General features: G+C 59.7%; 105 protein-coding genes and 2 pseudogenes (1 of these 107 cut by a window edge). 47 read left to right on the top strand and 60 right to left on the bottom strand.

Annotation, left to right across the window (positions count from 1 at the left end):
- A protein-coding gene (locus AFK65_RS10020; RefSeq protein WP_038857190.1) for a MerR family transcriptional regulator crosses the window boundary here: on the bottom strand, positions 1-8 show its beginning. It extends 370 nt beyond the left edge of the window; 8 of the gene's 378 nt are visible here — the first part of the coding sequence; the start codon lies at positions 6-8; the stop codon falls past the left edge of the window.
- 81 nt (positions 9-89) lie between these two features.
- On the opposite strand from AFK65_RS10020, the gene AFK65_RS10025 reads away from it, so the two are divergent.
- The 3 genes and pseudogenes from AFK65_RS10025 to AFK65_RS22230 all read left to right on the top strand — a co-directional run.
- Positions 90-1,010, top strand: a complete 921-nt coding sequence (locus tag AFK65_RS10025; protein WP_007697899.1) for an alpha/beta fold hydrolase — start codon at positions 90-92, stop codon at positions 1,008-1,010.
- A gap of 961 nt (positions 1,011-1,971) precedes the next feature.
- Positions 1,972-2,397 (top strand): hypothetical protein, encoded by a 426-nt coding sequence (locus AFK65_RS10030; RefSeq protein WP_007697902.1) that lies wholly within the window; start codon positions 1,972-1,974, stop codon positions 2,395-2,397.
- A 145-nt stretch (positions 2,398-2,542) separates the two neighbouring features.
- Positions 2,543-2,653 (top strand): annotated as a pseudogene (locus AFK65_RS22230) (hypothetical protein); the annotation flags it as partial.
- A gap of 30 nt (positions 2,654-2,683) precedes the next feature.
- On the opposite strand, the gene AFK65_RS10035 reads toward AFK65_RS22230, so the two are convergent.
- Both AFK65_RS10035 and AFK65_RS10050 read right to left on the bottom strand, forming a co-directional pair.
- A protein-coding gene (locus AFK65_RS10035; RefSeq protein ID WP_115185099.1) for an IS3 family transposase occupies positions 2,684-3,804 on the bottom strand; the annotation gives its coding sequence in 2 pieces (ribosomal slippage) (positions 2,684-3,546 and positions 3,546-3,804; 1,122 coding nt in all).
- 673 nt (positions 3,805-4,477) lie between these two features.
- A complete protein-coding gene (locus AFK65_RS10050) occupies positions 4,478-5,386 on the bottom strand; it encodes a LysR family transcriptional regulator (RefSeq protein ID WP_038857147.1) in 909 nt (302 codons plus the stop codon).
- Between the two features lie 103 nt (positions 5,387-5,489).
- Between AFK65_RS10050 and AFK65_RS10055 the strand changes: the two genes are divergently transcribed.
- Positions 5,490-6,710 carry an MFS transporter gene (locus AFK65_RS10055; RefSeq protein ID WP_032804633.1) on the top strand — a complete coding sequence of 407 codons (1,221 nt, stop codon included), beginning with the start codon at positions 5,490-5,492 and terminating at the stop codon, positions 6,708-6,710.
- On the opposite strand, the gene AFK65_RS10060 is transcribed toward AFK65_RS10055, so the two are convergent.
- From AFK65_RS10060 to AFK65_RS10070, 3 genes are read right to left on the bottom strand one after another with little or no spacing between them, the layout of a single operon-like run.
- Positions 6,670-7,002 (bottom strand): DUF1493 family protein, encoded by a 333-nt coding sequence (locus AFK65_RS10060; RefSeq protein WP_007697919.1) that lies wholly within the window; start codon positions 7,000-7,002, stop codon positions 6,670-6,672. The two genes, AFK65_RS10055 and AFK65_RS10060, sit on opposite strands and share 41 nt — an antisense overlap.
- A 14-nt stretch (positions 7,003-7,016) precedes the next feature.
- Positions 7,017-7,529, bottom strand: coding sequence for a GrpB family protein (locus AFK65_RS10065; RefSeq protein WP_038857145.1), 513 nt, complete (start codon positions 7,527-7,529; stop codon positions 7,017-7,019).
- A gap of 19 nt (positions 7,530-7,548) precedes the next feature.
- Positions 7,549-8,238: a B3/B4 domain-containing protein gene (locus tag AFK65_RS10070; RefSeq protein WP_038857143.1), complete on the bottom strand. Its 690-nt coding sequence runs from the start codon at positions 8,236-8,238 to the stop codon at positions 7,549-7,551.
- Positions 8,239-8,281: 43 nt separating this feature from the next.
- Between AFK65_RS10070 and AFK65_RS10075 the strand changes: the two genes are divergently transcribed.
- On the top strand, positions 8,282-8,881 hold the full coding sequence (locus AFK65_RS10075) for a helix-turn-helix domain-containing protein (protein WP_007697929.1): 600 nt from the start codon (positions 8,282-8,284) through the stop codon (positions 8,879-8,881).
- Between the two features lie 9 nt (positions 8,882-8,890).
- Here the strand turns inward: AFK65_RS10075 and AFK65_RS10080 are convergent, their stop codons facing one another.
- Genes AFK65_RS10080 through opgC form a run of 5 tightly spaced genes read right to left on the bottom strand, consistent with a single transcriptional unit; the run spans position 8,891 to position 13,034 of the window.
- Positions 8,891-9,322 (bottom strand): ATP-binding protein, encoded by a 432-nt coding sequence (locus tag AFK65_RS10080; RefSeq protein ID WP_007697931.1) that lies wholly within the window; start codon positions 9,320-9,322, stop codon positions 8,891-8,893.
- A gap of 4 nt (positions 9,323-9,326) precedes the next feature.
- Positions 9,327-9,668, bottom strand: coding sequence for an STAS domain-containing protein (locus AFK65_RS10085; RefSeq protein ID WP_007697934.1), 342 nt, complete (start codon positions 9,666-9,668; stop codon positions 9,327-9,329).
- The gene (locus AFK65_RS10090; protein ID WP_038857141.1) at positions 9,658-10,878 is read right to left on the bottom strand and encodes a PP2C family protein-serine/threonine phosphatase; all 1,221 of its coding nucleotides are present in this window, start codon (positions 10,876-10,878) and stop codon (positions 9,658-9,660) included. The genes AFK65_RS10085 and AFK65_RS10090 overlap by 11 nt, the downstream gene beginning before the upstream one ends.
- A 9-nt stretch (positions 10,879-10,887) precedes the next feature.
- A complete protein-coding gene (locus tag AFK65_RS10095) occupies positions 10,888-11,799 on the bottom strand; it encodes a hypothetical protein (RefSeq protein WP_007697942.1) in 912 nt (303 codons plus the stop codon).
- A 14-nt stretch (positions 11,800-11,813) separates the two neighbouring features.
- Positions 11,814-13,034: an OpgC domain-containing protein gene (gene opgC, locus AFK65_RS10100; protein ID WP_038857140.1), complete on the bottom strand. Its 1,221-nt coding sequence runs from the start codon at positions 13,032-13,034 to the stop codon at positions 11,814-11,816.
- Positions 13,035-13,361: 327 nt separating this feature from the next.
- Here opgC and AFK65_RS10110 point away from each other — a divergent pair, with 327 nt between their 5' ends.
- The 8 genes from AFK65_RS10110 (at position 13,362) to AFK65_RS10145 (ending at position 26,547) form a co-directional block, all read left to right on the top strand.
- Positions 13,362-15,176 carry a glycosyltransferase family 2 protein gene (locus AFK65_RS10110; protein WP_007697949.1) on the top strand — a complete coding sequence of 605 codons (1,815 nt, stop codon included), beginning with the start codon at positions 13,362-13,364 and terminating at the stop codon, positions 15,174-15,176.
- Positions 15,173-16,513, top strand: coding sequence for a DUF3131 domain-containing protein (locus AFK65_RS10115; protein ID WP_038857138.1), 1,341 nt, complete (start codon positions 15,173-15,175; stop codon positions 16,511-16,513). The genes AFK65_RS10110 and AFK65_RS10115 overlap by 4 nt, the downstream gene beginning before the upstream one ends.
- On the top strand, positions 16,510-18,060 hold the full coding sequence (locus AFK65_RS10120; protein WP_007697428.1) for a DUF3131 domain-containing protein: 1,551 nt from the start codon (positions 16,510-16,512) through the stop codon (positions 18,058-18,060). Before AFK65_RS10115 ends, AFK65_RS10120 begins: the two co-directional genes overlap by 4 nt.
- Positions 18,045-19,442 carry a DUF3131 domain-containing protein gene (locus AFK65_RS10125; RefSeq protein WP_007697426.1) on the top strand — a complete coding sequence of 466 codons (1,398 nt, stop codon included), beginning with the start codon at positions 18,045-18,047 and terminating at the stop codon, positions 19,440-19,442. The genes AFK65_RS10120 and AFK65_RS10125 overlap by 16 nt, the downstream gene beginning before the upstream one ends.
- Positions 19,439-19,876, top strand: a complete 438-nt coding sequence (locus AFK65_RS10130; RefSeq protein WP_007697425.1) for a globin family protein — start codon at positions 19,439-19,441, stop codon at positions 19,874-19,876. The genes AFK65_RS10125 and AFK65_RS10130 overlap by 4 nt, the downstream gene beginning before the upstream one ends.
- A complete protein-coding gene (locus tag AFK65_RS10135; protein WP_038857136.1) occupies positions 19,873-22,554 on the top strand; it encodes a hybrid sensor histidine kinase/response regulator in 2,682 nt (893 codons plus the stop codon). The genes AFK65_RS10130 and AFK65_RS10135 overlap by 4 nt, the downstream gene beginning before the upstream one ends.
- Entirely contained in the window at positions 22,554-24,761 is a 2,208-nt protein-coding gene (locus AFK65_RS10140) for a glycoside hydrolase family 2 protein (RefSeq protein WP_038857134.1), read from the top strand. The genes AFK65_RS10135 and AFK65_RS10140 overlap by 1 nt, the downstream gene beginning before the upstream one ends.
- A 202-nt stretch (positions 24,762-24,963) precedes the next feature.
- Complete coding sequence (locus tag AFK65_RS10145; protein ID WP_236612724.1) at positions 24,964-26,547, top strand: alpha,alpha-trehalase; 1,584 nt, start codon at positions 24,964-24,966, stop codon at positions 26,545-26,547.
- A gap of 64 nt (positions 26,548-26,611) precedes the next feature.
- Here AFK65_RS10145 and AFK65_RS10150 read toward each other — a convergent pair whose 3' ends face one another.
- The 10 genes and pseudogenes from AFK65_RS10150 to sad all read right to left on the bottom strand — a co-directional run bounded on the left by AFK65_RS10150 (position 26,612) and on the right by sad (position 39,449).
- A complete protein-coding gene (locus AFK65_RS10150; RefSeq protein WP_007697409.1) occupies positions 26,612-28,591 on the bottom strand; it encodes an autotransporter domain-containing esterase in 1,980 nt (659 codons plus the stop codon).
- Between the two features lie 270 nt (positions 28,592-28,861).
- Entirely contained in the window at positions 28,862-30,313 is a 1,452-nt protein-coding gene (locus AFK65_RS10155) for a tagaturonate reductase (protein ID WP_007697396.1), read from the bottom strand.
- A gap of 117 nt (positions 30,314-30,430) precedes the next feature.
- Positions 30,431-30,958 (bottom strand): GNAT family N-acetyltransferase, encoded by a 528-nt coding sequence (locus AFK65_RS10160; protein ID WP_038857129.1) that lies wholly within the window; start codon positions 30,956-30,958, stop codon positions 30,431-30,433.
- Between the two features lie 87 nt (positions 30,959-31,045).
- Positions 31,046-32,017 carry a sensor domain-containing diguanylate cyclase gene (locus AFK65_RS10165; protein WP_007697392.1) on the bottom strand — a complete coding sequence of 324 codons (972 nt, stop codon included), beginning with the start codon at positions 32,015-32,017 and terminating at the stop codon, positions 31,046-31,048.
- Positions 32,018-32,086: 69 nt separating this feature from the next.
- Positions 32,087-33,077 (bottom strand): annotated as a pseudogene (locus AFK65_RS10170) (diguanylate cyclase).
- 224 nt (positions 33,078-33,301) lie between these two features.
- Entirely contained in the window at positions 33,302-34,744 is a 1,443-nt protein-coding gene (locus tag AFK65_RS10175) for a GGDEF domain-containing protein (protein WP_053531614.1), read from the bottom strand.
- 131 nt (positions 34,745-34,875) lie between these two features.
- Complete coding sequence (locus tag AFK65_RS10180; protein WP_053531615.1) at positions 34,876-35,223, bottom strand: DUF4186 domain-containing protein; 348 nt, start codon at positions 35,221-35,223, stop codon at positions 34,876-34,878.
- Between the two features lie 9 nt (positions 35,224-35,232).
- Positions 35,233-36,159: a glutaminase B gene (gene glsB, locus AFK65_RS10185; RefSeq protein WP_007697382.1), complete on the bottom strand. Its 927-nt coding sequence runs from the start codon at positions 36,157-36,159 to the stop codon at positions 35,233-35,235.
- A 51-nt stretch (positions 36,160-36,210) separates the two neighbouring features.
- Complete coding sequence (locus tag AFK65_RS10190) at positions 36,211-37,800, bottom strand: methyl-accepting chemotaxis protein (RefSeq protein ID WP_053531616.1); 1,590 nt, start codon at positions 37,798-37,800, stop codon at positions 36,211-36,213.
- 260 nt (positions 37,801-38,060) lie between these two features.
- Positions 38,061-39,449 (bottom strand): succinate-semialdehyde dehydrogenase, encoded by a 1,389-nt coding sequence (gene sad / locus AFK65_RS10195; protein ID WP_053531617.1) that lies wholly within the window; start codon positions 39,447-39,449, stop codon positions 38,061-38,063.
- Between the two features lie 141 nt (positions 39,450-39,590).
- Between sad and ptrR the strand changes: the two genes are divergently transcribed.
- The gene (gene ptrR, locus AFK65_RS10200; RefSeq protein WP_007697370.1) at positions 39,591-40,463 is read left to right on the top strand and encodes a putrescine utilization regulator PtrR; all 873 of its coding nucleotides are present in this window, start codon (positions 39,591-39,593) and stop codon (positions 40,461-40,463) included.
- Here the strand turns inward: ptrR and AFK65_RS10205 are convergent.
- Positions 40,423-40,896, bottom strand: a complete 474-nt coding sequence (locus AFK65_RS10205) for a GNAT family N-acetyltransferase (RefSeq protein ID WP_007697367.1) — start codon at positions 40,894-40,896, stop codon at positions 40,423-40,425. The two genes, ptrR and AFK65_RS10205, sit on opposite strands and share 41 nt — an antisense overlap.
- Before the next feature lie 169 nt (positions 40,897-41,065).
- Here AFK65_RS10205 and AFK65_RS10210 point away from each other — a divergent pair, with 169 nt between their 5' ends.
- Positions 41,066-42,010 carry an L-lactate dehydrogenase gene (locus AFK65_RS10210; RefSeq protein ID WP_053531618.1) on the top strand — a complete coding sequence of 315 codons (945 nt, stop codon included), beginning with the start codon at positions 41,066-41,068 and terminating at the stop codon, positions 42,008-42,010.
- Between the two features lie 35 nt (positions 42,011-42,045).
- Here the strand turns inward: AFK65_RS10210 and AFK65_RS10215 are convergent, their stop codons facing one another.
- On the bottom strand, positions 42,046-42,843 hold the full coding sequence (locus tag AFK65_RS10215; protein WP_032804574.1) for a PhzF family phenazine biosynthesis protein: 798 nt from the start codon (positions 42,841-42,843) through the stop codon (positions 42,046-42,048).
- Positions 42,844-43,054: 211 nt separating this feature from the next.
- On the opposite strand from AFK65_RS10215, the gene AFK65_RS10220 reads away from it, so the two are divergent.
- The 4 genes from AFK65_RS10220 to marB all read left to right on the top strand — a co-directional run bounded on the left by AFK65_RS10220 (position 43,055) and on the right by marB (position 45,610).
- Complete coding sequence (locus AFK65_RS10220) at positions 43,055-44,254, top strand: sugar transporter (RefSeq protein WP_053531619.1); 1,200 nt, start codon at positions 43,055-43,057, stop codon at positions 44,252-44,254.
- 246 nt (positions 44,255-44,500) lie between these two features.
- Positions 44,501-44,935 (top strand): multiple antibiotic resistance transcriptional regulator MarR, encoded by a 435-nt coding sequence (gene marR / locus AFK65_RS10225; RefSeq protein WP_007697341.1) that lies wholly within the window; start codon positions 44,501-44,503, stop codon positions 44,933-44,935.
- An 18-nt stretch (positions 44,936-44,953) separates the two neighbouring features.
- A complete protein-coding gene (marA, locus tag AFK65_RS10230; protein WP_004384918.1) occupies positions 44,954-45,328 on the top strand; it encodes an MDR efflux pump AcrAB transcriptional activator MarA in 375 nt (124 codons plus the stop codon).
- Positions 45,329-45,397: 69 nt separating this feature from the next.
- Positions 45,398-45,610: a multiple antibiotic resistance protein MarB gene (gene marB / locus AFK65_RS10235; protein ID WP_053531620.1), complete on the top strand. Its 213-nt coding sequence runs from the start codon at positions 45,398-45,400 to the stop codon at positions 45,608-45,610.
- A gap of 26 nt (positions 45,611-45,636) precedes the next feature.
- On the opposite strand, the gene eamA is transcribed toward marB, so the two are convergent.
- On the bottom strand, positions 45,637-46,533 hold the full coding sequence (gene eamA / locus AFK65_RS10240; protein WP_053531621.1) for an O-acetylserine/cysteine exporter: 897 nt from the start codon (positions 46,531-46,533) through the stop codon (positions 45,637-45,639).
- Positions 46,534-46,740: 207 nt separating this feature from the next.
- Here eamA and ydeE point away from each other — a divergent pair, with 207 nt between their 5' ends.
- Complete coding sequence (gene ydeE / locus AFK65_RS10245) at positions 46,741-47,934, top strand: efflux MFS transporter YdeE (RefSeq protein ID WP_053531622.1); 1,194 nt, start codon at positions 46,741-46,743, stop codon at positions 47,932-47,934.
- Between the two features lie 38 nt (positions 47,935-47,972).
- On the opposite strand, the gene AFK65_RS10250 is transcribed toward ydeE, so the two are convergent.
- From AFK65_RS10250 to AFK65_RS10315, 14 genes are all read right to left on the bottom strand, one after another.
- The gene (locus tag AFK65_RS10250) at positions 47,973-48,383 is read right to left on the bottom strand and encodes a hypothetical protein (protein WP_081589382.1); all 411 of its coding nucleotides are present in this window, start codon (positions 48,381-48,383) and stop codon (positions 47,973-47,975) included.
- An 81-nt stretch (positions 48,384-48,464) separates the two neighbouring features.
- Complete coding sequence (locus tag AFK65_RS10255; RefSeq protein WP_007697317.1) at positions 48,465-48,794, bottom strand: DUF1493 family protein; 330 nt, start codon at positions 48,792-48,794, stop codon at positions 48,465-48,467.
- Complete coding sequence (locus AFK65_RS21025) at positions 48,779-49,240, bottom strand: STM2901 family protein (protein ID WP_071881981.1); 462 nt, start codon at positions 49,238-49,240, stop codon at positions 48,779-48,781. Before AFK65_RS21025 ends, AFK65_RS10255 begins: the two co-directional genes overlap by 16 nt.
- A gap of 164 nt (positions 49,241-49,404) precedes the next feature.
- Positions 49,405-50,103, bottom strand: a complete 699-nt coding sequence (urtE, locus tag AFK65_RS10260; protein ID WP_007697313.1) for an urea ABC transporter ATP-binding subunit UrtE — start codon at positions 50,101-50,103, stop codon at positions 49,405-49,407.
- 9 nt (positions 50,104-50,112) lie between these two features.
- Positions 50,113-50,910, bottom strand: coding sequence for an urea ABC transporter ATP-binding protein UrtD (urtD, locus tag AFK65_RS10265; RefSeq protein ID WP_007697312.1), 798 nt, complete (start codon positions 50,908-50,910; stop codon positions 50,113-50,115).
- Positions 50,910-51,983, bottom strand: coding sequence for an urea ABC transporter permease subunit UrtC (urtC, locus tag AFK65_RS10270; RefSeq protein ID WP_053531623.1), 1,074 nt, complete (start codon positions 51,981-51,983; stop codon positions 50,910-50,912). The genes urtD and urtC overlap by 1 nt, the downstream gene beginning before the upstream one ends.
- Positions 51,980-53,545 carry an urea ABC transporter permease subunit UrtB gene (gene urtB, locus AFK65_RS10275; RefSeq protein WP_053531624.1) on the bottom strand — a complete coding sequence of 522 codons (1,566 nt, stop codon included), beginning with the start codon at positions 53,543-53,545 and terminating at the stop codon, positions 51,980-51,982. The genes urtC and urtB overlap by 4 nt, the downstream gene beginning before the upstream one ends.
- Before the next feature lie 175 nt (positions 53,546-53,720).
- The gene (urtA, locus tag AFK65_RS10280) at positions 53,721-54,992 is read right to left on the bottom strand and encodes an urea ABC transporter substrate-binding protein (protein ID WP_007697309.1); all 1,272 of its coding nucleotides are present in this window, start codon (positions 54,990-54,992) and stop codon (positions 53,721-53,723) included.
- Positions 54,993-55,028: 36 nt separating this feature from the next.
- Positions 55,029-55,730, bottom strand: a complete 702-nt coding sequence (locus AFK65_RS10285) for a GntR family transcriptional regulator (RefSeq protein ID WP_053531625.1) — start codon at positions 55,728-55,730, stop codon at positions 55,029-55,031.
- A 156-nt stretch (positions 55,731-55,886) separates the two neighbouring features.
- Entirely contained in the window at positions 55,887-59,495 is a 3,609-nt protein-coding gene (gene uca / locus AFK65_RS10290; protein WP_053531626.1) for an urea carboxylase, read from the bottom strand.
- Between the two features lie 10 nt (positions 59,496-59,505).
- Positions 59,506-61,320 (bottom strand): allophanate hydrolase, encoded by a 1,815-nt coding sequence (atzF, locus tag AFK65_RS10295; protein WP_053531627.1) that lies wholly within the window; start codon positions 61,318-61,320, stop codon positions 59,506-59,508.
- 732 nt (positions 61,321-62,052) lie between these two features.
- Positions 62,053-63,156, bottom strand: coding sequence for a cobalamin-independent methionine synthase II family protein (locus AFK65_RS10305; RefSeq protein ID WP_007697302.1), 1,104 nt, complete (start codon positions 63,154-63,156; stop codon positions 62,053-62,055).
- A 210-nt stretch (positions 63,157-63,366) separates the two neighbouring features.
- Entirely contained in the window at positions 63,367-64,140 is a 774-nt protein-coding gene (locus AFK65_RS10310; protein WP_032805364.1) for an OBAP family protein, read from the bottom strand.
- Between the two features lie 113 nt (positions 64,141-64,253).
- Positions 64,254-64,424 (bottom strand): con-10 family general stress protein, encoded by a 171-nt coding sequence (locus AFK65_RS10315; RefSeq protein ID WP_004386224.1) that lies wholly within the window; start codon positions 64,422-64,424, stop codon positions 64,254-64,256.
- A 313-nt stretch (positions 64,425-64,737) separates the two neighbouring features.
- On the opposite strand from AFK65_RS10315, the gene AFK65_RS22120 reads away from it, so the two are divergent.
- From AFK65_RS22120 to mgtS, 4 genes are all read left to right on the top strand, one after another.
- Positions 64,738-64,902, top strand: a complete 165-nt coding sequence (locus AFK65_RS22120) for a hypothetical protein (protein WP_007671379.1) — start codon at positions 64,738-64,740, stop codon at positions 64,900-64,902.
- Between the two features lie 80 nt (positions 64,903-64,982).
- Entirely contained in the window at positions 64,983-65,894 is a 912-nt protein-coding gene (locus AFK65_RS10320; RefSeq protein ID WP_053531628.1) for a bestrophin family protein, read from the top strand.
- A 164-nt stretch (positions 65,895-66,058) separates the two neighbouring features.
- Entirely contained in the window at positions 66,059-66,862 is an 804-nt protein-coding gene (locus tag AFK65_RS10325) for a MerR family transcriptional regulator (protein ID WP_007697293.1), read from the top strand.
- 95 nt (positions 66,863-66,957) lie between these two features.
- Complete coding sequence (gene mgtS, locus AFK65_RS21825; protein ID WP_032982055.1) at positions 66,958-67,053, top strand: protein MgtS; 96 nt, start codon at positions 66,958-66,960, stop codon at positions 67,051-67,053.
- A gap of 134 nt (positions 67,054-67,187) precedes the next feature.
- Here the strand turns inward: mgtS and dcp are convergent, their stop codons facing one another.
- Positions 67,188-69,233, bottom strand: a complete 2,046-nt coding sequence (dcp, locus tag AFK65_RS10330) for a peptidyl-dipeptidase Dcp (protein WP_053531629.1) — start codon at positions 69,231-69,233, stop codon at positions 67,188-67,190.
- A 160-nt stretch (positions 69,234-69,393) separates the two neighbouring features.
- Between dcp and ydfG the strand changes: the two genes are divergently transcribed.
- The 4 genes from ydfG (at position 69,394) to ydfZ (ending at position 72,176) form a co-directional block, all read left to right on the top strand.
- Complete coding sequence (gene ydfG / locus AFK65_RS10335) at positions 69,394-70,140, top strand: bifunctional NADP-dependent 3-hydroxy acid dehydrogenase/3-hydroxypropionate dehydrogenase YdfG (protein ID WP_007697283.1); 747 nt, start codon at positions 69,394-69,396, stop codon at positions 70,138-70,140.
- Positions 70,141-70,228: 88 nt separating this feature from the next.
- The gene (locus tag AFK65_RS10340; RefSeq protein WP_007697280.1) at positions 70,229-70,915 is read left to right on the top strand and encodes a GntR family transcriptional regulator; all 687 of its coding nucleotides are present in this window, start codon (positions 70,229-70,231) and stop codon (positions 70,913-70,915) included.
- A 39-nt stretch (positions 70,916-70,954) separates the two neighbouring features.
- Complete coding sequence (locus AFK65_RS10345; protein ID WP_053531630.1) at positions 70,955-71,848, top strand: hypothetical protein; 894 nt, start codon at positions 70,955-70,957, stop codon at positions 71,846-71,848.
- Positions 71,849-71,972: 124 nt separating this feature from the next.
- The gene (ydfZ, locus tag AFK65_RS10350; RefSeq protein WP_007697274.1) at positions 71,973-72,176 is read left to right on the top strand and encodes a putative selenium delivery protein YdfZ; all 204 of its coding nucleotides are present in this window, start codon (positions 71,973-71,975) and stop codon (positions 72,174-72,176) included.
- Positions 72,177-72,331: 155 nt separating this feature from the next.
- Here ydfZ and AFK65_RS10355 read toward each other — a convergent pair whose 3' ends face one another.
- The 4 genes from AFK65_RS10355 to AFK65_RS10370 form a co-directional block, all read right to left on the bottom strand.
- Complete coding sequence (locus tag AFK65_RS10355; protein WP_053531631.1) at positions 72,332-73,798, bottom strand: mannitol dehydrogenase family protein; 1,467 nt, start codon at positions 73,796-73,798, stop codon at positions 72,332-72,334.
- A 160-nt stretch (positions 73,799-73,958) separates the two neighbouring features.
- A complete protein-coding gene (locus AFK65_RS10360) occupies positions 73,959-75,236 on the bottom strand; it encodes an MFS transporter (RefSeq protein WP_053531632.1) in 1,278 nt (425 codons plus the stop codon).
- A 58-nt stretch (positions 75,237-75,294) separates the two neighbouring features.
- Positions 75,295-76,509, bottom strand: coding sequence for a D-mannonate dehydratase ManD (gene manD / locus AFK65_RS10365; protein ID WP_053531633.1), 1,215 nt, complete (start codon positions 76,507-76,509; stop codon positions 75,295-75,297).
- A 150-nt stretch (positions 76,510-76,659) separates the two neighbouring features.
- The gene (locus tag AFK65_RS10370) at positions 76,660-76,986 is read right to left on the bottom strand and encodes a YnfA family protein (protein ID WP_004387245.1); all 327 of its coding nucleotides are present in this window, start codon (positions 76,984-76,986) and stop codon (positions 76,660-76,662) included.
- 116 nt (positions 76,987-77,102) lie between these two features.
- Between AFK65_RS10370 and AFK65_RS10375 the strand changes: the two genes are divergently transcribed.
- Both AFK65_RS10375 and speG read left to right on the top strand, forming a co-directional pair.
- Positions 77,103-77,432: a DUF1283 family protein gene (locus AFK65_RS10375; protein ID WP_007697265.1), complete on the top strand. Its 330-nt coding sequence runs from the start codon at positions 77,103-77,105 to the stop codon at positions 77,430-77,432.
- 68 nt (positions 77,433-77,500) lie between these two features.
- Positions 77,501-78,061, top strand: coding sequence for a spermidine N1-acetyltransferase (speG, locus tag AFK65_RS10380; RefSeq protein ID WP_007697263.1), 561 nt, complete (start codon positions 77,501-77,503; stop codon positions 78,059-78,061).
- Positions 78,062-78,114: 53 nt separating this feature from the next.
- Here the strand turns inward: speG and AFK65_RS10385 are convergent, their stop codons facing one another.
- Positions 78,115-78,822, bottom strand: coding sequence for a YnfC family lipoprotein (locus AFK65_RS10385; protein ID WP_007697262.1), 708 nt, complete (start codon positions 78,820-78,822; stop codon positions 78,115-78,117).
- A gap of 116 nt (positions 78,823-78,938) precedes the next feature.
- Between AFK65_RS10385 and AFK65_RS10390 the strand changes: the two genes are divergently transcribed.
- From AFK65_RS10390 to dmsD, 6 genes are all read left to right on the top strand, one after another.
- A complete protein-coding gene (locus tag AFK65_RS10390; RefSeq protein WP_007697260.1) occupies positions 78,939-79,235 on the top strand; it encodes a DUF1161 domain-containing protein in 297 nt (98 codons plus the stop codon).
- Between the two features lie 189 nt (positions 79,236-79,424).
- Positions 79,425-81,857 (top strand): selenate/tellurate reductase subunit YnfE, encoded by a 2,433-nt coding sequence (gene ynfE, locus AFK65_RS10395; protein WP_053531634.1) that lies wholly within the window; start codon positions 79,425-79,427, stop codon positions 81,855-81,857.
- 71 nt (positions 81,858-81,928) lie between these two features.
- Positions 81,929-84,361 carry a dimethylsulfoxide reductase subunit A gene (gene dmsA, locus AFK65_RS10400; protein WP_053531635.1) on the top strand — a complete coding sequence of 811 codons (2,433 nt, stop codon included), beginning with the start codon at positions 81,929-81,931 and terminating at the stop codon, positions 84,359-84,361.
- A gap of 9 nt (positions 84,362-84,370) precedes the next feature.
- Positions 84,371-84,988 carry a DMSO/selenate family reductase complex B subunit gene (locus tag AFK65_RS10405; protein WP_053531636.1) on the top strand — a complete coding sequence of 206 codons (618 nt, stop codon included), beginning with the start codon at positions 84,371-84,373 and terminating at the stop codon, positions 84,986-84,988.
- A gap of 1 nt (position 84,989) precedes the next feature.
- Positions 84,990-85,838 carry a dimethyl sulfoxide reductase anchor subunit family protein gene (locus tag AFK65_RS10410; protein ID WP_053531637.1) on the top strand — a complete coding sequence of 283 codons (849 nt, stop codon included), beginning with the start codon at positions 84,990-84,992 and terminating at the stop codon, positions 85,836-85,838.
- Positions 85,839-85,883: 45 nt separating this feature from the next.
- Entirely contained in the window at positions 85,884-86,492 is a 609-nt protein-coding gene (dmsD, locus tag AFK65_RS10415) for a Tat proofreading chaperone DmsD (RefSeq protein WP_053531638.1), read from the top strand.
- Here dmsD and AFK65_RS10420 read toward each other — a convergent pair.
- Positions 86,489-86,824: a GlpM family protein gene (locus tag AFK65_RS10420; RefSeq protein WP_004387237.1), complete on the bottom strand. Its 336-nt coding sequence runs from the start codon at positions 86,822-86,824 to the stop codon at positions 86,489-86,491. The two genes, dmsD and AFK65_RS10420, sit on opposite strands and share 4 nt — an antisense overlap.
- A gap of 328 nt (positions 86,825-87,152) precedes the next feature.
- Between AFK65_RS10420 and osmY the strand changes: the two genes are divergently transcribed.
- From osmY to osmV, 4 genes are read left to right on the top strand one after another with little or no spacing between them, the layout of a single operon-like run.
- Positions 87,153-87,866, top strand: a complete 714-nt coding sequence (gene osmY, locus AFK65_RS10425) for an osmoprotectant ABC transporter permease OsmY (RefSeq protein WP_053531639.1) — start codon at positions 87,153-87,155, stop codon at positions 87,864-87,866.
- Between the two features lie 16 nt (positions 87,867-87,882).
- The gene (gene osmX / locus AFK65_RS10430) at positions 87,883-88,788 is read left to right on the top strand and encodes an osmoprotectant ABC transporter substrate-binding protein OsmX (RefSeq protein WP_007697231.1); all 906 of its coding nucleotides are present in this window, start codon (positions 87,883-87,885) and stop codon (positions 88,786-88,788) included.
- 9 nt (positions 88,789-88,797) lie between these two features.
- Entirely contained in the window at positions 88,798-89,445 is a 648-nt protein-coding gene (gene osmW, locus AFK65_RS10435) for an osmoprotectant ABC transporter permease OsmW (RefSeq protein ID WP_004387234.1), read from the top strand.
- Positions 89,445-90,590 (top strand): osmoprotectant ABC transporter ATP-binding protein OsmV, encoded by a 1,146-nt coding sequence (gene osmV / locus AFK65_RS10440; protein ID WP_053531640.1) that lies wholly within the window; start codon positions 89,445-89,447, stop codon positions 90,588-90,590. Before osmW ends, osmV begins: the two co-directional genes overlap by 1 nt.
- Before the next feature lie 154 nt (positions 90,591-90,744).
- Here osmV and bioD read toward each other — a convergent pair whose 3' ends face one another.
- The 3 genes from bioD to AFK65_RS10455 all read right to left on the bottom strand — a co-directional run bounded on the left by bioD (position 90,745) and on the right by AFK65_RS10455 (position 93,797).
- Positions 90,745-91,437, bottom strand: coding sequence for a dethiobiotin synthase (bioD, locus tag AFK65_RS10445; RefSeq protein WP_053531641.1), 693 nt, complete (start codon positions 91,435-91,437; stop codon positions 90,745-90,747).
- A gap of 115 nt (positions 91,438-91,552) precedes the next feature.
- Positions 91,553-92,770, bottom strand: coding sequence for a sugar metabolism global transcriptional regulator Mlc (gene mlc / locus AFK65_RS10450; RefSeq protein ID WP_053531642.1), 1,218 nt, complete (start codon positions 92,768-92,770; stop codon positions 91,553-91,555).
- Positions 92,771-92,864: 94 nt separating this feature from the next.
- Positions 92,865-93,797: a LysR family transcriptional regulator gene (locus AFK65_RS10455; protein WP_053531643.1), complete on the bottom strand. Its 933-nt coding sequence runs from the start codon at positions 93,795-93,797 to the stop codon at positions 92,865-92,867.
- A gap of 119 nt (positions 93,798-93,916) precedes the next feature.
- Between AFK65_RS10455 and AFK65_RS10460 the strand changes: the two genes are divergently transcribed.
- The 3 genes from AFK65_RS10460 to AFK65_RS10470 all read left to right on the top strand — a co-directional run bounded on the left by AFK65_RS10460 (position 93,917) and on the right by AFK65_RS10470 (position 97,938).
- Positions 93,917-95,167, top strand: coding sequence for an MFS transporter (locus tag AFK65_RS10460; RefSeq protein ID WP_053531644.1), 1,251 nt, complete (start codon positions 93,917-93,919; stop codon positions 95,165-95,167).
- 73 nt (positions 95,168-95,240) lie between these two features.
- Entirely contained in the window at positions 95,241-96,725 is a 1,485-nt protein-coding gene (locus AFK65_RS10465) for a carboxypeptidase M32 (RefSeq protein WP_038857127.1), read from the top strand.
- A gap of 391 nt (positions 96,726-97,116) precedes the next feature.
- Positions 97,117-97,938, top strand: coding sequence for a trypsin-like serine peptidase (locus tag AFK65_RS10470; protein WP_038857125.1), 822 nt, complete (start codon positions 97,117-97,119; stop codon positions 97,936-97,938).
- Positions 97,939-97,979: 41 nt separating this feature from the next.
- On the opposite strand, the gene mdtI is transcribed toward AFK65_RS10470, so the two are convergent.
- Positions 97,980-98,309 carry a multidrug/spermidine efflux SMR transporter subunit MdtI gene (mdtI, locus tag AFK65_RS10475; protein WP_007697206.1) on the bottom strand — a complete coding sequence of 110 codons (330 nt, stop codon included), beginning with the start codon at positions 98,307-98,309 and terminating at the stop codon, positions 97,980-97,982.
- On the bottom strand, positions 98,296-98,655 hold the full coding sequence (gene mdtJ / locus AFK65_RS10480; RefSeq protein WP_007697205.1) for a multidrug/spermidine efflux SMR transporter subunit MdtJ: 360 nt from the start codon (positions 98,653-98,655) through the stop codon (positions 98,296-98,298). The genes mdtI and mdtJ overlap by 14 nt, the downstream gene beginning before the upstream one ends.
- A 506-nt stretch (positions 98,656-99,161) precedes the next feature.
- On the opposite strand from mdtJ, the gene AFK65_RS10485 reads away from it, so the two are divergent.
- Entirely contained in the window at positions 99,162-99,569 is a 408-nt protein-coding gene (locus AFK65_RS10485) for an ASCH domain-containing protein (protein ID WP_007697204.1), read from the top strand.
- 126 nt (positions 99,570-99,695) lie between these two features.
- Here AFK65_RS10485 and umuC read toward each other — a convergent pair whose 3' ends face one another.
- The 4 genes from umuC to AFK65_RS10505 all read right to left on the bottom strand — a co-directional run bounded on the left by umuC (position 99,696) and on the right by AFK65_RS10505 (position 104,317).
- The gene (gene umuC, locus AFK65_RS10490; protein ID WP_038857124.1) at positions 99,696-100,964 is read right to left on the bottom strand and encodes a translesion error-prone DNA polymerase V subunit UmuC; all 1,269 of its coding nucleotides are present in this window, start codon (positions 100,962-100,964) and stop codon (positions 99,696-99,698) included.
- A gap of 1 nt (position 100,965) precedes the next feature.
- Complete coding sequence (umuD, locus tag AFK65_RS10495; RefSeq protein ID WP_007697201.1) at positions 100,966-101,385, bottom strand: translesion error-prone DNA polymerase V autoproteolytic subunit; 420 nt, start codon at positions 101,383-101,385, stop codon at positions 100,966-100,968.
- A 201-nt stretch (positions 101,386-101,586) separates the two neighbouring features.
- Positions 101,587-103,551, bottom strand: a complete 1,965-nt coding sequence (locus AFK65_RS10500; protein WP_038857120.1) for a peptidase U32 family protein — start codon at positions 103,549-103,551, stop codon at positions 101,587-101,589.
- Between the two features lie 235 nt (positions 103,552-103,786).
- Positions 103,787-104,317: a helix-turn-helix domain-containing protein gene (locus tag AFK65_RS10505; RefSeq protein WP_038857118.1), complete on the bottom strand. Its 531-nt coding sequence runs from the start codon at positions 104,315-104,317 to the stop codon at positions 103,787-103,789.
- 94 nt (positions 104,318-104,411) lie between these two features.
- Here AFK65_RS10505 and AFK65_RS10510 point away from each other — a divergent pair, with 94 nt between their 5' ends.
- Positions 104,412-105,575 (top strand): benzoate/H(+) symporter BenE family transporter, encoded by a 1,164-nt coding sequence (locus tag AFK65_RS10510; protein WP_038857117.1) that lies wholly within the window; start codon positions 104,412-104,414, stop codon positions 105,573-105,575.
- A gap of 31 nt (positions 105,576-105,606) precedes the next feature.
- Here AFK65_RS10510 and AFK65_RS10515 read toward each other — a convergent pair whose 3' ends face one another.
- Together AFK65_RS10515 and tehB are read right to left on the bottom strand one after the other, a co-directional pair.
- Positions 105,607-106,275: a DUF3313 domain-containing protein gene (locus AFK65_RS10515; RefSeq protein WP_007697972.1), complete on the bottom strand. Its 669-nt coding sequence runs from the start codon at positions 106,273-106,275 to the stop codon at positions 105,607-105,609.
- Positions 106,276-106,491: 216 nt separating this feature from the next.
- Positions 106,492-107,085 (bottom strand): tellurite resistance methyltransferase TehB, encoded by a 594-nt coding sequence (gene tehB / locus AFK65_RS10520; protein ID WP_038857116.1) that lies wholly within the window; start codon positions 107,083-107,085, stop codon positions 106,492-106,494.
- Between the two features lie 147 nt (positions 107,086-107,232).
- Between tehB and ydcK the strand changes: the two genes are divergently transcribed.
- The gene (gene ydcK / locus AFK65_RS10525) at positions 107,233-108,213 is read left to right on the top strand and encodes a YdcK family protein (protein ID WP_038857113.1); all 981 of its coding nucleotides are present in this window, start codon (positions 107,233-107,235) and stop codon (positions 108,211-108,213) included.
- Here the strand turns inward: ydcK and rimL are convergent.
- From rimL to hglS, 4 genes are all read right to left on the bottom strand, one after another.
- Positions 108,210-108,770 carry a 50S ribosomal protein L7/L12-serine acetyltransferase gene (gene rimL, locus AFK65_RS10530; protein WP_007697981.1) on the bottom strand — a complete coding sequence of 187 codons (561 nt, stop codon included), beginning with the start codon at positions 108,768-108,770 and terminating at the stop codon, positions 108,210-108,212. The two genes, ydcK and rimL, sit on opposite strands and share 4 nt — an antisense overlap.
- A gap of 153 nt (positions 108,771-108,923) precedes the next feature.
- A complete protein-coding gene (locus AFK65_RS10535) occupies positions 108,924-110,579 on the bottom strand; it encodes a glucan biosynthesis protein D (RefSeq protein ID WP_038857111.1) in 1,656 nt (551 codons plus the stop codon).
- Between the two features lie 563 nt (positions 110,580-111,142).
- A complete protein-coding gene (locus tag AFK65_RS10540) occupies positions 111,143-112,654 on the bottom strand; it encodes a carboxylesterase/lipase family protein (protein ID WP_038857110.1) in 1,512 nt (503 codons plus the stop codon).
- Between the two features lie 43 nt (positions 112,655-112,697).
- On the bottom strand, positions 112,698-114,041 hold the full coding sequence (gene hglS / locus AFK65_RS10545) for a 2-oxoadipate dioxygenase/decarboxylase HglS (RefSeq protein WP_038857109.1): 1,344 nt from the start codon (positions 114,039-114,041) through the stop codon (positions 112,698-112,700).
- 354 nt (positions 114,042-114,395) lie between these two features.
- Here hglS and AFK65_RS10550 point away from each other — a divergent pair, with 354 nt between their 5' ends.
- Positions 114,396-115,319 carry a LysR substrate-binding domain-containing protein gene (locus tag AFK65_RS10550; RefSeq protein ID WP_007698008.1) on the top strand — a complete coding sequence of 308 codons (924 nt, stop codon included), beginning with the start codon at positions 114,396-114,398 and terminating at the stop codon, positions 115,317-115,319.
- Positions 115,320-115,343 lie beyond the last annotated feature (24 nt).

Consider the following 115,343-nt stretch of genomic DNA (forward strand, 5'->3'; position numbering starts at 1 on the left):
AGTTGCATCATTCTCCTCATCAGGCGCTTGACTCTGACATTAATGTCAAGGTTCAGGCTAGCCAGGAATCCACAGATGAGGAAGCGAAAATGCATGCACTGCTATCCCGTACTTTAATAATCCTGCTGTTCCTGATGACTGCCGCCGCGCATGGAGCAGAGCGGCGCTATACCGTCACCGCGCCGGATGGCGTCTCGATTGCCGTGCAGGAGAGCGGCAACCCGAACGGCCCGGCGATAATTTTCATTCACGGACTGCTGGGCAGCCACCTGAACTGGCGCCGGCAAATCGCCGACCCGCGGCTGCAACGTTTCCGGTTAATCACCTTCGATCTGCGCGGCCACGGGCTATCCGGGAAACCGGACACCGATGCGGCGTATCGGGAGGGCAGGCGATGGGGAGACGATCTGGCTGCGGTAATCAGCCAGAGCCGGGCTTCGCATCCGGTGCTGGTCGGCTGGTCGCTGGGCGGCGCGGTGATTTCGGCTTATCTTGCTGAACATGGCGACAGCCGGATCGGCGGCGCGTTATACGTGGGCGGCGTGGTGGAGTTAACGCCTGCGCTGATACCGGCGCATCCGGCTATTTATCGCGACATGACGGCGGCGGATTTACAAACGCATCTCGATGGCGAACGCGAATTTTTGCGGCTCTGTTTTTATCAGCAACCCGACCGCGACATTTTTGAGCGTCTGCTGACCAACGCGGCGCTGGCGTCCTGGACCATGCAGCGTAACGTGCCGCGGATACAGGTTCCCGCCGAAAAAGCGCTGGGCGCCGCGCGCGTGCCGTTGCTGTTTATCTATGGCAGGCACGACGCGCTGGTTAACCCGGACGCCTCGCTGAAAAGAGCGAAAGCGATCAATCCGCGCATACAGTCAGAATTGTATGCACGCGCAGGACATGCGCCATTTATGGAAGACGCCGCGCGGTTTAACGCGCAACTGGAAGAGTTTGCTGATAACGCCGTAGCGCGGGTAAGCAGAGCGCACCCGCGAAAGGCAATGTAAAAAACGGTGCGCTACGTGAAATCTGAGAAAAGTGGTGAGGCTCAGGCCAGTAGATTTCGCGTAGCGCGCCGGGAGAGACTGAGAGGTTTGGGTCTCAAGCGGGTGCAGACATGCAGGGCAGGCAACGGTGCCGTCAGGCGGCCAGGGTGAATAAGCATGGTTCTGATGCCAGATTCAATTTAACTATTCTGGGTTTACGGGTGCTACATAACTAAATCTATAATCAAAAAATTTTGCAATATCCTGTATTAAAATAACTTTATTCATGAAACAATCAAAATCACACAGTTATGAACTCAGTTTGAGTTCATAACTGTGTGAAAATCGGGCCATAATTTATACAAAATTGCGATTGTTTGTTCATGAGCCTGCTTTTCTGATTTCGTGATTAATATCACATTTTTATTTAGGCCCGCTTATCGCTCAAAGCGGCCATATCAAATGGATGCATGACAGGATTGGTTAGTAGCAGGAAGAGGACGTTTGGGCATCTGGCCCACATGAACAGCGCGTCTTTGTCCGGAGCATTTGCTGATGTTGGTGACGCCTTTGAAATGCAGCGTGAACCACAGCATGGCCTGCCATTGAATACCTGCTGATTTCTAAACAACTTTATGAGGTTCGATCTGGCGGAAGAGGGCAGAAGGACGTTAAGAAAAGTGACGACTCCACTTCCCAATAAAACGGCAACCAATAATGCTGCATATGTAATCGAAGGAATCTCCCTCGTTTCTTCGTGATAGTGCCAGCATCCACGCCAGCAATGTGTTGGCCATCATCATGGCTATCTTGCCAGGAAAAGCGATAAGTAATTCTCGTTTCTGGTGACATGAAATGTGTAAAAATCACTTTTGCCGAATGAGAGTTACCGCGAGTCTGCGCTGTGGTCCGTGACGCTCTGATTCATCCGCTCTGTAAGACAGTGACTATCCCTCCGATTCATCATAAACAAGGAAAGACCATGTTCGGATTCTTTAAAAAGAAAAAACCTGACGCTGCGCCCGGGCAGGGTTCCCGACTGACGGCGCAACAGTTTATCGCGCTGACGCTGAGTGATGAAAAGCTGTCAATGCCTGTGTATCTGCCGGGGATCCGCAGTGAGGCCGAATGCGACGAACTGGGTTTATGGCCACTCATCTACATCTGGAATGTGGATCGTGCCGCTGGCACGTTCAGCCTTTCTGTTAACGGTAAAGCCATCGCCCACCTCCTTGAGCCTTTCGTGCCCCGTGAAGACCAAGCGTATGTCGAAATTCGTGATGAAGCGATGAAGGTTATCGCTGAGGCTTCAACGCAGTCCGTGCTGGCAACCATAGAGAAAACGGGCCTCATGCCCGATGTTTTGTTCGCGTACCACGCTGAGGATGTACAGCAGGAGCAGGGCTAACCGTCAGGGAGTGCGTGAGATTACGCCAGGGATTTTATTAGTCAGTCCTGTCATCCTAATGCTAAATATTCGTCAAGAAATGCTTCAGGTTGCCGAAATATACGATAAGCGTTATTCAAGAACATAACTAAAAGGATGGATCCATATGAAGAAACTGCTGCTTCTTGTTCCGCTCGTGTTTGCTGCTCCGGTACTGGCTTCTGAAGTGACGGTGGGTCAGGTTTGCAAGGCTGTTTCTGCGGCAATGTTCGGTCGTGTGACCTGCCCCCAGGATTAGATACAACCTTCAGTTAGTAATGTCAGTTGGTTTTTCTTCAAATTTCCCGTTTCGCCAGCCCGCTGCAAATTCAGCCGGCGTGAGGTAATTCAGCGATGAATGTGGTCGACACTCGTTATAATCCTGCCGCCAGTCATTAATTATTTCCCGGGCATGTAGAATATCGCTGAACCAGTGCTCATTCAGGCATTCATCCCGAAAGCGGCCATTGAAACTCTCAATAAATCCGTTTTGCGTTGGCTTGCCCGGCTGGATTAAGCGCAACTCAACACCATGTTCAAAGGCCCATTGATCGAGCGCGCGGCAGGTGAACTCCGGGCCCTGATCGGTTCTTATCGTTGCAGGATAGCCACGAAACAGCGCAATGCTGTCCAGAATACGTGTCACCTGAACGCCTGTAATCCCGAATGCCGTGGTGATCGTCAGACACTCCTTCGTGAAATCATCCACGCAGGTCAGGCACTTCATCCTGCGGCCGCTGGCAAGTGCATCCATGACAAAATCCATCGACCATGTCAGGTTCGGCGCATCCGGGCGAAGAAGCGGAAGCCGCTCAGTCGCCAGTCCCTTGCGGCGTCGCCTGCGTTTTACACTCAGGCCGTTGAGATGATAGATGCGGTATACCCGCTTGTGGTTGACGTGAAGGCCCTCCCGACGCAGTAGCTGCCAGATGCGCCGGTAACCAAAGCGGCGGCGCTCAAGTGCCAGCTCTGTGATGCGTAGAGACAGCTGCGCGTCAGCAGCCGGACGCTGAGCCGGGTAACGGCAGGTCGACAGGGACAAACCTGCCAGCCTGCAGGCACGACGTTGCGACAGACTTGCGGCCTCACACATGACTTCCACGGCTTCCCGCTTCTGGTCTGTCGTCAGAACTTTCGGCCAAGAGCTACCTGAAGCGCCTCCTTATCCAGCATGGCTTCAGCGAGCAGCTTCTTGAGGCGGGCGTTCTCCTCTTCAAGCGACTTGAGCCGCTTCACTTCGGGAACTTCCATGCCACCAAACTTCTTGCGCCAGGTGTAAAAGGTAGCGTCTGAAATAGCATGCTTACGGCAGAGTTCCCGGGTTGAAACCCCGGCTTCGGCCTCGCGGAGAATACTGATGATCTGTTCGTCGGAAAAACGCTTCTTCATGGGGATGTCCTCATGTGGCTTATGAAGACATTACTAACATCGCGGTGTGTTAATCAACGGGGAGCAGGTCAACTCAGGTGCTGCTTCCCGAGCAGGTAAGTAAAGAAGCCATCAAGCTCCCTGATAAAACAGGAGATATTGTAGCCAGACCGATAGAAATCGTAGTCAAATGTTCGTTTGTGCTTCTTAAAGTAATAGACGTAAAAAAAACGCAGCGAACACAGAATGTTTTCTTGAGTCCCCAGATGTTTCTTGCTCAGTTCATTCATTCCATAAATTGTGGCGAACATGACCGGTAGGGTAGTCACATCATCAACTATGAGATGAGTTCTCTGGTTGTTCCTCGATAAATGTAAGATGGAATATGCCATGAACTTAGCGGATGCCCCGTAATTTTTGCGTTATGAAGCCATCGTAAGTCCACAACTAAACTTTGGCAACTGACTAAGAGAGGAACTCATGAACTTAAGAACAAACCCACCATATTTAACATAATATACATTATGCGTACCAAAGGAGGTTTCCGGTGATGTTCAGTAAGTTCGGGGCAAATTCCTCACGCCGATAAGATTTTGCGGGTGCGCATAAAGCCTGAAAAATCGGCATGCTATTGCGCTCCGCGGGTGCGCTCTGCTTACCCGCGCTACTGTCTGGCGCTGCCGCCTGATGTTGCTCAAGGCATAGCGCGTAATCGCTGATGTACGAAATCAATAAACGCTCTTGTTTTCGCCGGCAAAAAACGCCGGTTTGAATACACGGCGAATAATTGCAACGGCGCTGCCGCTTGTTCGAACTCAACCTCGATAAGCCGTCCATCGCTGATGTAAGGCTGGCAGGCATGTTTCGCCAGGATAGCAAAACCGACGCCGGCGACGGCCGCGCGTCCCGCCATCTCTCCGCTGTTGACGCGATAATGCCCTTTAACCTTTATCGTCTCGAATTCCCCTTTTGTATTCACAAACTGCCAGGGCGCCCCTTTCAGCGCGCTGACCGTTGTAATACAAGGCAGTTCTTCAAACTGCCGTATATGAGAAGGCGTGCCATAGCGCTGGACCAACGAGGGCGCGGCGACAATAGTGCAAGGAATGGTCATCAGATGACGGGCTATATAGTCACTGTCATCCATCTGTCCTCGGGTAATAATGATTGCTACATCAAGATCGTCTCGCAGGGATTCAAAACCTGACAAATTAGTGACGCAGCTGATTTCAAGATCAGGATTTTGGCAGGCGAAATCGGCGATAGCCGAACCCAGCAACGCAGGACCTGATTCACTGGGAATACAGATACGCAGCGGCCCCTTAAGCTGCATTTGCCGCAACGTTAATTCCGTCTCCGTTTGCTCAAGCGCCTCCAGTAATGGCTTCGCCCGGCTATAAAGCAGATGACCCGCCTGGGTCAGTTTCATATGTCGGGTGCTGCGTTCAATGAGCTGCAGACTCAGTTTTTCTTCTAACTGCGCAATACAGCGGCTGACATTGGAGGTCGGCATTTCAAGAAGTTTCGAAGCCCCGACAAAACTCTCTCTTTCTACCACCGCAACAAACACTTTCAGAGTTTTAAAATCCAGCACCGGATGCATTGACTATCCCACATATGATAATAATGATTGCCATTTCTACCATATAACAATCAGCATTGATAGCAGTTACACTCAGGTATCTTTCATCGCCGGGTCGCTTGCTATGCCACTGAATACACAAATCTTTAATCATAACTCCCTGATGCGAATAGCCCTTGTTGTGGCTTTTATCCAGTTTACAAATGCCCTGGAATATATGGCGTTAACGCCCGTTTTTGCCTTTATGGCTGACGGATTTGCGGTTCCTGTATCGTTTTCTGGTTATGTGTCGGGTATTTATACATTGGGGGCCGTTATTTCCGGAGTAGCGGCGTTTTATTGGGTCGAGAGATTTAATAAACAGCGATTTTTATTCCGCAATATGCTGCTGCTTGGAATGCTTACTTTTTTATGCACAGTGGCCACGGATTTTGACGCGCTGCTGGCAATACGATTTTGCGCAGGCCTGGTGGGAGGAACGACAATGGGAGTGGGTATGAGTATTTTGATAAATTATGCCCCTGCTCATTTACGCGGAAAAATGCTGGCAACGGTCATCGCCTCATTTTCGATCGTAAGTATCGTCGGCATGCCAGCGGTCATGTTTTTATGTACGTATTATGACTGGCGGGCGTCGTTGTGGTTAATCAGTGTGTTATGCCTGATTTGTTTGCCGCTGATCGTATTTATCCTTCCCCGTGACGCGGCCTCTTCGGGCGCAAAGGCCAGACTCTCTTTTGATATTCATACCTTGCTTTTCGCTTCCTGTACTGCACTGGCGCAGTTCAGCCCCATGCTTCTCATACCTGTTTTGACGCCATTGATGATTTATTATATGGGCGCGCAAGAACATCTCCTGCCCTTATTATTTTTAAGTGGGGGAATCGCAGGTTATGCCGCGACCAAAATAACAGGCGTCCTTACGTCGCATATATCTCCCCTGGCCCTGTCCATCTTTTCAACGCTATTATTGGTAGCAATTTTGCTCATGCCTGCGATGGGCTATCACAGCGTATTTCTCTTTATTACCCTGTTTCTGGGCGCCTCATACAGCCGACTGGTTTGCGCATCAGCGGTGGTGGTTGGCTATCCTGCGGATGCGCAACGGGCCAGTTTTTCTTCACTACAGACAGCAATCATGTATCTGGTAACCACGTTCGTGTTCTTTCTCTCTTCCTTATTACTTCCTGAACATGCAATAAACCCGCAAAACCTGAACAGGCTACTGGTGATAAGTGCTATAAGCGCCGCGGGATTTCCTGTCATGGTTGTCATACTTCAAAAGAAACTGGCTAAACGCGCCGTCAGTCATAGAGCCAGCGGCCAGCCCGGGCGGATTCAATAAGCATACCGATCGTGAAAAACGGCACCATGGGGATTTCGCGTTTGCGGAAAGGGTTGAGAAGGACGCTCAGCGGCGGGTCGGGCGGATAGTAAGTGGTGATGGAAAAATTGCCGCGCGCCACGCTAAATGTCGTAAAGAAATCCTCCATCAGCGCCAGCGCTTCGTCATCGTCCAGTTGCAGGTCAAAATCGAGATCCGTCTGTTCGGTCAGTTCAGGTCTGCCGAACAGATAAAAGCCGTAATGCTTGCGCACATGCGCGTAAACCCGCGCTTCCAGACTGTCGTTTGTCATTGGCTCCCCCGCGCTTATCGCTGCGCCAGCGCCTGCTGTTCAACGCGTGCGATAAAATCGTTCTTCAGCTGGCTGTAGAGGTCTGACTGAAAACCGCTGTCGCGCGCGGCGGCGAATTTTATCTGCGCGTATTCCCGCGCGGCGTCGTCATGGCGGCGCAGATAATCGCGAAACGCCAGGTGACGCGTCACCTGCTCGCTTGCGGCGACGAACGCATGGAGATGATGCGTGCGCACGGCCTCGCCTTTAATAAAGTAACGCCTGCCCGGAATGCCATACTCGCCGCGCGGCGTGTAGCCCAGCGCCTGCATGGCGCTGTTAAGGGCATCGAGCGCTTTCAGACTCGAAACTTCAACCAGCATGTCGATAACCGGCTTGGCTGTAAGCCCCGGCACCGACGTGCTGCCAATATGATGAACGGCCAGCGCAACGTCGCCGAGCGCTTCGCGCACCCTTTTCTCTTCCGCTACAAATTGCGCGGTCCAGGCCGGGTTGTAAGGTTCCAGCGCGATCTGTCGTGCGGCCATTATATTCTCCTTAATACGTTCAGCCTAGCTGAACCGTTTCTGTCGCGATCTGCGCCCCCGGTATCATCGCAGTTAAACCGTCAACCAGTTCGCGGGCGGCGGCCTCTGCGGCCTCCACCGGCATTTCGGGCAAGCACTCCAGAATAAACCACATTGTCTGCGCCTGCGAATCCAGCCGTGTACGCACGCCCTGGCGCCAGTTCCAGCGGCGGCAGGTGACGCCCACGTCGTCGCGCCAGACAGGCTCGCCGGGCTCCGGGGATTCATTTACCGGTTCGCCGTCTTTAAAGGTATCGAAGGCTTCGCTGCCGTCGGCGATAACCAGACGCGGCTCGCCCTGGTACGCCGCGCGGTTCTCGCCGCCGATCGGCACGGCGTATTTAATACTCACGGCGTTATAGAGATCGACCACCGGATCGAGCGACGCCATCGTGCCGTCGCGCGCGACCCGTTTGCGCAGCGCCTGCGCGGAGCACGGCGTGCGTTTTGGCTTCGCGCCAAACGCCTGGAAAACGGCGTCCCAGGCGGCAAGATGCGCCTGCGCCCACGGAAAATCGTTCTCGTGTACGTGGCGGCAGGCTGCTTCCAGCGCCCTTCTTCCCACGGTTTCGTCGGCCAGCGGCGCGGCGATCACATTGATGCTGATGGCGCGGAAGCCCGGCGCCAGCTGGGTAATTTCAGGGGTAATTGACGGTGTTAAGGGTTTCATCGGATAATCCTGTAATGACTATTTTATTTCATGGTAATGACCAGTGACGCATAAAGTCAATATATTGACTGAACCAGGCGCCGATGCTGACTCCCTCAGCGTCGCGCTGGCGCAGCGGCTGAAAAGCTGGCGTAAAGAACATAACGTGACGCTGGATGCGCTGTCGCGGCGCGCGAGCGTCAGTAAAGGCATGCTGGTCGAGCTTGAAAAGGCCGCCGCCAACCCGAGTATCGCCATCCTGTGTAAGATAGCCGGCGCGCTGGGAATATCGGTCGCGGATCTGCTGGATGTGGCGAGCCAGCCTGCGGCTCGCCTGATTGAAGCCTCGCAGATCCCGGTGTTGTGGACGGGAGAGTCTGGCGGTTCGGCACGGCTGCTTGCGGGAACCAGCGGGCCGAATATGGTGGAGCTGTGGCGCTGGGAGATGCGGCCGGGCGATCGTTTTACCTCGCCAGGGCATCCTCAGGGGACGTCTGAACTCTTGCACGTTGAGCAAGGCATCCTGACGCTGTCGGTTAATGATGAACGGCTCCAGGTGAAGGCGGGCGCTTCCGCCGTCGCCCGTACCGACGCGCCACACGGTTACGCCAACGAACAACAAGAGACGTTAATCTTTACCATGACGGTGTACGAGCCCCATTAAGGGTTTCTCTTAGGTGACAACGTCACCTGTAAACCGCTTACGGAGGGTCAGGGAGTTGATCTGGCCCGCCCGGTAATCCACTTCATCGACACAGGCGTAAATCAGCATCAGCCCTCGCCCGCCTTCGCTCATCAGCGCCGCGTCGTCATCCTGGGCACGGTCGCGAGCGGCGTCGAGCCGGTCATCAGGGATCGCGTTGCCGTCATCGGCAAGTTTCACCCATGCGCTGGCGTCGTCGCGGTGAAACTCAACGGTAAAATGGCGTGCCGGCGTTTCTTCCAGCGCATGACGGATAACGTTCGCCGCCGCCTCGCACACCGCTAAATCAAACGCGAAACGCCAGCCGTCATCCACCGGCAGCGGCGCCATAAACTGCGCCAGCGCGTCGGCGAGCGGGCCGAGCGCATCGAGGCGCGCGGGAAGCGTCAGGACGGCGCTCATCGGCTCATCCTTTTTGCAACCGGGCAAGCGCGGCGGCGCGGTCCGGGCAGAGGATAAACACCCTGTCCATGCGGGTCAGTTTAAACATATTCATGATGTTGCCGTTCAGCGAACAGAGCGCCATCTCCCCCTTGCCGTTCATCTGCTTAAACAGCGCAATCAGCGTGCCGAGGCAGCTGCTGTCGATAAAATCCACGCGCGAAAAATCGATTATCAGCCCGCCCGTGGTGCGGGCTATCTCTTCACTTACGCCCTGGCGAAAGGCGGCGGCGACCGAGGCGTCCAGCCGTCTTGCCACCGGCGTTATCACGCTCACGCCATTAAGATGTTCAGTTTCAAGATTCATCGCGCACTCCCTCGTGGCTTCGTTCAATAATTAACAGTGAGACATCATCGGCCATCGTGACCTGATCGCCCTGCTTTCTGGCGCGCCAGTCGACCAGCTTCTCATGCAGCGCCGGGAAAATGGCGTCCAGCGGGCTGGAAACGTGACGTTGTAACCACTGCTCCAGCCGCTCGTGACCAAACTGCTCCTGCTGCGGATTTTCACACTCCGTAATGCCGTCGCTGTAGAGGCACAAGCGGTCGCCAGGGCGCAGCGTAAACGCGGCGTCTTCCCAGCTCAGACTTTCCAGTAAACCCACCGGCGCCCCGCCGCTGCCGATACGGGTGATGGAGCCGTCCGGGTGCGTGATAAACGGCGTCGGGTGGCCCGCCTGGCACAGCTTGCCCTCGCCGGTTTCGGTGTCGATAACGCCGTAGATCATCGTGAAGTAGCTGACGATGTCGGTGTCGTCATGGCAGAAACGTTCGTTCAGAATGCGGATAACCTCCTGCGGCGCGGTCACGCCATCACCATCGAACAGAAACCGCTCCACCGTGCGCCCGTGCAGGAACTGGCGCGCCACGGCGAGCGACATCATCGCCGCGCCCACGCCGTGTCCCGCCACATCCACGCAGTAAAAGCCGAGATGTCTGTCGAGCGGGAAAAGATTAAAAATATCGCCAGAGACATACGCCGACGGCACAAACAGCCAGTCGGCGAAGAACCTGTCGTACTGCATGCGCCGCGCCGGCAGCACCGAGCGCTGCAACTGCGCCGCGGCCTGGAGATCGCTTTCGATTTGCGTCAGCGCCTCGCGCAGCCGCGCGTTACGCGCCGCGAGCGTCGCTTCCAGCTCCAGAATACGCTCGCCCGCGTGCAGCCTGGCGCGCAGCTCGCTCTGGTTGACCGGCTTGCTGAGAAAATCGTCCGCGCCCGCCTGGAAGCCGAGCGCCAGATCGTCCACGCTCTCGCGCGCCGTGAGCAATATCAGGTAGATATAGTGCTCCTGAAAACGCGCGCGGATCTCCTGGCAGAGCGTCAGGCCGTCCATTACCGGCATCTCCCAGTCGCTCAGCACCATGTTCACCCGCTGCGTCGCCAGCACCTCCAGCGCCGCAACGCCGTTAACGGCTTCCAGCACCTCATAGCCCCATTTTCCCAGCATGCTGCCGAGCAGCCGTCGGTACACGGTGGAGTCATCAACAATCAAAACCCGTTGTCTGTCCGGCATCAAAGCTCCTTAAAGCGGTAAATACCAGATAAGGCTGACGGTGCCCTCGCGGAACTTGCCGTTGCCGCTTTCATGGCCCGGATAACGCGTGCCGCTGTAGTTGGCGTACTGGAGCGAGAACGTGCCCGGTTTATAGCCCGCGTAGCCGAAGCTGTAGCTGTAGTCGCCATTCCACGGCTGCTGCTGGCTGCTGTCCGGGTACCAGAACGCGGTGGCGCGCACGAAGAAATGTTGTTTAAGCGTGTAGCCGCAGCCGCCCAGCACGACATTTTTATTACTGCGGATGTCGTTGCTGTTGAGATCGTAATAACGCGGCACCCAGGTGTAGCCCACCTGGCAGATAATCGAATCGCCTTTATTAATCAGCAGATGTTTCTCCAGCGGTTTCGGCAGCGAGAATTTGTAGGCCGCCGTCACGCCGCCCTGCTCGAAATAGCTGTGACGTTTGTTACCCGACGGCCAGATATGGTTATCGCCATAGTTGCTGTAGACCAGGCTGAAGGTATTGGCGTGCCAGTCGTCATAGCCGAAGCTGTAACGGAAATCGGTCGTGTAACGGGTTAAGTCGCGCACCGGCGCGCGCAGCGTGACGTTGGCGAAGAGATAACTCCAGGGCGAATATTGCAGGCTCAGGTTGAGCGTCTGGTTAATTTTATTGGTCTGCGAGGCCGTATCGCCGCTGTTCGGGATCGTCACGTACTGCTCTTTGAGCCCGCTGTTAAAGCTCAGCGCGCCGGAAAATTTTTTATCGTTCCCCGAAAACAGCCGTCCCCAGCGGCTCGTAAACACGCCTGCCTGAATGGGCTCGGATTCGTTATCGGCGCTTGCCCCGCTCTGCGCGTTTGCAGGCTGGGCGGCGAAAGCCGGCTGGGCCGCCAGCGCGAGCGTCGCCAGCCCGACGCAGTGATATATCCTCGTCATACCCTTGTCGTTCCTTAATTGGGGATCCAGCGTCCGGCGACGTCATACTTCGCCATCAGCCAGAGAATGCCCAGCGCCACGCCGTGAACCAGCGTGTTCATAAGCCAGGCCTGATGCCATAAATCGAAATGCACCACCTGACTGACCAGCAGCACCACATAGACATGCAAAATAAAGGTGTAGAGCGAATGCTGGCCGAGCGGGATCAGAAACCAGCCGGTCAGGCGATAGAGCGGCGTCCAGCACCAGGTCAGCAGCAGATAGACCGTGACCATCAGACAAAAATCGTTCAGCACGCGCAGTGGCCCGAGTCCGTTTTTGGCCGCCCAGGTGTGGTAAATCATGTTGAAATCCGCAGGCGAAATGACATGCATCAGCAGGCCCGGCGGCATAAAGGGGTTAGTATGATTCTGGGCGATAAACATCATAATCAGCGCGCAGACCACCATGACCGCGACCGTCACCTTGCCGGGGCCGGTGCGCGCGAGCGAGAGCAGTTCTTCTTTGTACCAGCCGCAGCACATCCCCAGCACGTAGATGAACTGCCAGGCCATCAGCGGGAACGCAAACTCGAATTCGCTGGCGGTGAGACGAAACGGCGTCACCTGATAAAGCCCGTAAACCATCGCCGACCCGGCAATCAGCCACGGGGTTTTACGATAATGCAGCAGCGCCAGAAAGAACGGGCTCATCAGCAGTAAAAAGACATAGAGCCCCAGGATTTGCGTCTGGTGCGGGCCAATCTGCAAAAACAAAATAATGTTGAACCAGGTTTCTTTAATTTGCGGCGTGGTCGGGAACAGCGACCAGCTATTTCCAGAGAAACGGTCGACAAAATGGCTTATTTCAAACGTATTGATAAAAGGTATTTTCGACAGCAGCAGTACGCTCAGGATAATAACGATATTAACCAGATAGATCTTCCACGCGCGCCGCCACAGCGTCCAGCCCACCGTCAGTAACACGGCCTTTTGCAGACGCTGGCGATTGAGCATGCCGAGCATAAACCCGGCCAGGATCACGAAGCCTTCGGCACCGGTGGTTAATCCGAAACGCTCCCACGTCAATATATTAAATATCGACATCACCTCCGTGTGGGCGACCACCATCATGACCAGCGCAATGCCGCGCATCAGGTCGATACGCAGATCGCGCCGGTCGGCCGCCACATAGCGCCAGGAGACGCGCGCGCGCGGCATATCGCGAGTTGAAGCTACGCTTGCAGTATCGCTCATCGGCTTGGTTTCTTATCGGCTGGGGCCGCCGGTTTCCGGCGGCGCAATATATTCTGAGTATTATCAGAAAAGTGTATACGGCAATAAGCGGCTGTCAGCGTTTCGTGGAAAATATATTTTCAGTGACGGGTAAACGAAAAAACGAAGCGCTGCAAATCGTTGCGTGAATTTATGTCGCTGGAAAGTTTAGCGCGGGCATCTACAATCACTTCATAAACTTAAAACGAATGTTCTGTTGTGCCAGAGATATTTCGCTGACGGTAAATAGTTGCCTTTGATAATTATTTCCCGCCACTGTCTTTGTTGTGTCTGGATGATGATGCCGCTATGGGTTTTTATTTCTCCCGTTTTGAAGATCGTAAACCGCCGGAGCCGCTAAAAACGCCCCGCGCCGTGAAAATTCTCTGGCAGATAATGTCGGTCGCGGCGTTAGTGCTGGGCGCGAATTATATTCGCTGGCGCTGGATGGAATCGCTCAACATGGACGCGCTGTGGTACGCCCTGCCGCTGGTCATCGCGGAGACCTGCGCCTGGATTGGCACCGTACTGTTTACCATCAACCTGTGGCGCGAGGATGACCCGCCTCAGCAGCCCGCCCCGCTGGATATTAACGACTGCCTGAACAGTGAAGATCGGGCCGAGACGCGCCCGGCGCGCGTCGATCTCTTTATCGCCACCTATTCCGAAGATGTTGAACTGGTGCGGCTTTCCATTCAGGACGCGCTGAAGATGCGCTATCCCGGCCCGCTCGATTACCGCATTCATGTGCTGGATGATGGCCGCCGTCCCGCGATGCGCGCGGTCTGCGAAGAAGAAGGCGTTAACTACATTACCCGCGAAACCAATATCGGCTTTAAGGCGGGCAACCTGCGCAACGGCCTTGAGCAGACCGATGGCGATTTTATCGTGATTTGCGACGCCGATACCCGCGTATTCCCTACGCTGCTTGAGCATACGCTCGGCTACTTCCGCGACCCGGATGTCGCCTGGGTGCAGACGCCGCAGTGGTTTTTCGATCTCCCTGAAGGCGAACGCCTGCCGCGCTGGCTGTCGCGCAAAGCGGGTAAACCGGGTTACGCGCTCGGCTGGCTGTCGGAGAAAATCGTCGGGCCGGTGACTATCGGGCGCGACCCGTTCTTTAACGATCCGCGCATGTTTTATGATGTGATCCTGCGCCGCCGTAACTGGGCCAACGCGGCCTTCTGCTGCGGCGCGGCGTCGGTGCATCGCCGCGAGGCGATTATGCAGGCGGCGCTGCGCAGTTATGTCTGGACGGTGGAGGAAGAGATTGACCGCCACACGCGCGATATCCGCGATCCGTCGATGCGAGAAGCGCTTCAGGACGCGATGCGCCCGCATGTGCTCTATGACACCGAGCTGACGCCCTATAAATTTCACGTCTCGGAAGATATTTACACCTCTATCGTGCTGCATGGCGATAGCGCGCGCCGCTGGCGCTCGGTGATGCACCCGCGTATCGAATCCAAAATGCTTTCGCCGCAGGATATGCTCACCTGGATTATCCAGCGCTTTAAATATGCCGCGGGCTCGCTGGATATTCTCTTTCACGACAATATCTTCAGCCGCCGCCGCTTTAAGCTCTCGCTGCCGCAGACGCTGATGTACGCCACGACATTCTGGTCTTATCTCGCCTGCATCTGGAATACGGTGTTTCTGATCTCGCCGCTGATTTATCTCTTCACCGGCATTCCCCCCGTCTCCGCCTGGTCGACGCCGTTCTATCTGCACTTTTTGCCCTTTTTCATTGTCTCGGAGCTGGCGTTTATGTTCGGTACCTGGGGGATTTCCGCGTGGGATGGCCGCGCCTCGTATCTGGCGTTTTTCTCGATGAATTTAAAGGCGCTCGATACGGTGTTACGCGGCGAACAGATTAAGTTTCACGTCACCCCGAAAGAGCGCCAGACCGGGCGGTTTCTCTACCTGGTGAAACCGCAAATCGCCATTGTGGCGCTGACGCTTATCGGGCTTATCTGGGGCGGTATCCAGGTAGCGCGCGGCGCGGTGGACGACCCTTCCGGCTATGTGATTAACATCTTCTGGGGCGCGGTGAATATCGCCGCCATGCTGCCCATGATCATGGCCGCCATGTGGCAACCGGCGGATGAGGAGAGCGGCGCATGAAAGTGACCGACGCCCTGCTGAGCGCGCGCAGCTATATCACTATTCTGGTGGGCTTTCTGATTGGGTTCGCCGTGGTGGTCTGGGTCGAGCGCCAGATGCCGACGCGCGTGGAGAGCAGCAGCGGCATTACCTTAAGCGAAGATTTCCCTCCGCTGCCCAATTCCCGCCCGCTCACCTATGATGAGGCCATCTGGGCGCGCGTGGCCTGGCAATATTTCGTCAATAACACCCGCCCCGACGGGCTGGTGAACGCGCAGGACGGCGCGCCGTGGTTCAGTCTATGGAGCACCGGCAGCTATCTGCTGGCGGCCGTGTCGGCCTACCGGCTGGACGTTATCACGCGCGATGAATTTGACGAACGTGTGACGCAGGCGCTATTCGCGCTGGGCGAACTGCCGCTCACGCCGAACGGTCTGCCCGCCGCTTACTACCGCGCGGATAATCAGGACATTTTAGGCAAGCCCGAAAGCAGCGCCGTCGGCGCCGGACGGCTGTTGATGGCGCTCCAGGTGTTGCTGTGGCACTACCCGCAGCATGCGCCTGCCGTCAACGCGCTGCTGGCGCGCTGGGATCTCGACGCGCTGTTTGTCCAGGCGAAAAATACCAGCGCCGCGCTGGCGGTACGCCACTGGGTGATCCCGACCGACGAGCCGCGCGACAGCTTTGGCTATCGCACCTATGCCAGCCATACGCTGCGGCTTATCAACACCACCGCCGGGCTTGCGGTGACGCAGCCGCCGGAGGGCCAGAGTATGATCGATATCGACGGGATCATGGTGCCGGATGAAGGGCTGCGCACGCCGTGGGGCAAACAGCCGTCGCTGGTGAGCCTCCCCTGGCTGTTGACCGGCCTTGAGCTCGGCTTTGACGCGCAGAGCGGCGAAGTGGCGTGGCGCATCATGCAGATCCAGCAACGTCGCCACAGCCTGCGGGTGCGCAAGCCGCCGATCAGTACCGATTACGCCGAGCAGGCGCCTGACTACGCCGCCGCCATTCCCGAACGCCAGCCGCAGCGCGAGCCGGGCGAAACCGCTTATGACAAAACCGCGCCGGAGCGCACGGCCATTACCTCGACCCGCTCCGCCTTCGCCTGGTATGCGCTGTTTCGCAACGGCTGGAGCGAAGCCCTGCGCCAGCAGGTGCAGCCGTTGCTGGTGCCGGGTAAAGGCTGGCAGCGCGGTCTGAATCTTAATAACAGCGTGAATAATGTGATTGATGCCGACACCAACGCGGTGGTGCTGGAGAGCCTCGCCTATATCGCGGGCGGGCAACTGCTCTGTCTGGGATGCCAGCATACGCCTTCCACCGCCAATGCTTCTGCGGGAGTTACGCCATGACTTTGAAATCTGTATCCCTGTTTATTCGCAGCGTAGCCTGCCTCTTTTTGCTGCTCGGCTGCACGGTGACGGCGCAGGGCCGGGGCGAACTGCCCGCAAACGACTATCCGGCGCGTCATGGCGAGCTGACCGATCGCGAAATGAAAATGGCGAAAAACGCCTGGCAATATTTCGTGGTCAACTACCAGCCGACGACCGGGCTGGTCAACGCCGTCAACCAGTATCCGTCTACCACCATGTGGGATACCGGCTCCTATATCGGCGCAATGGTGGCCGCCCGCGAGCTGGGGATCATCGACAAAGCGGAATTTGACCGCCGTATGCTGAAGCTGCTCGGCACGCTGAATAAACTCGATCTGTTCCGCAACCAGGTGCCGAACAAAGCCTATAACACCATTACCGCGCAGAAGGTGAACTACCTGAACAAACCGGGCGAAATCGGCTTCTCGGCGCTGGATATCGGCCGCATGCTGATATGGCTTCAGAACGTTAAAGAGCGCTACCCGGAATATGGCAACAGCGTCGATAACATTGTGCTCGGCTGGGATTTCACCAACGTGATCGATCCCTGCGGCACCATGTATGGCGCTTACCTGGAAAATAACCAGCCGAAATATGTCCAGGAGGGCCGTCTGGGGTATGAGGAGTATGGCGCCGCAGGCTACCAGCTCTGGGGCTTTAATACCTGCCAGGCGAACCGCCCGGAGCCTTACGCGCTGGCCGATATCTACTGCGTGCTGGTGCCTTATGACTCCCGCGATCCGCGCCGTACCAGCCAGCATAACTACGTCGTGACCGAATCGTACCTGCTCTATGGCCTGGAGATGGGCTGGGATACCGCCAAAGATCGCGACGACAGCCCCAATAACTACTCACACCCGTGGATGAAAAACTTCGCCGACCGCGTCTATCAGGCGCAGGAGAACCGCTACACCATCACCGGCGTGCTGACCGCCCGTTCCGAGCATCAGCTCGATAAATCGCCTTACTTCGTTTACGACACCGTCTTCAGCGATGGGTTTAACTGGAACACCATTACCGACAAAGGCCAGTACGTACCGCAGGCCGCGGCGGTGTCGCTTAAGGCGGCGCTCGGCATGTGGGTGCTGTGGGATTCGCCCTATACCGATCGTCTCTTCACCACCATTGAAAACGCCAACGATCCGAAACAGGGTTATTACGAAGGCATCTATGAGAACGGCGACGGGCCGATCAACGCCTTCACCGGCAACAACAACGGCATCATGCTCGAAGCGCTGCTCTATAAGAAACAGGGCAAACTGCTGCGTTTTAATACCAACGATCCGAAGAATAAAAATTACGCGCCGTCCCTGTGGGAGAAAAAGCTGGTCGACCTGTTTGAAGATAACAACACCCGCCGTAACCGTCCGTTCCTCAATATGACGCCGGGCATCCAGAACTGGTGTCAGCAGAGCGGCACCGCGGTACGCAGCAAACCGACCTGTCAGGCCTGCCAGTGCGCGACCTGTAAAGAGGACGAACCTGTGAAACTGCCACCGGTAACTGCGACATGCTTAAAACAGTAAGCCGCCTGCTGCTTATCCTCGCCGTGCTGGGCGCGGTTATCGCCTGGCTGCTGCTGCGCGACGATCGCGCGGGCTGGCGCTGGCTCTCGCACGGGGGCTGGCACACCACCGCGCGCATCAGTAAGCTCACGCCGCAGGAGCGCGAATGGGCCGCCATCGCCTGGCGCTATTTCGAAAATAACACCCAGGAGGCCACGGGCCTCGTCAACGGCAGCGATAAACGCCCCGTCGCCTCGCTCTGGCAGATGGGCGATTCGCTTATCGCGTTAACCGCCGCGCGCGAGCTGGGGCTGGTGGATGAGAAAACTTTCGACGAGAGGCTGACCCGCCTGCTCGGCACGCTGAATCGTCTGCCGCTCACCGCCCGGCAGACCCCGAACCGGCTCTACTCCACCTGGACGCCCGCAATGGTGGATTTCACCGGTAAACCGGGCGTGATGGGCTGGTCGGCGCGCGACATGGCGCGTCTGATGCTGGCGCTGCGCCTGGTGGCGCAATATCACCCGCAATACAGCGAATATCTGGAGCGCGTGGTGATGCGCTGGAATTTCTGCCCGGTCATCGATAAGACCGGCACGCTCTACGCCGCGCAGATGCAGAACGGGCTGCTGGCGCCGCGCGATGAAATTCGCCTTGGCGAAAGCGAATACGCCGCCGCGGGCTTCAGCCTGTGGGGATTTCAGCCCGCGAAAGCCTGGGGCCCGCCGTCGCAGAACGTCATTTTATACGGTCGCGCGCTGCCGGTGGACGCCCGCGACCCGCGCACCACCTGGCAGCCGTCGCTTATCACCACGCTGCCCTATACGCTGCCGGGTCTGGAGTTTGGCTGGGAAGTGCCGGGCGTCGATCGCGAGAAAATCGACAACCTGCGCGAGCGCGCGAAGACGGTCTATCTCACTCAGGAGAGCCGCTGGCAGCAGGAGAAGATCCTTACCGCCCGCGCCGATTTCACGCTCGCCACCGCGCCGTGGCACGCCGCCGATACCGTCTGGGCCAACGGCTACCCCTGGAACACGCTGGGCGACGACGGCAAAGAGTACCCGCGTCTCGCGCAGGTCTCCACCAAGGCGGTGTTTTCCCTCTGGGTGCTGTGGGACACCCCTTATACCGACGCGCTGATGCAGGCGACGCACCTGATGTATGACGAAAAACGCGGCTGGTATGAAGGCCGCGTCGAGGCGACCGGCGACTATAACCGGGCGCTTACGCTCTCCACCAACGCCACGGTACTGGAAGCGCTGTTTTATAAAGCTAACGGCGGTCCGCTGCTGGCGAGCGACGCCCCCGCCCCCGGCAGCTACTTTAGCCGCCGCCTGAGCGATGTGTTCAACCCCCTGCGCCAGTGTCTGCCTGGCGAAAGCCGCCCGGAGGTTCGCCCATGATGCTCTATCGGGATCTGTTTGACGAAAGCTACAGCCGCCTGTTTCCCGACGACGACAAGCAGCCGTTTTTTGAACGTTTTTTCGCCCGCTTCATCCATATGACGCCGGAAACCGAACACCACTTCGCGGCCGTCGAGCCGCGGCTGCTGCGCAATTTCGTCTATAAGAGCTTTTTCGCGATGCTGATGGTGGACGGCGTGCTGATGGTACCCGATTTTCTGGAACGCCTGGCGCGCCAGCAGGAGAGTAACGGCGTGCGCCTGCCGCCCAACTTTTTCGCCCACTGGCGGCGCGCGATCCTCGACACCGTGGCGGAGCTCGATCCTGACTGCGATGAAGAGGTGCTGACCGCTTGGGCGATGACGATAGCGCCGGGGCTTGAGTATATGCGCCGCCAGGCCGAGCTGAATTATCAGCCAGGGGCGCAACCATGAACAGCGCCGCCTTTACGGACGCGCTCGACGCGCTGCCCGCCGCCCTGCTGTTTTACGATAAAGATGAGCGGCTGGTCGCCTGGAATGCCCAGGTGAGCCGCTTTTATCCCGGCATCGCGCCCCATCTGGTGCCGGGCGCCGCCTTAAGCGCGCTGGCGGTGGAGTTTATCAATACAGGTTTTCAGACCGACAGCCGCAGCCGCGACACGCTTATCGCCTCGCTGCTCGCCAATTGCCGCCACGACGGCCACTGCGAAGTGCGCCAGTTACACGAGCGGCGGCTGTTTATTCAGCATCAGCGAACCGCCGATGGCGGCATCATCAGCCTGCATACCGATATCACCGCGCTTGATACTGTACAAAGCACGCGCCAGCTGCTGCATGACGATTTCCTGCTGGCTGCGGAATCGATTCACATCGGCATCTGGGACTGGCAGGTCACCACCGATATCCTGCACCTCAACGACGCGTTTCTGAATCTGCTGGGCGAGCCGCGCAGCCAGCTACAACATACCAGCCGCTTTTTATTGTCGCTGATCCACCCGGAAGATCGGGATCTGCTGAAAAACGCCATGCAGCGCGCCAGCAAGCATCAGATGCCGGTTTTTGAGTGCGAAATCCGCGTTCAGCACCGCAGCGGCAAATGGCTCTGGATGCTGCTCTCCGGGCAGATCATCGCGCTTACCGTCACCGGCGAGATCGAGCGGCTGATAGGCACTCTCCAGGACATTACCCGCCGTAAAGAGGCCGAGCTGATTTCACGCGACGCGGCCAACGCCGCGCGGGCCGCGAATGAGGCCAAAAGCGCGTTTCTCGCCAATATGAGCCATGAGATCCGCACGCCCATGAACGGCATTCTCGGCATGACGCAGCTCTGCCTGGATACCGAACTGAACGGCGAGCAGCGCGAATACCTGACGCTGGTGATGAGCTCGGCGCAGTCGCTGCTGCATATCATCGACGACATTCTCGATTTCTCGAAAATCGAGGCGGGTAAAATCGTCCTGCATGAGGAGTACGTGGCGCTGAGGCCCTTTATTCAGTCGCTGGTGCGCCCGCTAATGCCGCTCGCGAGCGAAAAACAGATAGAGCTGCTGGTCGAAGTGGACGAGCGCGTGCCGGAGATGATGCGCGTCGACGTGGTGCGCCTGCGCCAGGTATTGACCAATCTCCTCAGCAACGCGCTGAAATTTACGCATCAGGGCGAGATTTTGCTGGCGGTGGCGCCTGGCGCGCAGGACGGCGAATGGCGCTTTCGGGTGCGCGACAGCGGCATAGGCATACCGCCGGAAAAACAGCAGGTGATTTTCGAGGCGTTCAGTCAGGCGGATACCTCCACCACGCGCCGCTATGGCGGCACCGGGCTGGGGCTGACGATCTCCGCACGTCTGGTCGCGATGATGGGCGGCCAGCTGACGGTGGCGAGCGAGGCGAATCAGGGCAGCGAATTCAGCTTTACCCTGCCGCTGCAAAGCGCCGCGCAGGCGACGCCGGAAGTCCAGCCGCTGACGCACTTCAACGGCGAGCGGGTGCTGGTGGTTGATGATAACGCCACTAACCGCCGTCTGATGCAGGCGATGCTCAACCAGCTTGGCTTAAACCCGGTGTGCGTCTCCGGCGCCGCCGGGGCGCTGGCGCTGCTGGAGAATGACAGCGATTTTCCGGTGATCGTGCTCGATGCCCAGATGCCGGAAATGGACGGCATTTCGCTGGCGCTGGAGATATCCGTGCTGCCGCAGGCTTCGCGCAGCAAAATTATCATGCTCAGCTCCATGAGCCGCGATCTCGATCTCTCGACGCTGCGCCGCACCGGGATCGCCTGGTATCTCAATAAACCGGTCGATCAGCAGGAGCTGGCGCGCGCGCTTGGCGAGGCGCTGCGTCCTGATCCTGCCAGACCCGCGCCGGTGACGACGGTCACGGCCGCGGTTCCTGAACTGACGCAAAGCGCGCCGATGCGCATTCTGCTGGCGGAAGATAATCCGGTAAACCAGCTGCTGGCGGTGCGCCTGCTGGAGAAACTCGGCCATGAGTGCGTCACGGTGGATAACGGCCTGCTGGCGCTGGAGCAGTGGCGCCGCGGCGGCTGGGATATTCTGCTGATGGATTTGCAGATGCCGGTCATGGACGGCGAAGCGGCGATCCGCGCGCTGCGCCAGGAAGAAGCGCTGCGCGGCGGACATCAGGCGGCGATTGTGATGACCGCTCACGCGATGCAGGGCGACAAAGAGCGCTGCCTCGCGATGGGCTTTGACGGCTACCTCTCAAAACCGGTGGCGCTGGTCGCGCTTGCCGACGAGCTGTCGCGCTTCGCCCCGCAAAGCGCCCCGCCGCCGCTGGACGGCCTGCCGGACAGCGCGCAGCTGCTGGCGGCCTTTGACGGCGACATGGGGCTGTTAAAAGAGCTGCTCGGGCTGTTTGCGGAAGGCTTTGACGAGCTGGCGGCGCTGCTCGACGCCGCGCTTGCCGCAGGCGACGGCGATCAGGCCCACCGTCTGGCGCATAAGCTGCGCGGCGAAGCGGCGACGTTCGGCTTCGACGGACTGACCGCGCTGCTGCAGGAGATAGAAAGTCGCGAACCCGGCGCGCCATCGGCGCAGCGCGAGGCGTGGCGTCAGGCGCTCGGGACGCAGCAGCGTCGCGTGCGTGAATTCCTGATTCAACTGCTGGAGGGATGATGAAACGTCTGGCCTGTGCGTTACTGGTACTGACGAGCGGCGTGGTGGCCGCCAGAACGGCGCCGCCGGTGCCGGTGCCTGCCAACTGGTCGCTGGCGGGCGACTGGCGCGCCCACGACGGCAACGACGCCGCGTTTATGGGTCAACAAGGGCCGGTGCGCGACTGGCGCACGTTAAAGGTGCCGTCGAACTGGTATACCGCAGGCTGGGATCATCAGGGCGTGCTCTGGTATCGCCATGAATTTACCCTGCCGCCGTTGCCGGAAGAGACGATGGCGACGCTGGTCTTTGACGGCGTGGATTATTACGCCGACGCCTGGCTGAACCGTCAGCCGCTTGGCCGACATGAAGGCTACTTCCAGCGTTTCGCGTATGACATCACCGATAAGTTACAACGTCACAACAAACTGGCGGTGCGCGTCGACAGCCCGTTTGAAGACCCCAAAACTATCTGGCCACTGCATAAAACGATGGTGAAAGGGGTGCTTAATCAGCACGATACGCGCCCCGGCGGCGCGTGGTCGCCGCGCGGCCAGGACGCCAACTCCGGCGGGATCTGGGCGCCGGTGCGCCTGCATCTGAGCCGCGGCGTGACGGTCGATAACCTGATCCTGCGGCCCGACTTTCAACACGGGCTTGATAAGCCGCAGCTTCGCGTCGAACTCGTCTATCGCGCCGCGCAGGCGCGCGAGGTGGAGCTGACCCTGCGCGCCCGCCCGGCGAATTTTACCGGCGAACAGTTTTCGCAGAAACAGAACGTGCGGCTGGCGGCGACCGGCAGCACGCCGCAGCGCCTCTCATTCACGCTGCCGATGGAAAACGCCCAGCTCTGGTGGCCGAAAGGCTATGGCTTTCCGCACCTCTACCGCGTCAGCGCCGTCTTCAGCGACGATAAGGGCGAAATGGAGCGCATCGCAAGCCGCACCGGTCTGCGCCAGATTGTCGAACAGCCGGATAACAAAGGCTGGGTGCTGAACGGTAAGCGAATTTTTATCAAAGGCAGCAACTATATCGGCTCGCCGTGGCTGAGCGAGATGGATGAAAAAAAATATCGCCGCGATATCGAGCTCGCGCTGAAAATGAACGCCAACGCCATTCGCGTGCATGGCCATGTGGCGGGCCGCCCGCTCTATCGTATGGCCGACGAAATGGGGCTGATGATCTGGCAGGACGTGCCGCTCCAGTGGGGCTATAACGACAGCCCGGAATTCGCCGATAACGCCGCGCGCCAGAGCCTCGAGATGACCGAGCAGATCGGTAACTCGCCGGCGATTATCGTCTGGGGCGGCCACAATGAGCCGCCGTGGAACTCGCCGTGGATGGAGAAACGCTTCCCGGACTGGCATAAAGATCTCAACCGCGTACTGACGGAACGGGTGGCCGACGCGCTGGCAAAGGATAACAGCCGCATCGTGCATCGTTTCTCGGCGGTGGAGGAGCACTACTGGCAGGGGTGGTATTTCGGCGTGATGACGGATGTGCTGCAACCGGCGAAAACCGGCATCATTACCGAATTCGGCGCCCAGGCGCTGCCGAAGCTCTCGACGCTTAAAACGATTATCCCTGCCGACAAACGCTGGCCCGCCTCGACAAAAGCCGACGATCCTGGCTGGGAAGTCTGGAAATATCATAACTTCCAGCCGTTCCAGACGTTTGGCTTCGCCAAAATTCCGCGCGGCAAGAATATGGAAGAGTTCATCCATAACACGCAGAAATATCAGGCCGATCTGGTCGGCATGGCGGCCGAAAGCTATCGTCGCCAGCGCTATCAGCCGGTGACCGCCCTGTTCCACTTTATGTTTGTCGAAACCTGGCCGTCGATTAACTGGGGCGTGGTGGATTATCTGCGCCAGCCGAAAGCCGGTTACTATGTGCTCCAGCGCGCGTACCAGCCGCTGTTGCCGTCCATCGAGCCCGTCACCCTTGACTGGCGCGCCGGCACGCCCGGGGCGGTTAAATTATGGGCGATAAACGATAGTTTTTCGGCCTGCGACGGGTGTAAACTGCGCTGGCGCGTGAAAACGCCCGGCATTACCGGGCAGCAAGAGAGCAAACCGATGACCCTCCCGCCTGACAGTAGCCGCCAGGTTGCCCGGCTGACGTTCACTCCCGCCGCCCCTGGCGCGCTGCGTATCGAGTATGAAATTCTTGATTCGCAAGGCAAAACGGTTGGCAGTAACTTTTACGAGACCACCGTCGCGCCCTGAGGCGTTACGCATACTGTACGGATAACTGGACGCCTCAGGGCGTTCAGTCTCTTCTTAAACTCTTTGCCGTCCGGTTAAAGAGCGATAACGATTTGCTAAACTTACAGAATCTGAAACGAAAGCCGCTCTGGAGGTACGTATTAGCATGTTTCAACAGACAACACGCTTACCTTTTACAGAGGAGTTAGCTGAAAAGGCGCGTATGGACCCTGAATCGGGTGAACTCATCCCGGAGACCCGCGATGTCGAGCCGCAGCCTGAATCCATCGAGGGGATGCCCTCGCCGGACGCGCTGACGCCGGCAGACCGCTATTTAGAGCTGTTTGAGCATGTTCAGGCCTCCCGTATTTTCGCGGACAGTAAAACGTTCCCGGACTGCGCGCCGAAAGTGTCGCCGCTGACCATTCTGATGAACTATCGTCAGGCGAAACGCCTGCCGGGCTTCGACCTGCGTCGTTTTGTCGAAGAGCATTTTTACTTTCCGGTTATCAATACCAATCCGTATGTCTCGGACCCGAGCCGGACGCTGACTGAACATATCGACAGCCTGTGGCCAATTCTGACGCGCCAGCCCCATGAGCATCTGGAGAACTCCTCGCTGCTGCCCCTGCCCCAGGCCTATATCGTGCCGGGCGGGCGCTTTACGGAGACCTACTACTGGGATTCCTATTTCACGATGCTCGGCCTTGCCGAAAGCGGCCGCCACGATATGCTGCGCTGCATGGCGGATAATTTCGCCTGGATGATTGAGAACTACGGGCATATCCCGAACGGCAACCGCACCTATTATCTGAGCCGCTCGCAGCCGCCGGTGTTCGCGCTGATGGTCGAGCTGTTTGAAGAAGATGGCGTGCGCGGCGCGCGACGCTACCTGGATCATCTGCTGATGGAATACGCGTTCTGGATGGATGGCGCGGACAACCTTGAACCAGGCCAGGCCTTCCGCCATGTGGTGAAAATGGCAGACGGCACGCTGCTGAACCGCTACTGGGACGATCGCGATACGCCGCGGGATGAATCCTGGCGCGAGGATGTGGAAACCGCGAAGCTCTCCGGGCGTCCGGCCAGTGAAGTCTATCGCGACCTGCGCGCGGGCGCGGCGTCCGGCTGGGACTACTCCTCCCGCTGGCTGCGCGACGCCGACCGGCTCGCGAGCATTCGCACCACGCACTTTTTGCCGGTGGATCTCAACGCGTTTATCTACAAGCTGGAAACCGCCATCGCCAATATCGCGCAGTTAAAAGGCATTCCGGCCACCGCGACGGTATTCCGTAAAAAAGCCATCGATCGCCGCGAAGCGGTTAACCGCTACCTGTGGGATAACGACATGGGCGCGTTCCGCGATTACGACTGGCGTCGCGGTCAGCTGGCGTCGTTTTCGGCGGCCTGCGTGGTGCCGCTGTATGTCGGGCTCGCCAGTTATGCGCAGGCGGATCGCATTGCGGTCAATCTGCGTGAACGCCTGCTCTCGCCGGGCGGGATCCTGACCACGGAAGTGGAAACGGAACAGCAGTGGGATAAACCGAACGGCTGGGCGCCGCTCCAGTGGATGGCCATTCAGGGCCTGAAAAACTACGGCGACGATGCGCTGGCGGATATTATCGCCAACAACTGGTTGCGTACGGTGAAACGATTCTACAATGAGAACCACAAGCTTATTGAGAAGTACCATATCGCCGACTACTCGCCCCGCCCCGGTGGCGGTGGCGAATACCCGTTGCAGGACGGCTTCGGCTGGACCAACGGCGTCACGCGCCGCCTGATTGCGCTCTATGGCGAACCGTAACCCGCTCATCGCGTAAACACAGAGGGCAGCCCGGCGGCTGCCCTTTTTTATGGCGTGAATCGACTCAGAACGAGGCGCTGACGCCGATGTTATAACGCGTCTGCTCGCCGCTGCTGAGGCCTGCGGTTTGCGACAGCGCCGCGAACGCCGACACGTTGCTGCTCAGCGCGACGCTGGCGCCTGCCGTGATATCCATCCAGTTTTTGTCATCTTCCGCCCCGTCGCGACTAAAGGTGAGCGACGTCGATTTTAGCCCGCCCTGACCGCGCCAGACCGAATCGCCGAACTGATGCTTATAATCCACCTGCGCGTAGGGTTTCACCATGCCGAGATCGGCATCCAGACGCCAGCCGACGCTGCCGATTTGCGAATGGAAGTTCTGATCGCGAAAACGCATCGCGGTGCTGTCGTCGCCCGCTTCGCTGTAACCCTCCACATGGCTGTAATCCCACGCGTACTGCACCACCGGACCGGTCGTGAGCGCGCGGGTCACCGGCAGATCCAGCCCGGCGGTCAGGCGCGCGCCCCAGAGTTTAGCGTCGGTTTCGCCCGTCTCGACGCGCGTCAGCGGCCCGAGCTCCACGCGGCGCTGGATATTGCGGTATTCGCCTTTCAGCCAGTGAACGTCGGCATTGATCCATCCCGGCCCGAAATCGACCGCGGTAAAGAGCGCCGCCTGGTAACCGCGCGCGTCATAGCTCAGGTTATCCGTCGGTCGTTGATCGTCGAGCGAGCCTGCAACCAGCGCGCCGACCAGCCAGTTCTCCGTCACCCGGTAATCCGCGCCGAGGGTCAGATTGTTAGTGCTGGCGCTGCCGTCGCCGGTCTCGTTCTTCGTGTAGCGTGCATATTCGCCGCTGTAGCCGCCAAAGACGCCTGCGCTGCCCTGTTCCGCCTGCTCGCTACGGCGTTGCTGATAACGGCTGTCGAGCGTGGCGCGACTGTTCTGCACCTGCGCGGCCGTCGCCTTGTTCAGCAGGGCGACCTGCGCCGGCGCGGCGAGGATCGACTGGATATAGTCCGCCATCAGGCGGTGCACCTGCGGGCTCGGGTGCAAGTGATCGGCAAACAGCCACGCCTGGCTGGCGTTAAATCCCGCGCTCGACGAGGTGCAGTCGGCGGCGGACAGCCCCGGCGGGCACGCCATGCCCGCGGTATTGGTAATGCCGAACTGCGCCGGATTCGCGAGGATTTCATTGAAAATGGCGTTGATGTCGGCGCGTACAATATTGCCGCCGCCGCTCGCGACCAGCGCCTGCTCTTCGGTCGCGTTATAGAGCTGGCTTAACGCCGAGACCTGTCCGGCGGCCGTCTCATAGGCGGCGTAAAGCGCATCGCCAAGGGCCTGTTGCAGCGCCGGGAGCGGACTGACCTCGCCCGCCGCGGCGTAAAACGCGTTGCGGATCGCCTCCTGGCGCGCGGCGAGCGTCGGGGTTTGCGCGCTGCCGAGCGAGGCGAACGCGGCCTGCAGCGCGGCGCTGTTGCCGGCGGTTCCCAGCTGAATAACGGTTTCGATTAACGTTGGCGTGGCGGAGACATCCGGCACCGTCGGGACAATCACCGTTCCTGCCCCCGCGTTTAAGAGCGTGCGCACCTGTGAAGCCGCCGCCGTGGCGCTGCCGGTTACGATGGATTGCGCCTGGAGCGGTTGCAGCACCGCGGCCCCAAGGTCGTTGCCGCCAACGTAGTGGATATAGAGCCCGTCGCGATCCGCCCGGCCATTCGTCTGGCTTAAATAGCGCTGCACCTGATCCTGGGTGTTGTCTGCGCCAAGCGCAGGCACCGCCACGCCGCCGCCTGCGGCGTAGTTATTGCCGCCTTTATCAGAGGGCGAAAGCGTGAGGCCATTGTTTTGCGCGAGGATTTCGTCATACAGCGGATAGCGGTTGCTGTCGAAGGTGTAGCGGCCGTTATTGCCGGTATCGCTCAGGCTGTCGCCAAAGACATAGAGGTTATCCCAGGCGGCGGCGGGCGCGGCGACGCCACAGGCTAAGCCCAGCGCCAGCCCTACCCGCAGGGAAAGACCAGAGAGTGGAAAAGACATACGCGCTCCTGCGTTTCAGAGGTAAATATCGAAAGAAAGCCATGCGTTATAGAGTGTAGAGCGTTTCTGCAAGCGCACCCGGATAACGCCTGGAATTGAGAGTCTGCGCGAAGAATGTGACGATTTGCCTTTTGTTCACTGCCTGAAAGCACAGTGCGTGGAGGCTAAAGTGAGAGGTTTAAAAGGTTTATAAAATGTATGTTGTAACTAAAATCATGGCTTAATAAAAAACCCGGCCGGCGCCGGGTTCGGTTTTACATTTTTTTCGTATCAGCACAGCGGTGCGACGGCGTTACGCATGCCACGGGCAAGAATGGCGTCAAGATCGCGCGTCACCTGCTCCGCCAGCCCCGGCACGGTGGTCAGATCCTGCTCCCAGTGCTCGCTATCCGCCAGTACCGCGTCCACCAGCTCGCGCAGCGTAATGGTCTTATCGCCGAGATTCGTCCAGAGCTGCTGATAGCGCGCCAGCCAGTGGGCGTCATCCTGCAGCGGATAGCTTTCGCCACTGCGTTCGCCGCGATAAAAGGCGATAAGCGACGCCAGCGCGAACGTCAGGCGTGGCGGCAATGTGCCCTTCTGCGCCTGCCCCGCCAGCAGCTGCGGCAGAATGCGGGTGCGGAATTTGGTCATGCCGTTAAGCGCAATGGAGAGCAGCTGATGCTTGATGTACGGGTTGCGAAAACGGCTCACCACCGCATCGGCGAAAGATTCCAGCTCGTCGCGCGGCAGATCCAGCACCGGAATGATCTCTTCATGGATAGCCTTCTCAACGAACGCGCAAATCTGCGCGTCATCCATCGCCTCACCGACCGTGTTCAGCCCGGCCTGGAAAGCGACCGGCACCAGCGCGGTATGCGCGCCGTTGAGGATGGCCACTTTGCGCGCCTTATACGGCTTAATATCATCGACGATCAGCACATTGAGCGGCAGTTTATCGAGACGCAGCTCCTGCGCGAGCCACTGCGGCCCCTGGATCACGAACAGGTAGAAGTGTTCGGCGGTATCGAGAAACGCGTCGTGATAGCCAAGGCTCTCTTCAAGCTGGGCCACTTCATCGCGCGGATAGCCGGTAACGATACGGTCAACCAGCGTCGAGCAGAACGTATTGGCGCTCTCAAGCCAGCCGATAAAAGCAGCAGGCAGCGCCCATTCACGGGCATAGCGAAGCACCAGCTCGCGCAGCGCCCCGCCGTTATAATCGATAAGCTCGCACGGAATAAGCACCCAGCCTTTATCCTGCGCGCCGTTAAAGTGGCTGAAACGCTCGAACAGCAGTCGAGTGAGTTTCGCCGGGTAGCTTACCGCCGGCGCGTCTTCGAACTTATCGCCGGCGTGATAGCTGATACCCGCTTCGGTCGTATTGGAGAACACAAAGCGGATATCCGGGTTATGCGCGAGCTTCAGGAACTCGTCATACTGCGCATAAACACTCACTTCACGATTCACGGAACGAATGAGTCGTGACTCGCTCACCGCCTCACCCTTCTCATTCAGACCGCGAATAATCGTAGTATAGAGCCCGTCCTGCGTATTAAGAGACGGCGGGAAATCGCTGGCGATAGGACGCACCACGACCACCCCGGCGTTCAGATCGGTATGTTCATTAAGAAGATCCACCTGCCAGTCGACAAAAGCCCGCAGGAAGTTCCCTTCACCGAACTGGATGATGCGCTCCGGCCAGAGCGCGCCAGGAAAATCACGACGATTCAATGTTTTCACAATGTGTTCCTTGATGGATTAAAAGCAGATCGCTGACTGAAACTGCCCTCCACGCTATCAGAACAACCATTAATGAAACCCCGTTTCGATCAAATTGAGCTGAGTTATTAAAAAATTTTATAGCTGCTTAAAAAAAACGGTTGTGCCGCAGGGGGCGCCGTCCGGCATCAGGGCGTAATTCGGGATCACGCCGGCCTTTTCCCATTGATGACGTGAATAAAATCGTTCGGCATCGCTGCCGGTAGACGTATCCAGCACCAGCACCGTTTTACCGGCTTTACGCGCCTCGCTTTCCAGGGTTTCCATCAGCGCCCGGGCGATGCCGCCGCGACGCGCGCGTCGATGCACCAGGAGTTTCGAGACATCCGCGCGGTGGGGCTGGTTTTCCGGCTGGCTGAGGATCAGTTGTACGGTGCCGACGGCCTTTCCCTGTTCATCAAATGCCGCCAGCACCAGGCGATCGTCGCGGGCCGCGCTTTGCGCGACATCAAGCCAGAAGGCGCGCGCTTTCTCCGGGCTGAACGGCAGCATAAAGCTCACCGACGCGCCGCCTTCCACGCAGTCAGTCAGCACATCGCACAGGGAATCTAAATGGGTGGGGATCTCCGCCGCGCTGAGGCGACGAACGGTATACGCCAGGGTCATTGGTACTCCGCCATGAGGGTTTATCAAAGGGTTAACAGATAAGCCTTATCATGGCGGAGATTCGCCGCAACGGGTCAGAGGAAAATCTTATCCTGCGGCGTGTTTGTGCGTGGTTTTCATCTTGTACATCTCGTCATCGGCGGCTTTCAGCAGCCCCGCGAGATCGCACTGTCGCTCTTCATCAAACTGCACCACGCCCCAGGAGAAACCGAGCCGCCACGGTTTACCGCTCTCCCGGTTAAAGGCGTCGGTCTGCTCGACCAGATACTGCATCGCAATCCACGCGCCTTTGTCGTCGGTATCGTTAAACAGCACCACAAATTCATCGCCGCCGAGACGCGCCAGAAGATCGCTGTCGCGGAACGCGTTTTTCATCACCATCGCCATCGCGTTTAACGCTTCATCGCCGGCGGCGTGTCCCCAGGTATCATTGATCTCTTTAAAATCGTCGAGATCGATAAACCCGAGCGACATCGGCTCGCTGCGACGCCGGTGGGTCGAGAACGCGTAGCCGGCAAGCGAAGTAAAGCCGCGGCGGTTCAGCAGCCCGGTGAGTTCGTCGCTGGTCGCCACGCTGAGCACCATAAACTCATCTTCGACAATCGCCGCCAGATCGCGCAGCAGCAGCGCGTCGGACTCGGTGAATTCCCGCGGCTCGGTGTCGATAATGCACAGGGAGCCTGCGGTCGCGCCATCGGGCAGCCGCACCGGACAACCGGCATAGAAACGAATATGCGGCGGGCCGTTGACCAGCGGGTTATCGCGAAACCGTTCATCGCCAAGCGCATCGGCGATAATCAGCGGCGCGTTGCTTAAAATCGTATGTCCGCAGAACGAGACGCGGCGCGGAATAGGTTTGGGCTCGGCGCCATCGCAGGAGACGAACCAGAGCTGCTCCTGGTCGACGAGGCTTATCAACGCCACCGGCGCGTTAAAAAGGCGCTTCGCAAGCCGGGTAAGACGGTCAAAACGCTCTGTCGGCGCCGCATCGAGCAGGCCAGAATCATGCAGGGACTGAAGACGCGCCTGCTCATTAACCGGGATATCGGGTGTTTTCATTGCGCAACCTGTAAGCACTGTTTAATTGAAGCATAGCGTATCCGGCATCAGGCAAAGAGGCCGCCGCCGTCAAAGCGCGTAAATACGATTTTTACCTTCGCGCTTGGCGCTGTAAAGCGCGTCGTCCGCGGCTTTCAGCCACTGCGCCGCGCTCCGCATGTCCGCCGTGGCGCGCGATACCGATACTGAGCGTGCAGCGCTGCGCGCTGTCGGGGAAAACGTCCATCTGCGCGGCCTGCGCCATGATGCGATCGCCCACCGCACAGGCGCGGCCAAAGGCGGTATCGGGCAGCAGCACGACAAACTCATCGCCGCCAAAGCGCGCTACGGTATCGCCCGCACGCGTCGCCTCGCGCAGGATCTCTGCAAAGGTGACCAGCAGCCGGTCGCCCGCCTCATGGCCGTAACGATCGTTCGCCGCTTTAAAATCATCAATGTCGATAAACATCAGCGCCGCAGGCTGTTCCCTGGTGTGAAAACGTCTCAGGGCCGCGTCGATATCGTGCTCAAGCCTGCGACGGTTGGCGATATTGAGCAGCGGATCGGTATTGGCGAAGCGTTCAAGCTCGCGGGTTTTCTGGCGCAGACGCGTTGAGAGCGCATGGCTCACGACACTGAGCGCCAGCACATAAATCGCGATGAGCGGCAGCGTGGCGTAAAGCGTGCGGGAAGAAACGGCCAGATGCACCGGCAGCCCGAGCAAAAGCCAGGTCGCGCCGAACATCAGGGCCATGACGCCTGCGGCCTGGCGCATCAGGGGAAAACCGCCCGCGGAAAGCCTGTCGGAGAGCAAAATAGTGGCGATCGCGACAGAGGTGAGCGGCGACAGCGCCGTCTGGGCTATCCAGAAGCCGCCCGCCGCCGCGTCCGCCAGCAGGTTTTGCAGTTCTGTGCGTGCGGGATGGCGGCTGCGGCGCGCGCGGTAACGCGCGACAAGAGGCCAGACAAAGGCATTGGCCGCCAGCAGCGCCTGCGTCCATAACGGGCGCTGGAGCTCCAGCAACAGGGCGAACAGCGGGATAAAACAGAGCGTGGTGCCCAGCTGGCGCATAAAAAACATGCGCCTGACGAACCTGAGCGCGGAGGAATGCTGATGACGGTTTAGCTGCTCAGATGCGCTCTTCATACCAGTATCCGGTGACGAAACCCAGCCATCTTAGTAACCCAGGATCCTGGCGGCAAGTACTTTAAAGCGCTCGCGGAAACAATCGCTCACATTCTGAAAAGAAACGGCAGTTCAATATCTTATTCGCGCGCCAGGGGCACGGCATCGTCGCGATACGGTTATGACAGATGTTGCGCCAGACGCAGCGTCGGCTGATGCTCATCGTGCACCGAGGTCCGGTTGCGCCCCTGCCGTTTGGACTGGTACAGCAGGCTGTCCGCTTCGCGCATCAGCCGGGTGAAGGTGTCGCTGACCCGCTCACGCGGCGCCGCGTCATAGCCAAGGCCGATACTGACGCTGAAAGAGAGCGTCTGCCCTTCCCAGACGACCGTTTCCCCGGCCACCCGCTGGCGAAGGGTCTCGGCCAGCTGACAGGCGCGATCGAGCGTCATGTCCGGGCAGACGATCACAAACTCTTCGCCGCCCATCCGCGCCACGCGCCCGGCGTCGGCCGTCAGCTCGCGCAGCTTCTCCCCGAAGGTCGCCAGCACCGCATCGCCGCACTCATGACCATAGTTATCATTAATGCTCTTGAAGTGGTCCAGATCCATCAGCATCACGCACAGCGGCCGCCCGGCGAGCGCCGGATTGTTATCGTCGCGCGCCAGCGCCTCGAAAAGCCCGGAGCGTGAATAAACGCCGGTGAGATGGTCGTAATTGGCGCGCCGGGAGATCTGCGCCAGCAGTGAGTTAATGGCGCTGACGCTCACCGCCACAATCGCCGGGCAGATAGCGATCGTCGCCACGCCAAGTCGCGTCGAAAACATCTGGCTGCCGACAGAGAGCCTGGCGGAGCTGATTTCAATGATCCCGGCGCTCACCAGAATAATTTGCAGCACGCCGGTGCAGAGCGTTAAGAAACAGGTCACATTGAGCGGATAGCGCACCGCGCACCAGATCAGCGCCGCGACCGGGAATGCCAGACAGCCCGCGCCGCCAATCACCACCGAGGCCGCAAGCGACGCCACCAGCGCCAGAAACGGCCACAGCGCTTCGGGTTTTATGCGTGCAGGCCACGACGGCCGCGTAAGCGTTAGGATCCACGGCATCAGGAGCACGCCCGTCGAAAACTGTTCGCTGAACCAGTCGCACAAAAGCGGCAGAAACCCCTGCGCGTTAACCCCGAGGCTGCCCGTCGCGCCGAAAAAGGCGCACAGCAACGCCGCCACGAGACAGTAGTTAAAAAGCCGCAGCGCGTTAACCGGGCGTGCGAGCGCGGGCCCGCGCCGTTTATCGCGCACCAGCAGCAGCGCCACGGTGATGATAAACACCATATTGGAGAAGTTAATCAGCAGCGAAGCGGCGCCCCAGCTGGTCGTCATCGCATCGTACGCGAGCATCGCCACATAACAGATGGCGTAGTAACCGGGCCGATTTAAGAACGGATAACGGGCGAACACCGCCGCCATGACCGCATTCAGCGGCCAGAACAGCGACAATGGCTCAACCAGGCGCATCATGGCGCCCAGGAAATAAAACAGCGTGGTCAGAAGAAAAAGGAGGGATGCGTTGAGCAACGTTTTTTCTTCACGAAAACCAGTCAGCTTCGCCTGGTTAAACATAATCTATCGCTTACGGCTGCGGGCGGCGGCAGGGAGACGGCGCCGGGATAACGGAATGGCAATAAGCTTAACACGTTTTAAACACAAATCTGCGGGTGTTTACGCGTGTCAGCGGAAAATCGCGCCGCCGTTTAGCGGTTCATCTCCTGCACCAGCCAGCGGTGGATGACAGTGACGACATACGCCTGCTGCGGCGCGCTGAGCGCCACGCCCGCCGGAATGTTATGCCACTTCGCCAGACACCCGCGACAACAGGTGGCGGTGGCGTGCTGGGCGATAAACACCGGATGCCCGCGCATCGGCGTCTGTTTGCCGTCATTGGCGGGCTCGGCGGGCGCCAGCCGTCTGGCGATAAAGTCCGCGGCGTGCTGGTCAATCACCTCCGGGCCTTTATCCATACAATACTGCCGCTCTTTCGCGCCGAGGTGAAAACGGCGGCGAAAGGCGGAGCGGTTCAGGCGCGCGAACAGCGCATCCATAACGCCTCCTCAGAAAATAGAACGGCCAATTTCGCGGGCGAGAATTTCCAGCGCCGCGATACCGGCGAGAGAGTTACCGGCGTGATCGAGCGCCGGGCTCCAGACCGCGATAGACATCTCGTGCGGCACCACGGCGATAATTCCCCCGCCGACGCCCGATTTCCCCGGCATCCCCACGCGCCAGGCGAATTCGCCGGAGCTTTCATACATTCCGCTGGTGGCCATCAGCGCGTTAACCTGGCGGGCCTGCAACGGGCTTATCACCGGGGTATCGAGGTGCGGCGCCCTTCCCTGATTCGCCAGAAACAGAAAGGCGCGCGCCAGCTCCGCGCAGCTCATCTTCAGCGCGCAGTAGTGAAAATAGTTTTGCAGCACCGTGATGACATCGTTATGGAAATTGCCGAAGGATTTCATCAGATACGCGATGGCGGCGTTGCGGGCGGAGTGCTCAAACTCAGATCGCGCCACGGCGGCGTCGTAAATAATATCCTGCGCGCCGCACAGACCGCGCACCACTTCCAGCATCCGCTGTTTCGGGGCGCTTAAGCGGCTTTGCAGCATATCGCAGACCACCAGCGCGCCCGCGTTGATAAACGGGTTACGCGGTTTGCCCTGCTCCAGCTCCAGCTGCACCAGCGAGTTAAAGGGCTGCCCGGAGGGATCTTTCCCTACCCGCTCCCAGATCTCATGATCGTCATAGCGGCCCATCGCCAGCACCAGGCTCAGGACTTTAGAGATCGACTGAATGGAGAAGCGCTCATCGGCGTCGCCTGCGGCAAAACATTCGCCGCCGACCGTACAGACGGCGATGCCAAGCCGGTCGGCGGGTACATCCGCCAGCGCCGGAATATAGTCCGCCACCTTGCCCTGTGCGGCGAGCGGGCGCACCTGTTCGAGAATTGAAGCCAGTAATTCGTTATTAAGCGTGTGGGTCACCAGAGACTCCCGGCGCGAAGGACGATCGTTCGGGCCGGGAGTATAGCAACCTCAGGCGGGAAGACGAAAGCGGGAGACGGCCTCCGTGAGCCTGCGCGATTCATCACGCAGGCGCAGCGACGCCTGCGTGGTGTGCTGCACCAGCGTTCCGGTTTCACCCGCCACCTGGTTGAGCGCGCCGATGCGCTGCGTTACCTGGTGAATGCTGTCGCCCTGGTTGACCGTCGCCACGGCGATTTCGCCCAGCAACCCCGTCAGATGACTCACCAGCGCCATCACCCGGCCCAGATTCTCTTCAAGCTTCGACACCGCCTCCGAACCTTTCTCTATCCCCTGTAACGAGTGATGGATCAGTTCCTGAATGGTCTGCGTCGAATGGCTGCTCTTACGCGCCAGCAGCCCGACCTCTTTCGCCACCACGGCGAAACCGCGGCCGTGGTTTCCGGCGTGCGCGGCTTCGATGGCCGCGTTGAGCGCGAGAATATTGGTCTGGAACGCGACGCTGTCGATCATCGCCACGATCCCGCGCATCTCGGAAGAGCGCGAGACGATATCCTGCATCGAGTGGTTCACCGTCTGCATCATTTCGTCACCGCCGGCGGCCACACCACGGGCTTCATCGGCGCGGGCGTTCGCCACGCGGGCGTATTCGCTGTTCTCTTCCACATGCGCTTCCAGCGTTTCGATATGTTCAGTGACTTTTCGCAACTCTTCCGCCTGCAGTGCCGAGTGGCTGAAAAGCTGCTCATTACCCGCCGCCAGCTCGCCGATATTGGCGACAATCGCGGACGTCGCCTCACGCACATCATTCACCAGCTGTTGCAGCCCGCCCTGCATCTGCCCGATGCTCTGGCTCAGCTCCGCCATTTCACGGTTTACCAGCTTGCCCTCAGGCAGCGGCGCACAGAGATCGCCTGCCGCCAGCCTGTTGATATGCGCGATAAGCCGCGTGAGCGGGCGGATCACCCAGACGGCCATACTGCGCCATACCAGCAGCGCGATAATCAGCAGCACGCCGAGCGCCATGATAAACAGCCGCTGCGCCTGCTCAAGCCCGCCCAGCAACTCGCGGCTGTCGTTGTCCGCTCGCTGCGCATTCGCGCTCTGATAGCGGGCGAAGTTGTCGTTGAAATCGGCCTGGAACGCCTGCACCGGCACCGCGAAAAACGCGTCAATGCTGTTGGTGCTGACCAGTCCGTCCGCCTGCTCTTTCAGCGCGCCATAGAAATTCTGGTAACTTGCTTTCAGCGGATCGTCTTTCGATGGATTGAGTTTGCCGTAGCGCTCAAACGCGGTATGGGAGCGTTTCAGCGCGGCCTGCGCCTCATCCATCAGGCTGTTCCAGCTTCCCACCGAGCCGGTTTCTTTATCCTGCATAAAGTAGATGCCTGCACGGTTCAGCAAGTCGCTTGCCATCAGGAGCGTGACGCGGGAGTCATCCATCGCCGCCTGCTGCTGGCGTTGCGCCTCGCGGTGCTGGACCTGCTGCTGCGTGTCGCCAAGCAGCGACGAGAGCATGAGCGTTGAGAGAATTTGCAGTGCGGAGAAGAGCGTAATAACACACAGAATGCCGGCCATCAGCCCGAAGCGAGTGCGCGGCACGACGCGCCGGATGGCGCGGGAAATTTTAGTTAGGTTCATGTTTTTCTTCGTTAAACAGCGAAAACCTCCGCGAGTCTACAAAGCAAAAATGACAGAACCATGTCACGCATATGACAAAGGGCCGCATGAGCGGCCCTTACTCCCAGGGCGGGTAGGCGAAGCGCACCCGCTGGTCAAACTGAACCACGGTCACCGTTGGGCGGGTAAGCTCGTAGGGCGGGTAAGCGAAGCGCACCCGCCAGCCAGACCAAACAACTGTGCGCGGCCCGGCGGGATAACGCTTTGATTCGCCGTATCGCTTAGCGGCGGTTTTTCCAGACGGTCTGAATGTTGCAGAACTCATGCAGACCGAAGTGGGACAGCTCGCGGCCAAAGCCGCTCTTCTTCACGCCGCCGAACGCCACGCGGGCGTCGCTCGCGCAGTAGCCGTTAATAAAGACGCCGCCGCACTCCAGACGCGCCGCGAAATCCTCCGCGCGGGCGTCATCGGCGGTCCAGACGGTCGCGCACAGCCCAAATTCGCTCTCGTTCGCCAGCTCCAGCGCCTGTTCGGCGTCGCGCGCCACGCTGATGGCAGCGACCGGTCCGAACAGCTCCTGACGAAACGCGGTCATCTCGCGCGTCACGTTGCCAAGCACCGTCGGCGCGTAGAAATTCGCCGCCCCGGCTACTTTCTCGCCGCCCAGCAGCAGCGTCGCGCCTTCGCTGAGCGTCGCCGTCACCTGCGCATGCAGCTCGTCGCGCAGATCAAAACGCGCCATCGGGCCCAGGAAGGTGTTTTCATCGGTCGGCGCGCCCATTTTCAGCTGCTGCGCGGCGGCCACGAATTTTTCGGTAAAGGCATCGGCGATGCTGGCTTCCACGATAAAACGCTTGGAGGCGGCGCATACCTGTCCGGTGTTCTGGTAGCGGCCCGCCACCGCCGCTTTAACGGCTTCGTCGAGATCGGCGTCCGCCAGCACGATGAACGGATCGGAACCGCCCAGCTCCAGCACGCATTTTTTCAGCGCCGCGCCCGCCTGCGCGCCGATTGCGGCACCCGCACGCACGCTGCCGGTCACGGTAACGGCGGCGATACGCGGATCGTTAATCGCCTGGCTCACCCCGTCGTTGGTCGCATTAATGACTTCGAACACGCCGGCCGGCACGCCCGCGTCTTCAAAAATCTCATTAATCAGCAGCGCGCAGCCCATCACGTTCGGCGCGTGCTTGAGTAGATAAGTGTTGCCCGCCAGCAGGATCGGCACCGCGCCGCGCATCACCTGCCACAGGGGGAAGTTCCACGGCATTACGGCGAGGATCGGACCGAGCGGGCGGTATTCAATCACCGCCTGCTGGTTTTCCACCAGCGTCGGCGCGGTCGCGAGCATCGCCGGGCCGTGTTCGGCATACCAGTCGCAGAGCGCGGCGGATTTCGCCACTTCGCCACGCGCCTGGAGGATCGGTTTGCCCATTTCAGCGGTGATCATCTGCGCCAGCTCTTCACTGCGCGCGCGCAGCGCATTGCCGATGTCACGCAGCGTCTGCGCGCGCTCATCAAGGCGGCTGGCGCGCCAGCGGCGAAAGCCTTCGCTGACGTGGGTAACGGCGAGCTCAACCTGTTCGGCGCTCGCCAGCGGGTACGCCGCCAGGGTTTCGCCGGTGGCCGGGTTTACGGAAATCGCGTGGGTGGCAGGGGAAATGCTCATCAATGGCCTCTCTCTTATGTGTTGTTATCCGTGACGCTTTTTTATACAAAACACGTCAAACCTATTGTCATAGCCTGGCCTGCTCTGGTATTTCTGAAAAGTGAATAATATTGACGATTCCATTCACCCGGAGAGAATGCGATGGATTTAACCCAGCTTGAGATGTTTAACGCCGTGGCCGAAACCGGCAGCATCACGGCCGCCGCCCAGCGCGTTCACCGGGTGCCGTCTAACCTCACCACCCGTATCCGCCAGCTTGAGGAAGATTTAGGCGTGGATCTGTTTATCCGCGAGAACCAGCGCCTGAAGCTCGCGCCCGCCGGGCACAGTTTTCTCGCCTACAGCAAACGTATTCTGGCGCTGGTGCAGGAGGCGCGCGAGGTCGTCTCCGGCGACGAGCCGCAGGGGATTTTCTCGCTCGGGTCGCTTGAGAGCACCGCGGCGGTGCGTATCCCCGCCGTGCTCGCCGCCTTTAACCAGCGCTACCCGAAAATTCAGTTCGATCTGGCGACCGGCCCGTCCGGCACCATGATTGACGGCGTGCTGGCGGGCGAACTGAGCGCGGCGTTTGTCGACGGCCCGGTCCTGCATCCGAATCTCGAAGGCATGCCGGTCTATCAGGAAGAGATGATGCTGGTGGCGCACGCGAATCATCCGCCCGTGACGCGCGCGCGGGAGATTAACGGCGCGAGCATTTACGCCTTTCGCGCCAACTGCTCGTACCGGCGGCATTTCGAGAGCTGGTTTAAAGAAGATCAGGCGATGCCGGGCAAGATCCACGAAATGGAGTCTTACCATGGCATGCTGGCGTGCGTGGTGGCCGGGGCCGGTGTGGCGATGATCCCTCGCAGTATGCTGGAGAGCATGCCGGGCAGCCATCAGGTGCAGGCGTGGCCGCTGGCCGATAAATGGCGCTATATCGATACCTGGCTTATCTGGCGGCGCGGCGCGAAAACCCGCCAGCTCGACGCCTTTACAGCGCTGCTGCCGTCTCCGACACCCGCTTTCGCATAAACACGCTCAGCGGATCGGGCTGGTACGGCGCAAACGGTGCGGTGTGCGTATAGCCGCAGCGCTCATAGAGTTTCACCGCCGCGTGCTGGTGAATGCCGGTTTCCAGCTGTAACGTATGGCAGCCGCGTGACAGCGCGGCGGCTTCCAGCGCCGCCATCAGTTTTTCGCCGAGCCGCTGCCCGCGGTGACGCGCATCGATATATACCCGTTTGATTTCACCAGAGCCGTCGGCGTTCAGCATCACCGCGCCGCAGCCCACCGCCTCGCCCTGATGGCGGATCACCATAAAAATCATCTCATCATCCGGCACGTCGGCGAGATCCACCAGATGGTTGCTCTCTGCGGGATACAGCGTGTTCTGGTAAGCGTCCAGCGCGGCAATCAGCGCCCGGCTTTCTGCGCTGCCTGGCGCTTCGGGGGTTATCGGGTACATAGCGGCTCCTCCGTTGTTTTTATTAGCTTTACCGTTTGCGCGCGCCGCCGACAACCCACCGGTCAGACGATTGTCTTATGTTGCGCGCTTTAATACACAATGGGGATTTCCCGGCACCGGCTTGTGCAGGTACTCTGTGCGGCGAAATGGGTTAACAAGGAATGACGCCATGAATAACAGAGCACGAAAAGTGATGATTATCGGCGCGGGCAACGTCGGCACCGCCGCCGCCTGGGCCCTGCTGAACCAGAATATCGGCGAGGAGCTGATTCTGGTGGATCTCGATGCCGCGCGCGTCGAGGGGCACTGTCAGGATCTGCGCGACGCCGCCGCCTATATGCCGGGGATGATCAAAATCTCCACCCGCCAGGCACAGGAGTGCGCGGATGTCGATATCGCGGTGATCACCGTCTCCGGCGGCGCGCTGAAGCCCGGCCAGACGCGGCTGGACGAGCTGACCAATACCGCGCGCATTGTGGGCCAGATCGTTCCGCAGATGATGGCGGGCGGCTTTAACGGCATTTTCCTCGTGGCGACTAACCCGTGCGATATCATCACCTGGCAGGTATGGAAACTCTCCGGCTTGCCGCGCAACCAGGTGATCGGCACCGGCGTCTGGCTCGATACCACCCGCCTGCGCCGCACGCTGGCCGAAGCGCTGGAGATCGGCCCGCAAAGCATCGACGCCTTTATCCTGGGCGAACATGGCGACACCCAGTTCCCGGTCTGGTCGCACTCTTCCGTGTATGGCTCCCCGGTGGCGCAGGTCTATGAGCGCAAAACGGGTAAGGCGCTCGACACCGCAGCGCTCGCCGAGCGCGTGCGCAGGCTGGGCTTTGAGATTTACGCCCGCAAAGGGTGTACGGAATATGGCATCGCGGGCACTATCGCGGAGATCTGCCGCAATATCTTTACCGGCAGCCACCGGGCGCTGGCGGTGTCGTGCATTCTTGACGGCGAATATGGCGTGGACAACGTGGCGATAGGCGTACCGGCGGTTCTGGCCCAGAACGGCGTGCAGCAGATTATCGAACTGCAGCTGGAAGGCGAAGAGCAGGCGAAGTTTCAGCATTCGGTCGCGGTTATCAAAGAGAATATCGCCCGCCTGCCCTGATCATAAAAATGGCGCCCGCAACGGGCGCCGAATCATCAGCGCAGCAATACCTGGCCGATAAGATAAGTGACCGCCTGCCCGCCAATCAGCACGCGATCACCCTGCCATTCACAGCGTAAATCGCCGCCCCGCGCCGAAACCTGGCGCGCCATCATCGTGGTTTTGCCAAGCTTTGCGCCCCAGAAGGGGATCAGCATACTGTGCGCCGAGCCGGTCACCGGATCTTCCGCCACGCTCTCTCCGGGGCAGAAAAAGCGACTGACGAAATCATACGGGCCGCCGGGCGTGCCGGGCGCGGTTACGCAGACCTGTTTGCCGAGCGGCAGCAGCGCATGAATATCCGGGGTCAGCGCCTCCACCTGCGCCTGGGTCGGAAGCTCCACAAGATAGTCGCGATAAGCCGTCACCGACACCGCGCCGTCAATCCCCAGCGCGCTCAGCAGCAGCGCGGGCGCCTCCACCGGCTGCGCCTGCCACGCCGGGAAGTTCAGCGTCAGCCAGTCCCCGCGGCGCGTAACGGACACCTCACCGACAAAGCGCGTCGAGAAACGGATTTCGCTGTGCGGGTAATCGAGGTGCTCGAAAATGACATGCGCGGCGGCAATCGTGGCGTGGCCGCAGAGGTTGATTTCATAGCGCGTGGTAAACCAGCGCAGTTCGAAACCGTCGTCGGTGCGCACGAAAAAGGCGGTTTCCGACTGGTTATGCTGCTGCGCCATCGCGAGCAGCGTCTCATCCGGCAGCCATTCGCTTAACGGACAAACCGCCGCCGCGTTGCCGCTGAAGGTTTTATCGGCGAACGCATCCACCATATAAAAATCAACTGATTGCATTGTCATCCCCACCCTGTTTTTTGTCGTTGCTGTTTTATACACCGTATCACGCGCCCTGAAACGCGTGACGATAATTGCGTTTCTGCCGCTTCGTTTGTTACATAACGGGTACAAAAATGAGATTTGCGTCACAAAATGGTTGTATCCCGGCAGGCGAAAGTTTTAAGATCGCTTGCTTCTTATTCACTTCTGACCAGCGCGAATCTTTTTTATGACGATGAATACAGTCTCTCGCAAAACGGCGTGGCTGCGGGTGGTTACGCTTGCGGTCGCGGCATTTATTTTTAATACCACCGAGTTTGTGCCGGTGGGCCTGCTCTCCGATATCGCCGCGAGTTTCCATATGGAATCCGCGCAGGCGGGCATTATGCTGACCATCTACGCCTGGGTGGTGGCGCTGATGTCGCTGCCGTTTATGCTGCTGACAAGCCAGGTGGAGCGCCGCAAGCTCCTGATTGCGCTGTTTGTGGTCTTCGTCGCGAGCCATATGCTGTCGTTTATGGCCTGGAGCTTCGAGGTGCTGGTCATCAGCCGTATCGGGATTGCCTTCGCTCATGCGATTTTCTGGTCGATTACCGCGTCGCTGGCTATTCGCCTGGCGCCGCCGGGCAAACGCGCCCAGGCGCTGAGCCTGATTGCGACCGGCACCGCGCTGGCGTCGGTACTCGGCCTGCCCATCGGGCGCATCGTCGGACAATATTTCGGCTGGCGCACCACCTTTTTCGCCATCGGCATCGGCGCGCTGATTACGCTCGCCTGCCTCGTGAAACTGCTGCCGAAAATCCCGAGCGAACACTCCGGCTCTCTCGCGAGCCTGCCGGCGCTGTTCCGCCGCCCGGCGTTGCTGTGCATCTACGTGCTGACCGCGGTTGTGGTGACCGCGCACTTCACCGCCTACAGCTATATTGAGCCGTTCGTGCAGAACGTCGCGGGCCTGAGCGAAAACTTCGCCACCTTCCTGCTGCTGGTGCTCGGCACCGCGGGGATTATCGGCAGCGTGATTTTCGGCAAGCTCGGCAACCTGCACGCGTCCGGGCTTATCAGCAGCGCTATCGGCGTGCTAGTGATTTGTCTGCTGTTGCTGCTGCCGGCCTCGCACAGCGCCGTTAACCTGACGGTCCTCTGCGCCTTCTGGGGCATCGCGATTATGCTGATTGGCCTCGGGATGCAGGTGAAAGTGCTGGCGCTGGCGCCGGACGCCACCGATGTCGCGATGTCGCTCTTCTCCGGCATCTTTAACATCGGCATCGGCGCGGGCGCGCTGGTGGGCAATCAGGTGAGCCTTCAGCTCTCGATGTCGTCCATCGGGTATATGGGCGCCATCCCGGCGCTGGCCGCGTTTGTCTGGGCGATTGTGATTTTCCGCCGCTGGCCGGTTCAGCTTCCTGAGGAACAACCGCACCACGGTTAACCTTAACGCCGCCGCTTCAGGCGGCGTTTTTTTATCTTTTTTCTCTGTTTTCCCCGCTTCGCGTTACGTCATCGCGCCCTTAAAAGGCGGCGGCTATCGCACTGATAGCTTCTGTCTTTCCTTTGATTCTGAAGGTTTTTTAACGTTTTTTAGCAGATCGTGTGATCGAAAAAATCATTCGGTTGACTTATGTTTGCCTGGGCAATAATATCTCGCGTGACTAATCTACTTGCCTGGGCAACTATGTTGGAAAATAACAGCGATCTGTTTAACGAGATTATTCCTTTAGGACGGCTGATTCATCTGGTGAATCAGAAAAAGGATCGCCTGCTCAATGAGTACCTCGCCCCGCTCGATATCACCGCGGCGCAGTTTAAGGTGCTCTGTTCCATTCGCTGTCCTGGCCGCATCACGCCGGGGGAGCTGAAAAAAGTGCTCTCAGTAGATTTAGGCGCTCTGACGCGCATGCTGGATCGTCTGGTATGCAAGGGATGGGTGGCGCGTCTGCCTAACCCGAACGATAAACGGGGCGTACTGGTTGAGCTCACGGAAGAAGGCGCGGCGCTGTGCGAACAGTGCCACCAGCTGGTAGGACAAAACCTGCATCAAGAATTAACAAAAAACCTGACGGCAGACGAAGTGGCGACCCTCGAATACCTGCTTAAAAGGGTGCTGCCGTAACAGCAAAGAGGTAAGACGATGTCCAGACGCAACAATGATGCCATTACTATTCATAGCATTTTGGACTGGATTGAAGATAACCTGGAATCCCCCCTTTCCCTTGAGAAAGTGTCGGCGCGTTCGGGTTACTCGAAATGGCACCTGCAACGTATGTTCAAAAAAGAGACCGGTCACTCGCTGGGCCAGTATATCCGCAACCGGAAACTGACTGAGATTGCCCTCAAACTCAAAGAGAGCGACGAACCGATTCTTTATCTGGCCGAGCGCTATGGGTTTGAATCCCAGCAGACGCTGACCCGCACGTTTAAGAACTATTTCTCCGTGCCGCCGCATAAATATCGGGTGACGCGGATGCCGGGCGAAGGCAAATACCTCCACCCGCTGAATCACTGAGCAGCACAAAACGCCGACGGCGGCACTCCGCCGTTACACTTCTCCGTTAAGGAGATAACCGAGGATATTATGAAATCCATCACGCGCGCCGCGGCGCTGTTTCTGGCGCTGACCTCCGGCTACGCGCTGGCAGGCAGCCCCAAAACCGACGCGTGCGCCGCAGACGCCAGCACAATGATGGTGCCGATTGAGCATCACGAGTCGCTGGATCTCAGCCATCGCAGCGCGGGCAGCGATAAATCAGACGAACTGGGCGTGCCGTACTACAACCAGTCGCGTTAAAAAAAACCGGGCTCAGCCCGGTTTTTTTATGCGCTGCGCACCGCCCGCCGTACCCGCCAGCCAAAGACGTTGATATACAGCCCCGCCATCACCAGCAGCGCGCCGATAATCTGTAAGGCTGAGAGCCGCTCATCCAGCAGCAGCGCGGCGCTGGCAAGCCCCACCACCGGCACCAGCAGCGAGAGCGGCGCCACGCGCCAGGTCTCATAACGCCCGAGCAGCGTCCCCCAGATGCCATAACCCAGGATCGTCGCGATAAACGCCAGATAGACCAGCGACAGCACCGTCACGCTGTCGATATTCACCAGACTCTGCACCACCGCATCCGCGCCGTCGAACACCATGCTCGCCGCAAAAAACGGCAGCACCGGGATCAGCGCGCTCCACACCACTAGCGACATCACCGCAGGCGGCGTCGGCAGCTGCATGATTTTTTTGTTGAAGATATTGCCGCAGGCCCAGCTCAGCGCGGCGGCGAGCGTCAGCATAAAGCCGGTCAGCGCCACATGCTGGCCGTTAAGGCTGCCTTCAATCAGCACCAGCATCCCGCCGACGGCGAGCGCGATGCCGGTGAGCTGTTTGGCCTGGAGGCGTTCGCGAAAGGCGAACACGCCGAGCACAATGGTGAAAAACGCCTGCGCCTGCAACACCAGCGAGGCGAGCCCCGCGGGCATCCCGAACTTAATGGCAGTGAAGAGAAACGCGAACTGCCCGAAGCTTATCGTCAGTCCGTAGCCCAGCAGCAGGCGAAACGGCACTTTCGGGCGGGCGACAAACAGCAGCGCGGGAAAGGCGACCAGCAAAAACCGCAGTCCCGCCAGCAGCAGCGGCGGCATGGCATGTAACCCGACTTTGATTACTACGAAATTCAACCCCCAGGCCAGCACGACCAGCAGCGCCAGCAGTCCGTCTTTACGCGTCATCCCCTGCCCCTGTTATTTATTAAAATTATGTTAATACTTCACCATACCGGAATCTTCCGATGAGAGACAGATCACTAATTTATGGGGGGAAAGTAAAGCACTTCTGAACCCAGGACGGGGTGTACAGCGCCCTGACGCCGTGTTATTGCTTTAAAAGCGCGCTGAAAAGGCTCGCTCTTCCGCTCACCTTATAAAAAAGATAAGAAAATGTTATCAAAGAAAACGCGTTCCACCGTCGCGCTGCTGGGCTCATCGTTAATGCTGACCATCGGCCGCGGCGCCACGCTGCCGTTTATGGCGATTTATCTCGCGAAGCGCTTCGCGATGTCGGTCGATGAAATCGGTGTCGCGCTCACCAGCGCCATGACCGCAGGCGTCTTTTTCAGCCTGGCGTTCAGCGTGTTCGCCGACCGCTTCGACAAAAAGCGCTATATGCTTATTGCCATCGCCATCTTTGTGGCGGGCTTTGTGGCGATCCCGCTGGCCCATAACGCCCTGCTGGTGATCCTCTTTTTCGCCATCATTAACTGCGCGTACTCCGTCTTTTCTACCGTGCTGAAAAGCTATTTCGCCGACACGCTGGGCGCGGCGGCAAAAGCGCGTATTTTCTCGCTTAACTACACCTTCCTGAATATCGGCTGGACGGTCGGCCCGCCCATCGGCACGCTGCTGATGGTCTATGGCCTCAATATGCCGTTCTGGCTCTCGGCGGTGACCTCCGGCATGACCTTTGTGGTGATCAGCGTTTTTGTGCAGCGCGTGACGCCGGCGCACGAGCAGGCGGATTCCCCTTCAGGCCCGCCGCCGCTCTCGCTGCTGTGGCGTGACCAGCGTCTGCTGTGGTTTACCGGCTCGGCGTTTCTCGGCTCGCTGGTGGCCGGCTCCTTTGCCGTCTGTATTTCGCAATATGTCCTGACCTTCTCCGACAGCGCGCTGGCGCAGCAGATTGTCGCGGTAGTGCTGCCGGTGAACGCCGTGCTTGTGGTTTCGCTGCAATATCTGGTGGGCCGAAAACTGCGCGCCGAGAACTTAAGCCGCCTGATGCTCTTCGGCACCGTCTGCTTTATTCTCGGTCTCGGCGGTTTCCTGATGTCGGGCACTAATCTCTGGATGTGGGGCGCGGCGGCGGCGGTCTTTACGCTTGGCGAAATCATCTATGCGCCGGGTGAATATATGCTGATCGACAATATCGCCCCGCCGGGACTGAAAGCGGGCTACTTTTCCGTACAGTCGCTCGGCTGGCTGGGCGCGGCGTTCAACCCGATGTACAGCGGCTTTGTACTGACCACGCTGCCGTCATGGTCGCTGTTCGCGTCGCTGATGGTCTTTGCAGCGACCGCGTATCTGATGATGGTGAAAGGCATGCGCGTGAAAGCCGTTGGGGTGATGCAGCCAGGCTGAGCGAAGTGCGGGCCGGGTAAACGCCTGGCCCGCACGTTTTATAGCGGAGGGATTTTTAGTAAAACGGCGACCTGCCGATAGACCGCATATTTCATAAAAAGCATCAGCCCACAGCCGAGAGGCCAGTAAAAGCTTAACAGTGCGCAGAGCATGAAACGTGTTGAGGCACCGAAACAAAAAAGCAGTGTCGGTATTAAAAACATCAGAAAGAAATGCCCCTTAATTAAGCGAAGCGGTAATAACGCCATCATCATGAATGCTGGAAATATGCCATACCTCAAGGCTAAATTAAGCGAGACTGTCACCCGAACGCTATAAGCACCATAAAATGCCCGCCATACAAAATAATAGAGCGCATCGTGTAATATGAGTATGCAGGACATGGAGGCGAGCACCATTAAGGGACGGAAAATTATCTCACAGAAGAAACGCCTGAAATCGTTATCCATGATCTTTTATCCTTTCTGCCAGACCGCATTCAGTCCACTTCGTTGAGAAATGTAGCCATCTCGTCAAGAGATTAACGGGATTTATTCATATAACCAGCGCCCCGCCTTGGCGCTCTCCACCAGCATTCCGATGGTAAGCGGTTTATGCGGGTCAGGCTCTTTGCTTCCAAAATAGTCGGGATGGAAATAATCGAGAATTTCAAAGCTGCCCGGCTCGACACGCCAGCGGCTAAAATAGGCTTGCAGTAGTTCTTCATTATCCTCGAAGACAAGTTTCAGGTCATCTCTGATTCGGGTGTCGCGCGTCACGGGACGTTTGGGGCCAAAGAGAAAATACTTTCTGGGGTTATAATCCCGATCTATGAATTCGATGATTTCTTTCTCGATATCTCTCATCAGAAGCTTGTCCACTGTATGCGATCCTGAGGAGCCACAATAAGATTAAACGTTTCTTTCACTTCTTGCTGGATACTGTAGATAGTAGTAAGACTCATCACCCAACCAAGCCATGGCATGCTGCGGCCGACAAATCGTCCTAAATTATTCGTTGATGTCAGTTTCAGGGTAGAAATAGATGCGCCAGTATAAGTAGGCAGTCTCACACCCCGCGGCAACCTATAGTTTAACCAACGGCTAATATATTTTGAAGCGATCGACGTGCCAGGTGTTGCGTTGCCAGGTTTAGCTCTGGTTTTTATAATGGGTTGGCCTGAAATCACAAGCGCTGCATCAATGACTGAAATACCTAGACGCTGACTGACAACTACGGTTGTGATAGCCCACCACAGTTGTTGGGGCGTCAGATTTGATACGCCGCCGTAAAAATAAGTTCCTTTTAATGTTTCAGTTGTATCCATTCGTTAAAGCCCTTTTTTAATAAAATCGTAAGGCCTCAATAATGGCATACAAAGCATTACTCTTGTGTGTGTTAGACATCAAGTAACGGGTTTCGCACTGCTGAAATAAGAATTCATCAAGTCGGTAATAAAAAGCCAGCCTCCTGCCAGCCTTTTTACCGCTATCAAATCGCCACCAGCCCCCGCACGCCGTCGGCTTCCATCGCAGCGCCAGGGCCGCGCTGTACGATAGCGCCGCGGGACATCACCAGATAGTTATCCGCAAGCCCGGCGGCGAAATCGTAAAACTGCTCCACCAGCAGAATGGCCATATCGCCGCGGGCGGCCAGCGAGCGGATAACCTCGCCAATCTCTTTGATGACCGACGGCTGAATGCCCTCGGTGGGTTCGTCGAGGATCAGTAACTGCGGACGGCTGGCGAGCGCCCGCCCGATGGCGAGCTGCTGCTGCTGCCCGCCGGAGAGATCGCCGCCGCGCCGCTGGCGCATCGATTTCAGAACCGGAAAGAGCGTATAAATCTCTTCAGGCACGCTTCGGGCGTCGGCGCCGCGAAAGCGCGACAGCCCCATCAGCAGGTTTTCCTCCACCGTGAGCCGCGGGAAAATCTCGCGCCCCTGCGGCACATACGCGATACCCGCCGCCACCCGCTGGTGCGGTTTGTAACGGGTGATGACGTCGCCCTGCCAGGTTACGGAACCGGTTTTCGCCGGGATCAGCCCCATCAGGCATTTCAGCAGCGTGCTTTTGCCCACACCGTTGCGCCCGAGCAGACAGGTCACTTCGCCGGGGCGCGCCTCAAGCGACACGCCGCGCAGGATATGGCTGCCGCCATAGTATTGATGCAGTTCATCAACTTTTAACATCGCGGCTCCTTAACGCCCGAGATAGACCTCAATGACCTGTTCGTTGGCCTGAACCTCCGCCAGCGAGCCCTCTGCCAGCACCTGGCCCTGATGCAGCACCGTCACTTTGTCGGCGATGGTCTCCACGAAGCCCATATCGTGCTCCACCACCATCAGGGAGTGTTTCCCCGCCAGCGCGCGAAACAGCTCGGCGGCGTAGTCGGTTTCCGCGTCGGTCATGCCTGCCGCGGGCTCGTCGAGCAGCAACAGGTGCGGCTCCTGCATCAGCAGCATGCCGATCTCCAGAAACTGCTTCTGGCCGTGCGAGAGCGCGCCGGCCTGGCGCTGGCGCTCTGCCCCTAACCGCAGCGTCGCCAGCATCGCGTCGATACGGTCTGTCTGTTCGGCATTCAGCCGCGCGCGCAGCGTCCCGCGCACCGTTTTATCGCCCTTTTGCGCCAGTTCCAGATTTTCAAACACCGTCAGCGCCTCAAACACCGTCGGCTTCTGGAACTTGCGCCCGATGCCGCGCCGGGCGATTTCTACCGGTTCAAGGCGCGTCAGATCGGTTTGCTGATCGTAAATCGCGCGCCCGCTCTGAGGCCGGGTTTTACCGGTAATGACATCCATCAGCGTGGTTTTGCCCGCCCCGTTGGGGCCGATAATGCAGCGCAGTTCGCCGACGCCGGTGGAGAGCGTCAGATCGGTGAGCGCCTGGAAGCCGTCAAAACTGACGTTGATTTTCTCCAGTTGCAGCACCGGATCGGTCTGCGCGCGAAAGCGGTCGGTCTCATACTGCCGGGTGTAGAGCGTATCCGTGGCGTGCATTATTTCTCTCCTCTGCGCAGAAGCCCCGCCACGCCGCGCGGCAAAAACAGGGTGATCAGGATAAATATCAGTCCTAAAAAGAGCTGCCAGTACTCCGGCATTACCACGGTGAAGAGGCTTTTGGCCCCGTTGACCAGCAGCGCGCCGAACACCGGCCCCACCAGCGTGCCGCGTCCGCCGAGCGCCACCCAGATAGCGGCTTCGATGGAGTTGGTCGGCGACATTTCGCCGGGGTTAATGATGCCGACCTGCGGCACATAGAGCGCGCCTGCGAGACCGCACATCACGGCCGAAATCGTCCAGACCAGCAGCTTGAAGCCGCGCGGATCGTAGCCGCAGAACATCAGGCGGCTTTCAGCGTCGCGCACCGCCGTCAGCACCCGGCCAAATTTGCTGCGCGCGAGCCACAGCCCGACGGCGAGACAGGCCAGCAGCAAAGCGAGCGTGGCGATAAAGAGCGCGATGCGCGTGCCGGTCGCGGTGAGCGAAAACCCGAGCAGCGTGGTAAAGCCGGTAAAGCCGTTGTTACCGCCAAAGCCGGTTTCATTGCGAAAAAAGAGCAGCATCCCGGCGAAGGTCAGCGCCTGGGTAATGATGGAGAAATAGACGCCCTTGATTTTAGAGCGGAACGCAAAAAAGCCGAAAACCAGCGCCAGCAGCCCCGGCACCAGCACCACCAGCAGCAGCGCCCAGAGAAAATTCGACGTGCCCCACCAGTACCACGGCAGCTCGCTCCAGGAGAGAAACGACATAAACGCGGGCAGCCCGTCGCCGGCCGCCTGGCGCATCAGGTACATGCCCATCGCGTAGCCGCCGAGCGCGAAGAAAATTCCGTGGCCGAGTGATAAAAGCCCGGCGTAGCCCCAGACCAGATCCAGCGCCACGGCGACAATCGCGTAGCAGAGTATTTTACCCATTAATGTCAGCGTCCAGGTGGAGACCGCGAGCGGGTGGCTTGCGGGTAACAGCGTCAGAAACGGCAGCGCGAAGAGCGCCGCCAGCGCCAGCCCGCCTGCGATAAGGCTCAGGCGCGGCGCTTTTCGGACCAGCGTCAATGTAACCGGCTGCGTCATTCCACGGCCCTCCCTTTGAGTGCGAACAGCCCCTGCGGGCGCTTCTGAATAAACAGAATAACCATCACCAGGATGGCGATTTTGCCGAGCACCGCGCCGACCTGCGGCTCGAGGATTTTATTAAAGATGCCCAGACCAAACGCCGCCGCCACGCTACCCGCGAGCTGGCCGACCCCGCCCAGCACCACGACCAGGAATGAATCGATGATGTAGCCCTGACCGAGCTCCGGCCCGACATTGCCAAGCTGTGAGAGCGCCACACCGCCAAGCCCCGCGATACCGGAGCCAAGCCCGAAGGCCAGCATATCGACGCGCCCGGTCGGCACGCCGCAGCAGGCGGCCATCGCCCGGTTCTGCGTGACTGCGCGCACATTCATACCAAGCCGCGTTTTATTAAGCACAAGCCAGGTGAAAAACAGCACCAGCAGCACAAAGCCCATTACCACCAGTCGGTTCCACGGCAGGATCAGGTTCGGCAGCACCTGGACGCCGCCGGAGAGCCAGGCCGGGTTCGCCACCTCGACGTTTTGCGCGCCAAACGCCATGCGCACCAGCTGGATAAGCATCAGGCTGATGCCCCAGGTGGCGAGCAGCGTCTCCAGCGGGCGGCCATACAGATGGCGAATAATGGTGCGCTCAAGCGCCATTCCGGCGCAGGCCGTCACCAGAAACGCCACCGGCAGCGCCAGCAGCGGATAGAACGCCAGCCACTGCGGCGCAAATTCCGCCAGCGCGTTCTGCACGCACCAGGTGGCGTAAGCGCCGAGCATCAGCATTTCGCCGTGGGCCATATTGATGACGCCAAGCAGGCCGTAGGTAATCGCAAGACCGAGCGCGGCCAGCAGCAGAATCGAGCCGAGCGACAGCCCCATAAAGGCCTGGCCGAGCAGATCGCCCGCCATCAGGCGATGGTCAATCGCGCGCACGCTTGCCGCCGCGGCCTCGCGTACCCGGGCGTCAGGCTCGCTGGCCGCGTCGGTAAAAGGCTTGAGCCGCGCGCGGGTTTGCGGATCGCCGGATTCGCCAAGCAGCGTGACGGCGTTCAGGCGCACCGCCGCATCCGGGCTTGCCAGTTGCAGGCTGGCGAGCGCGGTGGAGAGCGCCCCGCGCACGGTATCGTCTTTTTCGGCGGCCAGGCGCTGGGTCAGTAAAGGCATCATTTGCGGATCGCCGTCGCGCTGTAACGCGCGGGCGGCATCAAGACGCTCCGTGACGTTGTCACTTACCAGGCGGTGCGCGGCCAGCGCCGCGGCGGCCAGATTGCGCAGGCGATTGGTGAGGCGGAGCGGTTTTACCGCCCCTTCCGGCGTGGCGGCGCTCCCGAGCGCGGTCAGTCCTTCCGGGCGCTGCGCGAACGGATGTTTCTGCGTATCGACGACCAGATTCTCCTGGCCGAGCGCCACCAGCAGCGGCAGACGGGCGGCGTCCGGCGCTGTCGCCCAGGTTTGCAGCAGCGTCGCCTGTGTGCTTCGGCTGGCGGCCGCGAAATCATCGGCGTCACCCGCGCGGGCGAGCCACGGCACCAGCAAGGCAGCGACCATCAGCCAGCGGAATAATGTCATGGGTATCTCCTTTGCAACCTTTATGGCCTCGGTATGTAAGCAACGGTGTCGAGCGGTATTCATGGCGGGTGCGCAAGCTTACCCGCCCTACGAAGAACAAATGTGTTTTGTAGGGCGGGTAAGCTTGCGCACCCGCCACATTAACCGGCACAATTGCCTGGCCCGTGACCGCCCCTTAATTGCTGGCGGTTTTTACCGGCGTATCGGCTTTTTTGTCGTTCCCGGCGATATATGGGCTCCACGGCTGCGCGCGCACGGGCGCTTCGGTCTGCCACACCACGTTGAACTGACCATTGCCCTCGATTTCGCCAATCATCACCGGCTTATGCAGATGGTGGTTGGTGTTATCCATCGTCAGCGTAAAGCCGGATGGCGCTTTAAACGATTGCCCCGCCATCGCCGCGCGCACTTTATCGACATCCGTCGTGCCCGCCTTCTCTACTGCCTGCGCCCACATATGAATACCGACATAGGTCGCTTCCATCGGATCGTTGGTGACCACGGTATCGGCGTTCGGCAGCTTGTGCGCTTTGGCGTAAGCGCGGTAATCAGCGACAAATTTCTTGTTTTCCGGGTTATCCACCGACTCGAAGTAGTTCCACGCGGCCAGGTTGCCCACCAGCGGTTTGGCGTCGATCCCGCGCAGTTCCTCTTCGCCCACCGAGAATGCCACCACCGGCACGTCGGTCGCCTTCAGCCCCTGGTTCGCCAGCTCTTTATAGAACGGCACGTTGGAATCGCCGTTAATGGTGGAAACGACGGCCGTTTTACCGCCCGCGGAGAATTTCTTGATACTGGCGACAATGGTCTGGTAGTCGCTGTAGCCAAACGGCGTGTAGACCTCTTCGATGTCTTTGTCCTGAACGCCTTTGGCGTGCAGGAACGCGCGCAGGATCTTATTGGTGGTGCGCGGATAGACATAATCGGTGCCGAGCAGGAAGAAGCGCTTCGCGCCGCCGCCATCTTCGCTCATCAGGTACTCCACCGCCGGGATCGCCTGCTGGTTGGGCGCGGCGCCCGTATAGAAGACGTTCGGCGACATCTCTTCGCCCTCATACTGCACCGGGTAGAACAGCAGCCCGTTGAGTTCTTCAAAGACCGGCAGTACCGATTTGCGCGAGACCGACGTCCAGCAGCCAAAGACGGCGGCGACCTTATCCTGGCTCAGCAACTGGCGGGCTTTCTCGGCGAACAGCGGCCAGTTGGAGGCCGGATCGACCACCACCGGCTCCAGCTTTTTACCGAGAACGCCGCCTTTGGCGTTGATCTCATCGATGGTCATCAGCGCCACGTCTTTGAGCGGCGTTTCGGAAATCGCCATCGTGCCGGAGAGCGAGTGCATAATGCCCACTTTAATGGTGTCGGCGGCCTGGGCGCTGAAGGCGAACCCCATGCTGATGACCGAGGCGGAAAGGGCGAAAGCTTTTAACAGAGTACGACGATGCATAAGGGTGACTCCTGATAATGGATGCTGTGTGTACGGTTAATCTGACGTGCCACGCCGCGCCTGTTGCAGGGCGTGCAGCGTAATCTTGCGAACCTCTTTCTGGCTTTGGGCGATATGGTCGTGCAGTCGGGTCCGGGCCTCCTTCAGGTTGCGTTCAAATATGGCGAGCAGGATCTGGCCGTGCTCGGCGTAGGTCGCGCTGACGCGCGACGCCTGGGTGAAATCCATGCGGCGCACAATGCGGATTTTTTCCGTGACCTCGCGATGCACGCGCGCCATCTCCGGGTTGCCCGCGGTGCCGACGAGCGTCATGTGGAACGCTTCATCGTGCGGCGCGACATCGCCGCCTTCGGCGAGCGGCGGCGCATCTATCCAGAATTCGCGCAGCTGACGCAGCGGCAGCGGCGTGACGTGCGCCGGCAGGGCGCAGAGGCGCGCGACGGCTTCTGTCTCCAGCACAATGCGCAGATCGTAGAGCGCCTCCAGATGGTCGAAATCGATCGGCCGCACCTGCCAGCCGCTGCGCGGCTGGACGTCGAGATAGCCTTCCTGTTCAAGCCGGTGCAGCGCCTGGCGCACCGGCGTGCGGCTCGCGCCCATGCGCGCGGCGACGTCGTTTTCGCTGAAGCGATCGCCGGGCAGCAGCCGGAAATCGAAGATCGCCTGTTTCATCAGCCGGTAGATGCGATCGCCCTGCGCCTCCGGGTGCGCCGCGCGTTGTCGGGCAGTGAGTGGCATAGCGCCTCCTGTTGGCGTCTGGTTTGACATGGCGGGTGCGCGTCGCTTACCCGCCCTACAAGCTTCCGTTGCCTGGTTTAACTACGAGGGACTGCTTCCGTTGTAGGGCGGGTAAGCGTCAGCGCACCCGCCGCCTCGCACGACTCGTAAGCCAGGTCAACTCAGCCACAAAAGGGCATCGCCCGGCGCGACAGGCCGCCCCTGCTGGCAACGGATACGCGCCACCACGCCATCCACCGGCGCATGCACCATCAACTCCATCTTCATCGCCTCCACCACGAGCAACGGCTCGCCCTGCTTCACCCGCTGGCCCGGCTCGACCAGAATCTTCCAGATGTTGCCGTTGAGATCGGCGCTCACCAGCCGCCCGTCGCTTTCGGTCTCCTCTTCAGCCTCCATCGCGGGCGCGTCGGCCTCCGGCTCCTGGGTGTGCCAGTGCGCCACTTCGGCGCTGAACGCGGCCTGCTGACGCGCCCGGAACGCGGCGATATCCTGCTCGTTGTCCGCTAAAAAGGCGCGATACGCCGCAAAATCAAACTCGCTCTCTTCAATGCGGACAGACGCGCGGCCCTCGCGGAAGGCGTCGCGGAAATCGTTCAGCTCCGCTTCGCTCACCGGGTAGAAGCGCACCTGATCGAAGAACTTCAGCAGCCACGGCTCCTCGCCGAATTGCGGGTTTTTGAGGAATTTGTTCCAGATGGGCAGCGTGCGCCCCACCAGCTGGTAGCCGCCGGGCGAATCCATGCCGTAGATGCACATATACATCCCGCCGATGCCGACGGTGCCCTCGGCCGTCCAGGTGCGCGCGGGGTTATATTTCGAACTGAGCAGGCGATGGCGCGGATCGACCGGCACCGCGCACGGCGCGCCGAGATAGACATCCCCCAGCCCGAGGATCAGATAGCTCGCGTCAAACACGATCTTTTTCACTTCATCGCGGTGCGACAGCCCGTTCGCGCGGCAGATAAAATCGACGTTATTCGGCAGCCACGGCGCCTGGGCGCGCACGGTCTGCTGGTAACGCTCGACCGCCCCAAGCGTCGCGCTGTCTTCAAACGCCATCGGCAGCCAGACGACTCGCGAGGGGATCGTCAGCGATTCCACATCGCCGAGCTGTTTTTCAAGGTTCATCAGCAGGCTTAACAATTGCCGCTGCCCCAGGCGCTGGCTGTCGTAACGCACCTGCAACGACCGCACGCCGGGAGAGAGCTCCTCCACGCCCTCAACGCCGCTCTTGCGAATCGCTTTCATCAGCAGATGCACGCGCAGGCGCAGCGCCAGATCCAGCACGTTGTCGCCATATTCGATGAGAATGTAGCTGTCGCCCGCCTGCCGCCAGACCACGGCGGGCAGCCCGTTCTGCGCAGGCACTTCGGCGAGGATCGCCGCGCTCCCGGTCGTGCCGGGCAGCAGCGCCGGCGTCTCATCCGGGCGTGCGGTTACCGCGCGCAGATGGTTGCACGCCACTTCCTGCGCGAGCTCCAGCGACTGCGCATGTTCGATGCTAATCGGATGAAAACGGATGCGGTCGCCAGGCTTCGCCTGACCGACTTTCCACAGCTCCGCGCGGGCAATGGTGACCGGGCAGACAAAACCGCCGAGGCTCGGCCCGTCGCGGGTGAGGATCACCGGAAAATCGCCGGTAAAGTTAATCGCCCCGATGGCGTATTCGCAGTCATGGACGTTTGACGGATGTAGCCCCGCCTCGCCGCCGTCGGCGCGGCTCCACTCCGGCTTCGGGCCGACCAGCCGCACGCCGAGACGGTTGGAGTTGTAATGCACCTGCCATTCGGCGGCGAAGAAGGCGTCCATCGACGCGGGCGTGAAGAAATCGGGCGCGCCGTGCGGCCCGTAGAGCACGCCGATATCCCAGACCTCGCCATAGCGCGGGACCAGCCCCGGCTCCGGTGACTGGGGCGCCGAGATGGGCGCAGGCGTGGTGCAGGCGGCGAGCGCCGGTCGCGATATCGCCAGCACGTCGCCGGGGCGCAGCGTGCGGCCCGCATGGCCGCCGAACTGCCCGAGCGCGAAGGTGGAACGGCTGCCGAGATATTGCGGCACGTCGATGCCGTTACGCACCGCCAGATAACCGCGACAGCCTGTGCGGGCGCGGCCCAGCGTCAGCGTCTGTCCGGCGCGGGCGGTGACCGGCTGCCAGCAGGCGACCGGCTCGCCATCCAGTGTCGCCTCGCAGTCCGCGCCGGTGAGCGCGAAGATGGCGTCGCTGTGAAAGCGCAGCGTCGGCCCCTGAAGCGTGAATTCAAGTCCGGCGGCCTCCGGCGCGTTACCCACGATACGGTTGGCCAGCCGGAAAGCGTAATCGTCCATCGGCCCGGACGGCGGCACGCCGATATCCCAGTAGCCCAGACGCCCCGGATAATCCTGCACGCTGCTCCAGGTACCCGGCTCCAGCACTTCGATGACGTGCGCGCGGTAGCTCACCTCATCCAGCAGACGCGTCCACATGGTGGCGTTTTCAAACGCCTCCAGCCGGATAATCTGACGCAGATAATCCAGGTTAGTGGCGATGCCGTGCAGGCGCGTGGCGTCGAGCGCCTGGCGCAGTTTCGAAAGCGCCTGCGGGCGGTCGTCGCCGTGAACAATGATTTTGGCGATCATCGGATCGTAAAACGCGCTGACCTCCGCGCCGGTGCTGACCCAGCCATCCACCCGCACGCCGTCGGGAAAATGCACGTCGGTAAGCTGCCCCGGCGACGGCTGGAAGTTTTTCAGCGGATCTTCGGCATAGAGACGCACTTCTATTGACGCGCCCTGGGGAGCTTTTGCGAGACGCGCCCTGTCCAGCGGCTCGCCCGCCGCCACATCGATCATGCACTCGATAAGATCGAGCCCCGTCACGGCCTCGGTTACCGGGTGCTCCACCTGAAGGCGGGTGTTCACCTCCAGAAACCAGAAGCGATCGCTCCCGGCGTCGTAGATAAACTCCACGGTGCCTGCGCTTCGATAATTGACCGATTCGCCAAGCGCCACCGCGGCGGCGTGCAGCGCTTCGCGAGTCGCCTGCGGCAGCCCCGGCGCGGGCGTCTCTTCCACTACTTTCTGATTACGGCGCTGGAGCGAACAGTCGCGCTCGCCGAGCGCCGCCACGTAGCCCTTGCCATCGCCCAGGATCTGCACTTCCAGGTGACGCGCGCGGCTGATGAATTTCTCGATAAACACGCCATCATCGCTGAAAAACTGCAGGCCCAGGCGTCTGACGCTCTCCCAGGCCTGCGCCAGCGAAGGCGCGTCGTCGCAGCGCGTCAGTCCGATGCCGCCGCCGCCCGCCGTGGTTTTCAGCATCACCGGGTAGCCAATCTCTTCGGCCGCCTGGGTTGCCTCCTCAAGCGAGCGCAGCAGCCCGCTGCCCGGCGTCATCGGTACGCCCGCCTCTGCCGCGAGCGCGCGGGCGCGGTGTTTCAGGCCGAAGTCGCCAATCTGCTGCGGCGTCGGGCCGATGAATACCAGGCCCGCGGCTTCGCACGCCGCCGCGAATTCGGCGCGCTCGGAAAGAAAGCCGTAGCCGGGGAAAATCGCCTGCGCCCCGCTCGCTTTCGCCGCCGCGAGAATTTTGTCGACATTAAGGTAGGTATCGCGCGCCGCGTCGCCGTCGAGCGCGATGGCGATATCGGCGTCGAGCACATGCTGCGCGTTACGATCCGGCGCTGAGTAGACCGCGACGCTGGCGATGCCCATTTTCTTGAGGGTACGAATGGCGCGACAGGCGATCTCGCCGCGGTTGGCGATAAGCACTTTACTGAACATGATTTTCTCCTCAGGCGCTCTGGTGACGGGCAAGCCAGGCTTTCCAGCCGCCCCATTCCGTGATGTCAGTGGCGCTCTGTAGCGCCTGCGGTTCGCAGATAAAGCCTTTTACGGCGCGGCCGTCGGCAAGCGTCAGCGTGCCGATACCGAGCGGCGCCGGGATCTCCGCGACAAATTCGCCAAACCGCGCGAGCGGGATATCCCACAGCTCCACCGCGATGGGCTGTCCGCTGTCTGCCCGCGCAAGCCCCGGCTTCGGCGGCGTGGCGTTGGCGAGCGCATAAAGGCGATAGTCCGCCGCCGTGGCGGTCTCTTCGATAAACACCGCGTCGCGGGTGGTGAGCTGATGGTTGAGCGGCATGCCGCGCAGGTGCGCGCCGACAACCGCGAGGCGCACATGGTGCGGCGATAGCGCAAACGGTTCGGCCGCGGGCAGCGCTTTATTCGTTGCGCCGAGCGGCAGCGGCACCGCCTGCTGCCAGAGCGCGCCGAAGTGCGCCAGCGCCGCGTCATGCCAGGCGGGCGCGATGAGCGTAATGCCGGCCGGCAGACCGTCGTCACGGAAATCGCCGGGCAGCGCCAGCGCGCAGAGATCGGCCAGGTTAGTGAAATTGGTGTAGTAGCCGAAGTGCGAGTTGTAGCGCACCGGCTCCGCTTTCATTTCATCGAGCGTATGAATGGTGGGCGATGTGGGCACCACCAGCGCATCCACGGTCTCCAGCACCTGCGCAATCTCGCGGGCGAGCGCGGCGCGGGTATATTCCGCCTGCCAGGCGTCGCAGGCCGTGTATTTCAGGCCGCCCTCAACGATGCCGCGCACGGTCGGATCCATCACCTCCGGCGGCTCATTGAGCATCTCGCCTACCGCGACGGTGCGCTCGGCGACCCAGGCGCCCTGATAGAGCTGCTCCGCAAGCTGGCGAAACGGCGTGAAATCGACAGGCACCAGCGTCGCGCCGAGCGCTTCCAGGCGCGTCAGGGTCTGGCGGTACGCCGTCTCACTGTGGGTATCGCCATAAAATTCGGGCGCATCGGGCACCGCAAAGCGGGGTTGTGCGGGCAGACGCGCGGGCGCGGTGCGCGGATTAGCGCGCGAGTACGCATCCGCGGCGTCATAACCCCCTGCGAGGCTCGCCACCTGAAAGGCATCGGCGGCGCTTAGCGCGAAAACGGAAACGCAGTCGTTCAGACGGCAGGCGGGCACCACGCCGCGGTTTGACAGCCAGCCTTTGGTGGGCTTGAGGCCAACGATGTTATTGAAACCGGCCGGGACGCGCCCGGAGCCTGCGGTGTCGGTGCCGAGCGCGAAAGCGACCAGGCCGCGCGCCACCGTGGACGCCGAGCCGGCGCTGGAGCCGCCGCTGACATACGCCGGGTTAAAGGTGTTCGGCACCGCGCCGTAGGGCGAGCGGGTGCCGACCAGCCCGGTCGCGAACTGATCGAGATTGGTTTTGCCAAGCACAATGGCCCCTGCGGCTTTGAGTTTCGCCACAACGGCGGCGTCCTGTTGCGGGGTATACGCAAACGCCGGACAGGCGGCGGTGGTGGGCAAACCGGCGACGTCGATATTGTCTTTCACCGCGAACGGCACGCCGAAGAGCGGAAAATCCGCGAGGCTTTTGCCCGCGTTGATGGCCGCCAGCAATGGCGCAATCTGGGCTTCCAGATGCGACGGGCTGGCGCGGGTGATCCATGCCGGATCGTTATTCTCTCCATCGGTAAAAGCCGCGGAATAAATTTCCGTAATGCGCGTCGGATCGTCCTGATATTCCCTGCGCCACTCAGCAAGCGTCAGAGGCGTAAACAGCGGTGAACTCTGTGACATAACTGGCATCCCATCTGGTATACAAGATGGGAGTTATTTAGCAAAGGGAGTGCCAGTTTTATAAATTCATTAATTTTCAGTTAATTACAAATTAAACCCAAAATAAGCCTGTGCATAAAATAAAAAAATTATCCTTTCAGATAATAACCAGGCCCGTTATGGTGCAGCGATGCGACATAAATGTGCAATGCGCGGAAAAAATAAATAAAGATGATGATTAACGGGAACAGGAATAAATTTTTGCGATGGTTTCAGTGGGCGGGTTTTAATGGTGTGGCGGGCATGGTGGGTGCGCTGCGCTTACCCACCCTACGATGAGGGTGGCGTTTTGTAGTTTTGTAGGGCGGGTAAGCAAAGCGCACCCGCCAGCCATTTTTTTATATCAGGTCAGTGAATTCGTTCCGTTCGCCAGAACGTTACCTTTATATGGACGCTCACCTCACGCGAACGTGCAAAGGGGGCTCGCCGCCGCCCCCTTTGCAATCCCGGCTCCCGGCGGAAAATCGCCCCTGCGGGGAAGCCTCGCCTTATTCCCTCCGGCTGCGGGTCGGGCAAGACAATACCTCCCTGTATTGTCATGCCCTCGCACCGGGTCCCTCCGGTGCGCCCCGGCCTGCGGCGAAACGGCGAGGCCGATTTTTTTGAGCCGGAGCAAAACCATCAACATCAGCGTCAGCGTCATATTTCTGTAGGGCGGGTAAGCATCGCGCACCCGCCGTTCAAAAACGCGCCTTACCACACGTCGCTGGCGACACTTGTCACCAGACGCACTTTTTCCCACTGCTCGGCTGGCGTAATGCTGTTGCCCTCTTCCGTCGAGGCGAAACCGCACTGCGGGCTTAAACAAATCTGGCTGATATCGACATATTTCGCCGCCTCTTCCAGACGCGCTTTAATCAGCTCCGGGTTCTCCAGCTCGCCGTTTTTGGTGGTGATAAGCCCCAGCACCACCTGTTGTTTGCCCGGACGGATAAAGCGCAGCGGCGCGAAATCGCCGGAACGGTCGTTATCATATTCCAGGAAAAATGCATCGATATTCACGGTGCCAAACAACACTTCGGCCACCGGCTCGTAGCCGCCTTCGGCTATCCAGCTGGAGCGGAAATTCCCGCGGCAGACGTGCAGACCGATGGTTAAATCGTCCGGCTTGCCTTCCAGCGCCTGGTTCAGCACACGGGCATAAATGCGCGCCAGTTCGTCCGGATCGTCGCCGCGCTCGCGGATTTGACGACGCTGATCGTCCGAGCACAGATACGCCCAGACGGTGTCATCCAGTTGCAGGTAGCGGCAGCCCGCGTCGTAAAAGGCGCGAATGGCGTCGCGCCAGGTGGTGGCGAGATCGTCGAAGTAGTCTTTCAGATCCGGGTAAACGTTACGGTCAATGGCGGCCGCGCCGCCGCGGAAATGCAGTACGCTCGGGCTTGGAATGGTCATTTTCGGCTCGGCGTTGCCGCTCACGCTTTTCAGGAAGCGGAAATCTTCCAGCATCGGGTGGTCGCCAAACGCCACTTTACCGGTCACGCGCACGCTCTGCGCTTTGGTCTGGATGCCGTTGAACTGAATGCCCTGATTCACTTCCACCAGCTCCACGCCCTGCAGCGCGCCAAAGAAATCGAGATGCCACCAGGCGCGGCGGAATTCGCCGTCGGTCACCACATGCAGGCCGCAGGCGCACTGCTGCTCGACAGCATGGCGAATGGCGTCATCTTCAACTTTGCGCAGGTGCGCGGCGTCTATCTCCCCTGCCGCAAACTGCTGGCGGGCCTGCTTAATGGCATCCGGGCGTAAAAAGCTGCCGACGATATCGGCGCGAAACGGGGCGTGTTGACGCTGCATGGTGTTCTCCTCGTAGCCTGTCGCGATGGTCACGTCAGGTGATAGTTCAAAACTTGAATATTTGGCCGTCTGGATGGCTATATGTCCAGAGAGTCGCATGCCGACCGTCCTCTGGCAAACGAGGAAATTTCATGGGTGTTGAAAATATTTCATGCAGCAGATAAAAGAATCCCCACCGGAGTGGGGAAAACGAAAGGCACAAACAAGGGATTAGTTTTTATCGGAGGCGGCGTTGCTGTCCACGACGCCGGGAATAGCTTTAATCTCACCGTTGAACTTCCCTTTCAGGGCGTCGACGCCGCTCTGCGGCTTCGCGAGTTTTTCCAGATCGGCGCGCGAGCGGCGGATCTCTTCAGTATTCACGCCCAGCTTTTTATCACGTTCGGACACCAGTTCCGGCTTCGCCTCGCCGTCGCGGTTGAATGACCAGGCGAGCATCGGCGGGCCGAGCGGCAACGCGTCGCCTTTATCGCCCGGTCCGCCGGTGTGCCAGACGTGCCAGGTTTTGCCATAACTGTTCATTTTATCCTGCATCAGACGGTGCTCTACCGGCGCCGGAATACCCGGCGCGATAAGCTGGCCGCTAAGAATTTCACCGTTGTGCGGATGCCAGTACTGTTTTTCCTGCGCTGGTAGTTCATTAAAGAGTTTTTCAGAGATGATATATTCTACGCCATTCATCCTGGCGTCTTTGGAATTACCATCAAATAAGACGCACTGGGCGAAATCCTGATTCACCTGATGGCAATAGTGATGCGCTTCCATCTGTTTTTCGGGGATCTCTTTCATTGGGTGAAAGCCGACCAGATAGATATCAAATCCTTTTAACGGGGCGTTGCTTTGCAATACCGCCGAGCCGGTTTCGAGTAAATTCGTCGTCGTGCTTTTATCCGCGCCCGGCGGCGTATCTTTTTCTGCCTGCGCTAAAAAGGCGACGGAAAGAAGCGGCAGCAGCGTTATTTTTAATGCGCGTTGTAATTTCATAAGGTAATTAAACAAATAAGAGGTATTTACGCCATGCGCGAAACGACCTCCGGTATGAGCATTAACCCATACCGGAGGGACGTTATATCGGGCGCATGCGGCCCGCAGGTCCGTCAGGAAGACGAACGGCTGCTGCTTTTGCCGCCTTTGCGGCCAGCTTCTGCTGCGCGCTCGCGGTCATTTTTAAAATTCCCGCCGCTGTTCTGACCGCCTTTACGACCGGCTTCAGAAGCGCGTTCACGATCTTCAGCAAAATTACCTGAACCACCACGATGTTGAGCCATAATATTCTCCTCGGATAAGCAGAGATAATTTAAACCGCGTCCTCACAATGCGAACGCAGAAGTAACTATAGGCAGGCATTCCCGTTTCGCAAGTTACATAAGCCGCAATCATCTATCTAACCGTTACGTCCTGCATGATATATCCCGCGTTACGCCTTTATCTGCTGAATGGCAAAGGAAATTCTCCCCCAGCGCCTTCGCTTAATAAGAAAATTCCCAAAAGAAAGGGTTAATTATTTCAGCGCCGCTGACAGGGCTATTCTTTATCTGCGAAGTGTCGTTCGTTGATTTAATTTCCGCCGAGGAGTGATTAATGAAACAGAAATGGTACTGCTGCCCCACCATGAAGTTAAAAGACCGGTTTATGGTGCTGATTATGGGACAGGATGTGTTTCTGCTGTTCCGCAAAGGCGGTTCGCTGAGAAAGTCCCGCGACTGGCTGGCGCGTGAGAAGGCGAATTTTATTCCTTTAGGGTAAGACGCTGCGTTTTTCTGGTTGCAGACAAAAGCGCTATCTCGTTTAATATGTAGCGCTTTTGTTAACCCCCTGTGAGTATCATGATTGTTCGTCCCCCTCAGCACTGGTTTGCCCGGCTCTTCGTCTGGCATGGCTCCGTATTAGCCAAAATCTCCACGCGTCTACTCCTTAATTTCCTGCTGTCAGTGACGGTAATTTTCTTCTTACCGTGGTATGAGGCGCTCGGAATAAAACTCACCACCGCGCCATTCAGTATTCTCGGCGTGGCGATTGCGATTTTTCTCGGCTTCCGTAATAGCACCTGTTTCGCCCGATTTAATGAGGCGCGCCAGATTTGGGGGCAGTTGGTTATCCACTGTCGTTCGCTGCTGCGCACCGCCCGCACGCTGATGCCGGATAATGCCCAGGAGCTGCATCACCTGGTCAACCTGGAAGTGGCGTTCTGCCACTGCCTGCGCCTGACGCTGCGCCGCAAAAAACTCGATAACGTGCTTGACCGTTATCTCACCCGCGCTGAAATGGCGCGCGTGATGCACAGCAATTCCCCCTGCAATACGATTTTACTGATTATGGGCGAATGGCTCGCCGCGCGGCGCAACGGCCTCTCCGATATTCTGTTCCAGACGCTCGATGCGCATATTAACCAGCTTGCCGCGGTTCTGGCGGGCTGCGAGCGCATCGCTAATACGCCGCCGCCTTTCGCGTATTCGCTGATGCTGCACCGCACGGTCTATTGCTTCTGTATTATGCTGCCCTTCGCGCTGGTGACCGATCTGCATTTTATGACGCCATTTGTGTCAGTATTTATTTCGTACACCTTTATCGCGCTGGATACGCTGGCGGAAGAACTCGAAGATCCGTTCGGCACCGAGGATAACGATCTGCCCCTGGACGCGCTTTGTAATAATATTGAAATAGATTTACGTGAAATGAACGACGAGCCGCAGAAACCGGTGAAATTATTGCCGAACCGGCATTATCAGCTCACCTAATGCATATTCATATTCACCACGAATAATGAATAATGCGCAGTTAATGATTAGCAGGGTGTACGAAGTGTGTTAGCGTAGACCCTGTTCTCTTCTTCCTTTTCGTTTCTCATTAAAGGGCCATTCTTCTCCTGTTTTGTATTGCAGCCTGGCATTAAGGAATCGCCATGTCTCATTTCACGATCGAAATGCTCTCCGATCAGTGCGGAGTCAGCATGCCTAATTTACGCGCGTGGCAGCGGTCAGGATTACTGCAGCCCGTGCGCGACGACAGCGGCAGACGCTATTTTGACTACAGCCATCTGATGCGCATTCACGCCATCCTGAAATGGCTCGATCGCGGCCTGCCGCTGGATGAAGTCGCCCGCATTCTGAAGGGTGAACAGACGACCCGGGTCAGCCAGTGGGAAGTGTGGCAGGAGCAACTGCTCGCCACGCTTGAGAAACCGAGCCTCGAAAAGGGCCGTGCGCAGCTGCTTAAAATGGGCCGCGAACTGCCCGCCGCGATGCTGCTGGATAAGGTCGTGCTGCCCCTGCGTCTGTGGCTGAGCCACGGCCACGCCAGCGCGCAACTGACACGCCGCGCGCGCTTCGACACGCTGATTATTGAGTACGCCACCTTTTTGATGCAGACGCTGCGCAAGCGTCCGGCCTCCGGGCTGGTGGTTATGGCGATGAACAGCCACGATCCGCTAAACGTCTGGCTGGAAGCGATCCGCTTCTCCGGCGAAGGGTTTCGTATCGATGTTCTGCAACAGCCCGTACCGCTGCCCGATCTCACGCAGTTCGCCGCCGATCACTATCTGGTGTACAGCGATGTGCCGCTCACGCCCGCCCAGCTCACGCTCTGGCAGCAGTGGCAGCTTGACGGTATGCCGCTGTTCAGCGCCGGACCCGGTTTCGCAACGCCGCCTGAGCTACCTGACGCCGCCAACCTTCCCGACGAGCCGCTCTGCGAAAAAGCACGGTAAGCGCCGCTGTCGCCAAACTATTATCCCGCTGTCGTCTTAACGTCACACGTTCAGGGCTTTGTAAAAGGAGGGTGTGACTAAAGGCGGGAGTGGCGATGCCGGGTGCCGCGGATCTGTTTATCTGTATGCCGGGAATTGTATTACTGGTGGGGTTTCTTGCCGCGTATTGCAGCAACAAATGGGATGACTGAGCGTAAGGCAAAAAAATACCGCCAGTATCGACTGACGGTAAGGCTTGCATGGATTGTTATTGTCCTGCGCTCAACATCACGCTTATTCCCGCATCATGCCATGCGCAGGTTCAACGCCACCTAAACGTGGGGTTTTATTCCGTTAAGCCACGGTTTTCCAGCATCGGCTCGATGCGCGGGGCATGACCTCGCCACGCGAGCCACAACCCTTCCAGATCGCTGCTGTTGCCGCGGGACAGAATCGCCTCGCGAAAGCGCGCGCCGTTTTGCGCCGTTAACCCGCCCTGCTCCACAAACCACTGATAGCCGTCGTCCGCCAGCATCTGCGTCCAGAGATAGGCGTAATAACCCGCCGCATAACCGCCGCCAAAGATGTGGGCGAAATAGCTGCTTCGATAGCGCGGCGGCACGGCCCGCAGCGCTATCTGCTCTTGCGAAAGCGCCGCGGCCTCAAACGCGGACACGTCCTCGGGTGTGGATTGCGGCGTCAGGCTGTGCCAGTGCTGATCGAGCAGCGCCGCGGCTAACAGCTCGGTCATGTCATAGCCTTTGTTAAAGCGCGCCGCGCGGAAGAGTTTTTCGCGAAGCGCGTCCGGCATCGGCTCGCCGGTCTGATAATGGCGCGCAAAGTTCGCGAAAACGTCCGGGTGGCTCGCCCAGTGTTCGTTGATTTGCGACGGGAACTCCACGAAATCCCGCGGCGTGCTGGTGCCGGAGAGCGTCGCGTAGCGCTGGCTGGCGAAAAGACCGTGCAGCGTATGGCCAAATTCGTGGAACAGCGTGATAACGTCATCCCAGGAGATGAGCGCAGGCTGACCGGCGGCGGGCTTGAGGTAGTTGCAGACGTTGTAGATAACCGGCCTGTGGCCAGTCAGCGTGGACTGATCAACAAAATTCCCCATCCAGGCGCCGCCGCTTTTGCTGTCGCGGGCGAAGAAATCGCCGTAAAACAGCGCGAGCCCGCTGCCGTCTTTATCGAAAATCTCCCAGACGCGGACATCCGGGTGGTAGACCGGAATGTCGGTACGTTCCTGGAAACGAAGCCCGAACAGCGTGCTGGCGGCGTAAAAAACGCCGTGGATGAGCACATTGTCGAGTTCGAAATACGGTTTGATCTGCGCGTCGTCGAGCGCGTATTTCTCGCGCCGCACCTGTTCGGCATAAAACGCCCAGTCCCAGGCTTCGGCCTGAAAACCGCCGTTCTGGCGGTCAATCACCTGCTGAATATCCGCAAGCTCCCGGTTGGCGCGCGCGGTCGCCGCCGGCACGATATCGCGCATGAAGCGCAGCGCCGCCTCCGGCGTTTTGGCCATTTGATCGGCGATAGTCCAGGAGGCGAAATCCTTAAAGCCGAGCAGCGCCGCCTGCTGCGCGCGCAGCTGCGCCAGACGCAACACCAGCGCGCGGGTATCGTTGGCGTCGCCTTTTTCGGTACGGTGCCAGCCCGCCTTAAAGAGCGCCTCGCGCGTCTCGCGCCTCTCCAGCGCCTGTAGCGCAGGCTGCTGGGTGGTATTAAGCAGCGCAATCAACCAACGTCCTTCCAGCCCTTTTTCACTGGCGGCCTGCGCGGCGGCGGCGATCTCGGCCTCGCTTAGCCCCGCCAGCGCCTCGTGTGATGACACCAGCAGCCCGCCCGCTTTATCCGCCGCCAGCAGGCGCTGGTTAAACTGGCTGGTGAGCTGCGCGGCTTCGCGGTTAAGCGCTTTAAGCTGCGCTTTTTGCTCCGCGCCGAGCGTCGCGCCCGCCAGCATAAACTGCTGCCAGACGACCTCCACCAGCCGCCGCGATTCCTCATCCAGCCCCAGCGCGTCGCGCTGTTCATACACGGTGTTGAGCCGCGCGAATAAGGTTTCATTAAAGTGAATGTCATCGGCCAGCGCCGCAAGCTCGGTGGAAAATTCTTCATCCAGCGTTTGCAGATAATCATTGGTGTGCGCTGAGGTCATCGCGAAAAAAACGTGGGTGACGCGCGTCAGCATCGCCCCACTGCGCTCCAGCGCCAGATACGTATTTTCAAACGTCGGCGCGGCGGGATCGGCGGCGATGCCCTCTACCTCGGCGCGCTTCTGACGCACCGCCTCATCAAAGGCCGGGCGATAGTCGTTGTCCGTTATCGCGTCGAACGGCGGCGCCTCGTAAGGCAGCGTACTGGCTGAAGAAAAAGGGGTGGTTACCGGCATGAGGATCTCCCGCAAAAGCGTGATGGTAAAAACACAGCTTATGCAGCCTCGCCATAAACGGCAATGCTTTAACGCCCCCAGGCATCAGGAAGTGATATTCCACAGGGCGCGTCGGGCGTGCTAAGGTAACAGCTCTGAAAAAGCCTTGAGGAACAGCGAGATGATTATTCTGGTTACCGGTGCGACGGCAGGGTTTGGCGAAGCCATTACCCGTCGCTTTGTGAAGAACGGTCATAAAGTCATCGCGACAGGCCGCCGCCAGGCGCGCCTCGACGCGCTAAAGGATGAGCTTGGCGAGAGCGTGCTGACGCTGCAACTGGACGTGCGCAACCGCGCGGCGATCGAAGAAGCCATCAGCAGCCTGCCGCTGGAATGGCGCGATATCGACGTGCTGGTCAACAACGCCGGGCTGGCGCTGGGGCTGGAGCCCGCGCATAAAGCGAGCGTCGAAGACTGGGAAAACATGATTGACACTAACAATAAAGGCCTGGTCTATATGACCCGCGCGGTGCTGCCGGGCATGGTTGAGCGTAACCGCGGCCACGTCATTAACATCGGCTCCACGGCGGGCAGCTGGCCTTACGCGGGCGGCAACGTGTACGGCGCGACCAAAGCGTTTGTGCGCCAGTTCAGCCTGAACCTGCGCACCGATCTGCACGGCACCGCGGTCCGCGTGACGGATATCGAGCCGGGCCTGGTGGGCGGCACCGAATTCTCTAACGTGCGTTTTAAAGGGGACGACGATAAAGCCGGTAAAACCTACGAGAATACCACCGCGCTCTCGCCGGACGATGTGACCGAAGCGGTCTGGTGGGTGGCGACGCTCCCGCCGCATGTGAATATCAACACCGTCGAGATGATGCCGGTCAGCCAGAGCTTCGCCGGGCTCAGCGTGCACCGCCAGTAATGCTCCTCTGCCCGTACCCCGTCCACGCTGGGCGGGGTGGGCAATTAATGTTAAATTGCCGCAGTTACCCGCAAATAAAGACAAAAGAATGGCCGCTGAAACTCCGCTCAACCCGACCCAGCCGGTGAGCCAACAGATTTACCGCATCCTGCGCCGCGATATCGTGCATTGTCTGATCCCGCCAGGCACGCCGCTCTCTGAAAAGGAAGTCTCGGTGCGCTTTGACGTGTCGCGCCAGCCGGTGCGTGAGGCGTTTATCAAGCTTGCCGAAAACGGGTTGATTCAGATCCGCCCGCAGCGCGGCAGTTTTGTGAATAAGATTTCGCTGCGCCAGGTGCGCAACGGCTGTTTTGTGCGCCAGGCCATTGAGCGGGCCGTGGTGCAACGGGCGGCGGGCATGGTGACCGACGCGGATCTCTATCAGCTTGAGCAAAACCTTAATCAGCAGCGCACGGCCATCGACCGCAAGCAGCTGAGCGATTTTTTTCAGCTTGACGACGAATTTCACCACCGCCTGACGCAGGTCGCCGACTGCCAGCTCGCCTGGGACACCGTGGAAAACATCAAAGCGACCATCGACCGGGTGCGTTATATGAGCCTCGATCACGTCTCCCCGCCGGAAATGCTGCTGCGCCAGCATAACGATATCTTTCACGCGCTGGAGCGCCGCGACCCGCAGGCCGCCGATGAAACCATGCGCCTGCACTTGCAGGAGATCAGCGAATCGGTATTGCTGATCCGTCAGGAAAACCGCGACTGGTTCACCGAAGAGTAACCGCGCGACGTTGTTAACCGACTCAGGGATGGATATGTAATGCGCGCACTATTGCTCATGGGCTGCACCCTTTTCTCTTCACCGCTGCTGGCCGATTGTCTCCAGAGCGAGGCGAACGCCACGGCCGCCGCGGATTTTACGTGGTCGGCGAGTACCGTCACCGCCACGCCGCGCGCGCATTTTTATTCCGCGCCCTCGCCGGAATGCCGCCTTGACGCGTTTCTGTTGCCGGGCGACGCCGTGCAGGTGTTTCGTCTTTCCCAAAGCGACAGCCAGAACGCGGATGATAAGGCGCGCCCGTTCGCCTGGGTGAGCTATCGCGACAGTAAAGGCCGCGTGGCGACCGGCTGGGTAGAAACCGCGGCGCTTAACGCGCAGCAGGATACCCTTAAGCCGGAAGGCGTCTGCGCCGCTCGCCTGCGGGAACTGGACGGTGTACAGGATACCCCGGAGACCGCGAACCGCTACGAAGTCACTGGCAGCGGACGACATTTCTTTTACACGGCCCCCGACGCGCAGTGCCGCAGTCAGCAGGTGTTTCTGGTGGCGGGCGATACGGTGAGCGTGAACCGCACGCTGCGCGGGTTCAGCGAGGCGACGTGGTACGGCAAGGACGGGCATATTGTGAAAGGCTGGCTGGCATCGGCGGCCCTGCACGCCACCGACGCGGGCGAGACATGGCGCGAGGATATCAGCGCCAGCCCGCTGGCCCGCGTGACCCGCACCGTCTCGTTGCAGCTCAACCCCAACGGCCAGTGTATTTTCTATGAGAACGCGCAGGACGGCGGTATTTACCGTTTGCTGGTGCGTGAAAATCATACCCGTGAAGGCTGCCGCGGTGCTGCCGCCCCTGAAGTCGCGCCGGTGGTGGCGAACATCGATATTGATATCGCCAGCGGAAAGATCGTGCGTGACGCGCCCGCAGGCGAGTAGTCGCGGGCAGTGACATTCATCACACAAATGCCTCGTTTTTGATCGAGATTAACGTTTTTCAGGTCGTGATTTTTAAAATGGGGCTCGTCTGGATCATTCCCAACTATTCAGAGGAGATAACACCATGATGACCTACGATCGCAACCGTAATTCCATTACCACCGGCAGCCGCGTGATGATCAGCACCACCGGGCAGACCGGCGTGATTAAAGCGATTCACGGCGACGGCATGACGCCGGAGCAGATCCGCCGTGGCCGCACCGTTGAGGTGGAAGGTTGCGAAGGGAAATTCGAGCCGATCGAGTTAATTCGTCTGGGTATGCATTAATATTTGTCGGGCGGGTGTTGTTGAACGGCGGGTGCAAGGCTGGTGAACGGCGGGTGCGCTCCGCTTACCCGCCCTACTCATAATAAACGCGATGGGTTTTCGTAGGGTGGGTAAGCGCAGCGCACCCACCACTACCCACCACCTTTAATAACCCGTCAACACCCCGCTTTCACATACCGCGCCACCGTTGCTCTGGCGCCGTTCTCACACAAAAGCTTATACGCCTCCGTCACCTGCGCCACAAATTCTGTCCGCGTCGCCAGGTCCTCGCCAAAAATCTCGCGAATGTTCAGCAGCGCTTTCACCCGCGCGTCGCCCTCTTCGCTCGCGCGTACCGCCGTCTGAATAACATTCAGCAGCGGATCGCAGACTTCAATCGCATCGCCCTGCTCATCGACGCCGCTCACGTAGCGCATCCAGCCCGCCACGCCGAGCGTCAGCAGCGGCGCCGCGCTGCCGTGCGCCTGATGCCAGCGCAGAGAGTCAAGCCAGCGCTGCGGCAGTTTCTGGCTGCCGTCCATCGCGATCTGCCAGGTGCGGTGCCGCAGCGCCGGATTGCTGTAGCGCTCAATCAGCAGATCCGCGTAACGCGCCAGATCAACGCCCTGCACGCGGAGCGTCGGGGCCTGCTCGTTAAGCATCAGCGCATGCGCGGCATGGCGGTAGTTCGCATCGTCCATGCAGTCGTTGATGTGCTGATACCCCGCCAGATAGCCGAGATACGCCAGGAACGAGTGGCTGCCGTTAAGCATACGCAGCTTCATCTCCTCGAACGGCACCACATCGCGTACCAGCTGCGCCCCCGCCTTTTCCCACGCCGGGCGGCCCGCCACAAAATTATCTTCAATCACCCACTGGCGGAACGGCTCGCAGGCCACACCCGCCGGGTCGCGCACGCCGGTCAGCTGTTCGATTTTATCGAGCGTTTCCGGCGTCACCGCTGGCACAATCCGGTCCACCATTGTGGACGGGAACGTCACGTTCTCCTCGATCCACGCCGCCAGACTGGCGTCCACGGCGCGGGCGAAGGCCATCACGACGTTGCGGGCCACATGCCCGTTTTCCGGCATATTGTCGCAGGACATCACGCTGAACCCCGCAAGCCCGGCGGCTTTGCGGCGCGCCAGCGCCTCCACAATCACCCCAACGGCGGATGACGGCGTCTCAGGGCGCGCGAGATCGGCGGCGATAAGCGGATGATCCAGCATCAGCTCGCCTGTCGCGGGCGAATGGCAGTAGCCTTTTTCAGTAATGGTGAGCGAGACAATCGCCACCTGCGGCTCACACAGCGCGGCGAAGACGGCTTCCAGGCCATCCACCTGCGCATGGAGCGCGTGTTTCACCACGCCCACCACGCGGGCGCGCCAGGCGTCGGCGGACATCTCCGCCACGGTGTAGAGATTATCCTGACGGCGGATATCGGCGATCTGCTGCTCGCCGCCAATCAGGTTAATTTCACAGTAACCCCAGTCGCTGCCGTGTTCGGCGGCAAGAATATCGGCATAAACCCCCTGGTGCGCGCGGTGAAACGCGCCAAAACCAAGATGCACAATGCGGGCGACCAGCGCGTCGCGGTGATAGGCAGGGAGAATGGCGTTGGCGTGAAGCAGCGTATTTTCCATGGTCGTGACTCGTTTGATAAATAAAGAAATTTGTATAAAGCCTACGCTCCACAGCGGTACGCTTTATGATTTACGACAGTTTTTGGTGACTACATTAACTAGAATGGTAGTAAAGCGTGATTTTCATCACGCTTTACATTTTAGGGAAAGAAACCGGGGGTCAGACAGTGACAGGCTTCGCGGCCAGATTATCCGCCGTGCGCGCCTTCACGAACGTCCAGAGGATTATCGCGCCGACGATATCCATCAGGCTCAGAATAATAAAGAACGGATTGTAACCGACGCTCTTGACCAGCCCGCCCATGATAAGCGTGCAGATAAAAATGCCCGTCCAGCCCGCCGTACCGGCGAAACCGCTGACGGTGGAGGTTTCGTTGCGCCGGAAGAGATCGGTCGCCATGGTAATCACCTGGGTGGAGAGCATCTGATGGGCGAACGCGCAGACGGAAACCAGCCCTATCGCCACATAGGCGCTCTCCACAAAGCCCACCAGCGACAGCGGCAGCATCAGCACCGCGCCCGCGCTGAACCCGATACGCCGCGCGTTAATAGTCGAGATGTTCCAGCGCTTCATCATGAAATTATTCAGAAAGCCGCCCGCCATGCCGCCGAAATCCGCCGCCAGAAACGGCAGCCAGGCGAACAGCGCGATATCTTTAAGCGGCATATGCCGCACCGTCATCAGATAGACCGGCAGCCAGAAGTTGATCGTGCCCCAGGCGGGGTCGGCCAGAAAGCGCGGCAGCGCGATGCCCCAGAAGTTACGCTGGCGCAGGATCTGCATCACGGAGGGTTTCGTGCCGCTGGCTTCCAGATGTTTTTCCTGCCCGTCTTCAATGAGCCGCGCTTCCTCAAGGCTGAGCGCGCGATGACGTGCGGGCGATTCATAGCCAAACCACCAGATTACCGCAAAGACAAGCCCGAGCGCGCCGGTTATCACGAACGCCATTTCCCAGTTGTAGGCCATGATGGCCCACACCACGAGCGGCGGCGCCAGCATAGCGCCAATCGACGTGCCGATATTCGCAACACCCCCGGCAATGCCGCGCTCTTTCGCCGGAAACCATTCGGAATTGCACTTCACGCCCGCCGGGATCGCCGAGGCTTCGCTAAGCCCCATCAGCCCGCGTAAAAAGGCCAGCCCGCCCCACGAGTGGCACGCGGCGTGGGCCATATTGGTCAGCGACCAGGCGATAATCATAATGAAAAAGCCGAGCTTTAAGCCTACCACGTCGATAAAGAACCCGCACAGAGGCTGGGCAATCGTATAGGCGAACTGAAAGGCGCTTAAGATCCAGGAATATTGTTGCTCATTAATATGCAGTTCGGTGAAAAGCGTCGGTGCAGAGACGCTGAGCGAGCTGCGCGCGAGTGCGTTTATAATCGTGCCCAGCGACACCAGGCCTATCATATACCAGCGTAAATGTTTAATTTTCATGGGTAGGGTCCGGAGGTTTTTTATTATTGTCACCGCAGCGCGCCGCGGTGATGCGGGGTTACCAGTTCCACAATGTGCCGTCTTCAAGCCGGGCCACCGGCAGGTACGCCGGATCGTAGGGGTATTTCGCCGCCAGCTTTTCATCAAATTCAATGCCCAGCCCCGGCTTCTCGCCCGGATGCATATAGCCGTTGTCAAATGTCCAGCTGTGCGGGAAGACCTCCAGCATCTGCGCTGAATAGCCCATGTATTCCTGCACGCCGAAATTGGGCACCCAGAGATCGAAATGCAGCGCGGCGGCATGGCAAATGGGCGAGAGATCCGACGGCCCGTGCGAACCGGTGCGCACCTGATACAACGCGGCGAAATCCGCAATGCGGCGCATCCCGGTAATACCGCCCGCGTGGGTCACCGTGGCGCGGATGTAGTCGATCAACTGCTCTTCGATGAGCTGTTTGCAGTCCCAGATGCTGTTAAAGACTTCACCGACCGCAACCGGCGTCACGGTGTGCTGGCGGATGAGGCGAAAACAGGCCTGGTTTTCGGCAGGTGTCGGATCTTCCATCCAGAAGAGACGGTAATCCTCAATGCTTTTACCGAAACGCGCCGCCTCGATGGGCGTCAGGCGGTGATGCATGTCGTGCAGCAGATGTTCGTTAAAGCCGAACTTCTCACGCACCGCCTCGAAGAGTTTCGGCGTGAAATCGAGATATTTTTCGGTGGACCAGAGCTGCTCTTCCGGCCACTGGCCTTTGGTGGCGGGCTCATACGCCAGCCCTTTGCCCTTGGCCATACCGTAAGTGGTTTTCATGCCCGGCACGCCGCACTGCACGCGAATCGCCTTAAAGCCCATTTCTTTGTGCCGGGCGTAGTCTTCCAGCACCTCATCGATGGTGTGGCCGGTGGTGTGGCAGTAGACCATCACGCCGTCGCGCGACGCGCCGCCCAGCAGCTGATAAAGCGGCATTCCGGCGGCTTTGGCTTTGATATCCCACAGCGCCGTGTCGATAGCGGAAATCGCCGACATCGTCACCGGCCCACGCCGCCAGTACGCGCCTTTATAGAAAAACTGCCAGATATCCTCGATACGCTGCGCGTCGCGCCCGACCAGCTGCGGGCAGAGGTGATCGCGCAGATAGCTGGCGACAGAGAGCTCGCGTCCGTTAAGCGTGGCGTCGCCAAGCCCCGTCAGGCCGTCGTCGGTGGTGATTTTAAGCGTCACGAAGTTGCGCCCCGGGCAGGTGACAAACACTTCCGCTTTACTGATCTTCATGCATCCTTCCTTTTAGAAACGGCAATGCTGTACGCATTGCGATCAACTGACTTAACTACCATACAAGTTGATTGCATGAAAAAATGCGCGACGCTTCACAAAGCGTGAAGCGCTGTCAGCGCCAAAAACGGGAAGAGATCAGGAAGAACGTCAGGCGCGGCCCCAGCCTGCGACAATAATCAACATACCGCACAGCGCGACCGCCGCCCCTGCCCAGTCATAAAGGCTCAGCCGCACGCCGTCGACGACGCGCAGCCAGATAAGCGCGGTCATCACATAGACGCCGCCGTAAGCGGCATACACCCGCCCGCTCGCCGCCGGGTGCAGCGTCAGGAGCCAGACGAACAGCATCAGCGACAGCGCCGCCGGCAGCAGTAACAGCACGCTCGCCCCTTTGCGCAGCCACAGCCACGGCAGAAAACAGCCAATAATTTCCGCAAGCGCGGTGGCAAAAAACAGCAAAGTGGTTTTAATCATATTGAGACTCTTTGAGGTAATATCGGCGTTCGCTGCCGCTGTGCGCGATTCGCGCACGATGATATAGTAAAGCGTGTCGGCTTCACGACAAGAACAGCTTCATTAAGGATATCGCCATGAATAAATTCCTTCGCCACTCACTGCTGCTGGCGTTGCTGACCGGCGCGCTGTCAGGCGTCGCCCACGCGCAAACGGATAAACTGATTATTGAGTCCGGCGATAACGCCCGCACCCGCCAGGACGCTGCGATGGATAAAGAGCAATGGAATGACACGCGTTCTTTACGCCAGAAAGTCAACAAGCGCACCGAGAAAGAGTGGGATAAAGCGGATGTCGCCTTCGACGCCAAAGACAACTGCGAGAAAAGCGCGAACCTCAACGCCTACTGGGAGCCCAACACCCTGCGTTGTCTTGACCGCCGCACCGGCCGCGTCATCAATCCGTAAGCCCTTTCGCATCACGGCTCCCGCGCCGCGGGGGCCGGCTTTTCCCGCGCATATAAAGGATGTGAACGATGTCAGACTACGTTGATGTCAAACTGCGCCCGCTGGAACGTGAAGATTTGCGCTTCGTCCATCAGCTCGACAATAACGCCAGCGTCATGCGCTACTGGTTCGAAGAGCCTTATGAAGCGTTCGTCGAACTCTCCGATCTCTACGATAAACATATTCACGATCAGAGCGAACGCCGCTTTGTGGTGGAGTGTGACGGCGATAAAGCAGGCCTGGTGGAGCTGGTGGAGATTAACCACGTACACCGCCGCGCCGAGTTTCAGATTATTATTTCACCGGAGCATCAGGGCAAAGGCCTCGCCAGCCGCGCCGCGAAACTGGCGATGGATTACGGCTTTACGGTACTGAATCTCTATAAGCTCTATCTCATCGTGGATAAAGAGAATGCCAAAGCGATCCATATTTATCGCAAGCTGGGCTTTATGGTGGAAGGCGAGCTGATCCATGAATTTTTCATTAACGGCGAGTACCGCAACACCATCCGCATGTGTATTTTCCAGCACCAGTACCTGACGCACCTTAAACCCGCCGGGACGACGCTGCTGAAACCGACCGCGCAGTAACGTATAAGCGCAGGCGTGCCTGCGCTTTTAACACGATCTCTCGTAACAGCCTGTCAGTAGTAATTGATTTCGTTCTGAATCGTGAATTTATGCAGCACGGGCGGCGTCGCGCTGGCGTCGGTGATTTCCAGCACGCAGCTTGACGGGTTGAGGTGGCGATCGTATTCGCAGCTCTGCTTTGCCGTATCGATCACTTTATCGTTAAGCTTCGTCACCGAGGTGTAATCGTGTTTTTTACGCTTATCGCTGGGGGTGGCGACGGTTAAGAGTTCGGCGTCTTTCGCTTTGCTGGTTTTGCCGAGCGGATAGCCTTCTTCATCGTAGCGGTAGCTCACGGTGACCTCCGGCGTATGCCCTTTCACCACAAATTCGCGATCGTTGGTTTCATAGACCATGCCCACCGAGGGCAGCTCGGCCAGCTGGCATTTGCCCTGCAAACGAATACGTTTTTCGCGGCTCAGCGCGTCAAGGTAGTAGTTGGCGTCCAGCACCAGCGACATGTGGCTGTTGCTCGGTTTGTCAGAATAGTTCAGCGTCTCGAAACACCCCTCTTGCGAGAGCGTACCGTTGACTTCCGTCTCCACCTCGCCGCTGTCGTTAATCAGCTTCTGGGTGAAGTTTTTTACCGGGCCGCGCAGCGGGTCGAAATTAAACTCGCTGGAGAAACTCGCCATTTCCGGGCTGAACGGCGCCAGCGCGTCCGGCTTATCACAGCCAGTGAGTGCGAGCGATACCATCATTACCGTCACGTATTTTTTCACGTCTTTATTATCCTTCTGCGGCCTCGCCAAAAGCGGCATGATATCTGAAAAGTCAGTGATATATATAACAACTGCTATGCTTACTACATCTGTTTTACGTCAATAAGGAGCCGTTAATGAAAAAACGTTACTGGGCAGGCGCCCTGCTGCTGGCCGCGACATTACCGGTCAGCGCCGCGCAAAACTCCTGTGAACGGGTCAAAGCCGATATTGAACAGCGCATCATTAATAATGGCGTACCGGAAAACGGGTTTACGTTAACTATCGTTCCTAACGACCAGGCTGACCAGCCGGATGCGCAGGTTGTCGGTCATTGCGCCAACGATACGCAAAAAATTCTCTACACCCGCACCCAGAGCGGCAACGCCGCAGGCGGCGGAACCTCGCAGGGCGCAGCCAGCGAGCCGCAATAATCAGATCAGGGGCTTCGGCCCCTTTTTTATATCCATCATTCCCTTACGCCCTGTCTATTGACCCTCGTTAACGTTTTCTACTCCATTCTGGGTAAAACTCTTCCTGCGCTAATCATTAGCGCTCTAACCGTCTGAGTGTTTTACCTCATGGTCGCCCGGTCTCTTCAGCGGCCCGCCAGGGAGCGCGTTATGTCACAATCACAAGAGGGCGTCAGCCGTCGTCATTTTCTCACCGCCACATCGCTGGGCGGCCTGGCGCTGGCGGCGGGCGGCGTCACGCTGCCTTTCGGTTTCAGCCGCATCGCCGCCGCCGTCGGCACGTCCGTTAACCCGCCTGAAGATAAAGTCGTCTGGGGCGCCTGCTCGGTAAACTGCGGCAGCCGCTGCGCGCTGCGCCTGCATGTGCGCGACGATACCGTCTGGCGCGTCGAAACCGACAATACGGGCCTCGATACGTATGGCGATCATCAGGTGCGCGCCTGCCTGCGCGGGCGATCGATCCGTCGGCGTATCAATCACCCTGACCGCCTGAACTACCCGATGAAGCGCGTCGGCAAGCGCGGCGAAGGGAAATTTGCGCGCGTCAGCTGGGACGAAGCGCTGGATACCATCACCAATAGCCTGAAGAAAACCATCGCGCGGTACGGTAATGAAGCCGTGTATATCAACTACACCTCCGGCGTCGTGGGCGGCAATATCACCCGCTCCTCGCCTTACGCCTCGCTGGTGGCGCGGCTGATGAACTGCTACGGCGGGTTTCTCAGCCATTACGGCACCTACAGCACCGCGCAAATCGCGGCTGCCATGCCCTACACCTACGGCTCCAACGAGGGCAACAGCACGTCGGATATCGTTAACAGCAAGCTGGTGGTAATGTTCGGCAACAACCCGGCGGAAACCCGCATGAGCGGCGGCGGGATCACGTATCACCTTGAACAGGCCCGCGAGCGGTCCAGGGCGCGCATGATAGTTATCGATCCGCGCTACACCGATACCGCCGCCGGGCGTGAAGATGAATGGATCCCGATCCGCCCCGGCACCGACGCCGCGCTGGTTTCCGCGCTCGCGTGGGTGATGATCGGTGAAGATTTAGTCGATCAACCCTTTCTCGATCGTTACTGCGTGGGCTATGACGAGAAAACGCTCCCGGCAGGCGCGCCCGCGAACGGCCACTACAAAGCGTATATTCTCGGCGAGGGCGAGGACGGCGTCGCCAAAACCCCCGCCTGGGCGGCGCGCATCACGGGTATCCCGCAAGAACGGATCGTAAAGCTGGCCCGTGAAATCGCGGGCGCCAGACCGGCGTATATCTGCCAGGGCTGGGGGCCGCAGCGTCAGGCCAACGGCGAGCTGACGTCGCGCGCCATCGCGATGCTGCCGATCCTCACCGGCAATGTCGGCATTCACGGCGGCAACAGCGGCGCGCGTGAATCAACGTACACCATCACCATTGAGCGTATGCCGGTACTGGAAAACCCGGTGAAAACGCAGATCTCCTGCTTCAGCTGGACCGACGCCATCGCCCGCGGCCCGCAGATGACCGCGCTCGCCGACGGCGTGCGGGGTAAAGAAAAGCTCGACGTGCCCATCAAGTTCATCTGGAATTACGCGGGCAACACCCTCATCAATCAGCATTCCGATATCAACCGCACGCATGAAATTTTGCAGGACGACACCCGGTGCGAAACCATCGTGGTGATTGAAAATTTCATGACCTCATCAGCGCGCTACGCCGACATCCTCCTGCCGGACTTAATGACCGTTGAGCAGGAGGACATCATCCCCAACGACTACGCGGGCAACATGGGCTATCTGATCTTCACCCAGCCCGCCACCTCCGCGAAATTCGAGCGCAGGCCGATTTACTGGATCATGAGCGAAGTGGCGAAGCGCCTGGGGCCGGACGTTTACCAGCGCTTTACCGAAGGGCGCACCCAGGCGCAGTGGCTGCAATACCTGTATGCGAAAATGCGCGCCCGCGATCCGCAACTGCCCGACTATGAGGCGCTCAAGCAGCAGGGCATCTACAAGCGCCAGGATCCGGCCGGGCATTACGTGGCCTATCAAGACTTTCGCGACGATCCCGACGCGCATCCGCTGAAAACCCCTTCCGGCAAAATCGAGATCTACTCCGCCGCCCTTGCCCGCATCGCGCAAACCTGGCGGCTGCGCGAGGATGAAACCATCAGCCCCCTGCCCGTTTACGCCTCCACGTTTGAAGGCTGGGATTCTCCGGCGCGTCGCGACTACCCGCTGCAACTCTTCGGCTTCCACTACAAAGCGCGCACCCACTCCACCTACGGCAACATCGACGTATTACAGGCGGCCTGCCGTCAGGAAGTCTGGATCAACCCCATCGACGCCCGCGCACGCGGCATCGAAAACGGCGATCGGGTGCGCGTGTTTAACGCCCGCGGCGAGGTGCGGCTGGAGGCGAAAGTGACGCCGCGCATCATGCCGGGCGTGAGCGCCATGGGCCAGGGCGCGTGGCACCACGCCGATATGCACGGCGACCGCGTCGATCATGGCGGCTGCGTCAATGTTCTGACGACGCAGCGCCCGTCGCCGCTCGCCAAAGGCAACCCGCAGCACACCAATCTGGTGCAGATAGCGAAAATCTGACGCGGGCTGACGCAAAAATCATAACCATCAGAAAGCACATTGAGTCTCCGTTTGGAGACAAGGAGTGAGTGATGTCAAATAACGATAGTCCTGTCGGGATCAGCCGCCGCACGCTGGTGAAATCCACCGCGCTGGGCGGTCTGGCGCTGGCGGCAGGCGGCGTCTCCCTGCCCTTCGGGTTCCGGCCTGCGGCGGCCGCGGTGGGACGCGCCATTGCGCCCGATGAGCGCGTCGTCTGGAGCGCCTGCACCGTCAACTGCGGCAGCCGCTGCCCGCTGCGTATGCATGTGGTGAATGGCGAAATCCGCTATGTCGAAACCGATAACACGGGTACCGACGACTACGACGGGCTGCACCAGGTGCGCGCCTGCCTGCGCGGGCGCTCCATGCGACGACGCGTCTACAACCCGGACCGCCTGAAATACCCGATGAAGCGCGTCGGCAAACGCGGCGAAGGCAAATTCGCGCGCATCAGCTGGGAAGAGGCGCTGGATACCATCGCCCAGGGCATGAAGCGCATCATCAGCGAATATGGCAACGAGGCGATTTATCTCAACTACGGCACCGGCACGCTGGGCGGGACGATGACCCGCTCCTGGCCGCCGGGGAAAACGCTGATTGCCCGGCTGATGAACTGCTGCGGCGGCTATCTTAATCATTACGGCGACTACTCCAGCGCGCAGATCGCAGCCGGCCTGAACTACACCTACGGCGGCTGGGCCGACGGGAACAGCCCGTCCGATATTGCAAACAGCAAGCTGGTGGTGCTGTTTGGCAATAACCCTGGCGAAACCCGCATGAGCGGCGGCGGCGTGACGTACTACCTTGAGCAGGCGCGCGCGAAATCGCAGGCGCGGATGATAGTCATCGATCCGCGCTATACCGACACCGCCGCCGGACGCGAGGATGAGTGGATCCCGATCCGTCCCGGCACCGACGCCGCGCTGGTCGCCGCGATCGCCTGGGTGTTAATCACCGAAAACTATGTCGATCAGCCGTTTCTGGATAACTACTGCGTCGGCTACGACGAGAAAACCCTGCCGCCCGGCGCGCCTGCCAATGGCCACTATAAAGCCTATATTCTCGGCGACGGGCCGGATGGCACCGCCAAAACGCCCGCCTGGGCCGCGCCCATCACCGGCATTCCCGAGGCGCGCATTATCAAACTCGCCCGCGAAATCGGCGAGGCGAAACCGGCGTTTATCGCGCAGGGCTGGGGGCCGCAACGCCATTCCAACGGCGAACTGGCCTGCCGCGCGATAGCGATGCTCCCCATCCTCACGGGGAACGTCGGCATTCCCGGCGGCAACAGCGGCGCGCGCGAAGGATCGTTCGCGCTCCCCTTCGAGCGGATGCCGACGCTTCAAAACCCGGTTGAGACCAGCATCTCGATGTTCACCTGGACCGACACCATTGAGCGTGGCCCGTCGATGACCGCCACCGCCGACGGCGTGCGCGGCAAAGAGAAACTCGACGTGCCGATTAAGATGATCTGGAACTACGCCGGTAACTGTCTTATCAACCAGCACTCGCACATTAACCGCACCCATGACATTTTGCAGGATGACAAAAAGTGCGAGCTGATTGTGGTGATCGACTGCCATATGACCGCCTCGGCGCGCTATGCCGATATCCTGCTGCCGGACTGCACCGCCTCTGAGCAGATGGATTTCGCGCTCGACGCCTCCTGCGGCAACATGGCCTACGTCATCTTTGCTGACCAGGCGATTGCGCCGCGCTTTGAGTGCCGCACTATCTATGACATTACCAGCGCCCTCGCGGCGCGCATGGGCGTCGGCGATCAATTCACCGAAGGCCGCACCCAGGAAGGCTGGCTGCGGCATCTTTACGCGCAGTCGCAACGCGCGATCCCGGAACTGCCGGATTTCGACACCTTCCTCAAGCAGGGCATTTTTAAGCTTCGCGATCCGCAGGGCCATCACGTCGCTTATCAGGCTTTCCGTGAAAACCCGGCCGCGAATCCGCTTGCCACGCCCTCCGGTAAAATCGAGATCTACTCCCCGGCGCTTGCCGATATCGCAGCAAACTGGCAGCTGCCGGAAGGCGATGTCATCCACCCTCTGCCCGTCTACAGCCCCGGTTTTGAACAGGCAAGCGATCCGCTGCGCGCGCAGTATCCGCTCCAGCTCACCGGTTTTCACTACAAATCCCGCACCCACTCGACTTACGGCAACGTGGACGTTTTACAGGCCGCGTGTCGCCAGCAGATCTGGATCAACCCGCAGGATGCGCAGGCGCGCGGCATCAACGACGGCGACCCGGTGCGGGTCTGGAACGCACGCGGCGAAGCGCGCATCGAGGCGAAAGTGACGCCGCGCATTATGCCGGGCGTCGTGGCGCTGGGCGAAGGCGCGTGGTACCAGCCTGACGCGCAGGGCATCGACCACGCCGGTTCCATTAATGTTCTGACCACGCAACGGCCGTCGCCGCTGGCGAAAGGCAATCCGTCGCACAGTAATTTGGTTCAGCTTGCCAGGGTTTAAGGAGTCCTGATGACCACACAATATGGCTTTTATATCGATTCCAGCCGCTGCACCGGGTGTAAAACCTGCGAGCTGGCGTGCAAGGATTACAAAGATCTCACCCCGGACGTCAGCTTTCGCCGCATCTATGAATACGCGGGCGGCGACTGGCAGGAGGATAACGGCGTCTGGCAGCAAAACGTCTTCGCTTACTATCTCTCGATTGCGTGCAACCATTGTGAAGATCCCGCCTGCACCAAAGTGTGCCCGAGCGGCGCGATGCACAAGCGCGAGGACGGCTTTGTGGTGGTGAATGAAGACGTCTGCATTGGCTGTCGCTACTGCCATATGGCCTGCCCGTACGGCGCGCCGCAGTACAACGCCGCCAAAGGGCATATGACTAAATGCGACGGCTGCTATGAACGCCTCGCTGAGGGCAAAAAACCGATTTGCGTCGAATCCTGCCCGCTGCGCGCGCTGGATATGGCGCCGATTGACGAACTGCGTAAAAAGTACGGCTCGCTGGCGCAGGTCGCGCCGCTGCCCGCCGCGCGCTTCACCCGCCCGAATATCGTGATTAAACCCAACGCAAACAGCCGCCCGACCGGTGACACCACCGGCAAACTGGCGAATCCGAAGGAGGTCTGAAATGGGAAGCGGATGGCATGAATGGCCGCTGGTGTTATTCACCGTGCTCGGCCAGTGCGTGGCGGGCGGGCTTATCGTCACCGGGCTGGCGTGGTTAACAGGCACAGAGGATGAACGCACGCGCATTGTGCGCGCCATGTTTTTTCTGTGGGTCTTAATGGGTATCGCGTTTATCGCCTCGGTGATGCATCTCGGCTCGCCGCTGCGCGCGTTCAATTCCCTGAACCGCCTCGGGCACTCGCCGCTCAGTAATGAAATCGCCAGCGGATCGCTCTTTTTCGCGGTCGGCGGGTTGTGGTGGCTGGTGGCGGCGCTCGGGAAAATGCCGCAGACGCTCGGGAAAATCTGGCTCAGCGTGGCGATGGCGCTCGGCGTGCTGTTTATCTTCGCGATGACCCGCGTGTATCAGATAGACACCGTGCCCACCTGGCATAACGGCTATACCACGCTCGGCTTTTTCCTGACGGCGTTTCTCGGCGGGCCGCTGCTCGGCGCGCTCCTTCTGGCCGTCGCGGGCGTCGCTGCCCCGCGGGCCTTCGCGGTGGCGTGCGTGCTCGCGCTGGCGGTAAGCCTGGCGGCGACGCTGATGCAGAGCGCGAGCCTTGCGGGCATTCACAGCTCCGTCCAACAGGCGAGCGCCCTGCTGCCGGATTACGGTTTCTGGCAGGCGTGGCGCATGGCGCTGCTGGCGCTTGGCATCGGCTGCTGGCTCTGCCCGCTGGCGCGCCGCGTTCCGCCGCGCCCGTGGGGGCTGGCGGCGGGGTTTGCGCTGGTGCTGGCAGGCGAACTTATCGGTCGCGGCCTCTTTTATGGGCTGCACATGACGGTTGGCATGGCCGTTGCGGGATAATCTCCGGGCGGCCCCGCCGCCCGGCTTTTACAGGACAGTGACGCAGTGAAAGAAAAATTAACGGATATCGCCTGTTGCGCCCGCATTCTGGGCGCGCTCTTTTATTACTCGCCGGAGGCGCCCGAGGCGCACGCTATCGTCGACGCGCTGCGCGCGCCAGGCTGGGAGCGGGAATGGCCCTGCGCGCTCGATACCGCGCGTATGGCAGGGTTCGTCATGCTGAACACCCATGACGAAACGCTGGCGCAGGCGTGGCAGCGGCTCTTTATCGGCCCGCACGCGCTGCCCGCGCCGCCGTGGGGATCGGTCTGGCTCGATCGCGAGTCGGTGCTGTTTGGCGACTCCACGCTTGCGTTACAGAGCTGGCTGCGTGACAACGCCATCGCTTTTGAAACGCCGCTAAATGAACCCGCGGATCATATCGGTCTGCTGTTGCTGCTGGCCGCCTGGCTTGCGGAACAGGGAAAAACCCGCGAGCTGGATGAACTGCTGGCCTGGCATCTGCTGCCGTTCGCGCCGCGCTTTCTGGAGGTCTTCTGCGCGCAGGCTCAGCATCCGTTTTACGAGGCGCTGGGCGAGCTGACCCGCGCGACGCTTGCCCACTGGCGCAGCGGGCTTCTCATGCCCGTGGCCCAAAAACCGCTCTACCGTTAGTGAAAGCGGCTCCAGAGCGCAATCAGCAGCCAGGCGCTCAGGCACCAGCAGGCCACCGCGCCGCCGAGCGCCAGCGGCACTTTAACCATGCCGCTTAGCACCCACAGCGAGGCCAGATAGACAAAGTAAGGAATAATGGCCCACATACCGAAAATCACCGTGGTGCGCAGCGCCTCCACGCCGCGCCCGGTGACGACGATATAGTGGGCGATCAGCGCAAACGTCGGGAAGAGCGGGATAAGCCCGGCGATGTAATAGTTTTTCGTTTTCGACAGCATCCCTATCAGCACCACGACCGCCGCGCCGAGCAGCGCTTTTATCAACAGCCCCATCGTTTTACGTTCCGTCTTCTTGTTTCGGTTTTTTCCGACCCTATCATAACTGCGCGCTATACCGGGATTTTTTCGTCACAGCCCGGTTGATTGTTACGGTGTCACTTAGCGCCCGCCCCTTTTAAGATAATTCTCTGTCACCCCCATTAAACGAGGCGGGGTAAGGGAAAATCGTTAATTGCCGGGGTAAATCATTCGCCGGGTAAAGGTAACGCAATGTGGAATCCTTCCCGCCCGGTTGCTATAGGTCAATACACCCTGCCGACACACGGCATAACAACAGGCGATCCTCATCGCCATAAAACGTGCACCAGGGAGACAACGCCTCATGCAGAAAGCCTCACTGACTTTACGCGCCATCGGGGCGCTGGCCGGGCTCGCGGTCGTCATCGGATTGCTGGTCTGGGGCATCGGCCCTCAAACCATCGCCGCCCGCCGCGAAGATCTGCTTTATCTGGGTAAACAGCACCTGATTCTGGTGTTCAGCTCTATGGCGCTGGCGCTCGCCGTCGGTATCCCGAGCGGCATTCTGTTAAGCCGCCCGGCCGCGCGCCGCTTCGCGGAATACGCGATGCAGATTTTTAATGTCGGCAATACCCTGCCGCCGCTGGCGGTACTGGCGCTGGCGATGGTCGTCGTCGGCATTGGCGATAAACCCGCTATCGTGGCGCTGTTCCTCGCCTCTCTGCTGCCGATTGTGCGTAACACCTATGCCGGGCTCTGCTCGGTGCCAGGCTCGCTGATTGAAGCGGCTAACGGTATCGGCATGACCAAAGGCCAGCGGCTGTGGCAGGTGGAGCTGCCGAACGCCTGGCCGGTGATGCTCTCGGGTATCCGCATCGCCACCGCCATTAACGTCGGCACCGCGCCGCTGGCCTTTCTTATCGGCGCCAGCAGCTTCGGCGAGCTGATTTTCCCCGGCATCTACCTGAACGATTTCCCGACGCTCATACTTGGCGCCGCCGCGACGGCGTTGTTCGCGCTGATTCTGGATATGGCGCTTGCAGCACTGGGCCGCGTGCTCAGTCCGCATACCGCCTGATGATAAGGAGCTTTCGATGACCCTGCTGAATCGCTGGCTGACCATTGCAGCCGCAGGTCTGCTGCTGGCTACAACCGCCGCTCGCGCAGCACCGCTGGTGCTCACCACCAAGAGCTTTACCGAGCAACATATTCTCTCCGCCATGACGGTGCTGTACCTGCAAAAGAAAGGCTTTCAGGTGGAGCCGCGCACCAATATCGCCACGGTGATTTCGCGCAACGCCATGATCAACAAACAGGTGGACATGACCTGGGAGTACACCGGCACCTCGCTCATTATCTTCAACCATATCAACAAGCGGATGACGCCCGAGGAAACCTATAACACGGTGAAAAAGCTCGACGCGAAGCTCGGGCTGGTGTGGCTGAAACCCGCCAGCATGAACAACACCTATGCATTCGCGATGCAGCGCAAACGCGCCGAAGAGGAGCATATTTCGACGATGTCGCAACTGGCGGAGAAAATCGAACAGGTGCGCAAAACCGACCCGGATAACAACTGGATGCTGGCGCTCGACCTGGAGTTTTACGGGCGCAGCGACGGCATGAAGCCGCTGCAACAGGCGTACAACATGCCGCTCGACCGCCCGCAGATCCGCCAGATGGACCCGGGGCTGGTCTATAACGCCATCCGCGACGGCTTTGTGGACGCAGGCCTGGTCTACGCCACCGACGGGCGCGTGAAAGGCTTCGATCTAAAAGTGCTGGAGGATGATAAGGGCTTTTTCCCGAGCTACGCCGTTACGCCGGTCGTGCGCAAGGATACGCTGGCGGCGAATCCGGGGCTTGAGGAGGCGCTGAATACGATCTCCGGCCTGATGGACAACGAGACCATCACCACGCTTAACGCGAAGGTGGATATCGATCACCAGACGCCGCAGCAGGTCGCCCGCGACTTCCTGCGCGACAAAGGTCTGCTTTAAGGAGGGATGATGGATACCATTCACTATATGATCGATAACGCCGGTTTCCTGGCGAGCCTCACGTTCCAGCACCTGTGGCTGGTGCTGCTGGCGGTGGGCTTCGCGATTGTCATCGGCGTGCCGCTCGGCATTCTGATTGTGCGCCATAAATGGCTCGCCACGCCGGTGCTGGGGCTGGCGACGCTGGTGCTGACCATTCCGTCCATCGCCCTGTTCGGGCTGATGATCCCGCTCTTCTCGCTGATAGGCCAGGGCATTGGCGCCCTGCCCGCCATCACCGCCGTGTTTCTCTATTCGCTGCTGCCGATTGTGCGTAACACCCATACCGCGCTCGACAGCCTGCCGCCGGGGCTGCGCGAAGCCGGTCGCGGTATCGGCATGACGTTCTGGCAGCGCCTGCGCTGGGTGGAAATCCCGATGGCGCTGCCGGTGATTTTCGGCGGCATCCGCACTGCCGTCGTGATGAATATCGGCGTTATGGCGATCGCCGCCGTTATCGGCGCAGGCGGCCTGGGGCTACTGCTGCTTAACGGCATCGGCGGGAGCGACATTCGTATGCTTATCGCCGGTGCGCTGATGATCTGTTTACTGGCCATTATTCTGGACTGGTTACTGCACCGCCTGCAGGTTGTGCTGACGCCGAAGGGGATCCGCTAATGATTAAACTCGAAAACCTCACCAAACAGTTTGTGCAGAAGAACGGCCAGACGTTTAACGCCGTCGATAACGTGAACCTGAACGTGCCGGAAGGCGAAATGTGCGTGCTGCTCGGCCCGTCGGGCTGCGGCAAGACCACCACGCTGAAGATGATTAACCGGCTGATAGCGCCCTCCGGCGGCAAGATTTTCATTAACGGCGAAGACACGACCGATCTCGATACCGTCACGCTGCGCCGCAATATCGGCTACGTCATCCAGCAGATTGGCCTGTTCCCGAATATGACGATTGAAGAGAACATCACCGTGGTGCCGCGGATGCTGGGCTGGGATAAAGCGCGCTGCAAGGAACGCGCGACCGAGCTGATGGCGATGGTGGCGCTGGACCCGAAACGCTTCCTGAGCCGCTACCCGAAAGAGATGTCCGGCGGCCAGCAGCAGCGTATCGGCGTTATCCGCGCGCTGGCGGCGGATCCGCCGGTGCTGCTGATGGATGAACCTTTCGGCGCGGTAGACCCGATTAACCGCGAGGTTATCCAGAATCAGTTCCTGGAAATGCAGCGCCAGCTGAAGAAAACGGTGATGCTGGTGAGCCACGATATCGACGAAGCCCTCAAGCTTGGCGACCGCATCGCGGTGTTCCGCCAGGGGAAAATCATTCAGTGCGCCAGCCCAGACGAGCTGCTCGCGAAACCGGCCAACGAGTTTGTCGGCTCTTTCGTCGGCCAGGATCGCACGCTCAAACGCCTGCTGCTGATCCAGGCGGGCGATGTGACCGATAAACAGCCGACCATCACAGTGCGCACGTCGACGCCGCTTGCAGAGGCGTTCGCGCTGATGGACGACAACGATATGCGTTCCGTGACGGTGGTGGATGAAAACGAGAAGCCGCTGGGGTTTGTAAAACGTCGCGAAGCGCGCGGCGCGACAGGCGTTTGCGCCGATATCACCCACCCGTTCCGGGTGACCGGTAAAGCGGAGGATAACCTGCGCGTGGTGTTATCGCGTCTGTACGAGCACAACACGGTCTGGATGCCGATCGTGGATGAAGACGGCCGTTACAGCGGCGAGATTTCGCAGGATTATATCGCCGATTATCTCAGTTCCGGTCGCACGCGGCGGGCGCTCAATATTCACGAGGGGTGAGTAAAACGGCGGGTGCGCTCCGCTTACCCGCCCTACATTATTCTCCTGCCGTCTGTTCCATAACGCGGGTGCGCTCCGCTTACCCGCCCTACATTATTGACCCACCGTCTGTTCCGTAGGGCGGGTAAGCGCAGCGCACCCGCCATAAAACCACTCACACCACAGCGCGCAACGGATCGGACGCGCCCAGGCGCGTGACATCCACCCACTTCGCTAAATCGCGCTGTTCGGCGCGCGGCAGGTACGGCAATTCGCCTATCAACGGCGCAGGCAATTTCTGGCTTAACACCTCGATAATTTCCGCGTAATGCGCCAGCCCCGGATTAATACGGTTCGCCACCCAGCCCACCAGCGGCAGACCGTCGCTGGCAATCGCCTGGGCGGTCAACAGCGCATGGTTCAGACACCCTTCCTGAATGCCGACCACCATCAGCACCGGTAATTGCTCCTGCACCACCCAGTCGGAGAGCGGGCGTAAATCGTTCATCAGGCTGCGCCAGCCGCCGGTGCCTTCCACCACGACGTGATCCGCCTGTTCGCACAGCTGCGCGAGGCCGTTTGACAGCAGCGAATAGTTAATGGCGCAGCTGTGCGCCACGCTGCTCTCTTCTTCGCTGAATGCGATGGGATTGATGGCCTCATACGGCAGCGTCAGGGTGGACACGCTTTGCAGCACCAGGGCATCTTTGTTGCGCAGCCCCTCCGGCGTGATTTTGCTGCCTTTCGCCACCGGCTTATAGCCCACCACGCGTTTGCCGGTGGCGGCCAGCGCCTGCAACAGGGCGCGGGACACCACCGTTTTCCCGACGGCGGTATCTGTACCGGTAATAAAGACGCGCTTAAGCATCGCTGACTCCATCTGCCAATGTGTTAAAGAGAATGATCCAGTGGCAAAAGTCTAAAAGAAGACTTTCGGGGTCAGCTTGAGATAGCGCAATTTTTAGTGGATCAGGGAAAAGTTGTCACCCCTGCAACAGGCGAATCAACAACGAACCGTTATACATCGCGTCTTTCACCAGCGCTGCGCCCGCCATCGTGCCGCGGTTAGAGAACTGGGTGCTTTCCACGCTGATGTTCCGGCTGTAGGCGGGCAGCGACTGCTGGCGAACCGCGTCAGCGATCGCCGGAAAGAGAATATCGGACGCCCGGTTAAGCGGCGAACCAATCAGAATTTTTTGTGGATTAAAGAGATTAACCATAATGGCGAGAATGCGCCCGACGTTAACGCCGACGCCGAGAATAATATCGCGCGCCAGCAGATCGCCCGCCAGCGCCGCGTCGCACAGCGATTCCACGCCGAGCGGCTGGCCGTGCAGCATCGAGCCCATCGACTGGTTCATTCGCTGCTGGGCCAGCTCCAGCACGCTGTCGATGCTGGCGATGGTTTCCAGACAGCCGTGGTTGCCGCAGTAGCAGCGCTTGCCGTAAGGATCGACCTGCGTGTGGCCAATCTCCACCAGGCTGCTGCTGCCCGCGTGCAGCAGGCGGCCATCGGTGATGACGCCCGCACCGACGTTATGATCGATAACCACCTGAATCACGTCGCGCGCGCCGCGTGACGCGCCGAACAGCCCTTCGGCCATCGTCCAGGCGCTGATATCGTGCTGAACAAACACCGGCACGCCGGTATGCGCCTCCAGCGCCGCGCCAAGCGGCATGTCCGTGATATCGTAAAACGGCATCTGGCGCACCAGCCCGTGTTCGGTATCAATCACGCCAGGCAGCGTAATGGCGATGGCGGTCAGGCGCTCCAGCTGGCGCTGATGGCGGATAAAAAAGCGATCGATATGGTCGATAATACGATCGAGCAGCGGGCGGGCGTCCTGCAACGGGAGGTCGAGCTGCTCTTCCACCACCAGTTTGCTGCTGAGATCGCGCAGCGCGAGGTTGATTTCGCCGCGGTTGATGCGTACTGAAAGGTAGTGCCAGGCATCGGTTTCCACCGCCAGCCCTACCGCCGGACGGCCACGGCTGCCGGGCTCCTGGATTTCCGTCTCCTGAACCAGATGCGCTTCCAGCATTTCGCGCACGATTTTGGTAATGCTGGCGGGGGCGAGTTGCGCCAGTCTGGAAAGATCGATACGTGATACCGGGCCAAGCTGATCAATCAGGCGATAGACAGCGCCCGCATTGGTCTGTTTTATCTGATCGATATGGCCCGGTTGACTGTCAGCAACCACGTCTCACTCCCTTATTTTCGCGCTTCGAAATAAACATTCGGCTATGGTGAATCACTTCGCCAGGGCGCGTCAAATTTTTACTTAGCCTTGTGATTTACCGCACATTTTTACGGGGATTCGCCGCCGTTTCCGGCCATTGCGCGGCGCCGTTAAGCAGGGAAATGAAACGCTGTGCCGCGGCGCTTTGCTCCTGATGCCGCGCCCAGACCAGCCACATTTCTGAAATTGCATCCGGCTCGCGCAGTTTTACCCAGCGCATTTCCTCTAACCGCACGCGCTGAAACGAGGCCGGAAGAATCGACACGCCGAGCCCCGCCGCCACCAGCCCGATAATCGTCATCGCCTCGCCCACCTCCTGCGTAATGCGCGGCTGCACGCCGTAACGATGCAACAGCCCGAGAATATCGTCATACAGCCCGGTGCCGACGTGCGGGTCGAAAAAGACGAACGGCTCGCCCGCCAGCTCGCTCAGCGACACCGCCTCGCGCGCGGCGAGCGGGTGATCGCAGGGGATCAGCGCCAGCAGCGGCTCGCGCAGCACCAGTTGCCAGGCGAGCGTCTCCGGCAGCGGCGTATTGCGCATCAGCCCCACATCGAGCCGCCCTTCAGTCAGCGGCGCTATCTGCGAGCGGGTGTTGATCTCAAGCGTTTGCAAATGCACATCCGGGTAGCGACGGCGAAACACGGAAAGCGTGTCGGAAATGGCGCGGATAAACGGCGCCGACGAGGTAAAACCGATGCGCAGTTCGCCGGTCTCGCCGTTATGCAGCCTCGCGGCGCGCACCGCCGCGGCTTCCACTTCGCTTAAAATCTGGCGGCTGTCGGCGAGAAACTGCCGGCCCGCCGCCGTGAGCGTGACGCTACGGTTGGTGCGGGCCAGCAGCCGCGCGCCGGTCTGGGCTTCCAGCGCCTGGATCTGCTGGCTCAGCGGCGGCTGGGAGATGTTCAGCCGGGCGGCGGCGCGGCCGAAATGCAGCTCTTCCGCCACCGCCACGAAATAGCGAAGATGACGCAGTTCGATATTCATATTTAATACGTATTATTTGAGATTATTAATATATTAGACAGATGATTCGCCGCTTTCTACTCTTCGTGTGTGCCTCACCCGCAGCCAGCAATCGCGGGGATATTACGTAAGGATATGCTGTGAGTCGTACCACTACCGTCAGCGCCGCCCCGGCGCAGGCCGCTGACGATGCCGTTACTGCCGCGCCGGCAACGTACATCAAACGCGGCACGCCCGCTTTTATGCGCGTCACGCTCGCGCTCTTCTCCGCCGGTCTCGCCACGTTCGCCCTGCTTTATTGCGTACAGCCTATTCTGCCGGTGCTGTCGCAGGAATTTGGCGTCACGCCCGCCGCCAGCAGTATTTCGCTCTCGGTCGCCACGGGGATGCTGGCCGTGGGGCTGCTGTTCACCGGGCCGCTGTCCGACGCCATCGGGCGCAAGAATGTGATGGTCACCGCCCTGCTGCTGGCCTCCATCTGCACCCTGCTCGCCACCATGATGCACAGCTGGCACGGCATTCTGCTGATGCGCGCGCTGATTGGGCTGTCGCTGAGCGGCGTGGCGGCCGTCGGCATGACCTATCTTTCCGAGGAGATCCACCCCAGCATGGTGGCGTTCTCGATGGGCCTCTACATCAGCGGCAACTCGATTGGCGGCATGAGCGGCCGTCTGCTCACCGGGGTTATCACCGATTTCTTCAGCTGGCGCGTGGCGATGGCGTTTATCGGCTGCTTTGCGCTCGCGGCGGCATTAATGTTCTGGAAAATCCTTCCGGCCTCTCGTCATTTTCGCGCCTCGTCGCTGCGCCCGCGCACGCTGCTGATTAACTTCCGCCTGCACTGGCGCGACGACGGCCTGCCGCTGCTGTTCGCGGAGGGCTTTCTGCTGATGGGCGCGTTCGTGACGCTGTTTAACTACATTGGCTACCGGCTGATGCTTTCGCCCTGGCATTTAAGCCAGGCGGCGGTGGGCCTGCTGTCGGTCGCGTATCTCACCGGCACCTGGAGCTCGCCGAAAGCGGGCGCGATGACCGCGCGCTTCGGCCGCGGCCCGGTGATGCTCGGCTTTACCGGCGTGATGCTGTGCGGCCTGCTGCTCACCCTGTTCTCGTCGCTGTGGCTGATCTTCGCGGGTATGCTGCTCTTCTCCGCCGGATTCTTCGCCGCCCACTCCGTCGCCAGCAGCTGGATTGGCCCGCGGGCGCGGCGCGCCAAAGGCCAGGCGTCCTCGCTCTATCTGTTCAGCTATTACCTGGGCTCAAGCTTTGCGGGCACGCTCGGCGGGCTGTTCTGGCACCGCTACGGCTGGAACGGCGTCGGCGGGTTTATCGCGCTCCTGCTGGTGCTGGCGCTGCTGGTCGGCGGCGGGCTGCATCGCCGCGTCCGTTAATCGCCCGCCAGGCCTCGTGTTTCGTCAGGGTTAGTGCTACCTTTTCAGCTTGCCGACAACGTCACGAGGCCTTATGGAAAACAAAAACTATCAACAGCTTAGCCGCACGTTCCTGCGGCTTTCCCGCTTCTCTCATCTCTCGGCTATCGCCAGCTGGGACATGTTCGCCATGATGCCGCCGGGCGGCAGCCGTGCGCGCGGCGAAGCCCTGGCGGAGCTGAGCGTGCTGCAGCATCAGATCCTGACCGATAAAAAAATGGCCGAATGGCTGCGCGGCGCGGAACAGGAAGACTTAAACGATCTCGAACAGGCGAACCTGCGCGAAATGCAGCGCCATTACCAGCAGGCGGCGCTGTTGCCGGAAGCGCTGGTCGAGGCCAAATCGCTCGCGGGCAGCCGCTGCGAACACGCCTGGCGCAGCCAGCGTCCGGCCAACGACTGGGACGGCTTCTCGGAAAATCTCAAAGAGGTGGTGAAGCTGAGCCGTGAAGAGGCCGCCATTCGCGCCGAAGCTAAAGGCTGTTCGCGCTATGACGCGCTGCTCGATATTTTCGAGCCGGACATGACCAGCGCGCGCCTCGATGCGCTATTTGGCGATCTGCGATCCTGGCTGCCGGATCTCCTCGCCCGCGCGGTGGAGAAACAGGAGCGCACCGCGCTGATCACACCGCAGGGGCCGTTCCCGGTGGCGCAGCAGCGCGAGCTGGGCCTTGAGGCGATGCGCCTGCTCGGCTTTGATTTCGACGGCGGCAGGCTGGACGTCAGCGCGCACCCGTTCTGCGGCGGCGTGCCGGAAGATGTGCGAATTACCACCCGCTATGACGAAAACGAACTCTTCAGCGCGCTGTTTGGCGTGATCCACGAAACCGGCCACGCCCGTTACGAGCAAAACCTGCCGCGCGAATGGCCGGGCCAGCCGGTGGCGCTGGCGCGCTCCACCGCTATCCATGAGTCCCAGAGCCTGTTCTTCGAAATGCAGCTCGGGCGCAGCCGTCCGTTCCTGAAGCTGCTGCTGCCGCAGGTCGTCTCGCGTTTCGGTCAGCAACCGGCGTTTGAGGAAGAGAACTATCTGGCCTGGAACCAGCGCGTGAAGCCAGGTTTTATCCGCGTCGATGCCGATGAAGTGAGCTACCCGGCCCACGTAGTGCTGCGCTATGAGATTGAGCGGGCGCTGATCGACGGCGATATTGAAGTGGATGACATTCCGGCCCTGTGGGATGAAAAAATGCAGCAGTGGCTGGGGATCTCCACCACCGGCAACTACCGCGACGGCTGTATGCAGGATATTCACTGGACGGATGGCGGCTTTGGCTACTTCCCGTCATATACGCTTGGCGCGATGTATGCCGCCCAGCTTTTCCAGGCCGCGCGCCAGGCGCTGCCGAACCTGGACGCCTCGATTGCCGCGGGCGATCTGGGCGCGCTGTTCGACTGGCTGCGCCAGTCGGTATGGCAGCACGGCAGCCGCTTTACCACTTCGCAGCTGATGATTAACGCCACCGGCGACGATCTCAACCCGCGCTATTTCCGCGAGCACCTGACGGCGCGCTATCTTTAGCGCCGTTGTATACGCCGGGCCGCGCGCCCGGTGTGTACATTCCGTTACACGCCGATACTAATCACCTACGGACGCCCGCCCCGTCGCGCCGTTATAGTCTCCTCACGCCCCGCCGTTTTTCTTCGCCGCTTTTGTCAGGCCTGCGCGCTCAGGCACGCGCGTCGCCGTTTGCGCCGGACGCGCGGGCTGCGTTTCCGGAGGCCCGATATGATCCGCCGTTATCAGTTTGAAATAATCCTGACGCTGCTGCTGTTATGCGGCGCGCTGTCGATCTTTTTTTACTGGTAAACGTCGCTAGCACGCTGATTTTATTCTCACTTTGCTCGCGTCACGTCTATAGTTACCTCACAGGGTTACTTTAATAATCATAATTGCCCCACCAGAGAGTGATATGCGCAAAACCGTTTTCTTGTTACTGGGATCGCTACTATTACCCGTTTTTATTACGCACGCCGACGAGGGCGATGACGCGTCCGAGACCGCAAGCGACGTTCAGACCCTCTTTTTCAATCATGATGACCGCACGCCCGTACCGGACCCGGCCGCGTCCCCGTGGGACGCCATCGGCCAGCTCGAAACCGAGAGCGGCAACCTGTGCACCGCCACGCTTATCTCGCCGCACCTGGCGCTGACCGCCGGGCATTGTTTGCTCTCCCCGCCCGACGGCACGCCGGATCGCGCGGTGGCGCTGCGTTTTGTGTCTCATAAAGGGGCCTGGCGCTACGAAATTCACAGCATCGAAGGACGCGTGTCGCCGTCGCTCGGGCATAAGCTGAAAGCCGACGGCGAAGGCTGGATTGTGCCGTCGTCCGCCGCGCCGGAAGATTTCGGGCTGATTATTCTGCGTAACCCGCCGTCGGGCCTGACGCCGCTGCCGCTGTTCGAAGGCGATCGCGCGGCCCTGAACCGCGCCCTGAAAGCCACGGGCCGGCGCGTGACGCAGTCCGGCTACCCGGAAGATCATCTCGACGCGCTCTACAGCCATCAGGATTGCCTTATCACCGGCTGGGCGCAGCGTAACGTGCTGGCGCACCAGTGCGACACGCTGCCGGGCGACAGCGGCTCGCCGCTGATGCTGCGCACCGACGCCGGCTGGCAGCTGATTGGCGTGCAGAGCTCGGCGCCCGCCGCCAAAGATCGCTGGCGCGCCGATAACCGCGCGATTTCGGTCACCGGTTTTCGCGAGCGCCTCGAAGCGCTGGCGAGCGAATAAAAAAAGGGGCGCTCAGCGCCCCTCTCTCGTTCCCTTGCGGCTTACGCCAGCTTGATGATGACCATCCCCACCAGCAGCAGCCCAAGCCCGGCCCAGCCTTTGCGGTTAAGCCGCTGGCCGAACAGGATCCAGCCTGCCGCTACCGTCGCGGCGATCCCGAAACCGCCCCACAGCGCGTACGCCACCGCCAGATCGATGCCTTCCACCGCCTGCCCCAGCGCGCTGAAGGCGGCCAGTACGGCCGCAAGCGACGCCACGCCATACACCGGACGGCGAAAACCGTCGGAAAACTTCAGCCAGATATTGGCGATAATTTCGAGGCCGATCGCCAGCAGCAGCCAGAGAATATGCTGTAACTCAACCTGCGACATGACGCACCTCCGCGTTGCGGCTCACGGTACGGGTGCCGGTTTTGATCAGCAAAATCCCGGCAATTAATACCAACAGACCCAGCGCTTTTTGCACCGTCACGGTTTCGTTAAACAGCAATACGCTAAAGAGCGTAATTAAAACAATCCCGACACCTTCCCACAGGGCGTAAGCCACACCCAGCGCAATACGCTTAACAGAAAAAGACAGCAAAATATAAGAAAGGGAAATCATCACCAGCATTAAAATAAATCCGGCGTGGCCGCCGCCAACGCTTGCCCATTTTAATGCCAGCGTCCCGGTAATTTCCGCCACAATAGCTAATGCTAATAAAATCCAGTAAATCATAATCTCTCTCCTGCCTGAAAAAATACACAGGCATATCAGATGGCGCGTAAATACGCGTCATTAAAAACGATTAAAACAGTGACAGGCGTACAGTGACGGCCTGAAAAATTCAGAAGAGAGACGGACTAAAGCGCCGTATGCCAGTGCTGTTCACCGCAAAGAAAGGTGGCAGGAAAAGGAGTGGAAGAAACGTAAAACAGGGAAATAAAACAATTGAACAGGTTGTCCATAATCTTTCAATTTATCCGCGGTCTTGCTTCTCGTCGTTGCGGATCAAAATTGGCCTCGGTAGTCAAACACGCCTGAATTAAACCATGCCGTTAGACTTTTCTCAACTCGTTTACACTACTTTACGGCACGATTGACTGTTTATATAGGGTAAAAACAGCGGCTTATTTCACCGGGCCGATTAATTAATCACGCCAGACGGTTAAATAATCATTAGCTGGCTTTCTTTTTTCACGATATGCTATTTTCTTACATTAATTTAACAAGGAAGTATCAGAATGACCGTAGACGAACTGCAACAGAAATATCCCGGCGCGCGGGCCTGGGGCTTTGGCGACTCACCGCACATGGCGGATGAGCTGGGCGCGCTGGTGGCGGACGGCGCCAAACGCGCCAGCTGCAGCGACTATCACGCCTGGCGGCAGGACGCCGACCCGACCCTGCCGGGGGATTACCATATTATCCTCAACGGCGCGGGCGAGCCGCTGTGCGTTATTCGCACCCACACGCTGCGGCTGGTGAACTTCTGCGACGTCACCGAACAGCTCGCCGCCCTGGAAGGCGAAGGCGACTTAAGCCTCGCTTACTGGCGCAATGAGCATGAAGCGTTTTTCACCCGCGCCGGCTGTTTCTCTCCCGACATGCCGCTGATGTTTGAGGAGTTTGGCCTGGTGGAGCGGTGTTGAGGGGGTATTACAAGATCAGAAACGCCTTACCTGGCGGACTTTTATTGTCGCCGTGCAGCGTTTATGGTCTGGTTTAACCGGCAGCGCGGCGAAGGCGTAAAGACAACATAAATGTTTTAGCCCGCCTCACCACAAACTCGCGCGCGGCAATTCACTGAAACGGGTAGTGTAGCCGGGCGAGAGAAATTCGCGCTTCATTGCCCAGGGCTTGACGATCCCCTGGCCTGCGAACCAGAGCTTCCCCCTGCCTGAGCGATTATATTCATCCAGCAGATGCATCAGCGGCGCGCTGTTGGCCTGCGGCGGGTGTTCGTCGAAGAGATTAAGCTGCGCCACGCCCTGGCTGAAAAAATCCCCCAGCATGACGCCCGCCTTGATATAGCGATACCCTTCGCGCCAGATGGCGTCCAGCGCGCTTACCGCCAGCCGCACGATTTCGCGGGTGTCGTTGGTGGGCGTCAGCGCCTGGCACAGCGCCTGATTGCTGTAGCGGTCGTCCGGCTCGTCATGCGGGCTGGTGCGGATAAACACCGCCACCTGGCGGCAGAACTGATGCTCCTGACGCAGTTTCTCCGCGGCGCGCTCCGCCCAGGCGCAGACCGCCTGGCGCATATCCTGATAAGCCGTGACGCGGTAGCCAAACGAACGGCTGCACACGATCTGCTGTTTCGCCGCGACAAATTCATCCATTGCCAGACAGGGCTCGCCGCGCAGTTCCCGCACGGTGCGCTCCAGCACCACATTGAAATTTTTGCGGATCACCCACGCCGGGCTGTTGGCCAGATCAAACGCGGTCTCAATGCCCATCGCCGCCAGCTTTTTGCTGAGCCTGCGCCCGACGCCCCAGACGTCCTCCACCTTAAAATGCGCCAGCGCCCTGCGCAGCCGGGCCGGGTCGGAGAGATCGACGACCGCGCCCGACTTCGGCCATTTTTTAGTGGCGAGATTGGCGAGCTTGGCGAGCGTTTTAGTCGGCGCGATGCCCACGCCGACCGGCAGATGGGTTTCGCGCCAGAGGCGGTCGCGGATCTCCTGCGCAAACGTGGTCAGCGACATGACGTTACTGACGCCGCGCAGATCGACAAACGCCTCGTCGATCGAGTAGATCTCCACCTGCGGCGCCATCTCTTCGAGAATATCCATCACGCGTTTGCTCATGTCGGCATAAAACGCGTAGTTGGAGCTGAAGACCGCCACGCGATGACGCTCAAAGAGCGCGCGCTGTTTGAAATAGGGCTCCGCCATGGTGATGCCGAGCGCCTTCGCCTGGCGGCTGCGGGCAATGACGCAGCCGTCGTTGTTGCTCAGCACCACGACCGGTTTATCCCGCAGATCCGGGCGAAACACCATCTCGCAGGAGGCGTAAAAGCTGTTCACATCCACCAGCGCGTACATCTCAGCGCCTCTTCTTCAGCACCCAGGTCACCACGCCGAAAATCACTACCTCGGCGTCACCGCCAAGCGGGATCGGCGCGAAATCCGGGTTCATCGGCACCAGCTGCGCGACCGGACGCAGCCGCAGGGTTTTCACGGTGAACTCCCCTTCCAGCGCGGCCACGACAATGTCGCCCTCCTGCGGCTTCAGGGCGCTGTCCACCACCAGCAGATCGCCATCCTCGATCCCGGCGCCGTTCATCGACTCCCCGGCCGCCCGTAAAAAATAGGTGGCATTCGGGTGCACAATGCAGTGCGCGTCGAGGCTCACGCGCTTTTCGACGTAATCCTGAGCGGGCGACGGGAAACCGCAGGCCACTGTCTCAAGAAACAGCGGCAACTCCCCGGCATCAGGTTGTGGCAAGAGACGCATCATTAACATGGCGTGCTCCATCCATTCATTATGTTGTTATTTACTGTGTTTATATACAGTAGTTTGATTTGCGGTATTCTGACAACCCTATTTTTAAGCGAAGCGGCGCAATTGCCTGGAGAACGGCCAGTTTGTGCGGGTTTGTTGAGCGGCATGGAATGAAGATAAAAAAAAGCCAGAGCGCAGGCTCTGGCTTTTGGGGAAGAACAATCAGGCGTTTTTGCGTTTCGGCAGGGTTTTCAGCAGATCTTCCGGGCTGATGGACGCGACCACGCTGCCCGGCTGCGGCATTTTCAGGATATGGTTTTTGATCTTGCCGACGACGTGCATTTCGCAGGGTTTGCAGTCAAAACGCAGCGTTAACACTTCGTCGCCGTGCACCAGCTGCATCGGCGTCGCCTTCCAGCTCTTGATGTTGCCTTTCGCCTGTTTCGGGCAGAGGTTAAAGGCAAAGCGCAGGCAGTGTTTGGTGATCATCACCGGCACGTCGCCTTTTTCCTCATGCGCCTCATACGCGGCGTCGATAAGCTGCACGCCATAGCGCTGGTAAAATTCACGCGCCTTATGGTTGTAGACGTTCGCGAGGAAGCTCAGGTGCGTTTCCGGGTAGACCGGCGGCGGCACGGAGACCGGCTTGCGCGCGCCGCGCTGGTAGTTCGCCAGGCGCGCGGCGTCCAGCGCCTCGACCGCTTCACGACGGAACGCGTTGAGCTGGCTGTTAGGCACAAACAGCGCGCCCGGCAGCGTAATCTGCACGTCGCGGGCGAAATAGATAGTCTGCCCCAGTTTCGCCAGGCCCTCTTTCAGGCTGGTCAGCGCTTTTTCCGGGTTGTTAGCTTCGTCGAACTGCCCGTCGAGCGTATGCGTCACGCTGACGCCGTCTTCGCTGGTGATGGTCAGGATCAGCTGTTCCTGCCAGCCGCCGAGTTCGATATCCACGCCGATGCGGCGCTCGCTGGAGGTTTTCAGCAGCGCCTGCTGCCAGTTGTGATCAAGGTTGCGGTTAAGCTTGTGGTGCGGGCGCAGTGTTTTCAGCGCCGCCGGCATCTCGTTCGGGAAGACGCGGTAGCGGTTTTCACCGGTTTTTTCCGCCACATTGACGCGAAAGCCCACCACTTCGCGTTTGATCATAACGTTCAGCCCGTCGCCGTTCGCCAGCGGCTCGGTGACTTCCACATCCAGATGCTCTTTGCCGACGCTCAGCACTTCGCCGACCGGCAGGCCGACAAACGTCGGGGTATCGAACGCGCCGATATCTATCTTACGGGCGTTAACGAAGTAGTCGGTGCTGCCGCGGTGGAAGGTCTTCTCGGTGGACGGCACGAAGTAGTGCGCCGTGTTGCCTGCTGATGAGCGCGCCAGATCGCCGCGATCCTCAATAATGGCGTCGAGCATCTGACGGTAGTGCGCCGTGATGTTTTTCACGTAGCTCATGTCTTTGTAGCGCCCTTCAATCTTGAAGGAGCGCACGCCTGCGTCAATCAGCGCCGCCAGGTTGGCGGTTTGATCGTTATCTTTCATCGACAGCAGGTGTTTCTCATACGCCACCACGCGGCCCTGATCGTCTTTCAGGGTGTACGGCAGGCGGCAGGCCTGCGAGCAGTCGCCGCGGTTGGCGCTGCGCCCGGTCTGGGCGTGGGAGATATTGCACTGGCCTGAATAGGCCACGCACAGCGCGCCATGAATAAAGAATTCGATGGTGGCGTCGGTGTTTTCATGAATGGCGCGGATCTGGTTGAGGTTCAGCTCGCGCGCCAGCACGATTTGCGAGAAACCGGCATCGGAGAGGAATTTCGCTTTCTCGACGCTGCGGATATCGCACTGGGTACTGGCATGCAGCTCGATGGGCGGAATATCCAGCTCCATAATGCCCATGTCCTGCACGATCAGGGCGTCGACGCCCGCGTCATAAAGCTGGCCGATAAGCTTACGGGCCGGCTCCAGTTCGTCGTCATGCAGAATAGTGTTAAGGGTGATAAACACCTTCGCGCCGAAGCGATGGGCGAACGGCACCAGGTCTGCGATGTCCTGGAGGCTGTTGCTGGCGTTGTGGCGGGCGCCGAAACCGGGGCCGCCGATATAGACTGCATCTGCGCCGTGCAGAATGGCTTCGCGGGCGATGGCGGTATCGCGGGCGGGGCTGAGCAGTTCAAGGTGATGCGATTGCAGGCGCATAATTCGTCGTTATCCGTTATTTGAAAGGCGGCTATTGTAGTCACATTCCGGGCGTTCGGAAACTCTTTCACGGCCCCGTCGCGGGTTTGCCGTTTTACGGCAAAGTATTGCACAAAGGTTTATTTCACGCGGCGCGGCGCAAGGGATACGCTGGAGCGGTATTCCTGACTTATCACCTCAGTTTCATCGTGTCGTTGTAGATTGTCGTTGGCCGCAAGCTCGCTTGCGGTTTTTTTTATGGCGCCGGGTAGTGGATCAGCGAATGAAAACGCACCGGCAGCGGCGTCGCGTTGCGGTAGGCGTGCGGCCGGTCGCCGGAAAACTTCAGCCCTTCGCCGGGGCCGAGCCGCCGCCAGACGCCGTCTGTCTGTAGCTCCAGCTCGCCCTCAATCACCACCACATGCTCCGTTACGCCGCGCTCATGGGGCGTGGAGTCGCTCTGCGCGCCGGGGGCGAGCGTGACGGCGAGCATATCGAAGCGCAGCTGTTCATCCCACGGAAACAGTGGCTCCACCAGCATCGTCTGCTGGGCGTCAAACACGGTGCGCGCCCCCGGCGCAGGCGGCGTGATAAACGCCGAAAACGGCACGTTAAAGCCGGTGGCGATTTTCCACAGCGTGGCGACCGTCGGGCTCGATTCGTTGCGCTCTATCTGGCCGAGCATCGCTTTCGACACGCCGGTTTCCTGCGCCGCCTGGGTCAGGCTCCAGTTTTTCTGCTGGCGCAGCGCTTTCAGCGTCTGCGCGAGATGGGCGGTGATATCCATACGCTCTCCTTTAATAGCGGCCAGTATAGCGCCTTGTGCGTTATAGCGCACGATGATAGAGTCGCTGGACGTTATAACGCACAGCGGAGCAAATATGCGCTTTTCTCTTCCCCCGGCGTCTGCCGTCATTGCAGGGTTTGTGGCGGTACTGGTGGGCTACGCCAGCTCTGCCGCCATTATCTGGCAGGCCGCCGCGGCGGCAGGCGCCACGCCCGCGCAAACGGCGGGCTGGATGACGATGCTCGGCATCGGCATGGGCGTCAGCACGCTCGCGCTAAGCCTGTGGTATCGCGCGCCGGTGCTGACCGCCTGGTCGACGCCCGGCGCGGCGCTGCTGGCGACGGGGCTTGCGGGCAGCGATCTGCATGAGGCGGTCGGGATTTTTATTTTCGCCTCGGCGCTTATCGTCATCTGCGGCGCTACCGGGCTGTTCGCCCGCCTGATGAACATTATTCCGCCGGGCCTTGCCGCCGCGATGCTGGCGGGCATTCTGCTGCGCTTCGGGCTACAGGCGTTCGGCATGCTGGAGGGGCATTTTGCGTTGTGCGCCGCCATGACGGGCGCCTGGCTGCTCTGTAAAGTCTTCGCGCCGCGCTACGCCGTGGTGGCCGCGCTGCTGGCGGGCGTCGCGGTCTGTCTGTTGCAGGGCGAGGTGAATACGGCGGCGCTGCATTTTCGCCTCGCGCCGCCGGAGTTTGTCTCCCCCGCGTTCAGCCTCTCTTCGCTGCTCGGCGTCGGCCTGCCCTTCTTTCTGGTGACGATGGCCTCGCAGAACGCGCCGGGCGTCGCCACGCTGCAGGCGTCCGGCTACCGGGTGCCGGTCTCGCCGCTGATGGTCGCGACCGGCCTGCTGGCGCTGCTCCTTGCGCCCTTTGGCGTTTTTTCCATCTGCATTGCCGCCATTACCGCGGCCATCTGCCAGAGCCCGGAGGCGCACCCGGAGCGCGAAAAACGCTGGATGGCGGCGGCGATGGCGGGCGTGTTTTATCTGCTGGCGGGCGTGTGCGGCGGCTCCGTCGGCGCGCTGATGACCGCCCTGCCTCTGCCGTGGCTGCAAACGCTCGCCGGGCTGGCGCTGCTCGGCACCATTGGCGGCAGTCTGCATCAGGCGCTGGTGAATGAGCGCGCCCGCGACGCGGCGCTGATAACGTTTCTGGTGACGGCGTCCGGCGTCACGCTGCTCGGCGTCGGGTCGGCGTTCTGGGGGTTGATAGCGGGCGGGATAAGCTACGCGCTGCTGGCGCGCCGGGCGGGATAAAAAAGAGGGAGTCGGGCTCCCTCTGTTCGGTTTATTTCGGCGCGGGATCGAACATGCGCGCGTCGGTTGCCATGTCGTCGATCACCTGTTTGAGGTTATCGACCGTGAGCGGGGTCTTCTCGTTGCTGAGATCTTTCCCCTCACCTTTACGCACCACTTTCACCACGGTTTTTTGCGTCGCCGCGTCAATCAGCTCGCCTTCAAAGAACAGGCTGGTGTCCATCGTGCGATGGCCAGTCGCGACCTGAGTACCGGCCACGACAAGCGCAATCGGCAGCACTTCATAGAATTGCAGCCCCTCTTTGCTGCTGTCGACGGCGGTAATCGCGCCGCGGAAAATCACGCTGCGCGGCCCTGGCGTCGCCACCAGCGGCTTACGGCTTGCAGCCGCGGTTTTCAGTTTGTCGTTGGTGTAATTCAGCAGGCCATCGAGAACCTTCTGAGAGATCTGTCCGGTCGGTTTCGGGGCCGGATAATAGACCACCGGGTTGTAAACGATAGAATCGTAATTATTCAGATTAAAGCCCGGCGCGACCCAGCGCATCACCGGTTTGCCGGTAGCTGACGTGGTTTTTTCAAGGCCCGAATAGTCTTTCAGGAAGCCGGAGTATTGCTCGGGTTTGGTGGTGCTGGAGGAACAACCGGCAAGCAGCAATAGCGCCGCCACGCCGGAAGCTTTAAATACCGATGTGCTGTGCATAGAACGTTACCTGTGATTGGATGTGCACAGAATGTATAGCAAACGGCGGTGAGAAAAGAGTAATAAAAACGACGGGATAAGAGAAAAAAGCGATCGGGGCTATAAAATCGGATTAGAACAATAAATAAAGTTGATGCTAATTATGAAAATATATAAAAAAGTTAATGGCATTAATTCAGAGCCGCGCTGACGGCGGCTCCGTAAAAGATAATCACATTAACGTTTTTTCGCGAGCATCGTCGCAAAACGTAAGCGAATACGGTTGCCGCTGGCGTCGGTTTTATGAAGCTGACCGACATCTTCATTGTATTTAATCAGCTCCCAGCCCTCGTAATAACGGCGCAGTTCCCCTTCGCGGAACGCGAACGGAAAGCCGACAGTGCACGGGTAATCATCGGTATCCATCGCCGCGACAATCAGGTTATACCCGCCCGGCGCGGTGCAGCGCTGCATATTATCGATAAGCCCGGGAATAGTGTCGCGCTCAAGAAACATCATCACCACGGTGGAGAGAATAAAGTCATATTCCCCGTCAAACCGCAGCGTATTTAAATCTTTCACCGCGATATGCAGGTTACTGAGCCCTTCCGCCGCCGCGATGCGCTCAAGGTTGGCGATGCTCGCCGGGTTTTTATCCCACGCGGTGACGTCAAACCCACGGGCGGCGAGGTAAAGGCTGTTGCGCCCGTTGCCGCAGCCGAGATCCAGCGCGCGGCCCGGCTCGACATAATTCACGGCGTTTAACACGTCAGAGTGCGTGGCCGTCAGGCCATATTTTTCAGTGAAATAGTTTTCATCACGAACGGTCATGGGGGTTCCTTAAGAGAGGTCTGCCGGCGAAGCGGCAAAGATATATTCTGCATGCATTTTATAAAACTTCCCTCACGAACGCTATCGCCTTCCCGGCGCGTAAAAATTTGCTACGGTTAATTTATCGTCTCTGGCAAGGAAATCCTGATGAATAAATACCAGCTCAGCGAAGCCACGCGCGTCTTTCGCTATACCCGCCACGGCGAGCCCTGCACCGTGACGCTGCGCCAGCTTATCGCGCTGCGCGATTTCGCCGATGTGAGCGCCGGGACGCCCGGCGGCTGGGTGGAAAGCGAGGAGAACCTCAGCCAGCAGGGCGCGTGCTGGGTGTATGACCACAACAGCGTGGTGTTTGCGGGCGCGAAAGTGCGCGGCAACGCGCGCTTAAGCCAGACCTGCGTTGTTCATCATGACGCGGTTATCGGCGACGATGCCTGGATTGACGCCGCCGAAATCAGCGACGGCGCGCACGTCAGCGGCCGCGCGATGGTGCAGCGCTCGGCGGTGCGCGGCGAATGTCATATTTTTGGTGATGCGCGGGTGATGCAAAACAGCCTGGTGGTCGGCGCGAAAGGCTTAACGGCGGACAGCGACAGCGCGCTGCATATTTACGGCAGCGCCACGGTCAGCGCCTCGCGGGTGGTGCATCAGGCCCGGATTTACGGCCACGCGCTGGTGACGCACGCGTTTATCGAGCATCGCGCGCAGGTGTTTGAAAACGCTATTCTCGAAGGCAACGACGAGAACGACGTCTGGGTCTGCGACTGCGCGAAAATTCACGGTCACGCCCGGCTGGTGGCGGGCACGGAGGAGAACGCCTCGCCGACGGTGCGTTACAGCTCGGACGTCTCCGGCCACGCGGTTATCGAGGGCGAATGCCTGCTGGGGCATCATGTGCGCGTGGGTGAGCACGCGGTGATTACCGGCGGCCCGGTACGGCTCGATAACCATGTAAAGGTCGCCGGACGCGCGCGTATCAGCGGCGACGTTATCCTCGAAGACAGCGTGACGGTAAACGATGATGTCGTCATCGACGCGCCGCCCGGCGAAACCATCCGGCTGTGCGGCTTTAAAACGCTGGGCGGCGATGAACATATTCAGCGCACGCCGCTGCCGGGCCTGGTTTAAGCCTCCGCGTCGATAATACGCGCGTAGATATGCTGATCGTGAAACTGGCCGTTCAGGTATTCGGCCTCTTTTAAACGCCCTTCCAGCGTAAAGCCGTTACGCTGCGCCACGCGGTTGCTCGCCGCGTTGGTGACGATGCACTTAATGACAAACCGTCGTACTTCGCCCGTTTGCGCGTAGTGCGCCATCATCGTTTGCAGCGCGCCAGAGATAATCCCCTGCCCCTGATGCCGCTCATCCAGCCAGTAGCCGATATACGCCGTTTTGTTAGTCGGCTCTATCTGGTTAAACGACAGCACGCCCACCATCTCGCCATCCAGCAAAATCATAAACATTTTCGCGTAGCCGCGCTGGTGCAGCATCATGTTGCTCTGAACGGTCTGGCGCGTGTCTTCGATTTTAGTGACGTACTGCGGCCAGTTCATCGCTTTTTGCAGCCAGTCTTTATTGCGCTGCACCAGGGAGAACAGCGGCTCTGCGAACCGTTCATGAACGGCATGCAGCGCAAGATGTTCGTTAACGATAAGTATCTCGTCCTGAGAGATGGCGTTTGGCAAGTGAGTCTCCTTCTGATGAGTGAACCTCTACAGTTATCATAGCGCGCGGCGTAAAAACACTGCCTGAATCGGCGGGGTTAACCGATTTCCCATGGTTTTCTGCGCCTGAGCGCAAAAAAAAGCCCCGTCGAAACGGGGCTTGTGGAGAACAGCTTAGCGCATCTGCCGGTCATCGACATATTTGCGTTTATCCGGCGCGGGCGGGAAATATTGCCACAGCCAGGTTTCGCTGATGGCCTCGCCCTGGCAGCGCAGGAACATGCGCATTTCGACCGGATCGACGGAGTCGGACGTCGGATACCAGTCGAACTGAATGCGGTAGCCGTCAAACGGCTCGACGTAGAGGATCTCCACCTGTTTCGCCTCGCCGCTGGAGAGCGTGATCACAGGCTCGATGCCGCGCGGCGCGGCGCCTTTGAGATCGCCGCCCACAAAATCCACGGCGACGCGGCGCGACCACTGCGCCGGGAAGTTCTCGCCCGGCGCCCAGCCTTCCGGGAAGCTGCCCATCCCGGTGCGGGTGGCGTAAACGCGCGCCAGCGGCGTGCGTACCGGCGCGTCGCCGCTCCAGTAGAGACGATACTGGAAGTTAAGCTTATCCCCGGCGCGGATCGGTTTCTCCGGCTGCCAGAAGCAGACGATGTTATCCAGCGTTTCGCCGGTGGTCGGGATTTCCATCAGCGAGACGGAGCCTTTCCCCCAACGGTTGCGCGGCTCCACCCACAGGCTCGGGCGCTTGTTATACCAGCCCATGACATCCTGGTAGCTCTCGAATTTATGGTCGGTCTGCAACAGGCCAAACCCTTTCGGGTTTTCGTCCGCGAACGCGTTGAACTGCAGGCGCTGCGGGTTATTGAGCGGGCGGCACACCCACTCGCCGTTGCCGCGCCACATCGCCAGGCGGTCGGAGTCGTGAATCTGCGGGTGAATGGTGTCGCACATGCGGCGTTCGTTGGTGCCGCAGCTGAACATGCTGGTCATCGGCGCGATACCGAGCTGTTTAATGTCTTTGCGCGCGAACAGGAAGTTTTCCACTTCCATGATCACCTGGCTCGATTCGCAGTGAATGATGAATTTATAGGCGCCGGTCACGCTCGGGCTGTCCAGCAGCGCGTAAGCGATAAACGTGGTGTCCTGCGCTTTCGGCGTTTCAAACCAGAAGGCGGTGAAATCCGGGAACTCTTCCGGCGTATCGGTAAAGGTATCAACCGCCAGCCCGCGTGCCGACAGCCCGTACTGGTAGGTGCTGTCTACCGCGCGGAAATAGCTTGCGCCAAGGAAGGAGACGATATCGCGACGCGCCAGCTCCGGCGCTTTGAACGCGCGAAAACCGGCGAAGCCGAGATCGGTCTGCCCTTCCAGCTGGCGGGTATCGACGCCCGCGTCGTGGTAGTTAAAGAGCTCAGGGCGGAAATGCACTTCGCGGGCCTGGCGGGTCGCCGGATCGAGCGAGAACATCCGCACCCGGCGGCGAAAGCCCATGCCGACGTGGAAGAACTGCACGTCGAGCTGGCGGCCCTCGATGTTATTCCACAGCGAATGCCCGGCGTCATACTGAATGCTGTTATAGGCCTGCGGGGTGAGCTTTGCGAGCGTATCGGGCAGCGGGCGCGGCGCGCCGCCCCACGGTTTTTGCGCGAGTTCAGAGGCCATAGCCTGTAACACGCTGAAATCAAAGGCGCGCGTCTGGCCGTCCGCGATATCGGACTCCTGCGCCCAGGCGTTGCGGGAGAAAAGCGTGGCGAGACCTGGAGTGCCGCATGCCGCGGCGAGGGCCAACGAGGCCTTGATAAAACGTCTGCGGTTCATGCCTGAAAACCGTCCTTTTTTGTCGGGGTATTTCGCGAGGCCGAAGCCTGGCGGCGGCAAATGTTACAAGCAATATGACCGCTCACTCTAGACAAAATTCAGGATGAAGCCAACAGGCGGCTGAAAAATTAAATAATTTCTTATTTTTCAGGTTAATAGATGATTAAAGCCAGGTAAATTTATGTCAGGGGCGACGGCGCGGGCAGCCGTAAAATCAACGGGTTACTTTATGCACACCCGCTAAAACCGCGCGGCGCGGCGGGTTTCGGAGGGATTCGCGGGAACCATCACAAAAAACGATGACGCGCCATCTTGCCAGCCGCACCGGGACAGGATAGTTTCTGGCATCGCAGAGACTGGCGGCGTCGCGCCGTTCAGGCCCCTGTATATGCCTATAATATTCCTCCCTGTGGGAGGGGCCGACACCAGCACGATACAAAACCGTCGGTCGACACCATAATTTTAATGATGATAGCTCACGGTGGCCCGGCCTTGCCGGGTTCTCTTTCGGGAAACGCCGTAATAACCCCACGCATCCGCGCGGGGTTTTGTTTTTTACGCGCTTAGTCCAGCGTCACGTGGTAGCGCATCACGCGCTTAAAAAGCGCGAGGCGCGCGCGCATAAAGCGGTTTTCCAGCCGCCACCCCGCTTTTTTATCAAGCCCCATGCGCAGCAGACGGTCGCGTCCGCGCACGCAGGCGAGCCAGCGCACCGGGCCGTCAAGCGCCTGGCTTTGGGCGCTGGCGTGTTTTGCGAAGCTGACCCAGTAATCCGCCACCTGTCCTGCGAAAGCGCGATCCGCCGCCGTGGCGTAGTCTTTCAGCGGCTCGACCTGATCCAGGTTATCAAACACGTAAGGCACTTCATTGCCGTGCCACGCGCCGTTGGCGAACGTCTCCCGCTCGCCAACGGCGACATAATCAAACCAGTAGCGCCAGCACGGCACGCCGCGTCGGCTTTGCGCCTGCATCACCACAAAGCCGAGCGTGGTGAACGCCATATCGCGGCAGACCTGTCGCCCCAGTTCGCGGTCGCCGCGCACGCCGGGGTACAGCAGCCGGATAAGCCCGAGCCCGAAACGCCGTTCGCGGCGCAGCTTGCGGATCTGCTCTTCCAGATTGACGCCAAAATAGGCCAGCACGCTGGCTTCATCGCTGTTACTGCCGACCATCACCGGCATCGGATGCTGGCGCGCGGCGAAGAAGGTCTCGAGCATCGGCTCCGGCAGCACGATATCGCCCGCAATCGGCGCAGGCCCGGTGACATATGGCGCGGTGAGCGGCCAGAAGGTATCGGCGGGCAGCGCGCGCAAATCAGCGGCGGTGGGATTATCAAGCCCGAGATGACGGGTAAGCGCCGCGCCATTACGCAGCGCTTTACGGCGCGGGATATCCGGCAGCGTGTAGCCGCTCTGGATAATCGCTTTATGGAACAGCCCTTTCGCGAGCGGCGAGGCCATCAGCGACAGCACGCTGCGCGCCCCGGCGGATTCGCCAAAGAGCGTGACGTTGTCACGGTCACCGCCAAAGGCGGCGATGTTATCCTGCACCCAGCGCAGCGCGGCGATTTGATCGAGCAGCGCAAAGTTATAAACCGGCCCGGCAGGATCTTCGCCTTCCAGCGCCGGATGGGCGAAAAAGCCGAGATGCCCGAGCCGGTAGTTCACCGTCACCAGCACCACGCCGCGGCGCGCCAGCGCCTGGCCGTCATACGGCGGCAGACTACCCGCGCCGAGCGTAAAGCCGCCGCCGTGCAGCCAGACCATCACCGGCAGCGGCGTCTCGCGCGCGACCGGCGCCCAGACGTTGAGATAGAGACAATCTTCGCTGAACGCGCCCGGATCGCCTCCGGCAAGCTCGCGGCAAAATCCGGCGTTCTGCCAGCTGGCGGCGGAAAACGCGGTCGCGTCGCGCACGCCCTGCCAGGCGGTTAGCGGCTGCGGCGCGCGCCAACGGCGCTCTTCCACCGGCGGCGCGGCATACGGGATGCCCCGCCACACGGCGATATCATTTTCTGTACACCCCCGCACGTCGCCGTGCGTGGTGGTAGCTATCGGCATTTCCAGGTTGCGCATCCCTCTTCCTTTTTTAAACGGCAATCCTGGGAGCGTAGCCGTTTCAGAGCAGACCGCAACGTCGTTTGCTGCGATCTTCCGCCTCCTGATAGAGCGCAAACTCATCGAGCACCGGGCAACCGAGCGCCGCTTCGAAGGTGTCGCGGCTGGCGTTGCCGTGGCGGCGGGCCCGCGCGTCCTCGCCGAGATTGGACTGGAAAATCCCCGCGGCGCTGACCGGCAGAAAATCTTCGTAGATGATCGGCTGCGCCACCAGCCAGCCGCGCTCGATGAGCGTCTGCGGATCGTCGCCGGGACGAATAGCCTGACGGTGCGTTTCGCCGACCGGCGTCAGGCGGTAGCGGAAATAGGCCAGGCCCTGGCGGCGCAGCAGCGTATCGCTGTCCGGGAAGCGGCTGAACGCCTCCTGTAATTTAAGCTGATGCGTCAGGTTATCCTTACCGCTCCCCGCCGTCGCCAGCAGTTCGTCGTAAAGCGCGCGGCCTTTGGGCGTCAACGCCATGCCGCGCTGTTCGATTTCACCGAAGCGCGCGGTGTGCGTGCCGGGGCTGTCGCCGCCAAAGCGAATCGGCTCCTCCAGCGCTTTAAAGCTGGTCTGGCGCAGCAGAATGGGAAACTCACGGCGCGGCGGCCCTTCGATAACGGCTTTCGGCTCAATGCCATACTCCGGCATCAGCGCCTGCACGCGGTCGATATCCAGCGTGCGCGGCGTCAGGTGGTTGATGTGGCAGCCGCGAAAGCAGACCACATCGGCAATCAGCCTGTGCTCGTCATGGAGCGCCTGATAGGTGGCGGCGTCCACCGTCGCATGGCTGTGCCAGCGGAAGGTTTCCAGCGCCTCGCGCACAAACTCCTGCGCCTGGTCGGCGTTAAATTCGCCCTGTTCGTCGTAAATGTTCAGCAGCTCATAGCAGCGGCGGGTAAAGATATCGCGACGGGCGAGCACGGCGGCGGCGCGCTTGCGCAGCTTTTCGTCTTCGATAAGCTCAAGGCGCAGCAGCGAGGTAAAAATGCGAAACGGGTTACGCGCCAGCGCCACGTCATCCACCGGGCGAAACGCCGTCGAATGCACCGGCACGCCCGCCTGGGAGAGATCGTAATAACTAACCGGGTGCATTCCCATAATGGCGAAAATCCGTCGGAGCGTCGCCAGCTCCTCAGCGGTGCCGACGCGAATCGCCCCGTGGCGCTCGACGTTAAGCCGCGCCAGCTCATCAGCGTTGGCGAGCTGCTCATGCAGCTGCGGGTGGCTTTCCAGTACCCCCAGGTTCACGTCGGCCACCAGTTCCAGCAATGTGCCGTACTGCGGCACTTCTTCCTGGTACATGGCCGACATGGCCTGCGAAAAATGTTCCCGAATCTCATCTGCCGTGATGCTGTTCGCCATGGTGTCGTGCCTCCAGTGAATATTGCTGAGATTGTAGAGAATCGCGGCAGTTTCAGCGGTGAAGAATTTACAATTTGTGATCCAAAACGTAACAAGCCATCCGCCGCCGCACGTCCGGCAAAACGCATGGCAAAACAACCGGGAACCGCGCATTTACTCCGGGCCCCGCCTGCCGTCTGGTTTACACCCTGTCATATGAAAATCGTCTGGCCGATCCGCGGGTTACTCTTTTCGCCATTGTCCCGAGGATGATGTTGCATATTTATCTGTTTTGTTAATATTATTTTGCTAGCAAGTTATCAAAATTAAACAAGTTATCTTGTCACGGCTCCCGCTCTGTTTTTAACATCAGCTATGGAAAAAAACGGTTTGTTCTCCCAGCGCATTCGCTTGCGCCACTTGCATACCTTCGTCGCCGTCGCTCAGCAGGGCACCCTCGGGCGTGCGGCGGAAACCCTTAATCTCAGCCAGCCGGCGCTCTCCAAAACGCTTAACGAGCTGGAGCAGCTCACCGGCGCGCGGCTGTTTGAACGCGGCCGCCTCGGCGCGCAGCTCACGCTGCTTGGCGAGCAGTTTCTCACCCACGCGGTGAAAGTGCTCGACGCGCTCAATCACGCCGGCCAGGCGCTGAACCGTAAGCCGGAAGAAGGCTGCGACGTCGTGCGTATCGGCGCGCTGCCCACGGCCGCGCTCGGCGTCCTGCCCGCGGTGATTGGCCCTTTTCACAAGCAGCAGAGCGATATCACGCTGCAGGTGGCCATCATGAACAACACCATGCTGCTGGCGGGCCTGAAATCGGGCGAGCTGGATCTCGGCGTGGGCCGGATGTCCGATCCGGAGTTGATGAACGGGCTGAATTACGAACTGCTGTTTATGGAAGCCCTGAAGCTGGTGGTGCGCCCCGGACACCCGCTGTTGCAGGATACCGTCACCCTGAGCCGGGTGATGGAGTGGCCGGTGGTGGTTTCGCCCAAAGGCACCGTGCCGCGCGATAACGCCGAAACGCTGCTGGCAAGTCAGGGGTGCCAGCTCCCCGCCACCTGTATCGAAACGCTCTCAGCGTCGCTCTCGCGCCAGTTAACGGTCGATTATAACTACGTCTGGTTTGTGCCCTCGGGCGCGGTCAAAGAGGATTTACGCCAGGGCACGCTGACGGCGCTGCCCATCGCCATCCCTGGCCCCGGCGAGCCTATCGGCATTCTGACCCGCGTCGACGCCCCGCTCTCCCAGGGCGCGCGGGCGCTGCTGTCGTCGATTCGCAAATCGATGCTCAACTGAGCCCAAAACCCGTTGCGGAATTAA

This window comes from Cronobacter universalis NCTC 9529 (assembly GCF_001277175.1).
In the GTDB taxonomy this organism is placed as follows: domain Bacteria; phylum Pseudomonadota; class Gammaproteobacteria; order Enterobacterales; family Enterobacteriaceae; genus Cronobacter; species Cronobacter universalis.

Coding starts and splice junctions, on each gene's coding strand:
- AFK65_RS10110 (WP_007697949.1), top strand. CDS start 13,362: ATGGGTTTTTATTTCTCCCGTTTTGAAGATCGTAAACCGCCGGAGCCG.
- AFK65_RS10370 (WP_004387245.1), bottom strand. CDS start 76,986: ATGATTAAAACCACTTTGCTGTTTTTTGCCACCGCGCTTGCGGAAATT.
- AFK65_RS10120 (WP_007697428.1), top strand. CDS start 16,510: ATGACTTTGAAATCTGTATCCCTGTTTATTCGCAGCGTAGCCTGCCTC.
- AFK65_RS10310 (WP_032805364.1), bottom strand. CDS start 64,140: ATGAAATTACAACGCGCATTAAAAATAACGCTGCTGCCGCTTCTTTCC.
- AFK65_RS10455 (WP_053531643.1), bottom strand. CDS start 93,797: ATGAATATCGAACTGCGTCATCTTCGCTATTTCGTGGCGGTGGCGGAA.
- AFK65_RS10055 (WP_032804633.1), top strand. CDS start 5,490: ATGCCACTGAATACACAAATCTTTAATCATAACTCCCTGATGCGAATA.
- urtA (WP_007697309.1), bottom strand. CDS start 54,992: ATGCATCGTCGTACTCTGTTAAAAGCTTTCGCCCTTTCCGCCTCGGTC.
- hglS (WP_038857109.1), bottom strand. CDS start 114,041: ATGGCGAACAGCATCACGGCAGATGAGATTCGGGAACATTTTTCGCAG.
- AFK65_RS10125 (WP_007697426.1), top strand. CDS start 18,045: ATGCTTAAAACAGTAAGCCGCCTGCTGCTTATCCTCGCCGTGCTGGGC.
- ydfG (WP_007697283.1), top strand. CDS start 69,394: ATGATTATTCTGGTTACCGGTGCGACGGCAGGGTTTGGCGAAGCCATT.
- AFK65_RS10285 (WP_053531625.1), bottom strand. CDS start 55,730: ATGCCACTCACTGCCCGACAACGCGCGGCGCACCCGGAGGCGCAGGGC.
- AFK65_RS10215 (WP_032804574.1), bottom strand. CDS start 42,843: ATGCAATCAGTTGATTTTTATATGGTGGATGCGTTCGCCGATAAAACC.
- AFK65_RS10325 (WP_007697293.1), top strand. CDS start 66,059: ATGTCTCATTTCACGATCGAAATGCTCTCCGATCAGTGCGGAGTCAGC.
- osmV (WP_053531640.1), top strand. CDS start 89,445: ATGATTAAACTCGAAAACCTCACCAAACAGTTTGTGCAGAAGAACGGC.
- AFK65_RS21025 (WP_071881981.1), bottom strand. CDS start 49,240: ATGGATACAACTGAAACATTAAAAGGAACTTATTTTTACGGCGGCGTA.
- AFK65_RS10160 (WP_038857129.1), bottom strand. CDS start 30,958: ATGACCCTGGCGTATACCGTTCGTCGCCTCAGCGCGGCGGAGATCCCC.
- mgtS (WP_032982055.1), top strand. CDS start 66,958: ATGCCGGGTGCCGCGGATCTGTTTATCTGTATGCCGGGAATTGTATTA.
- AFK65_RS10320 (WP_053531628.1), top strand. CDS start 64,983: ATGATTGTTCGTCCCCCTCAGCACTGGTTTGCCCGGCTCTTCGTCTGG.
- AFK65_RS10500 (WP_038857120.1), bottom strand. CDS start 103,551: ATGCGCCTGCAATCGCATCACCTTGAACTGCTCAGCCCCGCCCGCGAT.
- AFK65_RS10315 (WP_004386224.1), bottom strand. CDS start 64,424: ATGGCTCAACATCGTGGTGGTTCAGGTAATTTTGCTGAAGATCGTGAA.
- osmW (WP_004387234.1), top strand. CDS start 88,798: ATGGATACCATTCACTATATGATCGATAACGCCGGTTTCCTGGCGAGC.
- urtE (WP_007697313.1), bottom strand. CDS start 50,103: ATGTTAAAAGTTGATGAACTGCATCAATACTATGGCGGCAGCCATATC.
- opgC (WP_038857140.1), bottom strand. CDS start 13,034: ATGAGCGATACTGCAAGCGTAGCTTCAACTCGCGATATGCCGCGCGCG.
- AFK65_RS10115 (WP_038857138.1), top strand. CDS start 15,173: ATGAAAGTGACCGACGCCCTGCTGAGCGCGCGCAGCTATATCACTATT.
- AFK65_RS10540 (WP_038857110.1), bottom strand. CDS start 112,654: ATGCGCAACCTGGAAATGCCGATAGCTACCACCACGCACGGCGACGTG.
- AFK65_RS10065 (WP_038857145.1), bottom strand. CDS start 7,529: ATGGCCGCACGACAGATCGCGCTGGAACCTTACAACCCGGCCTGGACC.
- urtB (WP_053531624.1), bottom strand. CDS start 53,545: ATGACATTATTCCGCTGGCTGATGGTCGCTGCCTTGCTGGTGCCGTGG.
- AFK65_RS10175 (WP_053531614.1), bottom strand. CDS start 34,744: ATGTTTAACCAGGCGAAGCTGACTGGTTTTCGTGAAGAAAAAACGTTG.
- dcp (WP_053531629.1), bottom strand. CDS start 69,233: ATGCCGGTAACCACCCCTTTTTCTTCAGCCAGTACGCTGCCTTACGAG.
- AFK65_RS10470 (WP_038857125.1), top strand. CDS start 97,117: ATGCGCAAAACCGTTTTCTTGTTACTGGGATCGCTACTATTACCCGTT.
- AFK65_RS10025 (WP_007697899.1), top strand. CDS start 90: ATGCATGCACTGCTATCCCGTACTTTAATAATCCTGCTGTTCCTGATG.
- AFK65_RS10090 (WP_038857141.1), bottom strand. CDS start 10,878: ATGCCGGACAGACAACGGGTTTTGATTGTTGATGACTCCACCGTGTAC.
- AFK65_RS10205 (WP_007697367.1), bottom strand. CDS start 40,896: ATGTACCCGATAACCCCCGAAGCGCCAGGCAGCGCAGAAAGCCGGGCG.
- marA (WP_004384918.1), top strand. CDS start 44,954: ATGTCCAGACGCAACAATGATGCCATTACTATTCATAGCATTTTGGAC.
- AFK65_RS10095 (WP_007697942.1), bottom strand. CDS start 11,799: ATGACGAGGATATATCACTGCGTCGGGCTGGCGACGCTCGCGCTGGCG.
- AFK65_RS10145 (WP_236612724.1), top strand. CDS start 24,964: ATGGACCCTGAATCGGGTGAACTCATCCCGGAGACCCGCGATGTCGAG.
- eamA (WP_053531621.1), bottom strand. CDS start 46,533: ATGACGCGTAAAGACGGACTGCTGGCGCTGCTGGTCGTGCTGGCCTGG.
- AFK65_RS10220 (WP_053531619.1), top strand. CDS start 43,055: ATGACGATGAATACAGTCTCTCGCAAAACGGCGTGGCTGCGGGTGGTT.
- mdtI (WP_007697206.1), bottom strand. CDS start 98,309: ATGTCGCAGGTTGAGTTACAGCATATTCTCTGGCTGCTGCTGGCGATC.
- AFK65_RS10510 (WP_038857117.1), top strand. CDS start 104,412: ATGCGCTTTTCTCTTCCCCCGGCGTCTGCCGTCATTGCAGGGTTTGTG.
- atzF (WP_053531627.1), bottom strand. CDS start 61,320: ATGTCACAGAGTTCACCGCTGTTTACGCCTCTGACGCTTGCTGAGTGG.
- AFK65_RS10405 (WP_053531636.1), top strand. CDS start 84,371: ATGACCACACAATATGGCTTTTATATCGATTCCAGCCGCTGCACCGGG.
- sad (WP_053531617.1), bottom strand. CDS start 39,449: ATGAGCATTTCCCCTGCCACCCACGCGATTTCCGTAAACCCGGCCACC.
- AFK65_RS10060 (WP_007697919.1), bottom strand. CDS start 7,002: ATGACAAACGACAGTCTGGAAGCGCGGGTTTACGCGCATGTGCGCAAG.
- AFK65_RS22120 (WP_007671379.1), top strand. CDS start 64,738: ATGAAACAGAAATGGTACTGCTGCCCCACCATGAAGTTAAAAGACCGG.
- AFK65_RS10085 (WP_007697934.1), bottom strand. CDS start 9,668: ATGAATCTTGAAACTGAACATCTTAATGGCGTGAGCGTGATAACGCCG.
- AFK65_RS10550 (WP_007698008.1), top strand. CDS start 114,396: ATGGAAAAAAACGGTTTGTTCTCCCAGCGCATTCGCTTGCGCCACTTG.
- ydcK (WP_038857113.1), top strand. CDS start 107,233: ATGAATAAATACCAGCTCAGCGAAGCCACGCGCGTCTTTCGCTATACC.
- AFK65_RS10070 (WP_038857143.1), bottom strand. CDS start 8,238: ATGAAACCCTTAACACCGTCAATTACCCCTGAAATTACCCAGCTGGCG.
- AFK65_RS10420 (WP_004387237.1), bottom strand. CDS start 86,824: ATGGGGCTGTTGATAAAAGCGCTGCTCGGCGCGGCGGTCGTGGTGCTG.
- umuD (WP_007697201.1), bottom strand. CDS start 101,385: ATGTTAATGATGCGTCTCTTGCCACAACCTGATGCCGGGGAGTTGCCG.
- AFK65_RS10190 (WP_053531616.1), bottom strand. CDS start 37,800: ATGAACCTAACTAAAATTTCCCGCGCCATCCGGCGCGTCGTGCCGCGC.
- AFK65_RS10390 (WP_007697260.1), top strand. CDS start 78,939: ATGAAAAAACGTTACTGGGCAGGCGCCCTGCTGCTGGCCGCGACATTA.
- AFK65_RS10340 (WP_007697280.1), top strand. CDS start 70,229: ATGGCCGCTGAAACTCCGCTCAACCCGACCCAGCCGGTGAGCCAACAG.
- AFK65_RS10465 (WP_038857127.1), top strand. CDS start 95,241: ATGGAAAACAAAAACTATCAACAGCTTAGCCGCACGTTCCTGCGGCTT.
- AFK65_RS10165 (WP_007697392.1), bottom strand. CDS start 32,017: ATGAAAACACCCGATATCCCGGTTAATGAGCAGGCGCGTCTTCAGTCC.
- uca (WP_053531626.1), bottom strand. CDS start 59,495: ATGTTCAGTAAAGTGCTTATCGCCAACCGCGGCGAGATCGCCTGTCGC.
- AFK65_RS10180 (WP_053531615.1), bottom strand. CDS start 35,223: ATGGATGCGCTGTTCGCGCGCCTGAACCGCTCCGCCTTTCGCCGCCGT.
- dmsA (WP_053531635.1), top strand. CDS start 81,929: ATGTCAAATAACGATAGTCCTGTCGGGATCAGCCGCCGCACGCTGGTG.
- bioD (WP_053531641.1), bottom strand. CDS start 91,437: ATGCTTAAGCGCGTCTTTATTACCGGTACAGATACCGCCGTCGGGAAA.
- urtC (WP_053531623.1), bottom strand. CDS start 51,983: ATGACGCAGCCGGTTACATTGACGCTGGTCCGAAAAGCGCCGCGCCTG.
- AFK65_RS10140 (WP_038857134.1), top strand. CDS start 22,554: ATGAAACGTCTGGCCTGTGCGTTACTGGTACTGACGAGCGGCGTGGTG.
- umuC (WP_038857124.1), bottom strand. CDS start 100,964: ATGTACGCGCTGGTGGATGTGAACAGCTTTTACGCCTCCTGCGAGATG.
- AFK65_RS10360 (WP_053531632.1), bottom strand. CDS start 75,236: ATGAAAATTAAACATTTACGCTGGTATATGATAGGCCTGGTGTCGCTG.
- AFK65_RS10535 (WP_038857111.1), bottom strand. CDS start 110,579: ATGAACCGCAGACGTTTTATCAAGGCCTCGTTGGCCCTCGCCGCGGCA.
- AFK65_RS10210 (WP_053531618.1), top strand. CDS start 41,066: ATGAATAACAGAGCACGAAAAGTGATGATTATCGGCGCGGGCAACGTC.
- AFK65_RS10150 (WP_007697409.1), bottom strand. CDS start 28,591: ATGTCTTTTCCACTCTCTGGTCTTTCCCTGCGGGTAGGGCTGGCGCTG.
- mdtJ (WP_007697205.1), bottom strand. CDS start 98,655: ATGATTTACTGGATTTTATTAGCATTAGCTATTGTGGCGGAAATTACC.
- AFK65_RS10050 (WP_038857147.1), bottom strand. CDS start 5,386: ATGCATCCGGTGCTGGATTTTAAAACTCTGAAAGTGTTTGTTGCGGTG.
- speG (WP_007697263.1), top strand. CDS start 77,501: ATGTCAGACTACGTTGATGTCAAACTGCGCCCGCTGGAACGTGAAGAT.
- AFK65_RS10355 (WP_053531631.1), bottom strand. CDS start 73,798: ATGGAAAATACGCTGCTTCACGCCAACGCCATTCTCCCTGCCTATCAC.
- AFK65_RS10080 (WP_007697931.1), bottom strand. CDS start 9,322: ATGAGCGCCGTCCTGACGCTTCCCGCGCGCCTCGATGCGCTCGGCCCG.
- AFK65_RS10505 (WP_038857118.1), bottom strand. CDS start 104,317: ATGGATATCACCGCCCATCTCGCGCAGACGCTGAAAGCGCTGCGCCAG.
- ydeE (WP_053531622.1), top strand. CDS start 46,741: ATGTTATCAAAGAAAACGCGTTCCACCGTCGCGCTGCTGGGCTCATCG.
- AFK65_RS10345 (WP_053531630.1), top strand. CDS start 70,955: ATGCGCGCACTATTGCTCATGGGCTGCACCCTTTTCTCTTCACCGCTG.
- ydfZ (WP_007697274.1), top strand. CDS start 71,973: ATGATGACCTACGATCGCAACCGTAATTCCATTACCACCGGCAGCCGC.
- osmY (WP_053531639.1), top strand. CDS start 87,153: ATGCAGAAAGCCTCACTGACTTTACGCGCCATCGGGGCGCTGGCCGGG.
- AFK65_RS10135 (WP_038857136.1), top strand. CDS start 19,873: ATGAACAGCGCCGCCTTTACGGACGCGCTCGACGCGCTGCCCGCCGCC.
- AFK65_RS10250 (WP_081589382.1), bottom strand. CDS start 48,383: ATGGATAACGATTTCAGGCGTTTCTTCTGTGAGATAATTTTCCGTCCC.
- AFK65_RS10485 (WP_007697204.1), top strand. CDS start 99,162: ATGACCGTAGACGAACTGCAACAGAAATATCCCGGCGCGCGGGCCTGG.
- AFK65_RS10410 (WP_053531637.1), top strand. CDS start 84,990: ATGGGAAGCGGATGGCATGAATGGCCGCTGGTGTTATTCACCGTGCTC.
- manD (WP_053531633.1), bottom strand. CDS start 76,509: ATGAAGATCAGTAAAGCGGAAGTGTTTGTCACCTGCCCGGGGCGCAAC.
- AFK65_RS10030 (WP_007697902.1), top strand. CDS start 1,972: ATGTTCGGATTCTTTAAAAAGAAAAAACCTGACGCTGCGCCCGGGCAG.
- marB (WP_053531620.1), top strand. CDS start 45,398: ATGAAATCCATCACGCGCGCCGCGGCGCTGTTTCTGGCGCTGACCTCC.
- AFK65_RS10305 (WP_007697302.1), bottom strand. CDS start 63,156: ATGCAGCGTCAACACGCCCCGTTTCGCGCCGATATCGTCGGCAGCTTT.
- urtD (WP_007697312.1), bottom strand. CDS start 50,910: ATGCACGCCACGGATACGCTCTACACCCGGCAGTATGAGACCGACCGC.
- tehB (WP_038857116.1), bottom strand. CDS start 107,085: ATGACCGTTCGTGATGAAAACTATTTCACTGAAAAATATGGCCTGACG.
- ynfE (WP_053531634.1), top strand. CDS start 79,425: ATGTCACAATCACAAGAGGGCGTCAGCCGTCGTCATTTTCTCACCGCC.
- AFK65_RS10130 (WP_007697425.1), top strand. CDS start 19,439: ATGATGCTCTATCGGGATCTGTTTGACGAAAGCTACAGCCGCCTGTTT.
- osmX (WP_007697231.1), top strand. CDS start 87,883: ATGACCCTGCTGAATCGCTGGCTGACCATTGCAGCCGCAGGTCTGCTG.
- AFK65_RS10515 (WP_007697972.1), bottom strand. CDS start 106,275: ATGCACAGCACATCGGTATTTAAAGCTTCCGGCGTGGCGGCGCTATTG.
- AFK65_RS10375 (WP_007697265.1), top strand. CDS start 77,103: ATGAATAAATTCCTTCGCCACTCACTGCTGCTGGCGTTGCTGACCGGC.
- ptrR (WP_007697370.1), top strand. CDS start 39,591: ATGGATTTAACCCAGCTTGAGATGTTTAACGCCGTGGCCGAAACCGGC.